This is a genomic window from Stenotrophomonas cyclobalanopsidis (genome assembly GCF_008710035.1).
Taxonomy (GTDB): Bacteria; Pseudomonadota; Gammaproteobacteria; order Xanthomonadales; family Xanthomonadaceae; genus Stenotrophomonas; species Stenotrophomonas cyclobalanopsidis.
This window is the reverse complement of the sequence record NZ_VYKI01000006.1, coordinates 1-98714: the sequence shown is the minus strand read 5'-3', so window position 1 is coordinate 98714 and position 98714 is coordinate 1. Positions and strand designations below refer to the sequence as shown.

The following is a 98714-nucleotide window of genomic DNA, read 5'->3' as shown; positions in this document are numbered from 1 at the left end:
CTCTCCTCGTGGTGGTGCTCTGCTCGCCCCCGCCCCCGCCCCCCCCCCCCCCCCCCCCCCCCCCCTCGACTCTACCTTCGGGTCAGGCCTTCAGCACCTCCACCCGATACGAAACGCCATCACCGTCGTGCTCGATGATCAACCCGTGCACGTCCGATTCGAAACCCGGGAACCGCGCATTCTGCTCACGGGCAATCCGCAGCGACTGGATGATCGGCTCATCGCTGGCACCGAACCGCTCACCCGGCATGATGGTCGGGATCCCCGGCGGATACGGCACCAGCATCGTGGCGGCAATGCGGCCGCTGATCTGCTCGATGTCAACCCGCTCGATCTCGCCCTTCACCAGATGGTTGTAGGCATCGGCCGGTGTCATCACCGGGGTCGGCAGATCCACGTACATCTCGCGCATCACCTTGGCCACCGCAAATTCCTGGTTGAATGCGTGCAGCGCATCGCACAGGTCACGCAGGCCCCAGCCGGCGTAGGCAACCGGATAGTCGGCAGCCAGCGCCGGCAGCGACTGGCTCAGGGGCGCATTGCGGTCATACAGTTCCTTGAACGCCATCAGCTCGGTCACCAGGGTGCTCCACTTGCCCTTGGTGATGCCCATCGAAAACAGGAACAGAACCGAATAGAGGTTGGTCTTCTCCACGGTGATGCCACGGCTCCACAGGAACTTGCTCAGCACCGCCGCCGGAATGCCCAGCCTGCCCATGCTGCCGTCCATCGACAGGCCCGGGGTGAGCAGGGTGACCTTGATCGGGTCGATCAGCACGTAGTCGTCGACCAGGTTCTCGAAGCCGTGCCAATGACCATCGGGCTGCAGGTACCACTCCTCGCGCTTGGCCACCATCGGCGCGGGTGTATCGCCCTTGTCCAGGCTGCGCTCGACCTGGGTGGGTTGCCACACGCTGAACCACCAGTCCTCGCGCCCGAGGTCGTCGCGCACGTGCAGCATCGCGCGACGGAAGGCGATCGCCTCGTCATGCATCTCCTGCACCAGCGAACGGCCGGCATCGCCCTCCATCATCTTCGACGCCACGTCGCAGGCCGCGATCACCCCGTAATGCGGGCTGGTCGAGGTGTGCATCATGAACGACTCGTTGAAACGCTCGGCGTCCAGGTTGCGCTGTGCAGAATTGCGCACATGGATCATCGACGCCTGCGAGAACGCGGCCAGCAGCTTGTGGGTCGAATGGGTGGTGAAGATGATCGCGTCCTGCTCGCGCGGCTTGCCCTTGGCCATGCCGTAATGATTCTCGTAGAACGGATGGAACGCGGCATAGGCGTACCAGGCCTCGTCGAAGTGCAGGAAGTCCACCGCGCTGCCGATCTCGTCGGCGATCTTTTCGGCGTTGTAGCACAGGCCGTCATAGGTCGAATTGGTGACCACCGCGATGCGCGGCTTGGAGCCGGCAGTGTAGGCCTTGCTGGCCAGCGGATTGGCGGCGATGCGCTGCTGCAGTGATTCGGGGGTGAACTGGTCCAGGCTGATCGGGCCGATGATGCCGTGGGCGTTGCGGCTGGGGGTGAAGTACACCGGCACGGCACCGGTCATGATCAGCGCATGCAGCAGCGACTTGTGGCAGTTGCGGTCGACGAAGACCACGTCGCCGCGCGCCACCGTGCCGTGCCAGACGATCTTGTTGGCGGTCGAGGTACCGTTGGTGACGAAGAAGGTGTGATCGGCGCCGAAATTGCGCGCGGCCTCTTCCTCGGCGTCCTTGATCGGGCCGGTATGGTCGAGCAGCGAGCCCAGTTCAGGCACCGAGATCGACAGGTCGCTGCGCAGGGTGTTCTCGCCGTAGAACTGGTGGAAGGCGCGCCCCACCGGCGATTTGGTGAAGGCCACGCCACCGGCATGGCCCGGCGTATGCCAGGAATAGTTCGATTCGGCGGCGTGGTGGATCAGCGCCTTGAAGAACGGCGGCAGCAGGTTCTTCATGTAGTCTTCGGCTGCGCGCATCACCTGCCGCGCGATGAAACTCTTGGTATCCTCGAACAGGAAGATGAAGCCATGAATGTGCTTGAGCAGCTTGCTCGGCACCTTCTCGATGGTGCGCCGCTCGCCGTACAGGAACACCGGCAGGTTGGCCCGGCGCGCGCTCTGTTCACGCAGGAACGCGGTCAGTCGCTGGAACTCGCCGTCCACTTCCTCGCTGCCATCGATGGAGATCAGCACCGCCGAGGCAGCCACGTAGGTGCGCGCGCCGGCACGCGCATCATCCAGGTTCAGCCCGCACAGCACGCGCTGGTCGTTGCCACGCAGTTCCTCCACCAGCGCGCGGATCAGGATGCCGCCGATGCGCGGCGACTCGTAGTCGTTGTCGATGACAATGACCGGGTAATCCAGGGACTTGAAGTACACGTTGATTCTCCTTGTCGAACTCAGGAACGCTGGGCGCCGGCGCCGGCGCCGGCGCCGATAGCCGATGCCTCGCGGGCGCGCTGCCGCCGCTGGCGGCGCTCCTCGCTGAAGAAGGGATAGAACACGGTGATGAACAGCACGAACAGGAAGGCGTACTGCACGATGCTTCCCGACGAACCGTAGATCGCCCACAGGCAGTACACGACGGTCAGGCTGGTCAGGGTCCAGAACGCACCGGTATGTACCAGGGTGTGCGAGCGCTCGACCACGAAGTAGCAGGCCACGCACGAATAGATGTACGGCAGCAGGGTCAGCACCACCGCCGCCGACGTGATCACGTCGAACTGGGCCGAGGCGGTCTTCGAGGTGGAGGTGACCAGCACCGCCAGGGTCATCAGCACCGCCACGATCAGCACGCCCTTGACCGGCACGTCATCCTTGTTGGTCCTGCTGAAGATGCTCGGGAACAACCCGTCGTCAGAGGCCGCCTTGGCGCTCTGTGCGGTCAGCAGGATCCAGCCACCCAGCGAACCGGCAGCACCAACGAAGGCGCACAGGCTGACCAGCGCCCCGCCCCACCCGCCCACGGCCTTGGCGGCCGCCAGCGCGAACGGGGCATCGGACAACTGCAGTTCCGCATTGGGCACCATGCCCATGATCACCGAGGAACTGGCGATGTAGGCGATGGCAGCGAGGAACACGCCGGCCAGGGTGGCGCGGGCCACGTTCTTTTCCGGGTTCTCGACCACGCCCGCGGTCACCGAGGCCGACTCGACGCCGATGAAGGCCCACAGTGTCAGTGCCGCCGCGCTGGAGATCGCACCGAAGTTCGACTCACCCGACACGTTGTAGGCGCCCTTGAAGATGTCCGCATCGAAGAAGAACCAGCCGAAGATCGCGATGCCCAGGATCGGGACCAGCGCGAAGCTGGTGGTGACCGTCTGCACCCGCGTCACGAAGGCCGGGCCGATCACGTTGGCGAAGCTCAGCGCCCATACCAGCGCCAGCACCGCGATGCAGCGCACCAAAGGTTCGGACAGGATCGGGAAGAAATAGCTGAAGTAGCCCACGGCGGCGATCGGGATGGCGACATTGCCGATCCAGTTGGCGAACCAGTAGATGGTGTTGGTCTGGAAGCCCATGTAGGGCCCGAACCAGTCACGCGCATATGCATACGGGCCGCCGGCCTTGGGCGCCAACTTGCCCAGTTTGGCGAATACGAACGCCAGCAGCAGCGCGCCAGCCGTGGTGATCAGCCAGCCCCAGATGGAGGCGGTGCCGATCTTGGCCAGGCTGGAGGGCAGCAGGAATACACCGGAGCCCATCATGTTGCCGGCGACGAGGAAGGTGGCTCCGACCACCCCGATCTTCTTTGCTTCTGCCATGACACTCTCCTGAAGCTGGCATTGGCCCGGCAGCACCGGGCATGGGGACTGGCTGCGCTGGCGTCGACCGCGCTGGCGGCTATCTGATGAAGTTGTATTGCAGGCTGCCCTGTACCCGGACCGTGTCGCCGCGCGCGCCGCCCTGCTGTTCCAGGCGTCCGTACAGCAGCTCCATGCCCATTGTCCACGACGGTGCCGGGCTCCAGATCAGGTTGAACACGCCGTAGCGGCTTTCGCGGAACGCCTCGGCGGCCAATGCGCTGTTCCGCTCCAGGGTCAGCTGGCCGAAGACCAGGTTCGAGCGCCACAGCTGCGACCAGTAGTGGGTGTAGCCGACGAAGCCGCCGTGCAGATCCAGCGCATCGAGCCGCCCGGTGGCATTGACCACTGCATCCAGGCCAGAGCCGGTGAGGTCGGCGGTGTAGCGGCCCAGGCCGCGCCCGCCCAGCGCACCGAACAGCAGCAGATCGCGTTCGCCAACCGCCGCCGAGCCGCTCAGCTGCAGGCCACCGCCCATGCGCCGGTCGCGCTCGTCCTCACCGTCATAGGCCAGGCTGCGGGCCACCGCGCCCAGCTGCAGATGGCCCCAGTCGCGTTCCATGCGGGCGGTAACGCTGACGTCGGGCAGACGGTTGGCGGCCGCCCGTGTCTCGCTGGCCCCGGCCAGCTCGGTGTCGGGATCCTCGGCGGCCAGGGTCAGCGTATTGCCCTTGCCCATCGTAAAGCTGTGGTGGATGCCGGCGACCAGCAGATAACCCGCGCCGCCCGGCCCGGCAAAGTCCAGGGTGTCGGGCAGGCTGTCGGCGTCCATGAAGCTGGAATAGCCGTAACCGGCATAGGTATTGCCGAGCTGGCCATAGGCATGGCGCAGGCGGAACTGGTAGCCGTCGCTGCTGCCGAAGAAGTCGTTTTCCAGGTAGAAGCGCAGGTTGCCGTGCGTCGTGGGCCGCCGCGCCTCGAAGCTGAAGCGGGTCTGCTTGGCGTGGATGTTGAAATTGGACACATCGCGGTGGCTGCCGCCCACCGGTATCGACGAGGGGATGAACTGGTCCTCATCGCCGGCCGCGCGTGAATCGGCGATGGCATCGAGCTTGGCGTAGCCACCGATGCGGATGACGGTGTCCGTGCCGGGGATGGCGAAGAAGCCTTTCAGGTCAGGATCGGTCGGGCCCGCAGCGCTGTCCGGGCGCGACGCTGCAGTGGACGGATCGGCCACCGATTCACGCTGTGGCAGCACTGGCGATGCCACGCCAGGCACCTGGGTGGGATGCAGCACAGCCGTCGCGACCGGCGTGACGGGCGCGGTGGCTGGCGGGGCAGCGGACGCTGTCGACGCCGCGCTGGCAAGGGCTTCGCGCTGTTCGAGGCGGTCCAGGCGCTGCTGCATGCCTTCCAGTTCCTGGCGCAGGGTCACGATCTCGCGCCGCAAAGCCTGCGCGTCCTCCTCCTCAGCGTGGGCCGGCGTTGCCGCCATCGCCGCCATGCATGCCAGACTCAGTCCTGCCAAGCGCATTGCATCCTCCATGGACGAACACCTGCCAGACACTGCCGGGCGGGACGCCTGCGCGTTCCCGACAGCGACCTGCCGTTGCTGGGTTGCGGAGTACTGCGTCGATGCCCGCGGGCAGCCTGCACGCTGCAGGCAACAGGACCATGACATCGCCCCGTGTTTTCCGTGGGTAGGTCGACTGCGGCTGCGCTGCCAGCGAGGTGGCGACCGCAGGCGTCTGGGTAACAAGCCCGAAGTGAGAGTGTCGTGAATGACGCGACGCGAATCACCTTTTCCAGGCAGATCCGTGACGCTGCCCCTGTCGCGTTCACGCTGGAATCCATGCGTCAAGGCTAACGAGTCCGTCGCTTTCAGCCTTGATTGCGATCAACTTGCGATGTTTGATCTCAGTCACTATTCATAAGTGACGCCGCACCACTCACTGCGCAGCCGTATCCCGCCGCCCTGTCGCAGAATGCAGCAGGCCCGCACGTTGCCATGCGGGCCTGCTGTTGATCACGGGTGAGCGGCGCGGTCAGCGCGGACCCAGCACCTTCAGCAGGTCGTCGCCCTGCGGCAGGCCGGCACGGCGCTCGACACTGCCCTCTGCATTCTGGAACAGGATGCCCGGCGTACCCTGGAAGCCCATTTCCACCATCAGCACCTGGTTGGCGTCGAGCTTGCCAGCGACATCGCGGCTGATGCTCGGCAGCGGTTTGATGCCACCGCGGTCGAATTGGTGTTCGTTCTCCAGCAGCGCGGCGCTGGGGTCGCGGGCGGACAGGATGGCCGCGGCCTTGGCCGGGCTGTCTTCGCGGATCACGCCGACCATGATGTGCCGCAGCTGTACCTTGCCTGCATCCACCCAGGGACGCGCCGCATCCCAGAACTTATGGCAATACGGGCAGTTTGCGTCACTGAAGGTGTAGACGATCCGCGGCGCGTCGGCCTTGCCGTCACGCACCCACGCGCTGGCTTCCAGCTTGGACCACATCTTGGCCGACATCGGCGCGGACACCAGCTTCTCCACCGCCTCGGCGGCCACGTCGTTGCCCTCGGCATCGAACAGGCTGCCGACCAGCACATGCTTGCCATCCGCGGTGACATACGCCGCCGCCGGCTGCTGGCCACCGACCACGCCGGCAAAGCCGCGCAGGCCGCCCGGCGCATCGAATTCGGAAACGACTTCGAAGCCGTGCTTCTCGATGCCCTTCAGGACCGCGGGGCGCTCGCCCTTGCCTGCCGCACGGGCCGCCGCAGCGGTGCCGGCGGGCGTCTTGGCCGGCGGCGTCTGTGCCTGGCTGCAGGCGGTCATCGCCAGCAGCATCGGCAGGATCAGGACCGCAGGCGCGGTGCGCGAAATCGACAGCATGGGAACTCCAAAAGGAAATGCCCGCGCAGGCTACCGCAGCCTGCGCAGTTTGTGTTCAAGACCGGCCTGGGTCAGTTCACCGAGGTGCAGATCCTGCAGGCGCCCTTGCGCATCGAAGAACAGGGTCGAGGGATAGGCCCGCACGCCCAGCGCGGTGGAGGCCGACGCAGGCTCGTCCAGCAGGACATCGCGCAGTGCAAGCTGCTCTGCGGCCAGGAACTGCTGTACCTCCTCCTGGCCTTCGCCCTGGTTGAGGAAGACGAACTGCAGTCCGGGGTGGGACTGCTGCGCACGGGCCAGAACCGGCATTTCGCGCCGGCATGGGCCACACCAGCTGGCCCAGAGATTCAGCACCACGGGCTTGCCACGGAATCGATCGAGGTCAAGCGACTGCCCCTGCAGATCCACCACCTGCACCGCCGGCAGGGACAGCGTGTTGGCCTGCCACTGCGACAGACCATAACTGCCCACGCCCCACAGCAGCGCACCAACGAGTGCACTGCACAACACAGGAACACGCAGCAAAGGATGACGACGCAGGCGCCAGACACCCCACCCCAGCGCGGCAGCCAGCACGACGACCACGTGATAGCCGCCATCGGCAATCTGCAACATGCTCCAGGGCGCGTCACGATAGAAAGCGAAATTGGCGGCAATGAAGGACACACGGCCGCACAGCAGGCCGACCAGCAGCATGTCCAGCACCTGGCCCGCGCCCGAAGGCCGCAGCGGCACGGGCTGGCGCGCCGGCCAGAGCCGCGCGATGCCCATTGCCAGAAGCAGACAGATCAGAATCACCCCTGCCGGCATCGGCACCGGCCCCACACTTGCCATTACATCACCTGCACCACATTCCAGAGTCCTGCATGGTCGGAGCGCCGCGCCCGCGCTGCAAGCGCGGCGTCCCGTGGTTGTCAGGCCGCGTCCAGCCGCGAGTCTGCAACCGGTACCACCGGCACGGCCCGCGATGCTATCGCCGCCGGTGCCGGCAACGCGCGCTCACGCCGCTTGCAGTTCACGTGCCGGCGGTAATTGGCCGGCGTCATGCCGACGATGCGCAGGAACAGGCGACGGAACGCGCTCTGGTCCGCATAACCCACGCCCCAGGCCACCTCGTCGATGCTGGCGCCCTGCTGCAGCAGGGTCTGCGCCTTGGCCACGCGCAGCCGCTGGCAGTACTCGATGGGGCGCAGCCCGGTGGCTTTCAGGAAGCGCCGCTGCAGCGTCCGCGGCTCAAGGCCGGAGACCTCGCAGATGGCCGGCAGCGTCGCCCCGCGTGCAGACGTCGTGTGCAGCCAGCGCTGGGCCTTGAGCACATCACGGTCGCCGTGGGCGAAGTTGGCACTGAACCGCTCCAGGTCCTGCTGCACGCCCGCCGGTACGACGATGCCCAACTGCTGTGCGACCGCGCTGGCCACGCCCTGCCCGTGCAGGCGATACAGCAGGCGCAGGCCCAGGTAACGCCATGCCTGCGGGCCGGCCACGGTGAGCAGGTCGCCATCATCGACCAGCGTACGTTCGCTGGGGGCCCAGCTGGCGGCCTGGCCCTGCAGGCCCGGATGGCGTCGCAGATCAGGGCCCGACACGGTGCGCCCAGCCAGCAGGCCCGCCCGAGCCAGCACGCCGACGCCGTCGGCCGCCGCGGCCAACAGGCTGCCGCCGTCGTAATGCGCACGCAGCCAGTCCAGCAGGACTTCCTCGGCGCGCACCGAGACCACCGGGCTGACCTGGCCCGGCAGGGCGATCACGGCGGGAATCGCCGCATCCAGCATTTCCGCGCCGGCGATGCGGTTCACGCCGCGGTTGCTGGCCGGCACGATCCAGCGGGTGACCAGCACGCGGGCACTGGGGCGCCGCTGCTGCTGGGCCAGGCGATTGGCCACATGGGCCATTTCAGCCAATACCGAAGCTGCTGACGGATCCCCCCCCGGATACTCGACCACGGCAACCTCGACGAAACCCTCGTTGTTCAGTCCCTCCACACTCCCCTCCTCCATTCGTTCAGGCCGTCGAGCGGCCGGTTCAGGCGAAGGGTAGGAAGTGCCGCAACGGCAGGGCTATGAAGAAAGTTGCAAAGTGCGCTGAATGGGGGAAACCCATAAACCCTTGACTCTTGACTAGACTCCAGGGTTGACAATGGCGACATCCACCAGGAGTGCGCCATGAATATTGGACAGCTGGCCCGCGAGGCCGGGGTGCCGATCGACACCGTCCGCTACTACGAACGCCAGCAGCTGCTGCCCACCGCGGCGCGCTCTGCCGGCGGCTACCGCATCTTCGGCGAGCAGGACCTGCGCCGGCTGCGCTTCATCCGCCGGGCCAAGGCGCTGGGTTTCAGCCTGGAGGAAATCGCCGAGCTGCTGGCACTGAGCGATCGCCACCAGCAGGACATGGCCAGCGTGCGCGATACGGCACAGGCCCGCCTGCTCGACATCGAGCAGCGGATGGCCGAACTGCAGCGCATGCATGCCGCACTGGCACAGCTGGTGGACGCCTGCCCCGGCCATGGCGCGCTGGAACAGTGCCCCATCCTCGCCGCACTGACCGAGGACAACGCATGAACAGCGGACATTCCCATCACGGCCACGGCCAATCGCCCACGGCAGACAGCTGCTGTGGCGGTGCGAAGCAGGCGCCTGCCACGGTGAAGGACCCGGTCTGCGGCATGAACGTGGACCCGGCCAGCAGCCCCCACCACGCTGAACACGCTGGAAAGCAGTGGCACTTCTGCTCGGCACTCTGCCGCGAGCGCTTCATCGCCACGCCCAGCGCCTTCGATGGCAGCGCGCCGCAGGCCGCCGGCGGCTGCTGCGGCGGGCACAAGAAGGCAGCGGTCGGCACCGCCACGGTGAAGGACCTGGTCTGCGGCATGGACGTCGACCCGGCCCGCACCGCGCATCACGCCCATCACCAGGGCCAGGACTACCACTTCTGCAGTGGCGGCTGCCGGCAGAAATTCATCACCGATCCGCAGCGTTACCTCGATCCGTCGTCCTACGTCGCCCCCGAGGTTCCCGCGGGCACGCTCTACACCTGCCCGATGGACCCGGAAATCGTGCAGGAGGGCCCCGGCACCTGCCCGATCTGCGGCATGGCGCTGGAACCGATGATGCCCAGCCTGGACGACGGCGAGAATCCGGAACTGACCGACTTGCGCCGCCGCTTCTGGGTGTCGCTGCCGCTGAGCGTGGCGACGATGGCGCTGGCGATGCTGGCGATGACGCCGCTGCTGCATGCGCTGTCGCCGACGCTGCGGGTGTGGATCGAGGGCGCGCTGGCCACGCCGGTGGTGCTGTGGGCGGGCTGGCCGTTCCTCGAACGCTGGGCGCAGTCGATCCGCAACCGCAGCCCCAACATGTGGACGCTGATCGGCACCGGCGTCATCGCCGCCTACGGCTACAGCGTGGTGGCCACGCTTGCACCGGGCGTGTTCCCGCCCTCGTTCCAGCAGCACGGCCACGTCGGCGTGTATTTCGAAGCGGCGGCGGTGATCATCTCGCTCACCCTGCTCGGCCAGTTGATGGAGCTGCGGGCGCGGGCCAAGACGTCGGCAGCGATCAAGGCACTGCTGGGCCTGGCACCGAAGACCGCGCGGCGCATCGATGCCGATGGCAGCGAGCATGACGTCGAACTGGCGCTGGTGAAGGCAGGCGACCGACTGCGCGTGCGTCCCGGCGAGAAGGTGCCGGTGGATGGCCGCGTGCTGGAGGGCCGTTCTTCGCTGGACGAATCGATGCTGACCGGCGAACCGATACCGGTGACCAAGCAGGCCGGCGACAGCGTGATCGGCGCGACCCTGAATGGTTCCGGCGCACTGGTGATCCAAGCCGAGCGCGTTGGCGATGACAGCATGCTGGCGCAGATCGTGCAGCTGGTGGCCCAGGCGCAACGTTCGCGCGCGCCGATGCAGCGCATGGCCGACAAGGTGGCGTACTGGTTCGTGCTGGCGGTGCTGGCTGTGGCCGCGCTGGCGCTTTTCGGCTGGGGCCTGTTCGGACCGGAGCCGTCATGGACGCATGGCGTGCTGAGCGCGGTGGCGGTGCTGATCATTGCCTGCCCGTGTGCGCTGGGGCTGGCCACGCCGATGTCGACCATGGTCGCCACCGGCCGCGCCGCGCAGCATGGCGTGCTGTTCCGCGATGCCGAAGCCATCGACGCACTCGGCAAGGTCGACACACTGGTGATCGACAAGACCGGCACGCTCACCGAGGGCCGCCCGGCGTTCGATGCCGTGCATGCCTCCGCGGGCTTCGAAGACACCCAGGTGCTGCAGTGGGCGGCGAGCCTGGACCAAGGCAGCGAGCATCCGCTGGCTGAAGCCATCGTCACCGCTGCACGCACGCGTGGATTGCCGGTGCTGGCGGTGGAGGATTTCGATTCGATCACCGGCCTGGGCGTGCGTGGCCGCGTGGACGGCCGCGAGATGTGGCTGGGCAACACGGCGCTGATGGCCGGGCAATCGGTGCAGGTGGCCGCCGTGCAGGAGCAGGCCGATGCGCTGCGCCGTCGTGGTGCCAGCGTGATGTACCTGGCAGTGGAAGGGCAGCTTGCAGGCCTGTTGTCAGTGGCTGATCCGATCAAGTCGACCACGGCCGAAGCGATCGCCGCGCTGCACCGCGACGGGCTGCGCATCATCATGGCCACCGGCGATGGCCTGCTGACCGCGCAGGCCGTTGCGTCCACCCTGGGCCTGGATGAAGTGCATGGCGAGAGCCGTCCCGCCGACAAGGCCGCACTGGTGCAGCAGCTGCAGGCACACGGGCGCGTCGTGGCGATGGCCGGCGACGGCATCAACGATGCCCCTGCACTGGCCAGTGCCGACATTGGCATCGCCATGGGCACCGGCACCGACGTGGCGATGTCCAGCGCACAGGTCACGCTGGTGAAGGGCGATCTGCGCGGGATCCTGCGTGCGTGCCAGTTGTCGCGTGCAGCCGTGCGCAACATGCGGCAGAACCTCGGCTTCGCCTTCCTCTACAACGGGCTGGGCATTCCGGTCGCGGCCGGCGTGCTGGTGCCATGGGGCATTTCGTTGTCGCCGATGCTCGCTGCGGTGGCGATGAGCCTGAGTTCGGTATCGGTCATCAGCAACGCGTTGCGCCTGCGCGCGCAGCGTCTGCCGGGCGGCTGACAACGACCTCGCAACGGACGTGAAGAAAAGTGCAACAAACGCTTGCCAACCCCCGGGGGCACAGCTATTATTTCGCTCCTCAGCGACGTGGGGCCATAGCTCAGCTGGGAGAGCGCCTGCATGGCATGCAGGAGGTCAGCGGTTCGATCCCGCTTGGCTCCACCAATCTTTCGGCATTAGGCCGTCGGAAGAGTCGCAAAAGAACATTGATGAGATCTGCGTCCCCATCGTCTAGAGGCCTAGGACATCACCCTTTCACGGTGGCGACCGGGGTTCGAATCCCCGTGGGGACGCCAACTCATCACGAACAACGAGGACCCGGCCGATAACCGGGTCTTTTTTGTTCACCGCCTACCGGCGTTCAGGTTGTGGCGTTGCGGTTCCCCTGCCCTCGTGGCCGCGGTGAACCAAAACGAAGAAAGCGAAAAAAAGCTTCCACAAAGGTGAATACGTTGGTAAGATAGGCGGCTCGGTAACACGGGGCCATAGCTCAGCTGGGAGAGCGCCTGCATGGCATGCAGGAGGTCAGCGGTTCGATCCCGCTTGGCTCCACCACTTTCGACATTAGGCCGTCGAAGGTTCTACAACGTGTAGTTTTTCGTGCGTCCCCATCGTCTAGAGGCCTAGGACATCACCCTTTCACGGTGGCGACCGGGGTTCGAATCCCCGTGGGGACGCCAGTTTCAAAACGGACCCTGCTCCCGGCAGGACAATCCGGAGTTTCATGGGGCCATAGCTCAGCTGGGAGAGCGCCTGCATGGCATGCAGGAGGTCAGCGGTTCGATCCCGCTTGGCTCCACCACTTCGACATTAGGCCGTCGAAGATCTACAACTTGAAGTTTTCGTGCGTCCCCATCGTCTAGAGGCCTAGGACATCACCCTTTCACGGTGGCGACCGGGGTTCGAATCCCCGTGGGGACGCCAATTCTTGAAGACCCCAGCCTCGGCCGGGGTTTTTTTTGCCTGTCATTCCAGTAGATCCACGCCATGCGTGGATGAATGCCTGATGCCACTGACTCAGAACCGCCGATACATCCCGATCGAGGCCGGCGCCGTCGGTGCAAACCCGAACTGCGCATACAGGCGGTGCGCCTCACCATCGGCCAGCAGGCTCACATAGGCCGACGGCGGCAGCGTTGCCTCCATCCAGGCGTCCAGCCGCCGCATCACCTCCTTGCCCAAGCCCTGCCCCTGCAACCGGGGCACGACCGCGATATCGCACACCTGCAGGTGGCAGCCACCATCGCCGACGATCCGGCCCATCGCCACCAGTTCGCTGCCCTGGTACGCGCAGACCCCGAACAGGGTATTGGGCAGCGCGCGGCTGGCGGCCTCGGCGGTCTTGGCGCTCAGCCCCGCCAGCAGCCGCAGCTGGCAGTAATCCTCAACGGTCGGCACGCCATCGCGGAACTGGCAGCTCGTCGAATCGTTCATGCGTCATCTCCCGGGTGTCGGGCTATCCTGCCGCAGTCTCGTCGCAGCCGCTGCGACCTTCGCCCAAAGAATGCCCATGTGCTATTCCGCCCTGATCCGCGCCGACTACGCCAAGCTCGTCCGTGAGTACGGCGCCGTGCTGTCGCTGGAAGAATTCGCCGAGCTGTACGCACACGATCCCGGCAAGAAGCGGCCGAAGACGCCCAAGGCCATGGACGATGGTTTTGCCGGTGCGCGCACCGAACAGGGCCGCGACATCGTGGCGAAGATCCAGCAATGGCATGCCGAGGAGCAGCAGACGCTGCAGGCCGAACTGCTGAAGCAGGGCGAACGGCGCGACATCGCCAACGCCACGCTGGTCACGCGGCCCACGCAGAAGGCACGCAACGACCTGCGCGTGGCCAGCAACCGCATCGAGCGTGCACAGGCCCGCTTGGATGATCTGCACCGGGTGCAGCTGCTGCCCCGCGACAACCGCATCTTCCCTGGCACCTACGCGCCGGTGATGGTCAGCGAGAACGGGCAGCGGGTGATCAAGCCGATGCGCTACCAGTGCCGCCTGCCGGACAAGCCCGCACGCAACGACGTGCTCTATCCGGGCACCTACAACGCGCGCCGCGACAGCCTGGAAGGCTACTGGCGCGGCGCCTTCGGCCTGCGCCATGGCGTGGTGGTGGTCAGCGCGTTCTACGAGCATGTGCCGCGCCATGCCATCGCCGGCCGCAGCTTGGCTGCAGATGAAAAGGAACAGGACGTGGTCCTGGAATTCCGCCCCGATCCACCGCGCGACCTGCTGCTGGCCTGCCTGTGGGCCGAATGGGAAGGACCGGAGGGTCGCCTGCTGTCCTTCGCCGCGATTACCGACGCACCACCGGCCGACGTCGCTGCCGCCGGCCATGACCGCGGCGTGGTACCGATCCGTCGCGAACACCTGGACGCCTGGCTCAATCCCGATCCGGACCAGTTGGCCACGCAGTACGCCATCCTCGATGATCGCGAGGATCTGCGTTACGTCTACGAGGAAGCGGCCTGAGACGGAAGACTGCGCTCAGGCCTGCGCGCTGGTACGACCGACGGCGCGCAGCAAGGCCTGCGACAGATCCACCGACAGATAGGGTTTCACCAGCAGCACGCCGTCGCGCATCGATGCAGGCAGCTGCTCGGCGGTCATGCCGGTGGCCAGCACGAAGGGCACGCCCGCTGCAGCGAGCGCCGCGGCGACCGGTTCACTGGTTTCGCTGCGGGCCAGCCGGTAATCCAGCAGCGCCACGTCCGGCGAGGTTTCCTGCAGCAGGCGCAGCGATTCAGCAACCGTCGCCGCCAGGCCGACGACCACGGCGCCGGCCTGCACCAGCTGCATCTGCAGCAGGGCGGCACTCATTTCGTCGTTTTCGACCACCAACACGCGCAGATCCTGCAACGCCGCCATGGGGCCTCCCGCCACCTGTTAAGCCGATCCAGTATAGCCATCAGCCAGCCATAGCCGACAGGACGTCGGGCTTCTGGCCTTATCCGAACAGGCCTCTATGAAGGTCCGCCAGGCTCGGTTACACTAGCCCGCTGCTGCCGGTGTGGCGGAATGGTATACGCAGCTGACTCAAAATCAGCCGGGGGTGACCCCATGAAGGTTCGAGTCCTTTCACCGGCACCATCGAACAAAAGGCCAGGTCATTGACCTGGCCTTTGGCGTTTCTGGCCTTGAAGCATCTGCCTTTGCCACCTCACACTGGCCAGATGCCAACTTCTGCTCCCACTCTGCCCACTGCGCTGATGGCGCGACTCCGACCACTGGTTGCGGACGATGCAGAGGCCTGGTCAGCCTACCTGTCGTCACCCGGCTTCATCGAGCACACCAGCTGGTCGGACGTCTCAGTCAGCGGATTGCGGCGGCAGATTGCCCACTATGGCAACGACCAAGGCGAATTGCGCTGGGCCATCGTCGATCCGAACGGGTGCCTGCTGGGCACCATTGGGTTCAATGGTATCGAGCTGGCCCACGCGCGCGCCGAACTGGCCTACGACATCGCACCCGCCCATCAAGGCCGTGGCCTTGCTACTGCGGTGGCCCGCGCCGCGCTGTGCTGGGCACACCATGCGCCGCTTGGCTGCGCGCGCGTGCAGGCCACCGTACTGGACAGCAATCATGCGTCCATCGCCGTGCTGCGCAAGCTGGGCATGCGGCAGGAAGGAAAGCTGCAAGCCTACCGTTGCGTGCGCGACGTGCCGCGTGATTTCTGGATGTTTGCCAGCGTGATTGTCCGCTAGAGAGGGATTGCTGCCGCAGGTCGCACCGGACCACCGGTGCGGTGCCACCTTGTCGGATCAGACCACCCGCAGCATCGGTGCGTGCATGCCCTGCCCCGCATCCACCCGGAACCCGGCTACGGTCTGCAGCAGCTGCGCGGACTGTTCCTCCATGCTGCGTGCCGCCGCCGAGGCCTCTTCCACCAGTGCCGCGTTCTGCTGCGTACCCTTGTCGATCAGGTCCACGGCCTGGTTCATCTGCTGGATGTCATCGCTCTGCTGCTGGGCCGCTATGCTGATCTGGGTCATCAGGTCGCTGACCCCGCGCACATCGCGCACGATCTCATCCATGGTGCGCCCGGCACTTTCCACCTGCGCGGTGCCGGCGCCGACATTGGCCACCGATGCGTCGATGAGCTGCTTGATTTCCTTGGCCGCGCTGGCCGAACGCTGCGACAGCTCGCGTATCTCGGTGGCCACCACGGCAAAACCACGACCATGCTGGCCGGCGCGCGCCGCTTCCACCGCCGCGTTCAACGCGAGGATGTTGGTCTGGAAGGCAATGCCGTCGATCACCCCGATGATGTCGACGATCCGGCGCGAGGAGGCGTTGATCACCGCCATGGTCGAGACCACGTCATGCACCACGGTGCCACCACGCGCCGCTACGTCCGCCGCGCCGCCGGCCAGTTCGCTGGCCTGGCGTGCGTGGGTGGCGGTGCGCTGCACGGTGTCGGCCAGGCCCTTCATCGACACCGCCGTTTCTTCCAGCGAGGCCGCCTGCTGCTCGGTACGCTGGGACAGATCGCTGTTGCCCTGCGAGATCTCGCTCGCGCCCACCGCAATGGTGTCGGCGGCGAACTTGATCTGGCCGAGGATGCCCGCCATCGCCTCCACCAGCGCGTTGACGCCCTCGCACAGCTCGGCGATGGGGCCGCGCTTGTCGGTCATGTCCACATGGTGGGTCAGGTCGCCCTGTTTTGCCGCCGCGACCACTTCGCGGGTCTGCGCGACGGCGCGTTGGGTGGCCAGGTTCTCGTGTACCTGGGCAGTGATGTCGGTCGCGTACTTCACCACCTTGAATGGCCGGCCGTTCATGTCGAGGATCGGGTTGTAGGACGCCTGGATCCAGACCTCGCGCCCGCCCTTGCCCAGTCGCCGGTACTGGCCGGCGTCGTACTCGCCACGGCCCAGTTTTTCCCAGAACTGCCGGTATTCGGCACTCCCGCGATGGTCGGGTTCGACGAACAGCGAATGGTGCTGGCCGCGGACCTCGTCCAGCGTGTAGCCGGTGGCAGCCAGGAAGTTGGCGTTGGCCGACAGGATGCGTCCATCCAGGCTGAACTCGATGACCGCCTGCGACTTGTCGATCGCCGCCAGCTGGCCCGCCGAATCAGCGGCCTGCAGCTTCTGCGCGGTGATGTCGGTGGCGAACTTCACCACTTTGTACGGCCGCCCCTGGCAATCCAGCACCGGGTTGTACGAGGCCTGGATCCAGATCTCGCGCCCACCCTTGCCGAAGCGCCGGTACTGGCCGGCGTCGAACTCGCCGCGCGCCAGCCGCGCCCAGAACTCGCGGTACTCCGCACTGCTTGCATGGTCGGGATCGACGAACAGGGAGTGGTGCTGGCTCTGGATCTCGTCCAGCCGATAGCCCACCGCCTGCAGGAAGTTGTCGTTGGCCTGCAGGATGGTGCCATCCAGGGCGAATTCGATGACCGCCTGCACGCGATGCAGCGCGGCCACCTGCGCGGCCAGCTCATTCTGACGGCGGTCCTGCGCGGACAGATCGGTGGTGGTGCGGTGGCCGCCCAGCGCGGCCAGCAACACGCGCCAGGGCGAATAACGGGAGTGTGGGTCGGTTGGTGTCTGCTCACCCGCCGTGAAGCCTGGCATCAGCATCGTGGGTTCCTCGGAGTCCAATGAACTGCAATCCGGCGGGCGGACGCCCGACGGGGCCATCAATTGCCTGGACTTGCGGACGCGCAGGGGAAGCGTCCTTGTTCGTTGTGCGCGTGAAGCTCTGGACTGCGGACTGCGGACTGCGGTACACACAGCGCGGGCCACCCGTCGGGGGCAGCCTGTAGTCCAGCCGCAAGGGACAGGAGCGGGATCCAGTCAGGTTATCGGCACGCAGGTCGCGGCCTTTAGGGGCATTTGCAGCCATCGCGTCTTCCGCCCTGCTCGCCTGCCAGCACCAGGTGGCGACGGCCGGCCAGGCGTTGCATGCAGGTCGCGTGCGTGCGCCCCTGGCCCAGCTCGCCCACGCCCTGCAGCACCTGCAGGGCTTCGTCGAGATTTCCTACTCTTACCAGCATCGTGTTCCTCCGCGGTCAACGTTGACGCCACACCATCCAGCGCAGCACGGCAATGGCCAGCACCGCCGGCAGGTAGCCGAGACTGCCCACGAAGACCGCCAGTGCTGCGGCCACCCAGATGCCGCCGCCCCCCATGCCCCATGAGTTGCTCTGCAGAACATGCAGGGCCACCGGCAGCAGCAGCGCCGGCGACAGCCGCAGCAGCTGCCAGCGCCAGCCCAGCGGCCCGACAAAGCCGACGATCGCACCAAGCAGTGCGGCGATGGTCACGATGGGGAGTGCAGCATCCATGTCGTTGTTCGTTCCAGGTTGCGAGGTTCATTGTTACCCATGCCCCGCCTGGCTGCGATGCATGCAGCGCCCAGAAGGTTGCAATGACCAACGAGGGATTACATCGCGCGGCGCTGCGTGCAGCATCATCGTCATCACGGATGCATCCATTGTAAGGAGAAGCCCATGTTCAAGCGTCGTGCCTGTGTTCTGTTGCTGAGCCTGTGCAGTGCCGCCGCCGGCGCCGCCGATGCGCCCTACCGACCCAGCTTCCATCCTGGCGAGCACAAGGGACCGCCTGCCGGCCGCTTGAATGACGTCCTGGTTCTCGCTACGCCACACCTTTCGCAGTTGCCGAAGACCTTCGAACCGGCGCAGCTGCAGCCCCTGCTTGAGCGATTGGCGGCCTGGATGCCTGACGCCATCGCCACAGAGAACCTGTCTGGAACGCAATGCGACTTCATGCGCCGCAATCCGCTGCGCTACGCGGAAACCGCGCAGACCTACTGCTTCGATACCACGGCGGCACAGGCGGCCACCGGCATGGATGTCCCCGTCGCAAGCGGCGAAGCAGAGCGTTTGCTGGCAGCGTTGCCAAAGGATGCAACGCCCTCACAACGACGCCATCTTGCTGCCATCCTGCTTGCAGCGGGCGAACCCGGCTCTGCGCAGGTACAGTGGCTTCGCCTTCAGGCATCGGAGCGGCACGCTGGCGATGGGCTGACGCCCGCTCTGGTACAGACCCTTAGCGCGCATGGGGCGCGCCGGCAGGAAACGTACCAGCTTGCTGCCGTGCTTGCCGCGCGGCTGGGACATGACCGGCTGTGGGCGGTGGATGACCACACGGCCGATTCACCCACGCCGCCGGAACAGATCGACGCCAGCCGCAAAGCGTTGGAAGCCGTCTGGGACAACCCCTATGTGCAGGCGATGAAGGGCGTTGACACGCCGCTGTATGCGGCGCTTGCCGCGTCAGATGGGGTTCTTGCCCTGTATCGCGCCTACAACCGCCCCGAATGGGCTGAACTTGCCTACCGTGCAGACTTCGGCGCTGCGCTGCAGGACCCCTCCGCCGAGGCATTCGGGCGCAGTTACCTCGGCTACTGGGAAACCCGCAACCTGCGCATGGTTGCCAACATCCGCGACGTGCTTGGGCAGCATCCGGGCACACGATTGCTCGCCATTGTCGGTGCCTCGCACAAAGGCTACTACGAGGCCTACCTCGACCAGATGCATGACGTGCGGCTGGTGGATGCGGAGCCGGTACTGCGTTGAGTCGCCACGCTGTCCGTAGAGTCGAGCTTGCTCGACTGATTCTGGCCGACAGCAGTCGAGCAAGCTCGACTCTACGGGCCGAACGTCTTGACCATCAACGGGGGCGAGACGAACACGCGCAGCCCAGGCGCCGTCCATTGCGCCACAGCACCGCGCTGGCGCCGATGATGCAGCCCAGGGTGGCCAGTAGTGCGCTGGCCACGCCCCACTGCAGGACCGGCACCAGCGACTGCGCCAAGGGATCGAGGCGAAGCTGCTCCAGGCGCAGGCCACCGGCCAGCGCCAGCAGCCAGCCAATGCAGGCGGGCGCGTAGGCACCGACGATCTGTGTGTTCCAACGGCTCATGGCAACTCCCTGTCGAGGTGGCGATGGGGCGATGGGGCGATTGTTCCGCCCCGCCCTCTCACAGGTTGAGACCGTATCAAGCCTCTTGCGGTACGCACCGGTTCAGCCCGCGTCGTTGTCCTCGCCGCGCAGTTCACCCAGCTCGCCCTGCACCTGCACGTTGTTGCGGCCCATGGCCTTGGCCCGGTAGCACTGGGCATCGGCCGAAGCCACCGCCTCGTCCACCGTCATGCCCGCCTCCAGCGGCGCGATGCCGATGCTGGCGCCGACGCGTAGCCGCGCCATGTCCCACGGAATGGACAGCGCGCCCAGGGTCTGCAGCAGTTCGCAGCCGATGCGCGCGGCCCGGCGCGGGCCACAGCCGGGCAGGATCACCGCGAATTCGTCGCCGCCCAGCCGCGCCACGATGTCCGAATCGCGCACGCCATGGCGGAGCACGCTGGCCACCGCCCACAACACGGCATCGCCAGCCAGATGGCCCCAGGTATCGTTGATGGGCTTGAACCGGTCCAGGTCGATGAACATCAGCGAGGCCGCCTGGCCGGTACGCTCCACGCGGGTGATCGCCTGCTGCAGGTGCGCCTCGAAACCCCGCCGGTTGCCCAGTTCGGTCAAGGGATCGATCTCGGCCAGATGGCGTGCCTCGCGCTCGCGGGCGCGCTGTTGGGTATCGTCGCGCAACACCCACACTGCGCCGCGCACATTGCCCTCGTCGTCGCGCAGCCAGGCGCGGGTCAGGTCCACCGGCACCGCGGCCGCGCCCACCCGCATCAGCAGGTCGGCATGCAGGTCCACTGCGTTGCTGTCCGGGTCCAGCAGCACGGCCACATCCAGCACCGAGCCGGGCGCGTATTCGGTGGTCAGCGACAGCACGTCCTGCACGTTGTGGCCGGCCAGGGCCAGCGCGTTGTCACCCGCCAGGATGCGCACGGCCGCAGCGTTGGCGTACTCGATACGTCCTTCCAGGGTCACGCTCAGGACCAGGTCGGCCACCGCATCCAGGGTGATGCGGCTGCGCTGCTCGGTTTCGTACAGGCGCTGCTCGCTGCTGCGCTGGGCGGTGACGTCCTGGATCTGCGACACGAAATGCAGCGGCTCTCCGCGCTCGTTGCGCACCAGCGAAACCGACAGGCGCGCCCAGATGGTGTTGCCATCGCGGTTGAGGTAGCGCTTTTCCAGGTGGTAGTAATTGCGCCTGCCAGCCAGCAGGTCCTGCACCAGCGCCAGATCGGTCTGCAGGTCCGCCGGATGGGTGAGGCGCTGGAAATCCACCTGCAGCAGCTCTTCGCGCGGGTAGCCGAGGATGCGGCACAGCGCATTGTTGACGTCCAGCCAGCGCCCTTCCAGCGAGACCAGGGCCATGCCCAGCGCTGCCGAGGTGAACGCACCGGCGAACTTGTCCGCAGCCAGCCGCGCATCGGCACGCGCCTGCTGCATCTCGGTGATGTCGATGGCCATGCCAACGTAGCCGATGCGCTGGCCGTCGGCACCGTCCATGCGGCTGATCGACAGGCGCACCTGGCGGCGCTGGCCATCCTTGCGCAGGAAAGTCCACTGCCGCGAGAACGTGCGGCCCTGGGCCTGCGCCGCCAGCGCCTGGAAGACGGTCGGCAGGCGTCCTTCGGCATCGGCCAGCGGCGCCAGGAACGCGGCGATTTCGTCGGGCTCGTGGAAAATGCCCGGATCGACCCGGCCCACCACGTCATCGGCCGTATAGCCCAGCAGGCGCTCGGCGCCGCTGTTGAACAGGGTGATCATGCCCTGCGGGTCAGTGGCCATCACCGCCACTTCGTCGGATGCATCGACCAGCGCCTGCAGCCGCTGGCGCATTTCCGCCGCGTCCTGCCGGGCCTGCTGCAGCTCGGTCACGTCGTCGTGGGCGCCGGCCATCCATACCGGGCGCCCCTGCCCGTCCCGCTCGAACACGCGCCCGCGGTCGTGGATCCAGATCCAGCGGCCGTCCTTGTGGCGCATGCGCAGCAGGCAGGCATAGTGGTCGGTGTGCCCGCGGAAGTGCTCCTCCAGCGCGGCATCGGAACGGGCCAGGTCATCAGGATGGACCAGCGCCTGGAACGTATCCTGGTTCACCGGCTCCAGCTCTTCCTGGCGATAGCCGACGATCTCGGCCCAGCGCGCGTTGATGCGCATCTGGCCGGTCTGCACGTTCCATTCCCAGGTGCCCGCTGCGGTGCCTTCGATGATCATCGCCAGGCGGCGGCGGTCTTCGGCCAGCTCCACCAGGCGCCGCTCGACCAGGTTGTCTTCGTGGTTGCCGGGGCTGCCCATCAGCCCTCCCTGCCCTGCACGCAGGCGCGCGCGGGCCGCAGCGCAAGGCGGCAGCCCTCATGGATGCTGGCGGGAACGATTGGCGCCACGGCCCTCCCCGGCGACGACGGGACGGCCCGATGGCCCCCCTTGGGCGCAAGTGTGCGCACTGCGGGGGAACCTCGACAAGTCCCCCTCGCAGGCCAGCGCCTGGAGGGGTGCCGGACTCAGCTGCGCTTGGCGCGGGCGAAGGCGTCGGCCAGGGCGTTGTTGGCCGGTGGCGCCGACTGCGTCGGACGGGCGCCCGTGCCCTGCCCGCGGCTCTGGCCACGGTGCGGACCGCCGGCATCGCGGCGCGGCCCCTGCCCCTGGCCGCGCTCCTCGCGCTGGCCGGGCCGGCTGGTGGCCTGGCCGGGGGTGTCGTCCAGGCGCCGGGTCAGGGCGATGCGCTTGCGCGGCACGTCCACCTCCAGCACCTTCACCTTGACGATGTCGCCGGCCTTGACCACGTCGCGCGGATCCTTGACGAAGGTGTCCGAGAGCGCCGAGATGTGGATGAGCCCGTCCTGGTGCACGCCGATGTCGACGAACGCACCGAAGGCCGCCACGTTGCTGACCACGCCTTCCAGCACCATGCCTTCGCGCAGGTCCTTGATGTCCTCGACGCCCTCGGCGAAGCGCGCGGCCTTGAATTCCGGACGGGGATCGCGGCCCGGCTTTTCCAGTTCCTTGAGGATGTCGCGCACGGTCGGCACGCCGAAGGTCGCGTCGGTGAACTGTTCGGCCTGCAGGCCTCGGAGGAAGCTGCCATCACCGATCAGCGCCTTGATCGGCCGCGCGGTGCTGGCGACGATGCGCTCGACCACCGGATAGGCTTCCGGGTGCACGGCCGAGGCATCCAGCGGCTGGTCGCCATCGGCGATGCGCAGGAAGCCGGCGCACTGCTCGAACGTCTTCTCGCCCAGCCGCGCCACCTTCAGTAGGTCCTTGCGGCGCTTGAACGGGCCGTTGTCATCGCGGTGGCGCACGATGTTCTCGGCCACCGTGGATGACAGGCCGGACACGCGCGACAGCAGCGCGGCCGACGCGGTGTTGACGTACACGCCGACGGCGTTCACGCAGTCCTCCACGCGCGCATCCAGCGCCCGCGCCAGGCGGTACTGGTCCACGTCGTGCTGGTACTGGCCGACGCCGATCGCCTTCGGTTCGATCTTCACCAGTTCGGCCAGCGGGTCCTGCAGGCGGCGGGCAATCGACACCGCGCCGCGCAGCGACACGTCCAGGCCAGGGAACTCCTTGGCCGCGAATTCGGACGCCGAGTACACCGAGGCACCGGCTTCGCTGACCACCACCTTCTGCAGCTTCGGGTTGCCGGCGGCCTTGATCGCCTCGCCGGCCAGCTTGTCGGTCTCCCGGCTGGCGGTGCCGTTGCCGATCGCGATCAGCTCGACGTCGTGCTTCGCACACAGCTGCTTGATCGTCTGCAGCGACTGATCCCACTGCCGGCGCGGCTCGTGCGGATAGATGGTCTCGGTCGCCACCAGCTTGCCGGTGGCATCGACCACGGCGATCTTGCAGCCGGTGCGGATGCCCGGGTCCAGTCCCAGCACGGTCTTCGGCCCGGCAGGTGCGGCCAGCAGCAGGTCCTTGAGGTTGTCGCCGAACACCGCAATCGCGTCGGCCTCGGCCTTCTCACGCGCCTGGTTGAACAGGTCCAGCAGCAGGTGCGTATGCAGCTTGGCACGCCAGGTCAGGCGGCAGGCATCGAGCAGCCAGCGATCGGCGACGCGGCCCTGGTCGGAGATGCCGGCCTTGCGCGCCACGCGCCCTTCGGCGTACTGGTGGCCGGCCTCGGCATCGCTGCCCGGGTCCAGTTCCAGGAACAGGATCTCTTCGCGGCGCGCGCGGAACAGCGCCAGCAGGCGGTGCGAAGGAATCTTCGCCAGCGACTCGGCGTGCTCGAAATAGTCGCGGTACTTGGCGCCTTCGTTTTCCTTGCCCTCGGCCACGCGGGCGCGGATGACGCCGGTTTCGCCCAGCCAGGTGCGCAGTTCGCCCACCAGCGCGGCATCTTCGCCCCAGCGCTCCATCAGGATCGCGCGGGCGCCTTCCAGCGCAGCCTTGGTATCGGCCACGCCCTTGTCGGTGTCGACGAAGGTGGCCGCGAACACCTGCGGATCCTGCGTCGGGTCGACCAGCAGGCCATCGGCCAGCGGCTCCAGCCCGGCCTCGCGGGCGATCTGCGCGCGGGTGCGGCGCTTGGGCTTGTACGGCAGGTACAGATCTTCCAGCCGGCTCTTGGTACCGGCGGCGAGGATGTCGTTGCGCAGTTCGGCGCTCAGCTTGCCCTGCTCGCCGATGCTGGCCAGCACGGCTGCGCGGCGGTCTTCCAGCTCGCGCAGGTAGGTCAGGCGGGTTTCCAGGTTGCGCAGCTGGGTGTCGTCCAGGCCACCGGTGACTTCCTTGCGGTAGCGGGCGATGAACGGAACGCTGGCGCCCTCGTCGAGCAGGCCGACGGCGGCACGTACCTGGGCGGACTGGGCACCGATTTCCTCGGCGATGGTCTGGGCGATCTGCTGGGCGAGCGCGCTCTGGGCGTTCTTGGCGTCGTGCATTTCTTCAGGTCTGGGCCGCATTACGGGAGGGCCCATTCTGGCAACCCAAGACCAAGCGGGACAAGGCGTTGACAGGGAGCGGGATTCAGCCTCCGGTGGCCGGTCGGGACGCCGGCATCCTGGCGAGGGGGGCTGGGATGCCGGCGCGGGCGCGATGGTGGGCGCGCCCTGCCGCGTGTTACGGGGTCAACGGTAGTGGCGGGCGGCGCGCTGCATGACGATGTCGTCGCGCAGGCTTTCCAGGGCCATCAACCGGACCTTGCCGACACCCTGCAGTTCCATGAACCGCTCGGTGTAGAACTCCGGCCCCAGCGCGGTGTCGGCGCGGGATTTGCTGAAGCCGTAGGGCACCACGCCCTTCTCGCCATCCTTGCTACCACCGACATAGAGAACGATTGCCATGTGATGTCTTCCTCCAGATTGCTACTGCGTACTGCACACGATGAGCGGTACTTGCGAGCTCATCGGGATAGAGCTTACCGCGATCAAGCTGACTGGAACGTCACGAAGGCTAATGACGATCGGTTGCATGCAGATGACTGCCCGATCACTGCAGAACGCTTACGGATCGTTAACCTCCGACTAACAAACGGGGAGTTCCAGCCAACGGCGCGGCCCCAAGAGGGTCGCGGGTACCCCTGGAAAAGAAACAGCCTGGCCGACCGCTTTTTGTAGAGCCGAGCCCACGGCTGGCCGACCGCTTTTTGTAGAGCCGAGCCCACGCTCGGCTGCTTTTCGCAGGGAGAAAAGCAAGCCGAGCGCAGGCTCGGCTCTACACGAGCAAGCGCAGCGCGCGACCCGCTTCTGCTGTTCCTTTTCTTTTCCGTGGCTGCGCCGTTGGCTGGAAACTACGGCCACCAGCCACGCCCGAACCGGGCGTAATGATCCGCCGCCCGCTCGAACGGGTTACGCGCACTCACGCCCCCGCACAGCAGGTACACCGGCAGGTACAGCGGCCCCAGCACCAGGTACTGGTACACGTGCGCCCGCTCATGGTCATCCAGCCTGATCAGCGGCTCCACGGCCCACCCCGCCTGGTGCGCGTAGGTCCGGCAGGACATGCCCAGGTCGTGGCCGGTGTGCAGGATCACGTTGCCCAGGGTGATCGCCCCGCCCGGCCCCCACGGCCAGTGGTCGAAGATGAGCGCACAATCGCGGCCGCTCCAGCGCAGCTTCGCGCCGCCCAGCAGGCCGACCAGCCCGCCAATCACGCCGATCAGCGTATTGGGCAGGGTCCAGGCCGCGCCCAGCACCTGCAGCGCGCGCAGCCAGACCGGCCAAGGCCGCAGGGTCGCGTTCAATCGGCCTCGTTCGGGATCAGCAGCCACAGGAGCAGGTAGACCAGGATGCCGGGGAAAGCGGCCGAACCGATCGACACCAGCACGAACAGAATCCGCACCAGGGTGGGGTTCCAGCCGAAGCGATGGGCAATGCCGCCCATCACGCCGGCGATCATCCGATCGTTCAACGAACGCGACAGCGTGCGTGGCGTGGTGTTCATAGGGGCACCTCCTGGGTTACGGGCAAGAAGCAGTCGAGCAAGCTCGACTCTACACCGGCGGCATGTCTACGGCGTGCGTTGGCGCAGCGCCTGCAGGCGGGTGCCGAACCAGGCGGCGGCGGTCTGTTCAGCCTGTCCCGGGCACTGGATGCGGTAGGGCTTGCCGCTCATGCTGCTCTGGCTGGCGGCGCGCTCGATGAACTGCTCGGCGCTGTCGACCTTGTCCTTTTTCAGCAGGTAGTCGTACTTGCGCTGCAGGTGCGCACGCGCCTCGGCCGCGTCATGCCAGCTGCCGTTGCGCTGGAACCGGCACTGCGAGCCATCGAGGCTGCCGATCAGCTGCGCGATCTCGCGCTGCGCCTGCGGGCCGGGGGCAGCGTGGGCGGATGGCGCTGCCAGCAGTGCGGCGAGGATCAGTAGATGTCGTGATGCCATCTGTATCTCAGCAATAGTCGAGCGTGGCTCGACTCTACAGGGGCAGTCGAGCAAGCTCGACTCTACGGGTCGCGGGTCTTCAGCCAGCCATTGATCGTCGCCGGCACTTCGCGCTGCGCGCGGCCGGAGACGTAGATACCGATGTGGCCACAGCGGAAACTCGACTCGGTGTAGTCGTCGGTACCCAGGCGCCCGCGCATCGCGCGCGAGGCGTCCGGCGGCACCAAATGGTCCTGCTCGGCGTAGATGTTCAGAACCGGCAGCGTCACCTGCGACAGGTCGACCGCTTCCTCGCCGATCCGCACCGTGCCGTTCACCAGCCCATTGCCCTGATAGAACTGCTTGATGAAGTCACGGAACGCCTCGCCCGACAGGTCCGGCGAATCGAAGATCCACTTCTCCATGCGCAGGAAATCCTCCAGCGCCGCCTTGTCGTCGAGGATGTCGAGCAGGCCCACGTACTTCTGCACGTTCAGGCGGAACGGCTTGAGCATCAGGTAGCTGGCATTCATCAGGTCGGCCGGGATGTTGCCCAGCGTGTCCACCAGCAGGTCCACGTCCACCTGCCGTGCCCAGTGCGAGAGCATGTTGTCGGCGGTGTGAAAATCGACCGGGGTGACCATGGTGATCAGGTTGCCCAGCTTCTGCCGGCGCAGCGCGGCATAGCACAGCGCGAACACGCCGCCCTGGCAGATACCCAGCATGTCCACAGGCCCACCGCTGCGCGCACACAGGGCATCCACCGCGCCATCGATGTAGCGCAGCAGGTAGTCCTCCAGGGTCTGGAAGCGCTCGGAGCGGTCCGGGTAGCCCCAGTCCAGCACGTACACGTCCTGGCCCAGCGCCAGCAGCTTCTGCACCAGCGAACGGTCGGCCTGCAGGTCGACCATGTACGGCCGGTTCACCAGCGCGTAGACGATCAGCAGCGGCGGCCTGCGGGTCGGCGCCTGCTCGCCCACGAAGCGGTACAGCACCACCTTGCCGTCGCGCCAGACTTCCTCGCGGACGGTGGCGCCATAGTTCACGTCCTCCACCTGCGGCAGCAGCTTCAGCCCTTCCATCAGCTTGCGCTGCATGGCCAGGGTTTCCTGCATCAGGTCATCGGCGTTGAAGCCCAGCGGTCCTTTCATCGGTCGTTACTTCCGCGCAGTGGTGCGGCGTGCGGCGGGCTTCGCCGGCGTCTTCTTTGTTGCCGCCTTCCTGGCAGGCGGCTTGGGCGCAGCGGATTTCTTCGCCGGCTTGCGTGCAGCCGGCTTCACCCTGGCCGGCGCGGGCTGTGCCACCGGGTCGACCGCGGCGGTCCCGGCCAGCACGGCCACCTGCGCCTGCAGGCGGCGCAGGCCGCGCTCCAGCTCGGCGATGCGGCGGTGGGCGGCATCCATCTCGCTGCGCGTGGGCAGGCCGATGCGCTCGCTCACCTGCTCGACCTCGCGCTGCAGGCCGGCACGCAGGCGCATCTGTGCGTTGCCCAGCGAGGCGTACACCTGCTGGAACGCCTCGGACAGGGCGACCTTGGCGTAGGCCTCTTCGGCCACCTCGATCCACAGGTCGAACATCGCCCGTGCACTGGTCAGCTGGCTGCCCGGCTGCTCGTGCTCGGCCAGGCGCTTTTCGAACAGATCGAAGGCCTCTTCCAGCGCCTGCTTGATCTGGTCCACGTAGGCGCGCGAATGCTGCTGGTATTCCTCCTGGGCGCGCAGCAGGGTCTGCCAGCGCGCCTGGTGCTCACGGCCGGGGCCGAAGGCCGGGCTCTGCAGCCAGGGGCCGGCCTGCACCTGCCACTGCTGCAGCCATGCGGCGAACTCGGGCAGCGCGGCACCGGCCTGGGTGCTGCCACGTGCGCCCTGCAGCATCCACTGCAGCATGCCGTCGCCCTGCCCCTGCACGGCTTCGCGCCAGGCCTGGGCCACGTCGGCGCTGCTGGCATCGCGGCCGGCGAAGCGCGCGGCCACTTCCTGCATCGTACCGTACCAGCTGCCGGCCTGCTCGCGGAAGCGGCGCAGCGCGTCTTCCGGCGCGCCCTGCCCCTGTTCGGGCAGCAGCTGGCCCCACCAGTCGAACAGGCGCTGCCAGCTGCCCGGGTCGTCGCCGGCCGGTGCCCCCGGCGTAGCGGCATGGCGCAGGGCATCGCCCCAGGCGCCGAAGTACTGGCGCGACAGGTTCTCGAAATCGCTGCTGCCGGCGTCATGGGCCGAGCTGGTCATCGCGGGCCTCCGCTGGGCTGGGTCATGGCTTGGGAATGTGCAGGGTCTTGCTGATCATCAGCGAGCCGGACAGGGCGAACAGCAGCACCATCGGGTGCAGCTGCCACGGGCCGAGCTGCCACTGGCCGAACCAGAGGTCATGCCCGATGGCATCGGTGCCGGCGGCAACGGCCAGCACGATCACCAGCGCCAGGCTGGTCGGAATGGGCGTGCCCTCGAAGTACTTGACCTTGCCCTCGTCGCCGGACATCGCCTCGGCGGTGACGTTGTAGCGGGCCAGGCGGCTGACGCCGCAGCAGACAAAGTAGCTCAGCACCAGCCAGTCCCAGCCGCCCTGCATGCCGCAGGCGTAGGCCAGCGCCGCCGGCGCCACGCCGAAGGAGATCACATCCGACAGCGAATCGAGCTCGCGACCCAGGGTGGAACTGGACTTGCGCCAGCGCGCGATGCGGCCGTCGAGGGCGTCGAAGATGAAGGCCAGCGGGATCAGCGCCATGCCGAACATCAGGTAGCCGCGCTCGCCGTCCTGCAGGAAGCGCATGGCGGCAAACACGGCCCCGGTGCCGCAGAAGGCGTTGGCCAGGGTGAACCAGTCCGCCAGTTGGAACTCACGCAGCATCGAGAAATGACGTTTCATGGGGTCTCACGGGGCATCAAGGCAGACAGGGTACCGCGAGCGCCGCTGCCGGTGACAGCGTTGGCATCGGCCGGCCTTCACCCGTCCGTCACCCCTCATCATCGGCGGTGAATTTTTCGCCACCCATCTTGACAGCCTAGGGGGGTGGAGCCTGTCGCGGCTTATCCACAAAGTTGCCCACGCGTAATCCACACCCCCTGTGGACAACCTGGTCTCAGAGACTGCGACGCTGGCCATTTACTGATCACCTTGACGCGGGGTTTTCCTACTTCCCAATCCACCGACCTGGCGCTATGGTCACCGGCGGACCCGCCGACGCCACGTCCGATTCCTTCTTCATGGACGTTGTCGATGCTGGACGCACGCACCCTGGCCGCGCAGTTGCGGCACCCCCACGGCGAGGCCGCACTGGCCGTAGGCGAATCGATGAACCGCAGCAACGGCGAGCTCAACCGCGCCGCCATCACCCTGCTGGCAGTGGCGCCGGGCGAACAGGTGCTGGAGATCGGGCCGGGCAATGCGGCGTTCGCGCCTCTGCTGCTGCAGGCGGATGGCAGCCGCTACCTGGGCATCGAGCTGTCCACGGCGATGGTCGACGCCGGCAACCAGCATCTGGCCGGCGCCGGCCTGGCCGATCGTGCCGCCCTGCGCCACGGCGATGCCCACGCGCTGCCGGTGGCCGATGCCTCGGTGGACGCCGCACTGGCGGTCAACACGCTGTATTTCTGGCCTAACCTGGCACCGGTGCTGGACGAACTGGCGCGCGTGCTCTGCCGCGGCGGCCGCCTGTGCCTGGCCTTCGGCGATGCAGGCTTCATGCGCAGCCTGCCGTTCGCGGCCGATTTCCAGCTGCATGAACTCGATGCGGTGGAGCTGGCGCTGCGGGTGTCCGGCTTCAACGTCTCGGCCTGGCGCAGTCACCGGGAGACGGCCACCGGCAACGACGGGCAGTCACGCGACAAGCATTTCCACCTGCTGCTGGCGCACCGGCGCTGAGCGACCCTGGCGGGCCGACAATCCGCCGGGCACGGCCCGGCGCTACCTGGAGGAAGCGGGCCGACAATCCACCGGACATGGCCCGGCGCTACCTATTGGGCGCGGGCCGACAATCCGCCGGGCATGGCCCGGCGCTACCCGGAGACAGCTGTATCGGTAGCGCCGGGCCATGCCCGGCGAGCACAGCGGCGCCACAGTGGCCTCAGAACCGGCTGAACGCCCAGCTCTGCATGCGCCCGTCCCGGTACGGCATCACCCCGTGGAACGGCCGCGGGTCGGCATCGAACACCAGCGGCAGGAAGTTGCGGTCGCCCTCCCACATCGGCAGCGTGTCCAGCTTGTCCACGTCCACCCATTCCAGGGTGCCCTCGTGGTTGCCGCCATGCGGGCTGCCTTCGAAACTGTCGATGACGAACACGAAGCCGAACCAGTCCTCACCATCCTTGCCGAAGCCCGGCCAGCTGATGGTGCCGCGCAGGCGCATGGCCGTGCAGTCGATGCCCGCTTCCTCGGCGATCTCGCGGCGCATGCCCGAGGCCACGTCCTCGGTCGGTTCAACCTTGCCGCCCAAGCCGTTGTACTTGCCCAGGTGGTGGTCACCGGGGCGGGTGTTGCGGTGGATCATCAGCACCTGGCGACGATCGGGGGAGAGCACATAGCCCAGGGTGGCGACGATCGGGGTATACGGCATGGGCGTGCATCCAGCTGCAGGTCAGCCCCCGATTATGGCCGATCAGCGCACCAGCGACAGGCCACGCTCGGCCGGCAGCGCGACGCTGCCCTCCGGGTCGCGGCGCAGGGTGGCCACGCCGTGGCCGCGTTCGGCCAGGTATTCCAGCCACTTGCCGAGGAAGGTGTTCATCCGCATGCGGTGGCTGATCAGCTCGGCCGGCGGCGGGTACAGGCCCATGGTGTCCTGCCAGCGGCGGCCCACATAGCAGTGGGTCGTCTCGGCCTGGCGGGCGTCACGGTACAGGCGCACATAGGCCGAGGGGTCCGGCTCGCCGGTCACCGGGTCGGCCAGGTCATAGGTCAGGCGCAGCTCCACCGTGTAGCGGTGGCACTCGATGACGTCCAGGCGCACATCCAGGCCGTCGCCGACCGAGGAGACGTAGCTGCCGGCAGGCAGTTCGGCCGGGGCGAACAGGCGCACCAGATGCCGGTAATTCTCGGCATACAGGCCCATCAGCCAGCTGAGCCGGCTCAGGCGGGGAATGCGTTCGGTGCGGGGCGAGGCGTGGGCCATGGGTCGATCCTACACGTTGGCCATACAACGTGGGGGCTGCATGGGCCCGGCCAAAGGGGGGGGCGTTCAACCGCCGCCAACCCGCCGACAGCGCTCATGCCTGTAGAGCCGAGCCCACGCTCGGCTGGGCCGCCGGAGTCTGGCCGAAGATCAGCCGAGCGTGGGCTCGGCTCTACAGGGGGGCAGTCAATACATCTCGCGCTGAAGCCCCAGCGTGCCCAGCACCTTGCTGGAAATCTCCTCGATCGAGGTATGGGTGGTGCTCAGCGTCGGGATCCGCTCCATCTGGAACATCACCTCGGCCGCGGCCACCTCGCGCTTGCAGGTATCCAGATTGGCGTAGCGCGAGTTCGGGCGGCGCTCCTGGCGGATCTGCTGCAGGCGGTCCGGATCGATGGTCAGGCCGAACAGCTTTCGACGATAGTTCCTCAGCCGCGGTGGCAGGCGGTCGCTCTCCAGATCCTCGTCGGTCAGCGGGTAGTTGGCCGCGCGCACCCCGTAGTGCAGGGCCAGGTAGATGCAGGTGGGCGTCTTGCCGGCGCGCGACACCGCGACCAGGATCACGTCCGCATCGTCGTAGTTCACCGCGATGCCGTCGTCGTGGGTCAAGGCGAAGTTCATCGCGTTGATGCGGCGGTGGTAGGTCTCGAAGTCCACCATGCCGTGCGCCTGGCCAACCCGGGCCAGGCGCGGGCTGGACAGCTCGCGCTCCAGCGGCTCGATGAACGGAGCGAACACGTCCAGCATCAAAGCCCCGCTTTCGGCCAGGATCAGACTCAGGCTCTGGTCCACGCAGGAGTTCACCACGATGGGCCGGACCTGGTACCGCTCCCCCGCCGCCTGGATCCGTACGCACGCCTCCCTGGCTTTTTCGGGGTCGTCGATGAACGACATCCGATCGGTGATGAAGCTGAACCCGGTGAACTGGGTAAGCAGGCTATGCCCAATGGTTTCAGCGGTGATACCGGTTCCATCGGAAACGTAGAACACCGGACGGATGGTCGACATACGCGGTTTTCACCCCTCTGAAGCTGAAAATGGTTGCAGCACAAGCTTGTGCCGACGGTACTGCGACCTGCATCATATCGGCTTCTTCCTACGGACGCGGCCATTCAGCCCGCCTCGGGCGATGGCCAAACGGAGCATCGCGCTTGAACGAGAACATCCTGTGGTTGCACGAACTGCGTCTGGGCGATCTGGCCCGCGTAGGCGGCAAGAATTCGTCGCTGGGCGAAATGATCGGCAACCTTGCCGGTCTGGGGGTCTCCGTCCCCGGCGGTTACGCCACGACCGCTGAAGCCTTCAAGGACTTCATTGCCCACAACGACCTGTCCAAGCGCATCTTCGACAAGCTGGCCACGCTCGACGTCGAAGACGTCAACGCGCTGACCGTTGCCGGCAAGGAAATCCGCACCTGGGTGATCGATGCCCCGCTGCAGCCGCAGCTGGACCAGGACATCCGCAGCGCCTACAAGCAGCTGTGCGACGAGAACGGCGGCGGCGACGTGGCCGTTGCGGTGCGCTCCTCGGCCACCGCCGAAGATCTGCCCGATGCGTCCTTCGCCGGCCAGCAGGAAACCTTCCTCAACGTCACCGGTGCCGACGATGTCGTGCACAAGGTCAAGGAAGTGTTCGCCTCGCTGTACAACGACCGCGCCATCGCCTATCGCGTGCACCACGGCTTCAAGCACGAGGACGTGTTCCTGTCCGCCGGCGTGCAGCTGATGGTGCGTTCGGGCGTCGGTTCCTCCGGCGTGCTGTTCACCCTGGACACCGAGTCCGGCTTCCGTGACGTGGTGTTCGTCACCTCGTCCTTCGGCCTGGGCGAAATGGTCGTGCAGGGCGCGGTCAACCCGGACGAGTACTACGTCTACAAGCCCACCCTGCAGGCCGGCAAGCCGGCGATCCTGCGCCGCTCGCTCGGCAGCAAGGCGATCCGCATGGTGTATTCGGATGTCCCCGGCGAGCGCGTCAGGATCGAGGACACCCCGGCCGAACTGCGCAGCACCTTCTCCATCAGCGACGAGGACGTGCAGGAACTGTCCAAGCAGGCGCTGGTCATCGAAAAGCACTACGGCCGCCCGATGGACATCGAGTGGGCCAAGGACGGTGTCAGCGGCAAGCTGTTCATCGTGCAGGCCCGCCCGGAGACGGTGAAGTCGCGCAGCCACGCCACCCAGATCGAGCGCTTCGCGCTGACTGAAAAGGGCGGCAACGTGCTGGCCGAAGGCCGTGCCGTCGGCGCCAAGATCGGCTCGGGTACCGCCCGCGTGGTCAAGACGCTGGAAGACATGAACCGCGTGCAGCCAGGCGACGTGCTGATCGCCGACATGACCGACCCCGATTGGGAGCCGGTGATGAAGCGTGCCTCGGCCATCGTTACCAACCGTGGTGGTCGCACCTGCCACGCCGCGATCATCGCGCGCGAGCTGGGCGTGCCGGCCGTCGTCGGTTCGGGCAACGCCACCAAGGTCATCGAAGATGGCCAGCAGGTGACCGTCAGCTGCGCTGAAGGCGATACCGGCTTCATCTACGAAGGCAAGCTCGATTTCGAGCGCACCACCACCGATCTGGGCAACATGCCGCCGGCACCGCTGAAGATCATGATGAACGTGGCCAACCCGGAACGTGCCTTCGACTTCGGCCAGCTGCCGAACGCCGGCATCGGCCTGGCCCGCCTGGAAATGATCATCGCCAGCCACATCGGCATCCACCCGAACGCGCTGCTGGAATACGACCGCCAGGATGCGGCGACCAGGAAGAAGATCGACGAGAAGATCGCCGGCTACGGTGATCCGGTCAGCTTCTACGTGGACCGCCTGGCCGAAGGCATCGCCACCCTCACCGCCTCGGTCGCACCGAACCCGGTGATCGTGCGCCTGTCGGACTTCAAGTCCAACGAATACGCCAACCTGGTCGGCGGCAGCAACTACGAACCGCACGAAGAGAACCCGATGATCGGCTTCCGCGGCGCCAGCCGTTACGTCGATCCGAGCTTCTCGGCCGCCTTCGCGCTGGAATGCAAGGCCGTGCTGCGCGTGCGCAACGAAATGGGCCTGGACAACCTGTGGGTCATGATTCCGTTCGTGCGCACCCTGGAAGAAGGCCGCAAGGTCGTCGAGGTGCTGGAACAGAACGGCCTGAAGCAGGGCGAGAACGGCTTGAAGATCATCATGATGTGCGAGGTGCCGTCCAACGCACTGCTCGCCGATGAGTTCCTGGAGATCTTCGACGGCTTCTCGATCGGCTCCAACGACCTGACCCAGCTCAGCCTCGGCCTGGACCGCGATTCGTCCATCGTCGCGCACCTGTTCGACGAGCGTAACCCGGCGGTGAAGAAGCTGCTGTCGATGGCCATCAAGGCCGCGCGCGCCAAGGGCAAGTACGTCGGCATCTGCGGCCAGGGCCCGTCCGACCACCCGGATCTGGCCGAGTGGCTGATGCAGGAAGGCATCGAGTCGCTGTCGTTGAACCCGGATACCGTGGTCGACACCTGGCTGCGCCTGGCCAAGCACAAGGCGCAGAGCTGATTGGAAAGCAGCCGCTGATGCCTTGATGGGCTGACGTCGCTTTCATTGGCGTCCGCCCATACTGCAGTTGCATGCACGCCCCGCCTCTGCGGGGCGTGCCTGTTTCTGGCGTCCGCATACGCCATGACCATTGCTGCAAAGGAGCCCGCATGATCGCCGCTGCCGTCCCTTCCGTTCCCGCCGCCACGCCCTGGTTCCATTCGCTCGACTGGGAACGCCTGCTGGAAACCTACGGCGTCCCGTTGCTGGCGGCCATCGTCGTGCTGCTGGTCGGCATGTGGGTGGCACGACGCCTGTCAAATGCGCTGCCGCGCGCCACCTCGCGCATGGGCATGGACCCGATGCTGGGCAGCTTCCTGCGCAACGTGGTCTACGCTGCCTCGCTGGTGATCGTGGTGGTTCTGGCCATCGGCACGCTAGGCGTGCAGATCACCCCGCTGCTGGCCGTGCTCGGCACCGCCGGCCTGGCCGTCGGGCTTGCCCTGAAGGACTCGCTCTCCAACATCGCCTCCGGGGTGATGCTGGTGACCCTGCGTCCGTTCCGCGTGGGCGATGTAGTGACCGTGGCCGGGCAGACCGGCACCGTGCGCGAAGTGCGCATCTTCCAGACCGTCATCACCGGCGCCGACAACCAGCACACCACCATCCCCAACACGCTGATCACGGCCGCGCCGATCATCAACCTCACCGCCGAACCGACGCGCCGCGTCGAACTGGTGATCGGCATCGGCTACGAAGACAACATCCAGCTGGCACGTGAAACCGCTATCGCGCTGATGAAGGCCGACAGCCGCGTCCTGCCCTCGCCCGAGCCGGACGTAGTGGTGTACGAGCTGGGCGACCACGCCATCAAGCTGGGCATCCGCTGCTTCACGAAGTCGGCCGACCAGTTCGGCACCAAGGTCACCCTGCTGGAACAGATCAAGCTGGGCTACGACAAGGCCGGCATCAACATCCCCTACCCGCAGCAGGACATGCACCTGTACCTGCATGGCAAGGACGGCGGCGTGGTCGAGGGCGAGGCGCTGGTGCGCGACAAGCCCTGATTATCGAGGTAGCGCCGGGCCATGCCCGGCGGAGTTCGTTGGTGCCGCGCGGTGCGCTCACCGGGCATGGCCCGGCGCGACCGGCATCCACCACCGATCGGCGTCAGGCCTCCGCGGCCTCTTCCAACGCCGGGTAATCGATGAGCCCGGCGGCACCGCCACCGAAATACGTCGCGCGATCCGGCGCATTCAATTCCGCGCCCACCCGCAGCCGCTCCGGCAGGTCGGGATTGGCAATGAACGGCCGCCCGAAACCGATCAGATCCGCCCAGCCCTCGGCCAGTGCCTGCTCGGCGCGCTCGGCGGTGTACTTGCCGGCGTAGATCAGCGTGCCCGGATAGACCATGCGCAGTGCCTGCTTGAACGCCACCGGCATCAGCGGCGCATCCTCCCAGTCGGCCTCGGCGATGTGCAGGTAGCCCACGCCCAGCTCGCCCAGCAGGTGCGCCGCGGCCAGATAGGTTGCCTGCGGCGTGTCGTCCACCGCGCCCTGCAGCGTGGTCAGCGGCGCCAGGCGCACGCCGACGCGCTCGCCCCCGGCCACGGCCACCACCGCCTGCACCACCTCGCGCAGGAAGCGCAGGCGGTTCTGCAGTGCGCCACCGTAGCCGTCGGTGCGCTGGTTGGCCTGCGAATCGATGAACTGGTTGATCAGGTAGCCATTGGCGCCATGCAGCTCCACGCCATCAAAGCCTGCAGCCAACGCATTGCGGGTGGCCTGCGCGTAGTCGGCGATGATGCCCGGAATCTCGCTCTCGGCCAGCGCACGCGGCATCGAGTGCTGGATCATCTCGCCCACGCCTGCCTCGGGGCCGGCGCCGGTCGGGTCGACGAACACCTTCACACCCTCGGCCAGCAGCGCCGAAGACGAGACCGGTGCCGCACCATCGGACTGAAGGGCCACATGGGAAACGCGGCCGACGTGCCACAGCTGCGCGTAGATGCGGCCGCCGGCAACATGCACCGCAGCGGTCACTTTCCGCCAGCCCTGCACCTGTTCCTCGCTGTGGATGCCCGGGGTCCAGGCATAGCCCTGCCCCTGCGGGCTGATCTGGGTGCCTTCGCTGACAATCAGGCCGGCACCGGCGCGCTGCGCGTAGTACTCCGCCATCTGCGCGGTGGCGACGTTACCGGCGGACGCCCGCGAACGGGTCATCGGCGGCATCACGATGCGGTTGGGCAGCGACAGCGGGCCCAGGGTGTGGGGGGTGAACAACATGGCGCATTCTCTTGCGGGGGACTGATCGCAAGGATGGGGATCGGCCGTGGCCCGCAACAGGCGCGGATGGGCAAAACAGTTGTGCCGTGGGGGCAAGGGTCGGGGTAGCACCAAGGGTAGAGTCGACCGTTGGTCGACTATCGCGCGCAGCGCGGGATTTCATGATGGGCCAGCCAGATGCAGTCGACCAACGGTCGACTCTACCCCGGTTACAGCGTCGGCTCGATCTTCAACGCACCATGTGCCACCCGGTCATAGCAGGTGCGCACCACGTCCTCGCCGTACTTCAGCTCCAGCCGCCGCACGATGAAGTGGCCGCGTGCCATGTCCTGGTAGTAGTCGGTAAACATCGTATTGAGCGTGGCGCCGGCCGCGGCGCCCACGATTGGCACCGCCTGCGCGGCGAACTTCTCGGTCACCACCACGCCGAAGCGCGCGGCCACCTTCTCCACCAGCTTGGCCAGCAGCTTGCCTGCCTCCTTCGGTGCCACGCCCAAGGTCAGGTCGCGACCGGTCACCACGCGCCCGGCCAGCTCGGCCGACAGGTGGCGCATCACGTCGGTGGTGAAGCCGCGGGCCAGGTAGTAACCGGTTTCGCTGGCATCGTCGCGCGGCGAGTTGCCACCCAGCGCGAACACCTCCAGGCAGGCCTGGCGGGTGCTGAAGTGGGCCAGGTCGAAACCCTCGCTGCGGGCCACGTCGGCCACCGCGCGCATCATGATCGTGGTCGACACCGGCAGCTCGATGAACAGCGCGGCGAAGCCGAACGCACCGCCCACCGCGCCCGAGGTCGCCGCCGCCAGCTTGTGCCAGCGGGTGGAGGCTGATTTGCCGGGTGTATTGCCCATGCTCCACAGCGCCGCCTGCGCGGACTTCGACAGTGCCGCCTCGACCGCACCGTGGATGCGGCCGGAAATGGCCTTGGGCAGCGCCTTCACCGCGAACTCCAGCGGCGTACCGACCAGATTGGCCATGCGCGCGGTGATCGTTGGCGCTTCCAGCAGGGCAACCGCCCGTTGCAGGTCGGCCCAGTCCTGGGCATCGTGGGCGATATCGCGCGGTAGCAGGATTGGCTCGTTCATAGGCCGATGGTAGCGCCATGGAGTTGAACGAATCGTCGCGGGGTCAGAGCCCTTTCCGCTGGAAAGGGATCCGCCCCCACCGGACGGCAACCTCAGGCGGTCGGCAGGCCCGACAGCGCGCCCATGAACTGGCGGTAGTGGCGCAGTTCGGCAATCGAGTCGTGCACATCGCTCAGCGCGGTGTGGTTGCTGGTCTTGGCCAGGCCGGCAGCCACCGTCGGCGCCCAGCGCTTGGCCAGTTCCTTCACCGTGGACACGTCCAGGTTGCGGTAATGGAAGTACTTTTCCAGGCGCGGCATCTGCCGGTGCAGGAAGCGGCGGTCCTGGCAGATCGAGTTGCCGCTCATCGGCGAAACGCCGGCCGGAATCCACTGCGCAAGGAAGTTCACGGTCTGCGCTTCGGCCTGGGCCAGCGTGGTGGTGCTGTCCAGCACGCGCTGCCACAGGCCGGAACGACGGTGCTGGTTGCGGTTCCACTCGTCCATCGCTTCCAGCGTTTCCAGCGGGTGGTGGATGGCGAATTCCGGGCCTTCGGCCAGCACGTTCAGCTGGGCATCGGTGACCACGGTGGCGATCTCGATGATCGAATCGTTGTCGGTATCCAACCCCGTCATTTCCAGGTCGATCCAGATCAGTCGTTCGTTGGCCGCGCCGTTCTGCACCATCGTGTCGCCTCGTTGCTGGGCAGGCAGGGCGCCCACCGGTAAAGGAAAGAGGCGCCCATCATACCCTTTCGCTGCTCAGGCCTCGCCCGCATGGTCTTCCAGCAGCAGCGGCGGCTTGCCGCGCTTGGCCCGGAAGTAATTGGTCAGGCGCAGGCTGGCCTCCTTGGCCAGCACGCCACCGTGGATCTCGACCCGATGGTTGTGGCGGCCATCGCCCAGCAGGTTGAACACACTGCCACAGGCGCCGGTCTTGGGGTCGCTGGCACCGTAGACCAGCCGTGCCACCCGCGCGTGCACGATGGCCATGGCGCACATCGCACACGGCTCCAAGGTCACGTACAGGGTGCTGCCGATCAGCCGGTGGTTGGCCAGTGCCTTCCCCCCTTCGCGCATCGCCACGATCTCGGCATGCGCGCTGGGATCGTGCGAGGCGATGTTGAGATTCCAGCCCTCGCCCAGCAGCTGGCCATCGGCGCCTACCAGCACCGCGCCCACCGGAATCTCGTCGAACTCATGCTGCGCACGTTCAGCCAGGGCCAGCGCGTGGCGCATCCAGTGTTCGTCGGCGTCGTGCACGGGCACGCCCGGGGAGTCGGTCATGAGGGTTCTCGGCGTCAGGCAGTTCACGCGGCGGCAGTGTAGCGCGCTTCGGCCAACGCCGACCCGCAGGGGCCTGCACCGCTAGAATGGCGCTTTCCGCAGCACCTTGAGCACGTCCATGAACACACTCCGTCCCTCGCGCGCCTCCGACGGCGATGCTGTTGTCGATCTCTGGCGCCGCGCCGTGGATGCCACCCACGATTTCCTCAGCGCTGAGGATCGCCGCGCCATCGATGCCGAAGTGGTCGGCTTCCTGCCACAGGCGCCGCTGCTGCTGGCCGTCGACGTCGACGTCGAGGATCGCCCGCAGGGCTTCATGCTGCTCGATGGCAGCCATATGGAAGCACTGTTCATCGACCCGGAGGTTCATGGCCAGGGCATCGGCCGGCAGCTGATCGAGCACGCACTGGCCCAGCACCGCCCGCTGACCACCGACGTCAATGCACAGAACGCGCAGGCGCTGGGCTTCTACCTGCGCATGGGCTTCGTCGAAACCGGGCGTTCAGAGGTGGATTCGCAGGGCCGCCCCTATCCGCTCATCCATCTGCGCCACGGCGGCTGACGCACACTGGCAGCGGCACGCCCTGCCCCGCCCGCGCACTAGCCGGGCGGGCTGGCCTCGAACGCCGGCGAATAACTGACCTCGCCGCGCGGCATCGGCGCCTGCAGCAGCAGCGCCTGGAAGTACTCCGCTGGCACGCCCGGCAGCACCAGCCCCGGCACGCAGCGGAAGCCAAAGCGACCGTAATAGGCAGGCTCGCCCAGCAGCACGCAACCGCGCGCCCCGATGGACTGCAATGCATCCAGTGCAGCTTGCATCAGCGCATCGCCGACACCCTGCCCCTGATGCGGTGGCGCCACTGAAATCGGCCCAAGGCCGAACCACCCCGCGCTGCCATCGCTGATCGCCACCGGCGACACCGCCACATGGCCGATCACCTGCCCGTCCTGCACCGCCACCTGCGAGACCACCAGTTCGCCGCGCTCGCGCAGTGCATCGACGATGTACTGCTCGGTGTGGCTACTGTGCGCGGCATCCTTGAAGGCGGCCGCCGTGACGGCATGGATGCCCGCGATGTCGGCCGGCGTTTCCGTTCGGATCGTCCAGGTCATGGCAGTTGAGTGCTCTTCGTCGTGCAGATGACCCGCATCCTGCCTGAAGAGTCACCAATGTGAATTGACGAACCACATCACGATTCACCACATTCAAGAGGAAATGGCGTCAATATCTCGCCAATTCGCCGGAGAAGCGGTGGAATATCGTCAAGAAGCCGTCCCATAATCGAGACGTCCTGCTGCCAAGGAACGGAAACCTATCGTGTTTTCCCGTCGCACCGGCCATTACCAGGAACGTTCTTCGACGGGTCGACTCATGACCTGTCATTCCCGCTTTCCACCCACCGCTTCCAGCACCCGACGTCAACGCAGCCTGCTGCTGCCGGGCACGCTGCTGCTGATGCTGGTTGCCTGCCGAACGGAGATCGCCATGACCCAGGAACTCGACCCCGCCGCCGCCGATGTCGCCCAGGGAGGGCGCGGCCTGGCCAAGCTCAACCCCTCACCCAGCCGGGCCTACGAACTGGTGCTGAGGCTGCAGAACGCACCGGGCGATTTCGCCTTCATCGAAGGCGTAGCCCAGTACGACGTCAGCAACGAGGACCAGTGCGGCTACATCGAGCCGGAGACCGGCGTGGCCGCGCGCATCACCAGCCAGGAGCCGGTGACCCTGCGCAAGGTGGCCGATGACGAGTACCGCGGCACCGTCTACCTGGACCGCATGCTCGACGAGGACTACTACGGTCGGGGCGTCTGCAACTGGGTGTTCAGCGGCGCCGGGGCGATGCTCAAGGCGACCGGCGCCAACGGCGAGACACGTTTCCTGTCCTTCCTCGGCGCCGAGCCGTTCGTGCAGGGGCAGACCGAAACCCGGCACTACCCGCGTGGCGATTATCCCCGCGTGGCCGAACTGCCCGACTATGGCGCTACCGGCCAGCAGGATCCCAGCCGCTTCCGCGCCGAGCTGCGCGACCAGCTGTTCTCCGCCTCGCTGACCGCCAACGAGGTGCGCCCGTGACCCTTACCAGCCAGGACTACGCCGCACTCTCCAGGGATGCCTACCGCGATGAACGCGTGGGCCGCCACGCACCCGGGCAGGAACAACCGGTCCCGCTCAATGGCCACCAATACCGCGTGCTGGAGCACGTCAACAACCGCCTGACCGGCTACCAGGGCACCATCTACCAGCGCGTCGACACCGACGAGATCGTGGTGGCGCACCGCGGCACCGACCAGATCGTGCGCGATGGCCTGCTCACCGATGCCGGCATGGTGGTGATGCGCCGCAACCTGCAGGCCGACGACGCGCTGGAGCTGACCCGGCGCGCGCTCGAGTACGCCAACAAGCAGGGCCGCGATCTCGGCCACACGCCGGAGGTGACCGTTACCGGCCACTCGCTGGGTGGCACCCTGGCGCAGGTCTCCGCGCACCACTTCAACCTCAAGGGCGAGACCTTCAACGCCTATGGCGCGGTCAGCCTGACGTACCGCGCGCCCGAAGGCGGCGACAACCTGATCAACCACGTCATGGCCGCCGACCCGGTGAGCTCGGCCTCCCAGCATTTCGGCCAGGTGCGCATGTACGCCACCGAAAAGGAGATCGACACACTGGGCAACTGGGGCTTCAGCAACAGCCGCTTCCGCATGCTCATCCCCGACAGCGCGGTGGGCGCGGCAGCGTCCTCGCTGAGCTCGCACCAGCTGGACAACTTCCTCGGCAACGATTCGGTGTTGAACAAGCCGGAAAGCCAGGAGCTTGCGCGGCAGAACGCGAACATGATCAATGAGTACCGCGACGACGTCATCCGCATACGCCGCGGCATCACCATCGGCGCACGTGGCATCACCGGCAACCTCTACGACCTGTACGACAGTGCGCGCGGGCCGCTGCAGGCCGGCGAACCCGAAGCGCGGGACGCGGCAAAGGAAGGTCGCGCCAGCCTGGCCCATCCCGACCATGCCGGCAACCCGCTGTACACCGATGCACTGCGCGGCGTGCACGCGCAGGACGCGCGCGTGGGCCGCACACCGGATGCCGGCAGCGAGCGCCTGGCCGGCTCGTTGGCGGCGGAAATGCATGCCGCCGGCGGCCAGCGCATTGATGAGGTGGTGATGAGCAACGATGCGTCGCGCAGCTTCGCGGTGCAGGGCCAGGGCGGTGATCCGGTCCACCTGCGTGTATCGGTCGATACTGCTGCGGCGATGAACACGCCGCTGGAGCAGAGCAGCCAGCGCGTGGAGCAGCGGGCCGCGCAGCAGCGCCAGGCACAGGACGTAGCGCTGGAGCAGTCGCAGCAGCACGCGCGCCCCCTACACGCCTGAGCACGTCTACCCGGCCGACATTCAGCGGCCGGGCCAGCCTCACATCGAACGGGAGCGCTGCTGCTCCTGCTCACGGCTGACCGCTTGTTCCTGCTGGCGGTCCTGCGCGGCAGCCAGCTGCTGGCTGCTCTGTTCCAACGGCTGCTGCGCGGCCTGCGCGCGATCGACCGAGGCACGCAGCATCGCCGGGTCGCCCATCGTGCCCTGCACCGCAAACAGCATACGGCCATCGTTGCCGGCCACCACGTGATCGATCTGCTGCAGCCCGGCCTTCTGCGCGCTCACAGCCAGCGCACCGGCGGCGTTGTCCAGCTCCCGCTCCGATTGCAGGCCGCTGCGAGGTCCCAGCTGCTGCAGCTGCGTGCGCGCGTCATCGAACAGGCGGTTGCCGGCAGCACCAGGCTGACCCGGCGCCTGGCCCAGTGACGCCTGCTCGCCCACGTCGCCATGTGCCAGCCGCTGCATCACGTCCGGGGTCAGCTTCTGCTGCCACGCATCGAAGCGGCGCAGCCGATCCTCGACGCCGTTCATCGCACCGTTGATGGCATACGTCGCCTCACGCACGCTCTCACGCGCATGCTCCGGCACACGGGTCTGCCATTGCCAGATGGCGATGCGGGCGGCGTGTTCGGGTTGAGCGGCCAGTTCCGGCTGGTTAAGCAGATCGAGGTCGAGTGCACGCCCCGCGCGCTGGTAGTTTTCTTTCCCAGTCAGCGGCAGGTAGCCGCGCCCGTGGTACTTCAGCGCGTCGCCGGGCGCATCATTGCCAAGGCGGCCGCCATACATCAGCTCGGCCAGGTCATTCGGGCGCCCGCGCAACGCTTCCTGCCGCGCCGATTCCAGCGCGTCGTTGCCGCTGCGCCACGCCGCTTCCACCGGAATCTGCGAGGTCGCCCGGGTGTAGTTGAAGCTCTCGTTGAGGCGGCTCAGGCCACGCGACTCGTGCCCCGCCTGCGCCATGAAGTTGGCCAGCTCGCGGGGGGAATCAATGCCGGCATCCGTCGCCTGCCGCAGCAGTTGCGACTCTCTATCCGTCGACACGGTGCAACTCCTGGATCGTCATCGGCGCGGATTCCATTCCGCCGGTTGAAACCTGATTCATGGCAGCGAGACCTCGGCGACCGACGCCGGGTCGAAGTCCTCGAACCGCACGCGCCCAAGCTCCGTTGCGGAGAACTCGCGGATGTTGGTCGCCTCGGTCTCGATGTCCACGACCTTGCGGCGCACCGCATCGACCCAGCACACACGGTCCGCCGGGGCGTAGCGGAACGTATACGTACTGCTCCAGCGCTGGCGGCTGCCACCGTTGGTGATCACGCTGAACGTGTCTTCCTCTACCATTGCATACGCAAATGGGTCGCCCGCCAGGCCACCCCGGGTGGAACATGGCACCAGCGTGTCGTTGCGAGCGGCCAGCTGCCAGCGCCCATCGCCATCACCGCGCAGCAACAGCAGCACCCGGTTGGGACCGTGCTGGCCGGGCGACAGCCCTTCCGGCAACGGCTGGTCGATCACCAGCAACTGGTATTGGACACCCTCTCCGTTGCGCTCGCCCTTTACCGCTTCCAGCAGGTTCGCGCCGGAGGGAACAAATGCCAGGGCATCGTCCACGTGCGCACCGTTCCCTGTTTCCATCCCGAGCCACTCCTTCGAATACGCCGCGTCGACCGCCATGGCGGATCATAGCGCCGGGTGTGGCGCATCGGGGAAGCTGGCAAGCGTCACCCGTCGGGCGGGCGGGCACTGTCCTCATGGACGGGAAAGCTCCTTTAGTCGGCAGTACTGGCGCGTCATTTTTCTGACGCACAGGGAGCTTACCGCGAGCAGGTTCGATGCGTCTAAGGGGGTGCGATATGAAAAGCGCTCTTGATCACAAAAAGAGCGCTCCCATCGTGAACGCAGGCCTACTTGATGTAGAGATCGTCCGTGCAAGCGGTCTTGGCGATCCGACACTGATCCTGCGGCACCTTCTTCCAGCCCGCCTTGCCTGCGCACTGCTGCAGAGCAACGATGACCGCGCCCTGCTCTGACATCGCTGCGACGACGCTGGTCGTTTCATTGTCCAGTCCCGCGTGGGCGACCGCCACGCACTGTGCCTGGAACAGCGTCACCAGCGTGCACTCGCCCTTGCCGAACTCCTTGCACTCCTTGATGGCCGCGCGCTTGGCCTTGCCACGCGATCGCATCGAGTTGCTGATGAACGTATCGCCGCGGGCATCCATCGCCACACCGGCGACGGTCTGCACCCAGTTGGGCCGGTTGTCGTATTGCGATCCGCTGCTGTTGACGGGGATGGGGGCACAGCCCTGCACGCCCTGGCCGCCGATCGGATACATGCCCTGAGGGCAGTTGCCTTCAGCCAGGGCACTGAAGGGCAGCGCGCCAGCGATCAGCAACAAGCACAGGACGTACAAGGACGGGTGTCGCTTCATGAGCTCTCCATTTCATATGAGCGGTGGTTGTTGGCCGCAACCATGATCAACGCAATTGCTGTCCGCAGGTTGCGCCCTGGGTCGCATAGTCGCGGACGTACCCATCCACGATCATGATGCTGATGTCGCAACGGTTGTTCACGTCACTGATGACATGGCCATACACGTTCAGGCCTTGGACGCGTTCGCCACGATGCAGGAATAGTGTACGAGAGCCATTGGGGCCATTCTCGACGCGATCCGGCGAACCCCATGTGCGCACGAATTCCTGTTCGGTCCTGCCGATCCACATGTCCATCAGATTGTTGCGTCCCACACGGTTGGCAGCGCGAACCGACTCATCCAAGACACGAGTGGTCTCTTGCTGACCGCGTGCGAGGTTTGCCTCCAGACTGCGTTCGGCGCGATCCAACTCAGCATCGGTCGCCCGGTAGGTGAACGCGGGTCGGGTACCGTCCTTCCACAGGTTTTCCCAGATGAAGTTCGCGGGCGACTGGCCGACATCGCCGATGGGAAGGAAGCCGCGCTTCATCATTTCCGCCGGATTCTTGGCCTTGGGGTCAGGTCCCACCAGGCAGGCGAAACGCACCAGTTGAACCTGCCAGGGCTCGACCGCCTCGGCGATCGGGTCGAACTGCTGGGGCGGCACGTCCTCGATCGGTCGATCCCGCCACTGAACCAGGCTCATCTTCATGGCCACGGTGTTTCTCGCACAGTTCACCGAATACGTTCTGATCAGGCGATTGGGCTTGGTAGCGTTCTCGTAGACCGTATTGACCTGGACTTCATACACCGGATCCGGGCCGGCGACGGGCTTACCGGGTTTCGGTCGGTTCTTCCGGCGCAGCTGCTTGAGGTATGCCTTTTGCTCCTCCTGCGTGGCGGTCTGCATGAAACCCATCAGGTCCGAGCGGCTGTTGAGTGTCAGTGCGTCGACCACCCATGCCTCGCGGCCCGGCTTGTCGCCGCCGGCAAATATGACCCAGCTGTCTGTGGCATGCGACGGCGCCGCCAGAGCCAGTCCGGCTATCAGCACGATGTATGGAGAAATCTGCATGGACGGTTCCTTCCTATGACGTGGCGACTACATCACACCTTGCGCTGCGCTCCACTATCAATGAACTTCAACTTGATGTGCGGTTCCGCAACGAGATGGCAGACTGCCAGATCACGTCCGACAGATGCACGCCACATACAAGTCACCCCAAATCAGGGGCCGGCTGCGCGACCTGCGGCTCAGAATTCCTCAAAGATGGGCTTGGTACAGTTGGCGTACACCTCTTCACAGATGCCGGACACGTCATTCTTGCACTTTGTCTGCGCGGACATACGCGCGAGCTGAAGCGTTCCAGCTGATGCGATAGCCGCCTGCCCTGCTCCGCTGCGTCCCTTTGGAATGAGCCAGGAAACACATTGATTGTAGTATGTGAAATGGGCGACACAGTCCTTCGCACCAGTAGACTGACAACGTGCCACCGCCTCCCGCTCAGCTTCCTCTTTCGTCCGTTTGCCGTCAGAGACACCCGCGTCACTTGTCGCCGTAGCCTCGGCAATGGCCCCCCAGGTCTTTATCCAATGCCCTGTTGGAGTGCTGAGCCGAATTTCCTGCGAACCAGAGCTCCCAGAGCCGCCGCCGCTTGGTATGGGTGCGCAGCCGCCCACGCCCTGATCGCCAATCGGATACTGGCCCGGAGGGCAGCGGCCCTCGGCCATCGCCGGTCCGGGAAGCAAAAGGAGAAGCAGACAGAGGACTGCAACAACGGGATTTGAGCTCTTCACACTACAAACCTCCGAGCTGATGAGGGGATTTCGACTCAGTCCTCAAAGAACTCCGGGACCGCACAAGCTGAGTACACCAGAATGCAGGACTACCCGCCTTTCTCGGCTTCGCAACGCTCGATCGATAGTGCCCTGGCCTTCTCAAGACTGCCCGCGCCAGAAGCGTTCAAGACGCCTCCACGACTGCGCAGCTGCGCGATGTTCGGCCCAGCCAATGCCGCGCACTGGTTGTGATACGCCAGGAGAACACTGCAATTGGTACCACCCAGCTTCTCACATTGCTGCAGTGCTACCCGCCGCGCTTCAGCTTCGGTAATTTTCGACTCGGCCACTCCAATTGCGGCATTTTTACTCGTGTCGTGGCCAGCATCACTTGCGATCGCGCCCCATCGTGTTTCCCATCTTCCTGATGGTGCGACATCGCCTCCTGACTGACCCGCGCCAGGAATGGGAGCGCAGCCGCCTACACCCTGATCGCCGATCGGATACTGGCCCGGAGGGCAGCGCCCCTCGGCCATCGCCGCAACTGGCACAAACTGAGCAAGCAGGACTGCACCGAGGAGCATGTAAGTTTTCGATGCCATGGCAATTTTCACCGGCCTAGGTCCTTCAATGACTTCAGTGGGTCAGAACGACTCGTATACGGGTTTCGTGCAGTCCTCGTACGCGACCGTGCACGACTTTCCACTGGTATCAACGCACGACTGCTGGGCATATCTGCGCGCCTCTGCAGAATCCTTGGCGCTGGCAAGACCAGCACGGGACGCTCCATCCTGGGTGTTGGGAACCAACCAGGCAACGCATTGATTCCGATATGTATAGATCACCCGGCAATCGGACGCACCGCGCCTGCCGCAGTCGGCCAGAGCCAGCTGTTCGGCGTTTTCCTTACTGAGCCGGGCGGATGCAACGCCTGCATCTGCAGTCGCATCGGACGAAGCAATTGCCCCCCATGTCTTATGCCACTGACCGGCAAGTTCAGGTTCGCTGGCGACACCACCGGCACCTGGAATTGGAGCGCAGCCGCCTACGCCCTGATCGCCGATCGGATACTGGCCCGGAGGGCATCGCCCCTCTGCCGCGGCGGGACCGATGCCCGCAACGCACAGGAGCAGGAAGAAGAGCCACGGACTCTGGAGAAAACGGGAAGTGCTCATTTCAGCTCCACTCCTCTCAACCTTCCTGGAAGAAAGGCTTGGTGCAGTCCGAATGAACGACCGCGCATTCCTGGCTTCCGGAATTCCTGCAGTCCTGGATTGCTCGTTCCTGTGCCTGGGCCTTGGTTGCACCAGAATTGAACTTCACACCGTTGTCCGGCCGCTTCGCTCCGACAGCCGCGTAGCACTGGTTGTAATAAGTGTAGGTCACCTTGCAGTCAGTCGCGCCCCAATGACCGCAGCGCTCGATCGCTTGACGCTCTGCAGAAGCTTTGGCCTGGTGACCCGTCGCAGAGCCTGCGTCTCCATTTGCAGAACTTGCAAAGGCTCCCCACGTCTTCACCCAGTGACCGGGATTCTCCTCAGACGCACTCTGACCCGCGCCGGGGATCGGAGCACACCCACCCACGCCCTGATCGCCAATCGGATACTGGCCCGGAGGGCAGCGGCCCTCGGCAGACGCAAAGCCAATGCACGACGCCCACATCAGCGGGATCAAGATCCACGCAAACCGGAACATGCTGACTCTGCTCACTTGGTCGTTCCTCCTTGAAACCATCTACATCGCTTCCAGCGTTCGCCCAATGAATGACGCGGACACGCTTCGGAAATCCGGCCTTCAACGTGACTGCAGTATGGCGTGCTGCATCATCAGCTGGAAACCGCCTTCCCCCTTCCTGGAAGAAGGGCTTGGTGCAGTCAGAGTGGAAAACCGAGCACTCCTGGCTTCCCACGCCCCTGCAATCATTGACCGCACGCTCTTGCGCCTGTTCCTTTGTCGCGCCGGTGTTGAACCTCATTCCGTTCTCAGGCCGAGTGGCGCGGACAACCGCATAGCACTGGTTGTAGTAGGTGAAAACGACAGCGCAGTCGGTAGCTCCACCCAGTCCGCAGCGTTCAACGGCCTGCCGCTCGGCGGCAGCCTTGGCTTGATGGCCTGTTGCCGAGCCCGCGTCGCCGCCAGGAGAGCTGGCAACCGCCCCCCATGTCTTGACCCAATATCCGGGATTTTCCTCCGGTGCGCTCTGCCCGGCACCGGGGATGGGAGCACAGCCACCTACCCCTGATCACCAATCGGGTATTGGCCCGGAGGGCAGCGCCCTTCCGCGAATGCCGAACGGATGTTCAGGCCGACCAGCAGGACAAGCACCAGGCAGAGACACTTTGGAAAGTCGCTTGTATTCATGAGTCGGCTCGCTGGTTTCAACTGCCGGATGGCAACCCCGCGGGCCGCCCGAATCAGTTCTCGAAAAGCTAGGGAACCGCACAAACCGAACACACCAGGATGCACGAGTGTCCGCCCTCTGCCGATTGGCAGTCTCTCACTGAGTTAGTTTCGGCTTTCTCAAAAATGCCGGAAACGACTGACGTCGGCACTTCACCGATCTCTAGTAACTCAACCTGAGCGAAAAACTGCACGTCTCGACGACCGCTCAAGCAGCATTCAGTCCTCGATAAAGTGCGGAGCACTGCATGCGGCATACACCACCATGCAACTTTGCCCGCCGTCTTCGGCCTCGCACCGCCTGATCGAATCTTCCTTGGCCTTCTCAAGACTACCTGCTCTGGAAGCGTTCAGGACACCGCCGCGCGCCTTCAATTGGGAGATATCCGGACCGGAGAGCGCGGCACATTGGTTGTGATAGGCCAGAAGCACTTGGCAGTCGTTACCTCCGGTCTGCACGCATCGAGACAACGCGATCCGGCTCGCCTCTTCCTTGGTTGCTACGGACTCAACCACACCAATGGCGAGATTTGTATCCCGCGTTGGCTTCTCATCCTTTGCAATCGCACCCCAAGTAGTTACCCAATGACCAGTAGGTTGTGCCGCCCCTTGCCCCGACGCGCCGGGGATGGGAGCGCAACCGCCAACCCCCTGATCACCGATCGGATACTGGCCCGGAGGGCAGCGGCCTTCTGCGCTCGCCGCCGACGGCAAGAATGCCAAAATCGATGCCACAAACAGAAGGCTAACGAGTCTCATTTGAATTCCATGCAGTTAGACATTTACTTCACCCCAGCATTACCAAATTTCCCTGCGGTCTGTGCTGGCGCAGAGGATCCGGCACCAACCGAGTAACCTCCCATCGGAGATCCATGTGCGCCACCTCCCACGCTCCCACTGCTCTGATCCATTGCCGGCGGCGGTGCCGACATACCCGGCGGACGACCATCAGCACTCGGCGAAGCACTCGCGCCACCGCCTATCTGCGAATATGCCATGAAGGTACCGAGGGTGCCCTGGAAGAACATCGCGGCCATTGGGGGTGTAGTCAGGATCAGCGCCGTGAGGATCAAACCCATACCGCCCTGCTGCATGGCTTGGCTGGTCATGCCGTCGGACATGCTTTCCTTCAGGATGAACTCCTGCACCAGTGCGGTTGTCCAGAATGTCGCGGCCACGCGCACCACCATGTCCAGCGCGATGGACACCATCGCCGCAAGCACCGCCATGGAGAACATGGTTCCGAGCCCATAGAAGAGCCAGCGCTGGAACAGCTGCTTCGTCTGTTCAAACAGCAGGCACAGAATGAACAGCGGACCGAAGCCGATGAACAATGCCATTGCGATCTCATAGAGCATCAGCATGGCACCGGCAGTGATCGCCGGACCGGCGGTACCCATACCGATGAAGAACAGCGCGCGCTTCTTGTCTTCCAGCAACTCGCCATCGTTCATGATCTGGATGGCATCGATGCTGGACAGCGCGACCTGCATCCAGGCCAGGCTCTTGTCGATCTGGTCTTCGGGTGATTCGTCCGAACCGGTGACGACCTGGGTGATCTCTTCCTTGACGTCATGGGTCAGGAAGCGATGGAGGTCGGTGCCGAACATGCCCATGGTCGTCGCCACGCTGACGATGAGCGCCGCGCGGGCCATGTTGGTCACCAGCACCATCATCGAATCGCGGCTGCGGCCGGTGATGATGCGGAAGCCCTGCACCAGTACCCACAGGGTCATGAGCGTGAGGGCGATGCCGCCGACCCACTGCATCATGTGCCCCATCATGTCGATGCCGAACTTGTTTATCTTGCTTCGCAGGAAGTCGAAGATGAACTTGAAGAACACGAAATCCCCGATCGATTGGACACGTGCCACGTGCCCCATCAAATCCTGGAATCCGCCGTTGAAATCAAAATTGGCAATCGACCTGATCATTTCCGCAATCCCTTGATGTATCCCTATCCGACAACCTCATGGGGCAGGCGCACCCGCGCCGGCTCCGATCTGCGTCAATCGACGCTCAGTGCACCCTTCAGCGCAGCGGTCTTGACCAGTTGTGAAATGACACCCGGCTTGCCCTTCAACGCCACGCGCGCGAGCACGCGCTGATTGGCCTTCATCGACTCTTCGTAAGCCTCATAGGAGCGCATCCGTGCTTCCCATTCCTGCTGAAGCTTGGCGATGTCGTTGGCCGTCCTCAGCGAGTCACTATCGACTGCAGACATCGTGCCCGACAGATTACCGTCGCTGCCGAATCGCCAGCCCATGATTTCATTGAGCGTCGAGTTGATGCTGGGAATCGTCTTCTCCAGGAACTCCACGGTCTCGTTGCGCTTGCGGTTCTCCATCATCTGGATATTCACGCAGAGCTGCTGTTGCTGTGCATAGAGATCGCCGGAAGTATCCAGCACAAACTTCTTCAACAGGCTCGTTGCACTGAACCCGCCCGAGGTCCGGCAGAGCTCGGCAACCATGTAGTCGTCAGGCACACGTTCCAGCGTGGCACCGGCCGGAAGGCCAAAATTGTTGATCAGGCCTTGGATCTTGACCAATGCATTCCTGTACTCCTGCAAGGTCCGGTTCCAGCGACTGATCTGCTCGCCGTATTCCTTGCCATCGGCGATCAGCTGGGCATTCGACTGCTTGAAATCCTTCAAAGCCTGAATCAGGGCGCTGAAGTCGAACACCGGGTAGCCGCTCGCGCCTGCCGGAGTGGTGGAGAAAATCGCCATGCTGCCAAGCAACAGGGCTGCCAGGCGCTTCTGGCGCAGGGTGCGGCCGAAGGTGCGGTTGTGGTTCGCCTTGCTCATGTCGTTCTCCACGAAGATGGGTTTCATCATTGTCGTCCTTGTCATTCGGCGCTCAGGCAGCGTCGGTTTCGGCGGCCGCCTTGGCCTTGCCCGAGCCCTTCCGATTCCTGTAGAAATCTTCCAGCCACTGCTCCGGGGTCAACTCGTCCACCGTCACGCGCGCACGAATGGCTGCGGTCTGCAGCACGCGGTGCATCACGTCGATGTTGTCGGTGGATGCCGAGATCACCGACAGGATGTCGTCCATGCCGCGCAGGTTTAGCTGGCACACGCTGGAGGCGTGACCCTGCTTGACCAGGAAGCAGCGCGAGCGCTCGTCCAGTGCGGTTACCACCCGGAACTCGGCCTCGGTCAGCTTCAGGCCATCCATGTAGTCGCTCTTGCTGGCATTCGGGTTCGGCAGCAGAATCAGCGTGGCGGTCTGCTCGATCAACGCCGCAGAGATGTCACTCTTCAGCGCGTCTTCCGGGCTCTGCGTGGCGAAGATGCCCAGGCCATTCTGTTTACGGATGGTCTTCTGCTTGTTCTTGGCGAATTCCTTCAGGCCGCCCTCGCCGTCCAGGATCTTCCAGAACTCATCCATCACGTAAATCAGCGGACGACCGTCAATCAGCGACTCCAGGCGGTGCAGCAGGTAATTGATGACCGGCACACGCACTTCGGGATTGTCGATGATGTCGGTGTAGTCAAAGCCGATGATGTTGGCCTTGCTCAGGTCCACCGTGTCGACCGGGTTGTCGAACACCCACCCCAGCGAGTTGCCGGACGTCCAGCGGCGCATGCGCGCGTACAGGCCATCGTCGCCCATATTGGGCAGGCTCTTCTGGAAGTTGGTCATGCTGCGCAGGTGCATCGGCGTGTCAAGCATGCTCTCCACCGCTCGGTAGATGTCCTCTTCCTCGCGGGCGCTGTACTCACGCTTGCCGGCCAGCACCTTGATCAGGTCGGCCAGGAACTGCACGTTGCCTTCGTTGCTCTCGCACTGGAACGGGTTGAAGCCGGTCGGCGCGCCGTTCTCCAGGGCCAAGTAGTTGCCACCGCAGGCGCGCACGAAGATCTCCGCGCCGCGGTCCTTGTCGAAGAAAAAGATAGTCGGCGACGGCTCGTACTTCTGCACCTGGCTGAGCAGGAAGTTGATCAGTGCGGTCTTACCCGTACCCGACTTACCGATCACCATGGTGTTGGCGATGGCCTTCTCACCCAGCGAGTTCTCCGACGGGTGGGTGGCGTGGAAATTGAAGTAGTACGGCTGCCCGTTGGTGGTCTGCAGCGTCGTCACGCAGTCGCCCCACGGGTTGTTGTGCTGCTTGCCGGTGGCGAAGTTGTGCAGCGGCGACAGGCCGAGGAAATTCAGTGAGCTGACATTGGCCAGACGCGTGCGGTAGCGCCAGTTGCCCGGCAGCTGCGAATAGAACGAGGACGTGACAGCCAAGTCTTCCTTGGTCGACACGAAGCCGGCATTGGACAGCTCGGCGCGCGTGGTGGCGACGTTCTGGGACAGCTTGGCCTGGCTGTCGCCATACACGGTCATGATGAAGTGGTACTCACCCAGCACGAAGTTGCCTGAGGACAGCTGATCCATCGCCTGGTCGAGTTCGACAATCTGGCTGACGGCCTTGTCGCCCGAGGAGATCATCATTCCCTTGGTGCGGTCCAGCACCTTGAGTGCGTCCTGGCGACCCATCGGGCTGAAGGAATGGGTGATGACGTACTCGTAGTCCAGGTACTTCAGTCCATTGAGGATGCCCGGGTACGTACCCTCGGCATACTCCTTGATATTCAGGATGGCGCCAAAGTGGTTTGCGCCATTGGGGGTATTGATGACGAAGTCACCGGTCTTGGCCGAGAACATGTGCCGGCTGACCGGGAGATAATCCTTCACCGGGGCGGACAGCACCGGAACCGGCTCATCGATGCGGTTGATCAGGTAGCCGAACAGCTCCAGCGTTTCGGAGAAGACCACGCCGTTTTTTGCTTCGTACATGCCCATACGATACGGCGCGTAATCGCGGATGACAGCTTCGACGTTGCCGGCCAGCTCCAGCAGCTTTTCGACGGCCTGTTCCTGCTCTGCACGCAGCTTGTCGACATTGGCCGACTTCTCGACGAAGCGCTTACCGGCCACGACCGGACGATAGATCATCGTCAGGTACAGCTCGTTCTGCATGATGCGCTGCGAGGACAGCATGCCCATGTACTGGTCGGACACGTCCTGGTTGAAGCGCTGCTTGAACGTGCTGTTTCCCTTCAGCGTGCGGCGACGCCGGATGTCGTGCACCCAGAAGGCGACGTTGACGAAATCCGGCGCGCGCAGGGTCTGAAGCAACCGGTTGAACGTATTGTGCCGGTGCTCCAGTTCCCACTCCTCGCGACCGACAAACGGCAGCCCTTCCAGATGCCACGTCAACAGGTAATCGCCGCCCGTGGTCTTCACCACGTTCGGGGCTACATGCGACGACAGGGGAATGAATTCGCTGATGGAGGTGTCTGGGCTGAACATACGACTGCTTCCAAAGAGGTACTGCGAAGGAATTCTCGTCAAGAACCGACGGGCGCTGGACGCCCGTCGACCCCTTACCGACCCTCAATCCATGCGGGCCGGCTTGTCACGGTAGTGATTCGGGCTGAACACCCACATGCCGTCGTGCTCACGCGCGTTTCGTACCCGGAGCTTGACCATCAGCCGCAATCCCAGCAGCCGGAAGATCATTTCATCGCGCTTGGCCATCTGTCGCATGATGAAAACCGCGACCGGAATGGTCAGCAGGAACCAGAAGTTCGTGTACATGCTGAGCAGCAACAACCCACCGGCCACCATGAAGAACGGCAGGTAGGGCACGCCCAGGAACATCGCAGGGCGGGTGCAGCCACGAAAAACGACGTTCTTATGCACCGTAGTACTGTGCGACGTTCTTGATGACCATCAGCGCCATGCCGCCGTTGCCGCTGCCGCTGCTTGCGGTGCATTCGCCGAACTCATCGCCCAGCAGCATCTTGGCGATCTGGCCGGCAGCGCCGATCAGAACGCCACCGATCAGGATCGGTGCGACATCACCAATGCGCTTGTGCGCGAAGGCAATCTGGTAACCGGCGAAGATCACGGCGATGGTGACGACGGCGATCGAAGCCATGTTGAGTAGGCCGTTGATGCTGCCGAAGAACCCGCAGACCTTGCCATCGGTACCGCCGTAGTTGGCGTTGTTGGCGAACGCCTCAGGTGCGAGTACGGCACCAGCAAATGCAACGGCCATCAGCATGGTCTTCAGCGTGCGCTGGGCCTGTACGACGTCGAGATTGAAACGCTTCATGGATGGATTTCCTTGTTGATGGACTAACACAACTGAAACGACCGGCCGGGGGACCGGTCGCACCACGACTTCGTCAGAACACGAAGGCCGCATCCCCTGCGGGAATCTGTTGAACCGGCGCGGCAGGTGCCGACGCCGGTGGGTTGTAAACATTGCCAGGTGCCGCAACCGGCTGATTGCGTTCATTCCACGGACGGAGCATCACCGGGGCATCGCTGCCGCCTGCGACGGCCCCCGGCAGCTGCTGCGGCATGGCCTGGGAGGGCTGCTCCGCCGCGGTCTGCGGCAGTCGCTGCGGCAGCGGCTGCGGATAGCCCTGAAGCGCCTGCGCCTGCGGCTGCATCGCGCGATCCACGGAGCCCAGTACGACCCGGGACAAGGCCTGGTCGGCAATGTTCAGCAGGCTGCCGCGTGCCATCGCACCGGTGGAGGGATAGACCGTGTAGGCACGCGCAGGGTCATTGCTGGGCACATAGACCGGCGCCGCGTTCTGCGCCACGATCCGCGCTTCCATCGGCGAGACGCTCTGCGGGTGGTGTTCGACCTTGACCACGCGGCGCTCGCCGCGGTTGACCACGTCGATGGGGGCCACGCCGTTGCTGGCCAGTTGCTGCCCACGGCGCATCGAATCGTAGATCTTCTGCACGTAACCGTGGCGGAAGCCGGTGGAGAAATTGCCCGAGTAGTAGCAACTGAACGATTTTCCCCAGTCCTGCCCTGAGCGCTTGTAGCACTCGGCCAGGATGCGTGACCCGGCCTGCAGATTGGCGCACCGCTGGAAGGCTTTTTCGTAGGAATCAAGCCCGTACTTGCCGAGGTTGTAGCGGTTGACCTGGGCCAGGCCGACAGAGAAGTTGTAGCCCTTCTCTTCCAGCATGCGCACCGTCGCCAGCGCTTCATCCAGCGCCTTGGGCTGGCGCACCAGGGCGCCGCCCACCACGCCGATGGCATAGGGATTGCGCGAGGATTCGACGTTGATGACGTGCTGCATCACGTCCATGGAGACAGCCATTTCCGGGCACGCCATCATTTCCAGACCTGGGAGCATGGTTCAGCCCTCCTGCCCCTGGGCACGCCCAGGATTGAAGTCGATGCCGGTGATGTAGCGCGCGCCGGCATGCGCCTTGATGTGCACGACGATATCGATGGTCATCATCAGCAGACGCTTGATGACGTTGAATTCCAAGCCGGAGCCTTCACTGGATGCCTTGACCATCAGCGCCAGCTGGTCCCAGGTCTGCTCCGGGCTGCCGGCGTGGCAGCTGGTGATTGAACCGGGATGGCCGGACGCGCAGTTACGGATGAAGTAGAAGGCCTCATCGCCGCGCAGCTCGGCCAGGATGATGCGCTCGGGCTTCATGCGCAGGCAGGCTTCCATGCAACTCTTGGCGGTGACATTGCTGGCGCTCTGCCCGCCTTTCGAATACAGCAGGTGCACCACGTTGGGTTGGGTCAGGAACAGCTCGCGGGCATCCTCGATGGTGACCAGGCGCTCGCTGTCCGGAATGTGGTTGACCAGCGCCTTCATGAAGGTGGTCTTGCCGCTACCGGTCGCGCCGGACACGACGATGTTCTTGCGGTACATCACCGCGCGCCGGAAGAACTCGGCGTATTCGCGGGTATGCCGCAGCTCCAGCAGCTCGCGATCCTGCTCGCTCAGGCTGCCATCCTGTTCGAGGATCTGGGCGAAGAAGCCGTCCTCGTGGTACTGGGTGAGCGACTTGGTGTGCTTGGACGGCAGGCGGATGGTGATCGACACCTTGCCGGCATCGCACGCCGGCGGAATGACGAACTGGGCACGCTGCCCGGTCGGGAAGGTCAGCGACACGACCGGATCGGCATCGGTTATGCGCTGGCCTGTGTTGCTCTCGTTGACCACGGCGGTGCAGAACTGCCGGGCCCGCTCGAACGTCAGGCCCGGCACATCCACGCGCTGCCACCCTGCCCGCGTCTCCAAGTACAGCTCGCCCGGACGGTTGATGCAGATTTCCGTCACTTCAGGCGAGGTCATGTACTCGGCGATGCCGAGCACTTCGTACTGATAACGCAGGAAATCGCTGGAGACGAGGGCGAGGGGTGACACTTCGGCGTCCATGGTCGTTCTGTCGGTTACCGGCGCGGGTTGAGCACGTTGGTGAAGTCAACGTCTTTGGCGACGTAGACGTTCACGATGGTGCCCTGGTTGATGGTGACCGTCGGCGGGCGGCGGCCTTCGCTGAGCGCCTCGTTGGCCAGGCGTTCCATGGTGCGTGCGGTGGCACTCTCATACGGCGACTGCACGGCGAACCCATTGCTGCCGATGGTCGTCGACTCCGGGCCGTGCTCTGCAGCGGCGTATTTGAAGGCGTCGGCAATCAGACTGATCATCAGTGCCGAGGCGATGCGGCTGCCCCAGTGCGCGCTGTACTGGCCCGGATGACCTGCGCCACCCAGCCCATCGACGCCCGGACTGGACATGGCCACGTCGATACCATTGGGCGTAGTGATACGGTCCCAGATGACCTCGACACGCTTGCCCGAGGGGCCGCCACCGTAGGCACCGTAGATCTTCGAACCCTTCGGCAGCAGCAGGCTGCGACCGTTGATCGAGTAGACCGGCTCGGTTAGCAGGCAGGAGGTGTAACCGGCCAGGTCGGTGATGATGCGGGTTTCCAGCACGCAGCGCAGATACGTGCCGCGCACCAGCAGGGCGTCGGGGCTCTGGATGTAGGTGGCACTGGAAATGTTGTCGACGTCCGGCCCACGACGCACCCTGGCCGGCGCGGCGTTGCCGTTCTGCCCCTGCAGCGCTGCCATGGTCGCAGCGAGGTACGGATCTTCGTTGGCAGCAGCCCCTTCCGCGCCCTGGCCGCCATCACCGGTGCCGACGCCACCGCCGGCGGCGATGCGACGCTCCATCAGGCTCGGACCACGGTTGACCTCACGCTCGGCGGGTTCCGAGCGCGGAATGTAGGTCGGCCCCATGGCTTCCTGTGGCGGAGGCGGCAGCATCGGAATCGGCTCGGCCGTTTCCTGGGCCGGCGGCGGCGGCGCTGGTGCCATGGACGGCAGATCTGGCGTGCTCGCACGTGCGACCTGACGGGGCGCCTCTGCTTCAGCGCTGTCGTCACGACCCTTGCGCAGCAGCAAAAAGCCCATCGCCAGCACCAGCACCAGGATGCCGCCCAGGAACAACAGGGCCTTGCGGTTCAGGCGCTGCTCTTCGGAAGATCGCAGCTGCGGCGCGCTCGCATCCAGGTCGGGCGCGGTTTCAGCCTTCGTGGATCCGTAGTAAGGGTTGGACGACGTCTCCTGGCCCGCCGGGTCCTGCCCGTACGGAGACTGATTCGGGTCATTGCCCGGAGTGTTCTGCTGGCTCATTTCTTCACGTTCCTTCGCAGACCGACGACGAAGTCGCCGTGGCGGATGACCAGGTACGGGTACGTCCCGTGCACGATCAGCGTGTTGCCCTCAACGGTGGTGTTGACCACGAAGTCCTCACCGTATTCCTTCTCGCGCCCGAAGACTGCCGGGAAAATGCCCGTCTTGTACTCCGGCGAATTCGGCAGCTTGAGGTAGGTGAAGCGGCCGTCATCGTAGGCGTGCACCGGAATCAACCACCCCATCTTCTTCGCCTTGCTGGTCGAATAGGAGTAGTTGAAGTTGTACTGGCGGTCCTTGGCCAGTTCGGTGCTCAGCAGCGGCTTGGCTTCTTCTTCCACCGCTTCCTGGGCCACGCCGAACACGGTCTCGTTCGGGTAGACGAACTCGATCTTGTACTGCACGCCGGCACGGCGGGCCTGTTCCAGCTGGCGCCAGTCGGTCGCCACCACCTTCAGTTCGAAGATGTAGGAATGGGTCTCGGTGCGCACCATCATGTTGGTGTCGACGTCGACGTTCTTCGGCTTGAGGTAGAAGACGTTTTCGCGACGGGTCAGTTCCCAGCCACTGCTGAAGCCGGTGCTGTAGTCGAGGATCTTCTCGTTCGGACTCAGCTCGATCTGGGTGGTCAGACCCAGGCCGGTACGAACCGGGTAGATCCGGTCCTTCTCATACTCGTATCGGTCCACTGCCTGTGCCATCGCCGCGGTGGAAAACACCAGCGACAGCAACGACAGCAGCGCCAATGCGCTCCCCCTGACTTTTCGACTACTCATCGGTTGCTTGCTCCATCAGCATTTCCGGTGGATTGGTTCTGTGCGCGGTTCATTACCCACCCCGCATCGGTTGCGCCTGCGGGGGCTGCATGCCCTGCGGCTGTCCCTGCATCGGCTGCGCCTGCTGCATCGGCTGACCCTGGATGGGCTGGCCCTGCTGCATGGGCTGCCCCTGCATGGGCTGGCCTTGGATCGGCTGGCCCTGCATCGGCTGGCCCGTGGCCGGATCGACCATCGGCGCCGCGGCCGGGCCGTTCGGGTCATACATCCCCTGTGCCTGTGCTGCAGCCTGCTGCGCCTGCTGCGCTGCGTCCGCCTGCTGCTGCATCGCGCCCTCGTCGGGCACCGGCACGCCGCGGGCGTAATCGTTATCGACGCGGTACTCGGTGACCTGGAAGGCCAGCGGGTTGAGCACGCGATCCTGTTCGGACAACGCCAGGTTCTGGTTGTACTCGAAGCGCATCGTGACCAGCTGGTTGTCCAGGTAGGTCGAGACACCGGTACGCTTGTCCAGCAGGCTGCGCTGAATGCGCACGGATGCACCGCGGAAGCTGCCGTTGGCCTGCGCGGCCAGCGGCGTGATGCTGAGGATCTTCACGCGAATAGCCTTGCCGCGCCCATACATCACGAACGGGTTCTGCGGATTGTTGCCCGCGTAGCGCTGCTTCATGCTCGCGCCCACTGCGTCGGTGGACATCACGAAGACCAGCTCCCAGTCGCGCAGGCCCATTACAGCGGAGTCGTAGGACTCACGCGCCAGCACGTACTGGGCCACGTTGCTGCGGTTGACCGCTTCGTTGGTGGTGATCGTCTCGCCCTGGAACGTGCCGCGCAGGCGCGCCACGGTGGCGGTGCCGGTGTAGGCGTCAGCCATCACCAGGAACGGCACTTTCTCCTTCAGCGGCAGCATGTAGTAGTAGCCACCGGCCAAGGCCAGCGACATCAGCAACGATGCGGTGGCCACCCACCACGCGCGCCGCTCGCTGCGGCGTGCCATGTCGGCCACGGTGATCTCGTAGCTGACCGCCTTGGCGACCGACTGCTCGACCTTCTGGCTGTTGCCTGCATCCTTCTTGCGGAACATGGATTCTTCCGTACTGCTGAAACATCAATGGGTGCAACGCCCCTGCGCCAGGCGCGGGGTGCAGCATGTTCGATGATTTCCTGGATGACTCAGCTGCCGCTGTCCGGATCAGGGCCCTGGGCGGACGCGGTCGGCGTCGATCCGGCGCTCTGCACGACAATCTGGTTGCCGACGATGGACACGGAAACGCCCTGCGCCGAGTAGGCCGACGTGACATCAATCACGGCCTGCTGCGCGTTGGTCGTATCAATCCGCGTCACCGCTCCGTAGAGGGTGAAATCCGAGCTGAGGCGATAGTCCAGCGTGCGGCCGGAATCCTTGGCCCAGCGGTCGAGCATGCCCTTGAGCGTGCCGTCCATGGGCGAGGCCTGATACACGTAGCTGGAGTACAGGGGAATCTCGGTCGGGGTTTCCGCGAAACGGTTGACCGGTTTCCACCGGCCTCCGAAGTCGGGTGCGGGCTTGGTGGCGCATGCGGCCACCATCAACGCCGCTACTGCGGCGATGGACAACTTTGCGATAAACGCCTGATTCATACGGGCTTCACTTTGACGTACGAAAAAGCAGTCCCGATGTTGGTCCCCTGGCTGCTCCGGCTTGGCATGATGCCAACCGGACACGCGTCGGGAACCCGACGCGTAGGCGTGGCTTCACGACGGCTCCCCGGCGGCCCGAAGACCGCCAACCAGGTTGCTGAAAACGGTTACACCAACCCGTCCTCTCGCACCCTCACCAACTTCGGAACCATCCCTGTTCCAATGGCTGAAACTCCTGGCCACTTCTGAAAGCGAGCTGAACCAAAAGGTCCCTGCGCCGTGCATAGACTGGCACAACCACACGTCAATTCAATGTCAGACAAGTCTGAATTGCGCAAACGTATGGCGTTTTCTTGACGCGCCTCACAAATTTATTTTTGTGAAACCGCGTTTTTGCCCTGTCGGATGCAGTGCCGTCACAAATTCAGAACAGGAGCTTCCACTTTTGGCAGTAGACGCGACGTGAAATATTTATCTTTGTAGTAGCGGATCTTGTCGCACTTCACCGGATGCGGAATGCCTTCGTAGAGGAACACTTCCTTGTCCGGGCCCATCGCCTTCAGTTCCTGCGGCAGCATCAGTGCACGACGCTCCTCGGTGAAACTGTGGGTCTTTTCACGCGCGTGGGTGACGTTCTTCTTGCGGATGGTGGTGTAGCCCAGCATGTCCGAGTAGTCGTTGGCATCCTGCTGCTCACGCGGCGCGTAGAGGATCTGCAGCGCGTGGTTGGTGATGATGGTCCGCGAGATTTCCCGGCCATAGGTGGCGTCCAGCTGCGACATGCTCTGGATGATCGGCAGCAGGCGCACGTTGTAGCCGGCCATGTAGGACACCGCCGAGGCAATGATGTCGACCTTGCCGATCGAGGTGAATTCGTCCATCAGCAACAGGCATTGGTACTTCAGGTCCGGATTGGACTTGGGCAGTTCCTTGGTGTTGAGGTTGATCAGCTGGCTGAAGAACAGGTTGATGATCAGGCGGCTCTCGGCCAGCTTGTTGGGCTGGATGCCGATGTAGATGGTCATCTTCTTCTTGCGCACGTCGGTGAGCAGGAAGTCGTTGGTGCTGGTGGCCTTGTCCAGCACCGGGTTGATCCAGGCGTTCAGCGGCTCCTTGAAGGTGCCCAGGATGGAGGCGAAGGTCTCGTCGGCCTGGGACAGCATGTTGGCGAACGCCGAGCGCGCGTTGCTGCTCAGGAACGGCCGTTCGGACAGGCTTTTGAGGAACTTCTTCAGCTCGGTGCCATCGCCCGAGGACAGGCGGTACACCGCGCCCAGCGTGGGCGTGCCCAGACCGCCAGGGAAGCCGCTGGCGCGCTCGTCATCCCAGTTCTCGAACAGGTACAGGGTGAAGGCGATGAAGGCGTTGCGGGCCTGGCTGACCCAGAATTTCTGGTCCTCGGCACCATCGGGGTAGAGCATGGCGGCAATGCTCATCAGGTCCGAGACGCGGAAGGCCGGATCGTCGGACACGTAACTGAGCGGGTTCCAGCGGTGGGTGCGGCGGTCTTCGGCGAAGGGGTTGAACAGGTAGATCTCCTGCCCCTGGCTGGCGCGCCAGCCGCTGGTCAGGTCGAAGTTCTCCTGCTTGATGTCCAACACCACCAGCGACTCGCCGTACTCAAGCAGGTTCGGGATGACCACGCCGACGCCTTTGCCCGAACGGGTCGGGGCGGCCAGGATCACGAACTGCTGGCCATCCAGCCGCACCAACTTGCCGCCATGGCTGCCGACCACGATGCTCTGCGCGGTCTTCTTGTAAAGGCCGTGCTTGGCCAGGTCGGCACTGGTGGCAAAGCGCGCGTCGCCATGCAGCGACTTCTTTTCCTTCTTCAGCAGCCACACCAGGCTGCCCACCAGCACGACCAGCAGCGGCAGGCCGAAGCCAAGGTAGCCGGCCCACCTGATCTTGCCCACGAACGGGGCCACCTGCGGCTGGCCCAGCGCGCTGTAGTACTGGTGATAGGTATTCCAGGTGAACAGCTTGGTGTCCAGGCCAAGCAGCAGCAGCGTCAGGTAACCGGACAACGCGAAACCAAGCAGCAGGGCGACCACCGTAGCGATGGCGATGGTCAGGAACTTATTACTGGGCAACACCCGAATCCTCCATGATGCGCACTGAGGCGCGACGGCCTAGCGGCGGCGTCGTTGCGACGCCCGTTTCCGCAGGTTGGTTTCATTCTCCAGCCCGGGCTCGATGCCCTCTTCACGCTCCAGCACCTCAAGGTACCGGCGCGCTTCGGCCAGCGACATCAGATCGGTCAAGCGCTCCCCGTCATCGGCGATGACCGTATGACCGATGACATCGCCGGGAGCGTACACCGGCGCGTGGGTCACCGCTACCAGCCGATAGCGGCCGCGCAGCTCGAGTTGATGCGTGTACTCCTGCATGCATTCTTCTCCGTGATGGCGTTCACATCGCGTGCCCGCGTCAGGCAATGATGCCGCCCCTGCCGTGGTGGCGGCATGCAGGCCCGGTCAGTCGGCGCCACCCATCAAACACTGATTTACCCTGCCGCGGGTGCTGTTGCTGCAGTGCAGCAGTACAATGGGTGGCTTCCCCCGCCCTGCCCGCCCCCGCATGAGCCCCAATTCCCCCCTGGCCGCGCGGCTGACGCCGCGTCAGCGCACCTGGATCATCCTTGCCCTCTCGCTGGGTGGCTTTGCCATCGGCACCAGTGAGTTCGCCAGCATGGGCCTGATGCTGGAGATCAGCCGCGGCCTGTCGATCAGCGAGACCCAGGTCGGCCACCTGATCAGTGCCTACGCCATCGGCGTGGTGGTCGGCGCGCCGATCCTCGCCTTCATCGGCGCTTCGTTCCCGCGCCGCAAGCTGCTGCTGGCGCTGATGGCCTTCTACGCGGTGGGCAACCTGGCCAGCGCCCTGGCCCCCAACTACGGCACCATGCTGATCGCCCGCTTCGTCGCCGGCCTGCCGCATGGCGCCTACTTCGGCGTGGCGATGCTGGTGGCCGCGGCCATCAGCCCGGCCGGCCAGCGTGGCCAGGCGATGTCACGGGTGCTGCTAGGCCTGTCCATCGCGATCCTGATCGGCAACCCGCTGACCACCTGGCTGGGCCAGCAGCTGAGCTGGCGCACCGCCTTCGCCCTGGTCAGCGTGCTGGCCATCGCCACGGTGGTGATGATCGCCCGCTTCCTGCTGCCCGACCCGGACGAGGTGCGTACCTCGCCGATGCGTGAGCTGCGCGCGTTCAACACCACCCAGGTGTGGCTGGCGCTGGGCATTGGCGCGGTCGGCTTTGCCGGCATGTTCTGCGTGTTCACCTACCTCGCGCCGACCCTGGTGCAGGTGACCGGCGTGGCCGAATCGTGGATGCCGCTGGCCGTGGGCGTGTTCGGCATCGGGGCGATCATCGGCAACATCGCCGGCGGCTGGCTGGTGGACAAGTTCCACTTCAATGCCGCCGCCGTCGTGCTGGTGTGGTCCATCGTGATGCTGCTGCTGTACCCGCTGGCCGCGCAGTCGGTGTGGACCATCGGCCCAATGATCATCACCGTGGGCACCATGGGTGCGCTGGCCGCCGTGCTGCAGACCCGCCTGATGGACGTGGCCGGCGAGGCGCAGACGCTGGCCGCGGCCTCCAACCACGCCGCGTTCAACACCGCCAACGCGCTGGGCCCGTGGCTGGGTGGCATGGCCATCAGCGCGGGCTTCAGCCCGGCCACCACCGGTTATGTCGGCGCCGCCACCGCCATCGGTGGCCTGCTGCTGTGGGGCGTGTCGATGATGGTCGACCGCCGCCGCAAGGCTGGCTGAGGTCCTGTACGCCCCCCCCCCTTGCCGCAGGCATGGGCTGTGGCAGCGCGACTGGATTTGACCTCGCCACCGCATCGGGCTGACGGGGTCATCACAGGTGAAAGTGTGACGATGAATGCACCTTCTCCCTTGGCACGCCCTCTCCCATGTCGGACACCGGTCACTTCGCCATTCGCGCCTTCGAGGCCGTCTTCAACATGGCCGGCGGGGTGGAACGCATCACCTCGCTGACCGTTACCTGCAACCACTGCGACGCCACGACCTCGTCTACGGACGGCAATCTGTTGCACCTGCCTGGCGGCACGCTGTTCCGTTGTGACGACTGCGGATGCCATCAGGCGGTAAGCAATGCCCGGGTGGCGGACTGGAAGCTGCCCCGCGTGCTGGGCGTATGAACATGGACGCGTCACTGACCGGGGCACAGCGCCAGATCCTGCAGGCCATTGCCGACGCGGAGCAGGTGGACAGTGACGCCGCCACCTGGGCGGTGAAGGCAGGCCTTGCGGTGCAGGCCGAAGACGGTGACATCGACTTGACCCCGCGCGGACGCGACGCGCTGCAAGCTCAACCGCCGCGCTGAGTCGGCGACGGAGCGGGCATGCGACGTTTTGTGCAGGCCTTTGTGGATGTGGACAGCTTTGCCCGTGCCCTGCCAGACGACGTATCTGCCGCATTGGCAACGGCCGATGCGCGCTACAACATCGGCAAGGACGGCCACGCCTGGGTCTGGGCGGCGGGCGTCGCCGATGCGCAGACGACGACAGTGGTTGCGGAGATGCAATGGGGACTGGTGCCGCGCTGGTCGAAGCAACCCTCTACGCCCTACACCACGGTGACCGCTCGGCTGGAGCGCGCTCCGCGCAGCCGCGTCTTCGCCGATGCCTGGAGCAGACGGCGCTGCATCGTGCCGATGACCGGCTATTTCAAATGGGACCGGCAGCGACGACCGCCGTGGCCGATGTTCGTCCAGCGCCAGGATGGGTTGGCGCTGCTGGCGGCCGGTTTGTGGGAGCACTGGCAGGACGAGGCAGGCGACTTGCGCGACACGTTTTCGATCCTGACCGATGGCAACCCGGCGATCCCGGCCCCGCTGTCTGCCGATGGGCCGGTCTTCGTGGAGCCTGCGGCAGCGGCGGCCTGGCTGAGGGGCGAGCTGACCACGCCAGCGCAGCTGCGACGCCACGCGCATACCGCGGCGCTGGAGGCTGCGTATGTCGGCCTGGGCATCCGCGACCCGCGTCGCGATGACTACACCCTGCTGGAGCCGGTGAACCCCGACGTTGCGGGTGCCGACGATGCGCTGCCCGACTGGGATGGCGATGCGCTGGATGACGATGCGTGAGTGATGGGCCCGGGGTCGGATCCCTTGCCAAAGGCAAGGGCTCTGACCCCAACGCCTGGCCGGAGATCCGGGTTCAGAGCCCTTTCCGTTGGAAAGGGATCCGACCCCTTCGCTCGACCGCAAGCCTGGGGTCGGATCCCTTGCCGCAGGCAAGGGCTCTGACCCCTTCGTCGCGCTCCCGCTGAACCGCAAAAAACACATGGCGTGGATGTGGCTTGCTGCACAGTGCAGCCCATGCATCACCGCCCTGCCCCTGCCCGCCATGATGCCGTCGCCCTACAGGCAGGAATGCTGGGCAGCGTGCTGGGCGTGGGCCTGTTCAAAGCACTGGCGATGTCCGGCGTGGTGTCCGGCTCGCTGATGGGCATGGGCCTGTGGCTGCTGGCCTGCGTCCTGCTGGGCGCCTGGGCATTGGCCGCGGGCCTCGCCTGCCTGGCGCTGAGTCGGCGGGTGTTCGTGCTGATGCTCGCGCTGTCGGCGGTGTTCGTGCTCTGCATTGCCTGATCCGCAGGCGCTTCCAGAAAAATCCGAACTGCGGCGCTAAAGCTTCAGCCTGCGCTGCCGCTACCGTTGTACTGCTTGCCGGGACTCTCTCCTGTGCAGATACGCCCGGCAGTCGGGCCTACAACGACTACCGGATTTCACAAAATGAACACGCTGCGCCGCTTCAAGGTCGGCACTCGCCTCACCGCGGGCTTTTCCGTCCTGCTCCTTCTGATCGCCACCATTCTTGCGATCGCCCTGCACAGCAACTACCAGCAGCGCCAACAGTTCGACAACGCGGTGAACGTGCGCGTGACCCGCATGGGCGAGCTGTACGACATGCTCATCATCAACAAGGAGCTGCTGCTTCTGCGCCGCGACATGCTGATCAAGCGCGGCCAGGGCCTGGAAGAGGATCTTGCGAAGGCGCACGCGATGTCCGCGCGGTATGACCAGATCTGGGCCCACTTCACCGAGCGCCCGGCCACCAGCCCGCTGGCCGAATCGATGCGCGGCAAGGTCACGCAGAAGCAGCAGGCCACCGTTGCACTCAACCGCGAGCTGGATGCAGCGATGCAGGCCGGCGACTTCGACGCTGCCAGCACCGTACTGTTGACCCGCGCCGGCCCGGCGGCTGCCGACTGGAACGCGGCGCTCGCCGAGTTCGCCGATCTGCAGCAGAAGCTGGTGGAAGAGGCCGCCCAGGACATGCAGGCGCTGGCCGCCAGGACCACGGCACTGCTCAGCCTGTTCGGGCTCCTCAGCCTGGGCCTGGGCATCATCGCGGCGTGGCTGATCTCGCGCAGCCTGACCCGGCCGCTGGCGCAGGTGCAGGCGTCGATCAATGCGGTCACCCGTGGCGACCTGAGTGTCCGCCACCAGGATGACAGCCCCGACGAAGTGGGCCAGATGCTGCGCGCCACAGACGGCATGGTCGGCCTGCTGCAGCGCTTCTCGCAGCAGACCCAGCTGATGATCGGCAAGCATGCCGCCGAGGACATCAGCCACCGCATGCCGGTGGATTTCCCCGGCGTCTATGGCGAATTGGCGCAGGGCATGAACACGATGGTGTTCGAGCATCTGGATGCAATCGTCGATGCCATCGATGTGTTGAACCAGTATGCACAGGGTGACCTGAGCCGCGACGCACGACGCCTCCCGGGCAGCCGCGCGATCCTGCACGAATCGATGGATGCGGCCAAGGGCAGCCTGCATGCGATCAACCAGGACATCCAGCGCCTGGCCACCGCAGCAGCGGCGGGCGATTTCAGCGTGCGCGGCGATGCCGCCGTCTACCGTCACGATTTCCGCCGCATGATTGAAGACCTCAACCGCTTGATGGCCACCGCTGACGGCAGCCTCGGCGCGTTGTCCAAGGTGCTCGGTGCCATGGCCGAAGGGGATCTGACGCGCCGTATCGAGGGCGACTTCCAGGGCGTGTTCGCCACCATGCAGCGCGACACCAACCGCACTGCGGAGAACCTGGCGGCCATCATCCGCCGCATCCAGGAAGCTTCTGGCTTGATCGCCGGCGCATCCGATGAGATTGCTGCGGGCAACGCTGACCTCTCGCGGCGTACCGAGAGCCAGGCTGCCAATCTGGAGGAAACTGCTGCCTCGATGGAAGAGCTGACCTCCACCGTGCGCCAGAATGCCGAGCACGCACAGCAGGCCGATGCGGCCTCGCGCAGTGCCGGCGACGCCCTGCTGCAGACCGCCCAGGCGGTGCAGGACGTGGTGCGGGTGATGGGACAGATCAATGCCTCGTCGCTTCGGATCGGCGAGATGGTCAGCCTGATTGACGGCATCGCGTTCCAGACCAACATCCTCGCCCTCAACGCAGCGGTCGAAGCAGCGCGCGCCGGCGAGCAGGGTCGTGGTTTTGCGGTGGTCGCCAGCGAGGTACGCGGCCTGGCGCAGCGCGCGGCGGCTTCGGCCAAGGACATCAAGGCATTGATCGATGAATCCACCGGCAGGGTCGAGGCCGGTATCGGCATCGCCCGCCAGACCGAAGCCGCCATCGGCCAGCTGACCGACGCCGCAGGCCAGACCGGACATCTGGTGCAGCAGATCGCCCAAGCAAGCGTCGAACAGGCGGCCGGTATCGAACAGGTCAACCAGACCATCGCGCAGATGGACGAGGCCACCCAGCAGAATGCCGCTCTAGTGGAGGAAGCCAGCGCGGCGGCCCGCGCGATGGCCGGGCAGGCGGCAGACCTGGACCAGGCGGCCGCTGTGTTCCGGGTCTCGGCCCAGGCAACCCCCACCCTCAGGCGCGCGGCCTGAAAGACAGGGTCATGGCGGGCGCTCACACCGGCCGCATCTGCCGCGCACTACCATCGCGCGGCAAGCCTGAAGCATTCAGAAGGCAGCAGCCTGCGCCCCTTCCCCCGACAACAGCAGCGCGACATCTTGGTTGCGCTGCTGCTGTCTCTTTGACTGTGCAGCCCCCTTGTACGTTCTGATGTGGTCCTGATGCCCTCCCCCGAACAAGAACGCCTTTCCACCCTGGCCGGGCTCAATGCCCTCGGCACAGTCTCCGGTGCCGCGCTCGACAAGCTCACCGAGCTCGCCACCCACGCCTTCAATGTGCCCGTTGCGTTCGTTTCGCTGCTGGAGGTCGATCGCCAGCGGCTGGTCTCACGCAAGGGACTGGCCACCACCCAGACCCATATCCGCGATTCGATCTGCGCCTCGACGATCGCTTCCGCCGATACCCTGGTGATCGACGACCTGCGCGCGCACCCCCGCCATGCCAGCAATCCGCTGGTGACCGGTCCAGCGCAGCTTCGCTTCTATGCAGGTGCACCGCTGGTTGCCCGCAACGGTGTGGCGATCGGCGCGTTCTGCATCATGGACGATGCGCCTCGGCAGTTTTCCGAGGCGGAGCGGCGCCAGCTGCAGACCCTGGCCAGCGCCGCGATGAACGAACTGGAGCTGCGCGCCCTGAGCGGCCGCCGCGATCCCGTCAGCGGCCTGCCCGACCGGCATCAATTCGCCCTGGACTTCGCCGCCCACGCCGAGCGTGAACCGGGCACCTTCCTGCATGCGGTACTGATCGATGTCTTCGATGCGACCACCGCCACCGAGGCCGGCCAGGTGCTGGGCATGGGGCCGCTGGAGACGTTGATCCGTCGTATCGGCGTGCGCCTGTGCGTAGCGCTCGACGGCATGGCCGAGGTCTACCACGTCGGTGTGGCGCGGTTTGCGTTCGTGGTGGAGCTGTCGTCGTCCAAGGCGGTCGAAGATCTGATCGGCGAACTGCAGGAGCGACTGACCCGACCGATGATGGCCGCGCAGGTGCCGATGTCGCCCTCGTTCCACGCCGGCATCTGCGGCATCACCCTGGGCCAGCACAACGCCGACGAGGCCATCCGCCGCATGCTGGTGGGGCTGAACGCCGCCATCAACAGCCGCTCGGTGTTCCGCTGGTATTCCGAGGCCCGCGATGCGCGTACGCGGCGGGGCTATCGACTGGCCACCGATGCGCGCGAGGCACTGCAGGAGAAACAGTTCCATCTGGTCTACCAGCCACGTTTCCGCGCCTCGGACCTGGCGCCGGTGGCGGCCGAGGTGCTGATCCGCTGGAACCACCCGCAGCTGGGTGCGGTCAGCCCGGCCGAGTTCATCCCGGTGTTCGAACGCACGGCAGTCATGCAGGGCATCACCCGCTGGGTGATCGACCAGGCGCTGGACCAGTGTGCGGCCTGGCGCGCAATCGGCATCGACCTGACGCTGTCGATCAACTACTCGGCCCGCGACATGGCCGAGCAGGACGCGGCGCTGCGGCTGATCCGCGCGATCGAACAGAAAGGGCTTTCCTGCGCGGATGTCGAAGTGGAGATCACCGAGAGCCAGTGGCTCCGCGTGGACTCTCCCGCTGGCCAGCAGCTGCGGCAGATGGCGGCCGCGGGGCTGCGCATCGCCGTGGATGATTTCGGCAGCGGCTACAGCAACTTCGCCTACCTCACCGAGCTGCCGATCAGCACGCTCAAGCTGGACAAGACGGTGATCGACCGGCTGTGCGTGGACCCACGCGCGGCGCTGAAGGTGGAAGCGATCATCGGCCTGGCGCAGCGGCTGGGGTATGCAGCAGTGGCCGAAGGCGTGGAGAGTGCCGAGCAGGTTGCACGGCTGCAGGCGCTGGGCTGCGATGAGATCCAGGGCTTCGCGGTGGCCCGCCCGATGACGGCTGAAGCGTTCAGCGAACGATTCAGAGCAGTGCTTCCCGTCCCGTAGCGTCGAGCTTGCTCGACTCCCGCTGCTCGACTCTACGGCGGTAGCGCTCGCTATACTTGTATTGCCCACCGTGCTGTCCGGAACAGCTGCCATGCCCACCCGAATCGACTTCCGGCCCTCGCTGGACCTGGCATGCAGGATTACCGGCATGCGCGTTGCCCTGATCGGGGAAGTCACCGATAGCGCCTGGCGTTCCATCCAGAGCATCGACAGCGCGGGGCTGGGCATCTCCAGCGGCATGATCCTCGATATCAACCGCACCTTCTGCAAGGACGTGCGGTCTTCGCGGGCACCGGTCTGGTTCGGCGATGCGCTTTCCCATCCGTTGTTCATCGACAGCCCGATTCCGGGCATGTATGGCTTCCGCAGCTACATCTCAGTGCCGCTGCTGCTGGCCGATGGCTCCATCTTCGGCACCCTGTGCACACTGGACCCCGAGCCGAAGCCGGTGGACGAGCAACAGGTGCAGTCGATGAACGACGTGGCTGCGCTGGTCGCCGCGCAGATTGACGCGTTGCGCAGCCACGACGCCGACAGCCGCACCATCGACGGCCTGAAGGAACAGGGCGACATGGTTGGCCGGCAGCTGGCCGAGTATGAACAATCCAATGCCGAGCTGCAGCGGGTGGCCAAGCAGCGCGAAGAGTTCATCGGTGTACTGGCGCACGACCTGCGCAACCCTGTGCAGGCCATCCGCGCCGGTGTCGATCTGCTGGGCTTTGGCGCGCTGACCGATTCGCAGCAGAAGGTGCTGGGCCATATCAACGACAGTGCCGACCGCATCGCCGAGCTGATCGATGTCACCATGGATTTCGCACGGGGCCGCCTCGGCACCGGCATCGCGCTGAAGCTGGAACCGTGGTCGGATCTGTCCGGCATCCTCGCCATGGCCTGCCGCGAGGCCATGCGCCCGTATCCCAAGCGCGTCTGCGAGGTGGACCTGCAGTTGCCGCTGACCTTCATGTGTGACGCCGCGCGGTTGTGCCAGCTGCTGGCCAACCTGGTCATCAACGCCGCTATCCACGGCACCCCCGGACAACCGATACACGTCAAGGGCCGCAGCGTGGGCGCGGGCATCGAAATCAGCGTAGCCAACCACGGCGTGATCCCGGCGGCGCAGATGGGCCACCTGTTCGAACCCTTTGCGCGGCCGCAGGAACGGCGGTTGGATTCCGGCCTGGGGCTGGGCCTGTACATCGCCGCGCAGATTGCCAAGGCCCATGGCGGCACGCTCACCGTGACCAGTGCCGATGGCGCTGGCACGGTGCTTACGCTGCGGATCTGAACCAGCGCGCCGCAGCGCCGCGCGCGTCATCCCTCGCGCCGCTCACCTCATACCGCTCTGGTAGGTGCCCACTTTGGTGGGCAAGGCTCTGTCACCCCGCGCGGAAGCCGGAGCGCCCACCAAGGTGGGCTTCTACCAGCGCCACAACGCTGATGCATCATCGCACCTTGTACAACACTGCCGCACCCGGCCGCGGCTCGAACGCCGGCACGGTCTGCTGGGTCAACGCCGTGCCCTTCGCATCCCACACCAGCGTCTCGACCGGGTACTCATCCTTGCGGGTCATCTGGTCGATCTTCGCCACGACGACCGTCGCAGCCGCCGGCACTTCCGGGTTCCACCCGAACACACCCAAACGCCCATAGAATGCCGCCGGCGCCGAGGCATCCAGCCGGCGGTCCGGGCACATCACCAGGCCGCGGTGGAGCATCACCCGCAGCGCGCCCACGGGCACCTTCTTTACGGTAGGCGCGGTGCGCTCGGTGCTGTGCCCGGGGCACACGTTGGCGGCACGGGTGACCATGTCTTCGGCCACCTGGCGGTCGGATTGCGCAACGGCCAGCGCCGGGGTCAGGCAGAGGCCGAGCAGGACAAGCAGGGACTTCCGGGTCATTGCTGGGTTCCTTGAATGGGTTGCAAGCGAACTTAGCAATGGCCGCACGCCAAGTTGCAAAGGCGACGTGAGGCTTCGGTTACGTCGCCATGGTGCCTAGCCCATGCGCATGGATGGGTTGTCCCGTGTCTGCAGGTCCATCTCCTGCTGCTGGCGCTGCACCTGGCTCTGCTCGCGGCCCACGCTGGCCACCTGCAGGCGCTGAAGCGACTGCTCGACCGGTGTCTGCACCGCGAGATCCGTCGGCATCGACGCGCGCAGATGCGCGGGATCGTCTGGCTCGCCCTGCACGACAAAAACGTTGCGGCCAGCAGGGTTGTCGCTCGTCTGCGCGCTCAACATCACGTGGTCGGCCCGCTCCAGGTTGTGCTGGCGCGCCAGCGCCATCACGCTGGCGGTCAGGCGCTCGCTGCTTTCATCATGCGTGCGCCCTGCCTGCGCATCCAGAACCGCCACGCCCTGCCTGACCTGCTGCAGCAGACCGTACTCGGCATGGCCCGGGCCGATATCGGCCAACCGGGTCGGGGCGAGGCGGGGGTCCTGCAGATCGTCGACCGACGCTGTGAACGGGCTGCGGGTGATCGTGCGGAACGTGTCGTCTGGATGGAACTGGGCGGCCTTCTGCCGGCGCTCCAGACGCACCTCGCGCGCATCATTGAGTTCAGCAATGCGTGCGGGATCGGTGATCCCGCTCATCTTCACATGGCCACCACCGACGCTGACACTGGTCCATTTTTTCTCCCCCCTCGAAGTACATGGCGTAGTGGCTGTTGCCGCCGATCACGTTTGGGTCGACCGACGAGCGACCTTCAAGGGCTTGGACGGCTTCATGCGCCGTCAACGTGAGCACATAGCGACCGCCCTTCCACGCCCCCATCTGCGTTACGGCATCGGTACTGGTATCCCAGGCGCGCGTCATGCCTCGGTAGTCGTTGTTGAGCATGCCGGTCCAGATCTGCTCCATCTTCTGCGGACCTTCCTCGGCCAGCGCAGCCTGCAGCAGCACGCGCGGGGTCCAGCAGTTGGGGTCCAAGCCGTGATCATTGAAGGAACGATCGTGTGCCAGCATCACATCGGCGCCAGGCAGGTTCAGGGCCAGATCCGGACGGTGGTCCCCCATCCGTTCCTCGCGGAGCTCCAGATCCTTTTCCAGCAGCGTCCTGCCGAATGCCTCCCATTGGCGCTCGCTCAGGCGGGTGTTCGGAAAGCGGGAGCCTTCATCATGCTGCGTACCCGCGTAGCTCTGCGCATAGCTGTTGGCCACCCTGCCCGGAAGACTGTCATTGCGTACTACACCCAGTGCCAGCGTCCCGTAACCGTCCGCCCCCGGTAGCTGCGAGAGATAATTCCAATAGAGCTCGCGGTTACCGTCCTTTGCGTACTTGCGCAGGATCCCCAGGTCATGCTCGGTCAACCGACTCATACCAGACTCCTTCCATTCCTTGGATCAATTGGATCGCGCGCCCGAAAGCACGCTTCTGACAGCGTCTTCCATACGCTTCCAGTCCTTCAGAAACACCCGCTTGTAATCCAATCTGACAGATAACTTGTTGTCCAGATCGACGAAATAGTGGACGCAGCTCGCAGCGCGTACACCCGGCTCCTGAATCACGCTGTCGCCCATCAGGCGCACGCCATCAGCGAAATGCGCCCTTGCATCACACTTGATGAAGCTCGTAATTCGACCATCAGCTTGCCGCGCGGCGTACCAGTCTTTCTCGAAGGCTGGATTGCGAACGGGGACTTCTCCGCTGCGCTCCTGATAAAGCTTGGCATACTGAACCATCCTGGCCTCATCAATGGCATAGGGCGTCAGCCCCAGCATCTCGGGCAGCGCCGTGCGCAGATCGAGCCGCTCCCGCGGGTCTTCCCGTTCCAACGAACCGGCCTCAGTAATTGATTCATTGGACGCATAGCGTTCCAGCACCCGCTCAACAGGAACCCGGTCAACGTAGTTGATGCTGACCGAAATCTCCTTACGGAAATCATTGGTCCGAGGATCGGCCCGCGCACCTGGCGCCGTCGGCTTCATATCCGGCCATTCAATCACCAGGGTAACGCCCTCGCCCGGCCAGGGTGCGATCTGGCTGTCCAGATAATTGGCGGGAAACCGGAACGTCGTCGGACCGAGTTTCACATCCACCGGTGCGTCAGTGTAGGTATGCCCATTGAGGGTACGGCCGGTCTGGGTTGCGCCCGTCATGGCAGGATTCCTTTCGTGTTCGTTGGACGGCGGCCGTGCGCATGCACCGGCACTTGCTGCGACAGCAAGTGCCAGTGCCAGGCAGCGGCCGGGGGACATCACGTGCATGGCCATTCCATAGCAGGGTTCCAGGGCCACTATAGGGAACCGGGTGTCAACGAGACAGGAACAGCGTCCCAACCTTCACGGCACCAGGCTGCGCTCCACCTGTAGCGACAGCATCTGGCAGGCATGGAACAAACCTTCAATCACCGCCGCGGAGGGGCAGCACGCGGGGTCATCGCTTTCCCGCGCCACGTGCGCGGCGTGCAGCACGGCCGTCAACGCGGTGATGCCCGAAGCGCTGCGGGTCGCCAAGGCCAGATCGAATGCCCGGCCGGGGCTGAGACGGGTTTCGGTCCACGCTTCGCCATCGGCACGCAGGTTGTTTCCGTGGCCTTTGAGGTGTGCAAAGAACGCGGATGATGGCGCGCCTTCGGCGGATTCGCAGAGGGCATCCTCGAGCGTTTCGGCTACGGCATTGGGAAGATCGCGCAGGGCTGCGCCGAGCAGCGCGTGCAGGCGGGGATAGTCGGGAAGACGGTCAGACATGGCGGCAACCTCACGGTGTGGCCACCTGCAGGTGCAAGGTGGCGGACGGTGCGGGTTGGCGTGCCGGATACGTAGTACGAAAGCCGGCGGGCCCTAAGACCCCCACGCACCGTCCGCCATGAACTGGCAGAGGGTGCATTGTCGTGACTGCAGTTTCAGCTGCAAGCCCGACGCCGTGTACTACGTAAGTTCGGGACGCCAATCCCGGCCAAGGCGAGTGCCTTGGCGAGGCAATGATTGGCCCACTGCTCGGCTGTTGAAAAGCCGGAAAACTCCCTACTTCGCTGTAGTTGAGGCGCTTGCGTCATGCAGTGTCGACTTGCCCATCGAATGGCGCTCCCGGCCTGCAGCCTTCAACCGCCGTCCGCCGCCATCCAGCGCGCCAGCAGTGGCAGATGCGACACACCTCCGCCCTCAGCTGTCCTCACGCGTGCTCTGGTACCCGCGATAGGTTTCGCCCCACTCACGCATGGCCAGCAGCACGGGCCCCAGCGTGCGACCGAATTCCGAAAGCTCGTATTCCACCTTCGGCGGCACTTCCGGATAAACATGGCGGATCAGCACGCCGTCCGCTTCCAGCTCGCGCAACTGGCTGGTCAGCATCGATTGCGTGGCGTTGGGCACCCGCCGGGTCAATTCCATGAAGCGCCGTTTACGCTTCATCAGGTGAAACAGGATGACCGGCTTCCACACGCCGCCCATTACCGAGAGGGTGACTTCCACGGCGCAGCCGCTCTTGCCGTCCCAACGCTTGCTACGCATATATACTCCGGAAAACCATAGTACCTACGAAAAATCGTCGTTCTTGTTGCAATAACGGTGCGAGCCTAGCATGGCCTCATCCACTGAAAGTGAGGCCCCCGATGAAATTCAAAGCACTGCTTTCCAGCAAGACGAACGACCGTGTTTCCACCGAACTGGTGGATTTTGACGAGGCCGACCTGATGGACGGCGATGTCCTGGTGCAGGTTGATTATTCAACCCTCAATTACAAGGATGCGCTGGCGCTGACCAACGTGCGCCCGGTCATCCAGAAGTTTCCGCTCATTCCCGGCATCGACCTTGCCGGCGTGGTGGTGGAATCCAGCAATGCCGGTTTCAAGGCCGGTGATCGCGTGGTGCTCAATGGCTGGGACCTGAGCATGGGCCACCACGGCGGCCTGGCCCAGCGCGCCCGCGTGCGGGGTGAGTGGCTGAACAAGATTCCCGGCAACCTGACCACCCGCGATGCCATGGCCATCGGCACCGCCGGTTATACCGCCATGCTGTGCGTGCTGGCACTGGAAGATGCGGGCGTGACCCCGGAGAAAGGCGATGTGCTGGTAACCGGCGCCAACGGCGGCGTGGGCTCGATTGCCGTGGCCATTCTGTCCAAGCTGGGCTACCGCGTGGTGGCCGCCACCGGCCGCCCCGAACATGCCGCGTACCTGCACAGCCTGGGCGCGGCGGAGATCATCGACCGCGCGGAGCTTTCCGAGCCGCGCAAGAAACCGATCAGCGCCGAGCGCTGGGCCGGCGTGGTGGACGTGGCCGGCGGCCCGACCCTGGTCAACGCGCTTGCCGAAACCAAGTACCGCGGCGCCGTGGCGGCCTGCGGCCTGGCGCAGAGCGATGCGCTGCACGGCTCGGTGCTGCCCTTCATCCTGCGTAACGTGACCCTGGCCGGCGTCGATTCGGTGAATGCCCCGCAGGACGTGCGCCAGCGTGCATGGGACCGCCTCGCCACCGACCTGGACCCGCAGAAGCTGGAAAGCACCGTGCAGCTGATCGGCTTGGCCGAGGTGCTGGATGTGTACGAGCAGATCATCCCGGGCAAGGTGCGCGGGCGGATCGTGGTGGATGTGAACGCCTGAGGGCGGTCGGGCCAGCGGTGGTGCAGCGCCATCGCTGGCTGCCTTGCCCAGAAGCTCTGCGCACGGCACCAAGGCCCCTTATCATGGAGCTGTAAGGGCGCTTTACGCCCAGTGACGTACGCAAGGCAGTTTCTGGATGTCTATGGAATGGCGCCCCTCGGGCTGGGGCCAGCGTGTGACCCGCTCGCCGGACTGGCGGCTGCGGCTGGATGGCGAGCATGTCGAGCTTCTGATTGAAGGCCGGCAGTACCGCCAACACGTCGATGATGACCAGCGTGTGCGGGTTCTTCCGGGCCTGTTCTGGGCCCGGGTTGCGCTGCAGAGCGACGACGGCGACACGCTGTCCGTGGATGGGCTGCCCAATCGCGACGCCTCCCGACTGTCGACTGCTGTCCAGCAGGTGCTCTTTGCGCGCACCACGCGCGGGCGCAAGGCACTCTTCGAGGAGATCCTGGAGCAGATCCAATCGTGGCTGGCCGAGGCCGACGCCCTCACCGACCGGGGCAGCGCCGGCCGCCGCTGGATCACGCACCAGCAGCAGCAGACGCTGCTGGCCGAGCGGCCCGCCCTGCCCTTGTCGCCGGCCGAGCTGGAACGGCTGTTCCTCGATGAGGACCTGCACGACGATCTGCATTCGCACAGCCACCGGGCTGCGCTGGATGCGCTGCACGACTGGCAGCTGGATTGGCCCGCCGCGTGGGCCGACGCCAATGCGACCATGGCAACGCGCGAACTGGTGCTGGCCAAGGACTTCCTGGACCGCGTTGAAAGCAAACCGCTGACCGAGGAACAGGCCCGCGCGGTGATCTGCTTTGACAACTGCGTGCAGGTTGTCGCTTCGGCTGGCTCCGGCAAGACCTCCACCATGGTCGCCAAGGCCGCTTATGCCATTGATCGCGGATTCTTTGAGCCCGAGCGGATCGTCATGCTCGCCTTCAACAAGGATGCCGCCAAGGAGCTGGAGGAACGCGCGCAGCGCTCTTTCGACCGGCTCGGCATGGGCGACACCGTGGTCGAGGCCCGGACCTTCCATGCACTCGGTTTGGCCATCATCGGCAAGGCCACCGGCCGCAAGCCCGATATTCCCGAATGGGCCATCGACGCCACGCTCGGCTTCAACAAACTGGCCGAGCTGGTGGACGATCTGAAAGACCGCTCGATCCATTTCCGTACCCAGTGGGACATGTTCCGCTTGGTGTTCGGGCGCGACCTTCCGCCGTTCGGTGCGGAGATGATGGCCGATGGCTACGACCGCGACGGCACGCCCTACATCCGCACCCTGCAGGGCGAGCGGGTGAATAGTCTGGAGGAGTGCGTCATTGCCGATTGGCTGTTCTACAACGGCGTGGCGTACGACTACGAGCGCCGTTACGAATTTGATACCGCCACCGATACCCATCACCAGTACCGGCCGGACTTCTACTACCCGGACGCAGCGCTGTATCACGAGCATTTTGCGCTGGATGCCAATGGTAGGCCGCCGAAGCACTTTGCCAACTACGCAGAAGGCATGCACTGGAAGCGCCAGCAGCACGTGGCACGCGGCACCGCACTGGTCGAGACGACCTCATTCGGCCTGCGCAGCGGGCATGCGTTGGAACATCTTGCGGAGAAACTCGGCGACGCCGATGTCGAGCTCGACCCTAACCCCGACCGTGAGCTGCCCAGCGAGGGCGCAAAGCCCATGCCGGATGCCGACCTGATCGGCCTGATGCGGACCTTCATTGCCCACGCCAAGAGCAACTGCCTGACGCTGGACGATCTGGCCGCGCGTCTGCAGCAGATGCCCGAGGATCAGTTCAAGGAGCGGCACCGGCGGTTCCTGGAAATCGCGGCGCCTGTCTTCCAGGCCTGGGACGAGGCGCTGGCGGACGAGCGCGGCATCGACTTCGAGGACATGCTCAACATGGCTGCCGGCATCCTGGAGCAGGGCCATTACGAATCTCCCTACGACCTGGTGATGGCCGACGAGTTCCAGGACGCCTCGCGCGCCCGTGCCCGCCTCTGCCGTGCGCTGGTCAGCCAGCCGGGTCGCCACCTGTTTGCAGTGGGAGATGACTGGCAGTCAATCAATCGCTTCGCCGGTGCCGATGTTTCGGTGATGACCGGATTCCGCGAATGGATGGGCCACGCCCAGGTGCTGAAGCTGGAGCAGACCTTCCGCTGCCCGCAGGAACTGTGCGATATCTCCAGCCGTTTCATCAGCCGCAATCCCGCGCAGATTGCCAAGGCGGTGCGTTCTTCGACGCCAGCGATTGGACCGGTGCTGCAGGCCTTCCAGATGACGCGGCGTGAGGAAGTGCAGGACGGTGTGCGCCAGTACCTCGCCAAATTGCATCAGCAGTTGCTGTCCGGGGCGGTGCCACAGGGGCGCGATGGGCGTGTTCGCGTGTTCGTGCTGGGCCGCTATCGGGCCGATCGCAACGCAGTGCCTGCGGATTGGAAGACACTGTTTGGAAGCACGATGGAGGTTGAGTTCCTGACCGCCCATCGTTCGAAGGGGCGCGAGGCGGACTACGTCATCCTGCCGGGCATGGTGAATCGTGGATTCCCCAGCCTGCGCGCGGATGATCCGGTGCTGTCGCTGGCGATGCCGGATGGCGATACCTACCCGCTGAGTGAAGAACGGCGGTTGTTCTATGTGGCGCTGACGCGCGCGCGGCGCAGCGTGGCGATGTTCACCCTGCAGGGCAAGTACTCGCCATTCCTGGATGAGCTCGTGGAGGAAGGCGTTGTGGAGGTGACCGGTATTTCAGGCGCGGCCATCAATGAGGAACGGTGCCCGGTGTGCAAGGTGGGCGTGTTTGTGGAGCGGAATGGGCCGCATGGGGCGTTCCGGTCGTGCTCTAGTTATCCGTTGTGCCATAACAAGCCGAAGAAGGGTGGGCGCCGCCAATAGGCGCGTGCAGCGCGTAGCTGCACACGGGTGGCTCAACCGATTTTCCGCAGATTAATCACAGGATACGGGACCACCATGCCCCTCTGGTAAACGGCCGGCCCCAACAAAACCAATGCGAATGTAGAACACGACGGCCTTGGCGTACCGCGCATTCGCATCGGAGGTCACAGGCTTCTGCTGCGCAAGAGCATGCTCATACAGCTGCCGACCCAGGCCTGCGCCTCGGACGTCGGGCGATATACGCAGCTGACAGGCGAAAGTCAATGGTGACGCCGAGGGAGAGATTCGCAATCCCCCCCTCCGAAAACCGCTAAGCGGCGGAAGTAGCCGACTTGGAAGGTTCACGTCTAGGCGCCTTAAGCGTCGGATCCAATATCAATAACTCAACGCCCATACGCTTTACCTGCGCAGAATACCTCAATGTCTTTCGCAAAGCCGGATATCCGTCATAGATCTCACGGATCTCAGGCGCGTTATCGTAGGTCACCATCCACGGATGGCCCAGCTTCGCAATCTCCCTTGAGAGCAACACGTGATCGTCATGCCCGTAGAAATTACGGTATAGCTCAGGGCCTTTTTTATAGTAGGGAGGATCGATATTCACCAAGGCCTTCCCTTTTATCTTCTTTACAACCTTCCTAAGGAACTGAATTGCATCCAATTGAGTCAAATGAATGTGATCCGCATATAGCGCAATCCTTCTTATTTTTTTTATGAGATTAACCTTATGGAATCTACAGTCTATAAGATAATCACCACGCTGATCAAATCCACCAATGACCCCCGCCTTCAGAATTCCAGAGCGATTAGTCCTATTCATGAAGAGAGTTGAAAATCCAAGCTCGAGTGAAGACTCCCCACCACCATCTTGAATCGCTCGCTGCCTTCTCCATTCGGCAATCGTTATTGGGGTCCGCTCAATCAATGAGCAAAGCTCGTCCGTTTCATTTATTACAGAATTCCACATTGAATAAATGGCAGGATCAATATCATTGATATAAATCTCCGACATAAATCCATCCATCAACAGCTTCAGGGCAACTCCGCACCCACCCGCAAAGGGCTCGGCGTAAGAGCCATAGAACAGATCGTTTGCGCGCAAAAGATCCACCACAAAGGGGGTCAACTGCGTCTTCCCCCCTGGGTAGCGCAACGGCGAATAGGTCACTGGCATAGTCCCTCCATGGACAAATTTTACTACGCCTCAGCCTTTGTGGCCACTATTTCTTTAGTCCACGGCAAAGCAGATAGATCGCAGGTTCAAGCGTGTCCCAGCGCCGCTTAATTTCCGCACCTGTAGGAATCATGCTCCCATGGACCCAAGCACCAAGTGTATCAGGCGAAATGCGACTTTCCCTATCGTTCGCCATGGTCCTAAGCGGCTTTAGCATACTCTCCAGTTTACGCTCACCGAACTCGCTCCGAAGAGCTGCATTTCCAGATAAATGCTTTTCGCATTTCCCAGCCAGAAAATGGAACTCACCTCCCCCAACACCATTGACCTTGGCATAGTCATGGATGATCTGCTCCAAGAACGCCCTAAAAAGATACGCCGAAGCAAATGACAGATCCGGGTCGATCTGACGCAGCTCGTCAAAGACCCGTTTGAGCACCGCACTCTCCAGAACAACCTTAAACGACGCCGGCACGATCTTTGGCCTAAAGTCAGGATTTGGGTTATTCCTCTGCCGTTGCTTCGCTGCAGCGACGCTCGGGACAACTGGCCTATCAACCTTATCTTTTACGGCCGCACCCCGCTGCCTTAGAGTGGCCGCGTAGGCTTCCCTGTCCTGCCTATTAGAACGAGACGAAATAGGCGAATCCTCCTGCGCAGCGTCGCGCAAGAATGTCGACACTGCGATGTCAAACTGATCAGGCTTTGCTAGCGATACCAACTTATAGCGATCCGCCAGTCCAAGCGCATCACGCACCACCGCATTGGAAAGATAACGAGTTAAAGTGGTTACCTTAATTTTTTCAAGGTCGCCCTCAGATATTATGCCAGAATCATGCGCGTACTGAAGCAAATCGACTGCGAGCGCATTTGGATTAGTGCCAGAGTCCTCAGCATCGAATCGAGTCTTCTGAGTAGCATCCCAGTTCCGAACGCCCGCACCTCCTTGCCCTCCAAGATGCCGAAGCTTCAGCCAATATCTTGCGGAAACACGATCAGGGAAGATCACGACATCGACAGAGGGAGAAAGCCGCGCCTCCAGCTTTAGCTGCTCAAAAGCGGCACGCGTTTTTGCAGTCGGCGCTCGATCTGGATCTCGGAGAAGTTTTAGAGAACATAGCCGCCTGTTCCCCTCTTGGACGATATATTTTCCCTTGATCTCGGGATGTGGAATCACTGCCAGCCGCTCGAGCGGCGAGGTTCCGTGCACCGCAATTTCCCGGGCAAGCGCAAGCACCTTTTCCTTCTTTACCAAATGATCGATTATTTCGGGCTCATTATCGATGGAGCTGTGCCTCGGATTCTTACTATCAAGAAAAATGTCAGAGATCTTGATCCGCGCGTCTGTCGGCTTAGCCATGCCTTCCCCCCTCTTCCTTTTGCCGGACTTGGCAAGTTGCAATACTTAAGGGAGTGTGACGATTTTTGCAACCACTAGAGTACCGGTGGGTCACCTTCTTGATCGGCGCCGACCACGCATAGCTCGCGCGCTCAGCTCTCCGGCCCACCACCGGGGCCTCGCGGGCTTGCCTAATCACTGCAGGGACCTACGCAGCTCAGGCGCTTCCATTTCCAAGCGCTCCCCCTTCCTCCGGATCACGACACCTGCGTCGGCATTCGTTCACCGGTTGGGCCGCCGCATTTCGTAGCTTCAGCACAGGGTAGGACCTCGCCGCATATCAGCGTTCGGCTTGGAGTTCACCCAGCCCAACTGCTAGGCACCACTGCTAGACTTATCCGGCTGAGGACAAAAATTCCCATGGAACGGCTGTGCCTGGCAACACTGCTGGTCCTGATCTGGCACCAGGTCGATACCGCGTCCTTGCCGCAATCGAACCTGTTCCGGATCCCGAGGGCATCCAAGGCTTTCTTATCTTCAACTTGGTCGGTGTCGCCTCTCTACTGCGTGAATATTACCAAGTCGTGATGACGCGGTGCTCAGCGTGGGCTGACTCCTTCCCTCGGGGGGGCTTGAGGTTCCGAGACCGCACTTAGCAAGGTCGACTTTGCTGCTGCGGGCCGCGACTCGTTCCATCTATCCATAGCATGTCTGGCTGCATGTCTGATTGCAGGTTCGCCTGCTCTCGGTCAGTCGTCGAGGTGCGACGGTCAGTACCTACGCATCAACCAAGCGCGCCCAGCTTGCGTCCATGCTTTCATCGGACACTTCGCTCTAGCCTTGATCGCCTGCGATGGGCTCGTCGGCTTCAGCGCAGCCAATACCCGCCTGGAGGCCGTCGCAGCTGCGTCGCCTAGGTGCTCAGCCAGCTTCAGTCGCACGCGGTTCGCCCGCACTGGCTGTTGCCGACAACGTGCAGCTCAATCTAAGCGTGGCCGATCATTTGGCACAGCATCAGAGCGCGGGAGGCAACCATAGGCGCCGCTCAGCGATTGGGGGAACTGCTTTGCCTAAACCGTGTGGAGCGGATGACCGGCACGGAAATGACCTTCATGTATGGCGAGATCATGGCCGAACGATTCCCGCGCTCCATTCGCATGCACCAGCGCGCAATGTGAATGCAATCCGAGGTGCCGGGATTGAGTTCGGCAGTAGATCGCGCAGAATCGACCACTTTGAGTAAGGTGCAACTGTGCGACACAGTAATCGATGCAACAAAAAAAGCCCCTATCTCTAAGAGCTTTTTAAGAGGCTTGGCGGAGAGAGTGGGATTCGAACCCACGGAAGGTTTAACCCTTCGCCGGTTTTCAAGACCGGTGCCTTAAACCGCTCGGCCATCTCTCCAATCGGGGTCCCGGTTGCCCGGGCAGCGGCGTATTCTCGCACGTGAAGCGCATTTGCCCAAGACCACCCTTGCCCCTGCCCCTCGCATCCGGCACGGTGGGGCATCACCTGCAACCGGAGCCGCCATGGCCCACCTCGATCTGGCGAACCTGCGCACCTGCCTGCTGGACGACACCCAGCTGGCAGCGGTCGCCCTGACCCGTAGTTTCGCCGGCCATCTGCCGGTCAGCAGCGGGCACCTGGTGGTCTGCGATCCGCTGGTCCAGGCGGAGGCCCCAGCACTGGCCGACTACACCGCCCCGGTGGGCCTGCATCCGGTCGAGATCATCGTGCACAGCGGCCGCCCGGCGCTGGCCGTGGTCTGGTTCAAACCGCGCGAAGCACTGACGGTATCGGCCCTGCACTGGCAGATGGCGCGCTGGACCACGCAGGACCTGACCGGGCTGGACGAGGACAGCTTCATTGGCTACCCGGTCGACGCCGGCATCGGTTGTTTCATGGACACCGATACTCAGCAGGCGCTGTTGGCGCTGATCGATCAGGGCAACGAAGCGTGGTCCGACGCGCTGATCGACCACGACGGCCTGGATGAAGGCGCCGAGTACCGGCCATGGGGCCCGGATTCGCCACACGGCCTGGTCGTGTTCACCAGCGGCTGGGGCGATGGCGTCTATCCCAGCTATTGGGCGCTGGATACATCCGGTGCCCCGGTGGCACTGGTCACTGATTTCCTGTGCATTGAGGGCGGTGATGGGCGCGACGCGCGTGAGCTTGCCGACCAGGCCTATCGCGACAGTCTTGCGCCCGAGGAAGCCGAGACATTGGCGCAGTTGGTGGCTGCCGTCGAGCGTAATGACACGGATGCGCTCCGCGCTCTGCTGAAGGATGCGCCACAGCGGGCCAACCAGATCGAGCCCGGCTGCGGCGGCACCGCGCTGTTCGAGGCGATTCGGTTGGACCGGCCGCAGGCATTGCGGGCGCTCCTGCAAGGCGCCGCGCTGCCGGCAATGCCCGAGCGCCTGCACATGAGCAAGGTGACCACCTATCAGGACTATGCGCGCTTTCTGAAGAAGCCACGCAGCGCGGAGCTGATGGCCGTGCTGGAGGCGCCGGGCATTGCCGAGCCTGAGACAGTTGCACAGTCACGGCCTGGCTTCTGGACGCGGTTGTTTGGGCGAAGGTAACGGACGCCGGAAACAGCAACGCCGGGCATGGCCCGGCGCTACCTTCGGAGATCAGTGTTGAGGGGGCAACCCTCAGCCCGCATCCACCGCCAGCGCACCCAGCGCGCTGGCCCTAATCTTCTCCTTGGCCTTCTCGCAGGCGCCACCGCAATCCAGGCGCGAGGCCTCCAGCTGCGGCGGCAGGTGTTCGGCCAGGAAATCGATGAAGACGCGCACGGCCGGCAGCAGGCCGCGGCGCGACGCGAACACGGCGTGGCACACGCCCTGCGGCAGCGACCAGTCCGGCAGCACCACTTCCAGCTCGCCATTGCGCACGGCTTCGGCGCAGACGGTTTCCGGCAGCATGGTGATGCCGAAACCATCCTTCACCATGCTCTGCAGCAGCGGGAAGTCGAAGCCGGCCACGCGCGGCTGCAGGTCCACCCGGCGCACTTCGCCTTCCGGGCCATGCAGTTCCCAGCGCTGGCGCGCTTCGTCTTCGCTGATGCTGAGGGTGACGTGTTGGGTCAGTTCTTCCGGGTCCTTCGGGCGGCCGGCGCGGTCCAGGTACTTCGGGCTGGCGACCAGCAGTTCCTGCACCTGGCCGAAGCTGCGCATCACCAGGCTGCCGTCGTCATCCAGGCGCGAACGCACGCGCAGGGCCACGTCGTAGCCTTCATTGATGATGTCCACGCGGCGGTTGCTGATGTTCAGCTGCAGGCGGACCTTGGGGTACTGCTCAAGGAACTTGGGCAGCAGCTTGGGCAGCTGCATCTGCGCCAGCGACACGGGCACGCTGGCACGCACGACGCCGCGCGGCTCGGCGCTGAGGCGGTCGACCACTTCGCGCGCGGCCTGGGCCTCGGCGAGCATGGTCTGTGCATGGCGGTGCACGCTGGTGCCGACGTCGGTAACGGCGAAGCGGCGCGTGGAGCGCTGCAGCAGGCGCACGCCCAGGTCGGTCTCAAGCTGGCTGATACGGCGGCTCAGGCGCGATTTGGGGATGCCCAGGGCGCGTTCGGCGGCAGCGAAACCGCCGTGGTCGACGACCATGGCGAAGTAGTACAGGTCATTCAGGTCATGCATACCCGAGTTCCATATCTAGAACAATTCGTGGCATTGAACCACCTTTATCCTGCCCGTGCAACAACCTATCGTTCTCTCCGTCGGCGGCGAACACCGCCCCTCCCTTCCAGAACATAGGTGACTGCCATGAAGCTTCTGCATCTCGACGCCAGCGTGCTTGGCGACAATTCCGTGTCCCGCCAGCTGACCGCTGCCGTGGTCGCCCAGTTCAAGAACCAGATCGACGGCCTGCAGGTCGATTATCGCGATCTTGACGCCAATCCGGTACCTCATCTGCGCAGCAGCTCGCTGGCCGGTGTCGATGCCGCCGAGGCGACCGATGCTGAACAGGTGATGCAGCAGTTCCTGGCCGCCGACATCCTGGTCATCGGCGCGCCGATGTACAACTTCAGCATCCCGTCCACCCTGAAGGCCTGGATCGACCGCGTTGCCGTGGCCGGACGCACCTTCAAGTACACCGAGAACGGCCCGGTGGGCCTGGCCGGTGGCAAGCGCGTGATCGTGGTGAGCGCCCGTGGCGGCATCTACACCGATTCGCCGGCCGACTTCCAGGAGCCCTTCCTGCGCCAGGTGTTCGCCTTCATGGGCATCAACAACGTTGAGTTCGTCCGTGCCGAGGGCATCGCCTACTCGCCGAAGCACCGCGAAGACGCCATTGCCGGCGCGCTGTCGGCCCTGCCGTCGCACGCTGCCGAAGAAGTGGCTGCGTAAGTACTGCGTTCCAGCAATCGGCGCCGTCCCCCCTCCTCGTCGGGGGCGCTGACTGCGGGCCGGGAGCCCCTCCCTCCCCCATCCCGGCCCACCCCAACGGCTCCGCTTTGCGGGGCCGTTTTTTGTTGTGCGGGGCCGGTAGGCTGGGGACATGGACTACATCGTGATGGCTGCGCACCGCAGCGAGTTTCCGCACCCGATCACCCTGCGCCGTGGGCAGGCACTGGTGGTGGGCGAGCGTTATGAGGGCCCTGAGGGCTGGGAGGACTGGTTTCTGTGCCAGGCCGAGGGGCAGGAACCAGGGTTCGTGCCGGCGCCGGTGATCGAGCGCGATGCGCAGGGTGGCGCGTTTGCCACGGAGGATTACTGCGCGCGCGAGCTGGATGTGGATCCGGGGCAGATATTGCGCGGGGAGCGCACGCTCAATGGCTGGGCGTGGTGCGTGCCGGAGACGGGCGAGCCCGGGTGGGTGCCGTTGGAGAAGGTTCGGGTTGTGGGGTGATCGCGAGGCTCATCCACGCATGGCGTGGATCTACTGCAGACGGTAGATCCACGCCGTGCATGGATGTCCCACCCCAAAAACGCCGGGCATGGCCCGGCGCTACCGGGTTCAACCGATGGTTTCGACGCCACCCATGTACGGGCGCAGCACGTCCGGCACGGTGATGCTGCCGTCGGCGTTCTGGTAGTTCTCCATCACCGCGATCATCGCGCGGCCGACGGCCACGCCCGAGCCGTTCAGGGTGTGCACCAGCTCCGGCTTGCCGGTGGCCGGGTTGCGCCAGCGGGCCTGCATGCGGCGGGCCTGGAAATCACCGGTGTTGGAGCACGAGCTGATCTCGCGGTAGGTGTTCTGCGAGGGCAGCCAGACTTCCAGGTCGTAGGTCTTGATGGCCGAGAAGCCCATGTCGCCAGTGCACAGCAGCACCTTCCGGTACGGCAGGCCCAGCTTTTCCAGCACGACTTCGGCGCAGCGGGTCATGCGAGTGTGTTCGGCGTCGCTGTCTTCCGGGCGGCAGATCGACACCAGCTCGACCTTCTCGAACTGATGCTGGCGGATCATCCCGCGCACGTCACGGCCGCCGCTGCCGGCTTCGGAACGGAAGCACAGCGAATGCGCGGTCATGCGCAGCGGCAGGCGCTCGGCGTCGACGATCTCGTCGCGCACGATATTGGTCAGCGAGATTTCCGAGGTGGAGATCAGATAACGCTTCTGCTCACCCAGATGGGTGACGAACATGTCTTCTTCGAACTTGGGCAACTGGCCGGTGCCGTACAGGCTGTCGGCGTTGACGATGACCGGGACGTTGGTTTCCTGGTACGCGTGTTCACCACTGTGCAGATCCAGCATGAACTGGGCCAGCGCGCGGTGCAGGCGCGCGATCGGGCCACGCAGCACGGTGAAGCGCGAGCCGGACAGCTTGGCGGCGGTTTCACCATCGAGCCACTTCTGCCGCGCACCCAGCTCGACGTGGTCCAGCACAGGGAAATCGAAGGTGCGCGGGGTGCCCCAGCGCGCCTGCTCGACGTTGTCGTTCTCGTCGGCGCCGGCCGGCACGTCATCGGCCGGCAGGTTCGGCAGCCCCATGGCGATGCTGTCGATCTTCTCGCGCAGCTCGTCCAGGGCCACTTCCGAGGCCTTCAGCTCATCGGCGAACGCAGCCACTTCGGCCATGATGGCCGACACGTCCTCGCCCTTGGCCTTGGCCTGGCCGATGGCCTTGGAGCGGCTGTTGCGCAGGCTCTGCAGCTCCTGGGTCCGCACCTGGATGCGCTTGCGATCGGCCTCCAGGGACTCCAGGGCAGACACGTCGAGCTCGAAGCCGCGGCTGGTGCGCAGGCGTTCGGCGAGGTCGGCGGGCTGGTGGCGGAGCAGGGCTGGATCAAGCATGGCGGGTGTCGTGGTAGGTATCAGGAACGGGATTATCGCCTGTTATACGGATTTCTGCCGCCCGGTTCATTCGCGCCGTGGCAGAATCGGGGCACTCCCTGCTGGTCCGGTCCATGTCTGCACCCCGCTCATCGCCTGCCAAGTCGCTCACCGTGCATATCCCGCGCAACGCCCTGAAGATCGCCGGCATCGCCTTCGGCGTGGGTGTGCTGCTGTTCGTGGTGGTCTGGTTGACCGGCCGCGACAAGGAGTTCTTCCGCGCCGATGACCCGGCCACGCAGACCCCGCAGGAAACTGCGCAGGTCGAGCCGCTGCCCGAGCCCCTGCCCGCCGCGGCCGGCTCGAGCGACATGCCCGATGCCAAGCCGGCACCGGTGCAGGAAGACGCGCCGAAGCTGGTGGAAACCGCCCCGCCGCCGCCGGCCAGCATTGAACCGGCCCCGGCCGCACCGGGCGGGGCCGCCCCGGCCACCGGCAACAGCCAGCCGATGCCCGTGGCGGACCAGTCGCCGCCCCCGACCTACCCGGCCGCCGCGCTGCGCCGTGGCGAGTCCGGCAGCGTGGTGGTGCGGGTGGACGTGGATGCCACCGGCTATGCCAACAACATCACCGTGATCCAGCGCAGCGGCTCGCGCGAGCTGGACCGCGCCGCTACCGAGGCGGTACGCCGCTGGCGCTTCAGCCCCGCGCTGAGCAACGGCCAGCCGGTGCCGGGCTCCATTGAAGTGCCGTTCGACTTCAAGCCGCAGTAACTGAACGCTTCCCGGCAGGCAACCTGAACCCTGCCGGTTGCGTTGACGCAACGCTGACACATCGCTACATCGCCTCGGGCAAGACTTTGTGCGTCGTTACTGTCGCGAGGAGTCTGCAATGAGTGCTGCTACCCATGACCACCTTCATTCCCCGCATCTGCAGCAGGACGTGAGCGAGCGCCCGCAGCGCACCTCACTCTGGCTGTGGCTGGCGCTGATCGTGGCGATGTTTGCCGCCGCACTGATGTGGCTGCGGTTCTCGAACCAGGAAGACGTGGCGCCGGCTCCGGTGGGCCAGCGCATGCTGCCGGCCAGCGAGACCTCGGTGGCCACCGCGCCTGCAACGCGCAACGCGACCCCGGCGAGCGAGCAGCGCAAGGCGACCCCGGCCGTCCGCAACCGCGAGGCCAGCCCGCTGGCCAGCAATGACAAGCCGACCTACCCGGCGACTGCGCTGCGTAATGGCGTGCAGGGCAGCGTGGTGGCCAGCCTCAACGTGGATACCCGCGGCAACGTGACCCAGGCGAGCATCGTGTCGCGTAGTGGCGAGCGCAGCCGTGACCTGGATCGCTCGGTGCTGCGCACCGTGCAGGGCTGGAAGTTTGAGCCGGCCGTGCAGAACGGCCGTGCCGTGGCGAGTGTGGTGCGCGTGCCGGTGGACTTCCGTACCGAGCAGCGTTGATCGCGAGCGAGGGGCTCGTGATTGGAAGACGGAGGCTTCGGCCTCCGTCTTTTTTTTGTGCCGGGGTTGTGAGGCCGCCGGGCATGGCCCGGCGCTACCGGGCTCCGGGCGCGGCGACGTTGCCCCGGGCATGGCCCGGCGCTATCGGGATCGGCGCCGATTGGTAGCGCCGGGCCATGCCCGGCGAGCGCAGCGGTGCTCTGGCGACCTCAGGCCAAGTCGAAACCGGCGCTGCGGGCCAGGCCGTCGAAATCCGGGAAGGACGTGGCGACATTGGCGATGTCGTTGATGCGCACTTCGCCGCCGCTGATCTGCCCGGCAATGGCAAACGCCATCGCGATGCGGTGGTCACCGTGGCTTTCGATGGTGCCGCTGCCCAGGGTAACGCCACCGTGCAGCGTGGCGCCTTCCTCGGTTTCATCCACCTGCATACCCAGCGCGCGCAGACCGGTGGCCATGGCTGCCAAGCGGTCCGATTCCTTCACCCGCAGCTCGGCAGCGCCGGTCACCACGGTCTGGCCTTCGGCGGCGGCGGCGGCCACGAACAGGGCCGGGAATTCGTCGATCATGTCCGGCACAAGCGCTTCGGGAATGCGCGCGCCCTTCAGCGGGGCATGGCGCACCACCAGGTCGGCCACCGGTTCACCGCCCTGCTCGGCCGGATTCTCTTCGGTGATGTCCGCGCCCATCAGGCGCAGCGCGTACAGCAGGCCGGTGCGGCGCGGGTTGAGGCCAACCTGCTTGAGCCGCAGCTCGGAGCCCGGAATGATGCTGGCGGCGACCAGGAAGAACGCGGCCGAGGAGAAATCAGCCGGTACCACGATGTCGGTGGCGCGCAGGCGCTGGCCGCCACGCAGGCGGGCCTTGCCCGGCGAGAACTCGATGTCCACGCCGAACGCCGAGAGCATGCGCTCGGTGTAATCGCGGGTCGGGTGCGGTTCGACCACGCTGGTTTCGCCCTGTGCATACAGGCCGGCCAGCAGCACGGCGGACTTCACCTGAGCACTGGCCACCGGCGAGGCGAAATCGATGCCCTGCAGCGACTGCCCGCCATGCACGTGCAGCGGCGGGGTGCCATCGCTTTCGGTGTCGATCTTCGCGCCCATCTGCGACAGCGGGCCGGTGACACGGCGCATCGGACGGCCGGACAGCGATTCGTCGCCCACCAGGGTGCAGTCGAACGCCTGGCCTGCCAACAGGCCGGCCAACAGGCGCATGCCGGTGCCGGCGTTACCGCAGTCCAGCGGCGCGCTGGGCGCCTGCAGGCCATCGATGCCGACGCCGTGCACCACGCGCTGCGAGGCACTGGGGGTTTCAATACGCACGCCGAGCTGGCTGAAGATGCGCGCGGTGGCGCGGGTGTCTTCGCCTTCCAGGAAGCCGTCGATATGCGAGGTGCCATCGGCCAGCGCGGCAAACATCACCGAACGGTGCGAGACCGACTTGTCGCCGGGAATGGTCAGGCTGCCCTGCAGCGGCTGGCCCTTGCGGGCAATCCAGTGTTGCGCGTTGCTCATCGTTCGATCATTCCGTAAACGCCGGCGCGCCGGCGGTGCATCAAAGGGCGCGGCACGCGGCCGCAACGGCAATCAGGGCACGGCCACCGGGTAGGAACCCAGCACCTTGATCTGCGCCGAGTGCGCTTCCAGCTCGGCCAGCGCGGCCTGCATCGGCGCGTCGTCGATGTGGCCGGCCAGATCGATGAAGAAGCCGTATTCCCACTTGCCGTGGTGCGACGGGCGCGACTCGATGCGGTTCATGCTGATGCCATGGCGGGCGAACGGGCTGAGCACATCGAACAGCGCGCCGGGCTTGTCATGGATGAACACCAGCACGGAAGTGCGGTCGTGGCCGGAGGTCGGGAAGATGTTGCGGCCCACCACCAGGAAACGGGTGGTGTTGTCGGCATCGTTCTGGATGGGCTTGGTGACGACCTTCTTCAGGCCGTACACGTGGCCGGCACTCTCGCCGCCGATGGCAGCGGCGTCGTCGGCATTGCGCGCACGGCGCGCGCCTTCGGCGTTGCTGGCGACCGGGATCTTCTCGGCCTTGGGCAGGTTGGCGCGCATCCACGCCGAGGTCTGCATGAAGGACTGTGGGTGGCCGTAGACGCGCTCGATGTCTTCCAGGCGACCACTGCGCGACATCAGGTACTGCTGCACGCGCAGTTCCACTTCACCGCATATCTTCAGGTTGGAAGTGAGGAACATGTCCAGGGTGATCTGGATGGTGCCCTGCCCCGAGTTTTCCACCGGCACCACGCCGAAATCGGCGCTGCCCGCTTCCACTTCCTGGAATACTTCTTCGATGCTGGCCATCGGCAGGCCCAGCGCCGAGCGGCCGAAGTGCTTGAGCACGGCCTGCTGGCTGAAGGTGCCTTCCGGGCCGAGGTAACCGATCTTCAGCGGTTCCTGCTGGGCCAGGCAGGCCGACATGATTTCGCGGTAGACGTGCACCAGCACTTCATCGCTGAGCGGACCTTCGTTGCGGTCCACCACCATGCGCAGCACCTGCGCTTCGCGCTCAGGGCGGTAGTAATCGACGGCGGCGGCGAGCTTGCCCTTGGCCTTGCCGACCTGGTGGGCGAACTGCGCACGCTCGGCGATCAGGCTCTGGATATCACGGTCGATCTGGTCGATCTTCGAGCGCACGTCGGCCAGTGCCAGCGGTGCCTGGGTCGGGACCGGGGTGGTCCTGGACGAGGCCTTGCCCTTGGCCGCGGCCTCAGACTTGGCGGATGCGCTCTTCTTCGGCGACGTCTTGCTGGGTTTGCTTGCCATCGGAATTCCTTGTTGCGGGGCACGCACCCGACGGTGCGCGCCGTTCATTGCTCAGCCGTTGCGCTGCTGGAAATCGGCCATGAAGGCGACCAGCGCCTCGGCCCCGGCCAGCGGCATGGCGTTGTACAGCGAGGCGCGGATGCCACCGACCACCTTGTGGCCCTTCAGGGCCAGCAGGCCGGCGGCCTTGGCTTCGGCTACGAAGCGGGCATCGAGATCGGCGTTGGGCAGGAAGAACGGAATGTTCATCCGCGAGCGCGCCGAGTGCGCGACTTCATTGCGATAAAAGCCGCCGGAGGCATCGATGGCGCCGTACACCAGCGCGGCCTTGGCGGCATTGCGCTTGGCGAACTCGACCACGCCGCCTTCGGCCAGCATCCACTTGAACACCAGGCCGGCCAGGTACCAGTTCCAGGTCGGCGGGGTGTTGAGCATGGAATCGCGGGCGACGTGCGAGCGGTAATCGAAGATGTCCGCGCGGGCCTGACCGCTGCGCTCGAGCAGGTCGCGGCGGATGATCATCACCGCGATGCCGACCGGGCCCAGGTTCTTCTGCGCGCCGGCATAGATGACGCCATAGCTGCGCACATCCAGCGGTTCGCTGGCGATGGAGGAGCTGAAATCGGCCACCAGCGGAACGTCACCGGTGTCGGGCACATCACGGAACTCGACGCCGTGGATGGTCTCGTTGGCGGTGATGTGCACGTAAGCGGCATCATCGGAAAGCTGCCAGCTGCTGCGCTCAGGCAGTTCGCGGTAGCCATTGGCCTCGCTGCTGGCGGCGATGTTGACGCCGACGTAAGGACTGGCCTGCTTGACCGCCGTCTTTCCCCAGTGGCCGCTGACCACGTAGTCGGCGCGCTGACCGGCCTGGGCGAAGTTGAGCGGGATGAGCGCCTGCTGGGTGGTGGCGCCGCCGGGCAGGAACAGCACGGCATAGTCGTCGGGGATATCGAGCAGGCGGCGCAGGTCGGCCTCGGCCTCGGCCGCCACGGACATGAATTCCGGGCCGCGATGGCTCATTTCCACGATCGAGGCGCCGGCACCGTGCCAGTCCAGCATTTCCGCCTGCGCCTGGCGCAGGACCGATTCCGGCAAGGTTGCAGGGCCGGCACTGAAGTTGAACGCGCGCGTCATGTGACACCTGTGGGGCAAGACCCCTAGTATGCCGCAGTGCACCAGCCTTGCGGCCTGGTGCGGCAAGGGAAATTTGGTTTCATTGGTATCCATTTGCCCGCGCACAGCACGGGTAGCCGCCAACCTTGGTTGGCGTACGCCGCAGGGCGTCATGGCTGCGGATGAAACCTGCCAACCAAGGTTGGCACCTACCGGAGCGAAGGCCGTGCATGGCACGGGGCCCGCGCACGGCTTTGGTAGCCGCCAACCTTGGTTGGCGTACGCCGCAAGGCGTCATGGGTGTGGAAGGAATGCGCCAACCAAGGTTGGCATCTACCAGAGCGAAGGCCGGTAGCGCCGGGCCATGCCCGGCGGACGCGGATCAGCGCGCGCCGAACCAGAGCAGCAGGCTGAGCACGCCGGCCAGCGCCACGGCACTCACCAGCAGCCACGGCCAACGCCGCACCCGGCGCGGCGCCACGGGGGCGTCCGCCACCTGCTCGCCATCGTGGCTGGCATCGTCCTCGGCCGGCAGCGGGCGCCGGCGCGGATCGTGCGGCACTTCCAGCACGAAACGATGCTGGCCATCAAAGACCACCTGGTCGCCCGGCTGCAGCCAGCAGTGGCGCACGGTCACGCCGTTGACCCGGGTGCCGTCGGCACTGCCCAGGTCGCGCAGCAGTACACGATCGCCCTGCACTTCCACCCGGGCGTGCTGCTCGGCAAAGGCGGGGTCGTCGATCTCGATATCAACATCGCTGCCACGGCCGACCAGGCGCGGGCGCGACAGGGTGTAGCTGCGGCCATGGTGCAGGCCGCCGACACCGCGCAGCAGGCGCTGCTCATCGGCGATGCCCTCGCTGGCCGGCGATGGCGACGGTGCCTGCAGCAGGCTCTCGACCTCACCCTGCAGGACCATCTCCACGCCATCCACATACACCGCATCACCTGCACGTAGAAGGGCCATGCGCCGCACCGGGCGACCGTTCACGTGGATGCTGCGGATGCCGTTGCCGACCTGCAGCCAGAGGCCGCGGTCGTCCATGCAGAACTGGGCCAGCAGCAGCGCGCCATGGCCGGGGTCACCCAGCCGCACGCTGCCGTTTGCCTGGCGCACGATGCGCTGCACCCCGGGCCGCAGGGGCTGGTCGGGCTGTTGTTGTTGACTGAAGTGAACAAGCAGGTTCTGCACGCGGCGCAGACTAGCAGGTTGCTCGCCAACGCAGAAGAACCGGCGACGGGCGCTTGGCGTGGCGCCCGCCGATGCGCACAATGGCCGCCCTCTTTGATATCCCCGCCCAGCGCCAGGAGCCTGCATGTCCACCATCGATGTCCGCCACGCCCACGCCCTGCCCGATGCACAGGCCCGCGAGGCGATCGAACAGGTTGCCGCCAAGCTGGGCGAGCGCTTCGGCCTCAAATCCAGCTGGGCCGCCGATGTGCTGAACTTCAGCGGCAGCGGCGTGGACGGCGTTATCGAGCTGCAGCCGGGCGCCGTGCGCGTGACCGCCAAGCTGGGTTTCCTGCTGTCCGCCATGAAGGGCATGGTGGAAACCGAGATCCAGCGCGTGCTGAAGGAAAAGCTGGGCTGAACCCAGGCAGCGGCCATCACGGCCCTGCAACGTTGGTGCGCGCTACTCTCGGGGGCAGGTCCAACTCCCCCGGGAAGCGCAATGAACCAGTACGAGAATGACGACCGCCGCGACGACGACGCTTCGTTCGGCGAACAGGCCGAGCGCTTTTCGCGCAAGTTCAGCAATTCGGCACAGCAGGTCTGGCTGGCCGGCCTGGGTGCACTGGGCCGCGCACAGGCCGAAGGCAGCCGCTTCTTCGATGGGCTGGTGAAGGAAGGCGAAGCTTGGGAATCCCGGCGCCGCGAGCGCAGCGGTGAGGAGGGCCCGGGCTGGCGCGACAACGTGGAGACCTCTCTGGACGAGGCCCGCGAAAAGGCCTCCGGCACCTGGAACAAGGTTGAAAAGGCCTTCGACGACCAGGTGCAGGGCGTGCTCAAGCGCCTGCACGTCCCCACCGCCAACGATGTGTCTGCACTCGAGGCCCGCCTTGACGCCCTGCATGCGCGCCTGGCCAAGCTGGAGAACCGCGCAGCGTCGGGCAGTGATGCGCCGGCACCGGGCAGCCATCAATCGCCGGGCGGCGTCCCTTGACCGCCGATTGTTGCAATGCAATAAAAATTGTCTGACAATCGCGAGGAGCCCGCCAATCGCTTCGCCTGCCGTTTGTTCCCTCCCCTCACGGCTTCAGGATTGGCGGGTTTTTTCGTGCCTGCGCCACGCGGATCTGCGGGCTGCATCACAATCCGTGTCAGGAACGTCCTGACGCATTCGGACGCCGCAGTCTTTACACTGTGGCCTTCCGTTTTCGCCCCTTCCGCTCTCTTCCTGCATGCTCCCTTGGATTCTGGCCCTGCTGTCGGCCCTGCTTACCTGCACCCTGGCAATCGTCTATCTGTGGTGGGTCAAGCGGCGGCGAACAGAAATGCAACTGGGGCTGCAGGCCTTGGCGGGCATGCATTGGCGCGAGTTTTCGACGCTGATCAAGCGGATGCTGCGCGAGCGGCGCGGCCTGCGCGAAGTGGCCGACCCGACCGACGAAGTGCGCGAGCCGAGCAGTGATTTCCTGCTCAGCGATGGCCCCAATACCTGGCTGGTCTCCTGCAAGCATGGGCTGGCCTACCGCATCGGTACGGCCGCGGTGAACGAGCTGGGCGCCGTCGCGCGCCTGGCTGGCGCCAAGGGTGGTCTGCTCATCACCGAGGGCCGGGTCGAGCGCGATGGCCTGGCCGCCGCTGAAAAGCAGTCGGTGGAAGTGCTGGACGGACCGCGCCTGTGGCCGCTGCTGCAGGCCTACCTGCCGGACGAAATTGAAACGCGCGTGCGTGCAACCGCCCGCCACGAAGCGTTGCGCCGCATCGCCATTTCCGCGCTGGGTGCGGTGACCCTGGGCCTGCTGGTCGGGCTGGGCCTGCAGGGCCTGCATGTGGAAACCGGCGCTGCCGCTGTCGACAGCACGCCTCCGCCCGCGGCAGCCGCACCGGCGCCGGTCGCCCCGGACGTACAGCCGGACGTGCAGCCGGCCGCAGCGCTGGTGGCAGACGCGAAGAACGTGCCTGCGCCAGCGGCTCCGGCCGAGGCAGCGCCTGCTGCGCCGGCCGACAACGGCCGCAACGAGCTCAATCCCGATATCGCGACCCTGGACCGTTACCAGGCCGAACTGGCACGCGCACTGGCCCACCAGCCCGGTATCGCCAGCGGCGTCTGGCTGACCCGGCAGACCCTCGCCATCAATCGCACTGGCGAGCTGGAGGCGGTATGGCCTCGGGTCTGCCAGGAAGTACTGCGTTACCCCGCCCTGCGCAACGTGCGCGTGCAGATCAATGCCCGCCCCGGCGTGGACGAGCCGGTGCGCTGGCGGCAGTGCGCCACGTATTGATGGGGCGACATCCACGCATGGCGTGGATCTACTGATGGTCGGGGATCATCCACGCATGGCGTGGATCTACTGATGGTCGGGGATCATCCACGCGTGGCGTGGATCTACTGATGGTCGGGGATCATCCACGCGTGGCGTGGATCTACTGATGGTCGGGGATCATCCGCGCATGGCGTGGACGCCTATGTAGAGTCGAGCCATGCTCGACTCATCGCGCACCGCGCGAACAGCGTCCGAGCATGGCTTGTATGTTCCTCCCGGCTCCTACGAGGTATGTAGGAGCCAGGGTGGAGGGACCGACAAGCATGGATCTGCGGATAGCGCCGACAGACGAGCCGAGCGATCCCCATCCCGCACACGA

94 protein-coding genes, 8 tRNA genes and 1 pseudogene are annotated in these 98714 nt (G+C 65.2%); 36 read left to right on the top strand and 67 right to left on the bottom strand.

Going from position 1 to position 98714, the window contains the following annotated elements; translation table 11 throughout:
• Positions 1–82: 82 nt before the first annotated feature.
• The 6 genes from FJU31_RS06925 to FJU31_RS06900 form a co-directional block, all read right to left on the bottom strand.
• Positions 83–2371: an Orn/Lys/Arg family decarboxylase gene (locus tag FJU31_RS06925; RefSeq protein ID WP_150454090.1), complete on the bottom strand. Its 2289-nt coding sequence runs from the start codon at positions 2369–2371 to the stop codon at positions 83–85.
• Between the two features lie 20 nt (positions 2372–2391).
• Positions 2392–3756 carry an arginine/agmatine antiporter gene (adiC, locus tag FJU31_RS06920; RefSeq protein ID WP_150454089.1) on the bottom strand — a complete coding sequence of 455 codons (1365 nt, stop codon included), beginning with the start codon at positions 3754–3756 and terminating at the stop codon, positions 2392–2394.
• Positions 3757–3835: 79 nt separating this feature from the next.
• Entirely contained in the window at positions 3836–5269 is a 1434-nt protein-coding gene (locus tag FJU31_RS06915; protein ID WP_150454088.1) for a DcaP family trimeric outer membrane transporter, read from the bottom strand.
• Positions 5270–5780: 511 nt separating this feature from the next.
• Positions 5781–6617: a thiol:disulfide interchange protein DsbG gene (gene dsbG / locus FJU31_RS06910; protein WP_150454087.1), complete on the bottom strand. Its 837-nt coding sequence runs from the start codon at positions 6615–6617 to the stop codon at positions 5781–5783.
• A 30-nt stretch (positions 6618–6647) separates the two neighbouring features.
• On the bottom strand, positions 6648–7451 hold the full coding sequence (locus FJU31_RS06905) for a TlpA disulfide reductase family protein (RefSeq protein WP_150454086.1): 804 nt from the start codon (positions 7449–7451) through the stop codon (positions 6648–6650).
• Positions 7452–7531: 80 nt separating this feature from the next.
• On the bottom strand, positions 7532–8599 hold the full coding sequence (locus tag FJU31_RS06900) for a GlxA family transcriptional regulator (protein WP_246161238.1): 1068 nt from the start codon (positions 8597–8599) through the stop codon (positions 7532–7534).
• 180 nt (positions 8600–8779) lie between these two features.
• Between FJU31_RS06900 and FJU31_RS06895 the strand changes: the two genes are divergently transcribed.
• The 8 genes from FJU31_RS06895 to FJU31_RS06860 all read left to right on the top strand — a co-directional run bounded on the left by FJU31_RS06895 (position 8780) and on the right by FJU31_RS06860 (position 12672).
• Positions 8780–9178: a heavy metal-responsive transcriptional regulator gene (locus tag FJU31_RS06895; protein WP_150454085.1), complete on the top strand. Its 399-nt coding sequence runs from the start codon at positions 8780–8782 to the stop codon at positions 9176–9178.
• A complete protein-coding gene (locus tag FJU31_RS06890; protein WP_150454084.1) occupies positions 9175–11748 on the top strand; it encodes a heavy metal translocating P-type ATPase in 2574 nt (857 codons plus the stop codon). The genes FJU31_RS06895 and FJU31_RS06890 overlap by 4 nt, the downstream gene beginning before the upstream one ends.
• Before the next feature lie 89 nt (positions 11749–11837).
• Positions 11838–11913, top strand: a tRNA-Ala gene (locus FJU31_RS06885).
• A gap of 55 nt (positions 11914–11968) precedes the next feature.
• Positions 11969–12044, top strand: a tRNA-Glu gene (locus tag FJU31_RS06880).
• 183 nt (positions 12045–12227) lie between these two features.
• Positions 12228–12303 (top strand) — tRNA-Ala (locus FJU31_RS06875).
• Positions 12304–12352: 49 nt separating this feature from the next.
• Positions 12353–12428: transfer RNA gene (locus FJU31_RS06870), tRNA-Glu, on the top strand.
• Positions 12429–12474: 46 nt separating this feature from the next.
• A tRNA-Ala gene (locus tag FJU31_RS06865) sits at positions 12475–12550 on the top strand.
• A gap of 46 nt (positions 12551–12596) precedes the next feature.
• A tRNA-Glu gene (locus tag FJU31_RS06860) sits at positions 12597–12672 on the top strand.
• Between the two features lie 93 nt (positions 12673–12765).
• On the opposite strand, the gene FJU31_RS06855 is transcribed toward FJU31_RS06860, so the two are convergent.
• Positions 12766–13182, bottom strand: a complete 417-nt coding sequence (locus tag FJU31_RS06855; RefSeq protein ID WP_150454083.1) for a GNAT family N-acetyltransferase — start codon at positions 13180–13182, stop codon at positions 12766–12768.
• Between the two features lie 76 nt (positions 13183–13258).
• Between FJU31_RS06855 and FJU31_RS06850 the strand changes: the two genes are divergently transcribed.
• Positions 13259–14215, top strand: a complete 957-nt coding sequence (locus FJU31_RS06850) for an SOS response-associated peptidase family protein (RefSeq protein ID WP_150454082.1) — start codon at positions 13259–13261, stop codon at positions 14213–14215.
• A 15-nt stretch (positions 14216–14230) separates the two neighbouring features.
• On the opposite strand, the gene FJU31_RS06845 is transcribed toward FJU31_RS06850, so the two are convergent.
• Positions 14231–14611, bottom strand: coding sequence for a response regulator (locus FJU31_RS06845; RefSeq protein WP_150454081.1), 381 nt, complete (start codon positions 14609–14611; stop codon positions 14231–14233).
• A gap of 136 nt (positions 14612–14747) precedes the next feature.
• On the opposite strand from FJU31_RS06845, the gene FJU31_RS06840 reads away from it, so the two are divergent.
• Positions 14748–14833: transfer RNA gene (locus FJU31_RS06840), tRNA-Leu, on the top strand.
• Between the two features lie 47 nt (positions 14834–14880).
• On the top strand, positions 14881–15447 hold the full coding sequence (locus tag FJU31_RS06835; RefSeq protein ID WP_246161237.1) for a GNAT family N-acetyltransferase: 567 nt from the start codon (positions 14881–14883) through the stop codon (positions 15445–15447).
• Positions 15448–15504: 57 nt separating this feature from the next.
• On the opposite strand, the gene FJU31_RS06830 is transcribed toward FJU31_RS06835, so the two are convergent.
• From FJU31_RS06830 to FJU31_RS06825, 3 genes are all read right to left on the bottom strand, one after another.
• Positions 15505–17328 carry a methyl-accepting chemotaxis protein gene (locus FJU31_RS06830; protein ID WP_150454080.1) on the bottom strand — a complete coding sequence of 608 codons (1824 nt, stop codon included), beginning with the start codon at positions 17326–17328 and terminating at the stop codon, positions 15505–15507.
• Between the two features lie 245 nt (positions 17329–17573).
• Entirely contained in the window at positions 17574–17744 is a 171-nt protein-coding gene (locus FJU31_RS19285) for a hypothetical protein (RefSeq protein WP_188115464.1), read from the bottom strand.
• A 15-nt stretch (positions 17745–17759) separates the two neighbouring features.
• Positions 17760–18035 carry a hypothetical protein gene (locus FJU31_RS06825; protein ID WP_150454079.1) on the bottom strand — a complete coding sequence of 92 codons (276 nt, stop codon included), beginning with the start codon at positions 18033–18035 and terminating at the stop codon, positions 17760–17762.
• A gap of 165 nt (positions 18036–18200) precedes the next feature.
• Here FJU31_RS06825 and FJU31_RS06820 point away from each other — a divergent pair, with 165 nt between their 5' ends.
• Positions 18201–19289, top strand: coding sequence for a DUF5694 domain-containing protein (locus tag FJU31_RS06820; RefSeq protein WP_150454078.1), 1089 nt, complete (start codon positions 18201–18203; stop codon positions 19287–19289).
• A gap of 94 nt (positions 19290–19383) precedes the next feature.
• Here FJU31_RS06820 and FJU31_RS06815 read toward each other — a convergent pair whose 3' ends face one another.
• From FJU31_RS06815 to FJU31_RS06770, 10 genes are all read right to left on the bottom strand, one after another.
• Positions 19384–19635: a hypothetical protein gene (locus tag FJU31_RS06815; protein WP_150454077.1), complete on the bottom strand. Its 252-nt coding sequence runs from the start codon at positions 19633–19635 to the stop codon at positions 19384–19386.
• Positions 19636–19737: 102 nt separating this feature from the next.
• Entirely contained in the window at positions 19738–21921 is a 2184-nt protein-coding gene (locus FJU31_RS06810) for a PAS domain-containing protein (RefSeq protein ID WP_150454076.1), read from the bottom strand.
• Between the two features lie 206 nt (positions 21922–22127).
• Positions 22128–24515 carry a Tex family protein gene (locus tag FJU31_RS06805; protein WP_150454075.1) on the bottom strand — a complete coding sequence of 796 codons (2388 nt, stop codon included), beginning with the start codon at positions 24513–24515 and terminating at the stop codon, positions 22128–22130.
• Positions 24516–24701: 186 nt separating this feature from the next.
• Complete coding sequence (locus FJU31_RS06800; protein WP_025879252.1) at positions 24702–24917, bottom strand: hypothetical protein; 216 nt, start codon at positions 24915–24917, stop codon at positions 24702–24704.
• A 446-nt stretch (positions 24918–25363) separates the two neighbouring features.
• Positions 25364–25816: a hypothetical protein gene (locus tag FJU31_RS06795; RefSeq protein WP_150454074.1), complete on the bottom strand. Its 453-nt coding sequence runs from the start codon at positions 25814–25816 to the stop codon at positions 25364–25366.
• Positions 25813–26016 (bottom strand): PspC domain-containing protein, encoded by a 204-nt coding sequence (locus FJU31_RS06790; RefSeq protein ID WP_108769168.1) that lies wholly within the window; start codon positions 26014–26016, stop codon positions 25813–25815. Before FJU31_RS06790 ends, FJU31_RS06795 begins: the two co-directional genes overlap by 4 nt.
• Positions 26017–26082: 66 nt before the next feature.
• A complete protein-coding gene (locus tag FJU31_RS06785; protein WP_150454073.1) occupies positions 26083–26451 on the bottom strand; it encodes a YfeK family protein in 369 nt (122 codons plus the stop codon).
• Between the two features lie 62 nt (positions 26452–26513).
• Positions 26514–27581 carry a class III poly(R)-hydroxyalkanoic acid synthase subunit PhaC gene (phaC, locus tag FJU31_RS06780; protein ID WP_150454072.1) on the bottom strand — a complete coding sequence of 356 codons (1068 nt, stop codon included), beginning with the start codon at positions 27579–27581 and terminating at the stop codon, positions 26514–26516.
• 6 nt (positions 27582–27587) lie between these two features.
• Positions 27588–28655: a class III poly(R)-hydroxyalkanoic acid synthase subunit PhaE gene (phaE, locus tag FJU31_RS06775; RefSeq protein WP_150454071.1), complete on the bottom strand. Its 1068-nt coding sequence runs from the start codon at positions 28653–28655 to the stop codon at positions 27588–27590.
• A 22-nt stretch (positions 28656–28677) separates the two neighbouring features.
• Positions 28678–29292, bottom strand: a complete 615-nt coding sequence (locus FJU31_RS06770) for a CDP-alcohol phosphatidyltransferase family protein (protein WP_150454070.1) — start codon at positions 29290–29292, stop codon at positions 28678–28680.
• 345 nt (positions 29293–29637) lie between these two features.
• On the opposite strand from FJU31_RS06770, the gene FJU31_RS06765 reads away from it, so the two are divergent.
• Entirely contained in the window at positions 29638–30288 is a 651-nt protein-coding gene (locus FJU31_RS06765; protein WP_150454069.1) for a class I SAM-dependent methyltransferase, read from the top strand.
• A 202-nt stretch (positions 30289–30490) separates the two neighbouring features.
• Here the strand turns inward: FJU31_RS06765 and FJU31_RS06760 are convergent, their stop codons facing one another.
• The 3 genes from FJU31_RS06760 to ppsR all read right to left on the bottom strand — a co-directional run bounded on the left by FJU31_RS06760 (position 30491) and on the right by ppsR (position 32542).
• Complete coding sequence (locus FJU31_RS06760) at positions 30491–30979, bottom strand: NUDIX hydrolase (protein WP_150454068.1); 489 nt, start codon at positions 30977–30979, stop codon at positions 30491–30493.
• Between the two features lie 42 nt (positions 30980–31021).
• Positions 31022–31534 carry a DUF1249 domain-containing protein gene (locus FJU31_RS06755; protein ID WP_150454067.1) on the bottom strand — a complete coding sequence of 171 codons (513 nt, stop codon included), beginning with the start codon at positions 31532–31534 and terminating at the stop codon, positions 31022–31024.
• Between the two features lie 186 nt (positions 31535–31720).
• Positions 31721–32542: a posphoenolpyruvate synthetase regulatory kinase/phosphorylase PpsR gene (gene ppsR, locus FJU31_RS06750; RefSeq protein WP_150454066.1), complete on the bottom strand. Its 822-nt coding sequence runs from the start codon at positions 32540–32542 to the stop codon at positions 31721–31723.
• A 143-nt stretch (positions 32543–32685) separates the two neighbouring features.
• Here ppsR and ppsA point away from each other — a divergent pair, with 143 nt between their 5' ends.
• Both ppsA and FJU31_RS06740 read left to right on the top strand, forming a co-directional pair.
• On the top strand, positions 32686–35064 hold the full coding sequence (gene ppsA / locus FJU31_RS06745; RefSeq protein WP_150454065.1) for a phosphoenolpyruvate synthase: 2379 nt from the start codon (positions 32686–32688) through the stop codon (positions 35062–35064).
• Between the two features lie 149 nt (positions 35065–35213).
• Entirely contained in the window at positions 35214–36110 is an 897-nt protein-coding gene (locus tag FJU31_RS06740; protein ID WP_150454064.1) for a mechanosensitive ion channel family protein, read from the top strand.
• A 103-nt stretch (positions 36111–36213) separates the two neighbouring features.
• On the opposite strand, the gene FJU31_RS06735 is transcribed toward FJU31_RS06740, so the two are convergent.
• The 4 genes from FJU31_RS06735 to tadA all read right to left on the bottom strand — a co-directional run bounded on the left by FJU31_RS06735 (position 36214) and on the right by tadA (position 39676).
• Positions 36214–37329 carry an alkene reductase gene (locus FJU31_RS06735; RefSeq protein ID WP_150454063.1) on the bottom strand — a complete coding sequence of 372 codons (1116 nt, stop codon included), beginning with the start codon at positions 37327–37329 and terminating at the stop codon, positions 36214–36216.
• A 209-nt stretch (positions 37330–37538) separates the two neighbouring features.
• Positions 37539–38411, bottom strand: a complete 873-nt coding sequence (locus FJU31_RS06730) for an EcsC family protein (protein WP_150454062.1) — start codon at positions 38409–38411, stop codon at positions 37539–37541.
• A gap of 92 nt (positions 38412–38503) precedes the next feature.
• Positions 38504–39076 (bottom strand): oligoribonuclease, encoded by a 573-nt coding sequence (gene orn, locus FJU31_RS06725; RefSeq protein WP_150454061.1) that lies wholly within the window; start codon positions 39074–39076, stop codon positions 38504–38506.
• 75 nt (positions 39077–39151) lie between these two features.
• Entirely contained in the window at positions 39152–39676 is a 525-nt protein-coding gene (gene tadA, locus FJU31_RS06720; protein WP_150454060.1) for a tRNA adenosine(34) deaminase TadA, read from the bottom strand.
• Between the two features lie 118 nt (positions 39677–39794).
• Between tadA and FJU31_RS06715 the strand changes: the two genes are divergently transcribed.
• Positions 39795–40238: an acetyltransferase gene (locus tag FJU31_RS06715; protein WP_150454059.1), complete on the top strand. Its 444-nt coding sequence runs from the start codon at positions 39795–39797 to the stop codon at positions 40236–40238.
• Between the two features lie 38 nt (positions 40239–40276).
• Here the strand turns inward: FJU31_RS06715 and FJU31_RS06710 are convergent, their stop codons facing one another.
• Positions 40277–40789, bottom strand: a complete 513-nt coding sequence (locus FJU31_RS06710; protein ID WP_150454058.1) for a GNAT family N-acetyltransferase — start codon at positions 40787–40789, stop codon at positions 40277–40279.
• A 373-nt stretch (positions 40790–41162) separates the two neighbouring features.
• Here FJU31_RS06710 and FJU31_RS06705 point away from each other — a divergent pair, with 373 nt between their 5' ends.
• Complete coding sequence (locus FJU31_RS06705) at positions 41163–41750, top strand: hypothetical protein (protein WP_239501540.1); 588 nt, start codon at positions 41163–41165, stop codon at positions 41748–41750.
• Positions 41747–43054 carry an XVIPCD domain-containing protein gene (locus FJU31_RS06700; protein WP_150454057.1) on the top strand — a complete coding sequence of 436 codons (1308 nt, stop codon included), beginning with the start codon at positions 41747–41749 and terminating at the stop codon, positions 43052–43054. The genes FJU31_RS06705 and FJU31_RS06700 overlap by 4 nt, the downstream gene beginning before the upstream one ends.
• Before the next feature lie 39 nt (positions 43055–43093).
• On the opposite strand, the gene FJU31_RS06695 is transcribed toward FJU31_RS06700, so the two are convergent.
• The 23 genes from FJU31_RS06695 to FJU31_RS06585 all read right to left on the bottom strand — a co-directional run bounded on the left by FJU31_RS06695 (position 43094) and on the right by FJU31_RS06585 (position 63910).
• On the bottom strand, positions 43094–44095 hold the full coding sequence (locus tag FJU31_RS06695) for an XVIPCD domain-containing protein (protein ID WP_150454056.1): 1002 nt from the start codon (positions 44093–44095) through the stop codon (positions 43094–43096).
• Between the two features lie 57 nt (positions 44096–44152).
• Positions 44153–44689, bottom strand: a complete 537-nt coding sequence (locus tag FJU31_RS06690) for a hypothetical protein (RefSeq protein WP_150454159.1) — start codon at positions 44687–44689, stop codon at positions 44153–44155.
• A 269-nt stretch (positions 44690–44958) separates the two neighbouring features.
• Complete coding sequence (locus tag FJU31_RS06685; RefSeq protein ID WP_150454055.1) at positions 44959–45486, bottom strand: DUF4189 domain-containing protein; 528 nt, start codon at positions 45484–45486, stop codon at positions 44959–44961.
• 46 nt (positions 45487–45532) lie between these two features.
• A complete protein-coding gene (locus tag FJU31_RS06680; RefSeq protein WP_150454054.1) occupies positions 45533–46543 on the bottom strand; it encodes a hypothetical protein in 1011 nt (336 codons plus the stop codon).
• Positions 46544–46722: 179 nt separating this feature from the next.
• Positions 46723–47199, bottom strand: a complete 477-nt coding sequence (locus FJU31_RS06675; RefSeq protein ID WP_150454053.1) for a DUF4189 domain-containing protein — start codon at positions 47197–47199, stop codon at positions 46723–46725.
• Between the two features lie 155 nt (positions 47200–47354).
• Positions 47355–47861, bottom strand: coding sequence for a DUF4189 domain-containing protein (locus tag FJU31_RS06670; protein WP_150454052.1), 507 nt, complete (start codon positions 47859–47861; stop codon positions 47355–47357).
• Between the two features lie 30 nt (positions 47862–47891).
• Positions 47892–48422 (bottom strand): DUF4189 domain-containing protein, encoded by a 531-nt coding sequence (locus FJU31_RS06665; RefSeq protein ID WP_150454051.1) that lies wholly within the window; start codon positions 48420–48422, stop codon positions 47892–47894.
• Positions 48423–48438: 16 nt separating this feature from the next.
• Positions 48439–48765 carry a DUF4189 domain-containing protein gene (locus FJU31_RS19620; RefSeq protein WP_425473647.1) on the bottom strand — a complete coding sequence of 109 codons (327 nt, stop codon included), beginning with the start codon at positions 48763–48765 and terminating at the stop codon, positions 48439–48441.
• A gap of 19 nt (positions 48766–48784) precedes the next feature.
• A complete protein-coding gene (locus tag FJU31_RS19615) occupies positions 48785–49465 on the bottom strand; it encodes a DUF4189 domain-containing protein (protein WP_150454158.1) in 681 nt (226 codons plus the stop codon).
• Positions 49466–49866: 401 nt separating this feature from the next.
• Complete coding sequence (locus tag FJU31_RS06650) at positions 49867–50406, bottom strand: DUF4189 domain-containing protein (protein ID WP_150454049.1); 540 nt, start codon at positions 50404–50406, stop codon at positions 49867–49869.
• A 23-nt stretch (positions 50407–50429) separates the two neighbouring features.
• The gene (locus tag FJU31_RS06645) at positions 50430–51581 is read right to left on the bottom strand and encodes a TrbL/VirB6 family protein (RefSeq protein ID WP_246161236.1); all 1152 of its coding nucleotides are present in this window, start codon (positions 51579–51581) and stop codon (positions 50430–50432) included.
• A gap of 74 nt (positions 51582–51655) precedes the next feature.
• Positions 51656–52483, bottom strand: coding sequence for a TrbJ/VirB5 family protein (locus FJU31_RS06640; RefSeq protein WP_150454048.1), 828 nt, complete (start codon positions 52481–52483; stop codon positions 51656–51658).
• A 25-nt stretch (positions 52484–52508) separates the two neighbouring features.
• Positions 52509–54956, bottom strand: a complete 2448-nt coding sequence (locus tag FJU31_RS06635; RefSeq protein ID WP_150454047.1) for a VirB4 family type IV secretion/conjugal transfer ATPase — start codon at positions 54954–54956, stop codon at positions 52509–52511.
• Between the two features lie 84 nt (positions 54957–55040).
• Positions 55041–55349: a VirB3 family type IV secretion system protein gene (locus tag FJU31_RS06630; protein WP_116862668.1), complete on the bottom strand. Its 309-nt coding sequence runs from the start codon at positions 55347–55349 to the stop codon at positions 55041–55043.
• Complete coding sequence (locus FJU31_RS06625; RefSeq protein WP_150454046.1) at positions 55342–55764, bottom strand: TrbC/VirB2 family protein; 423 nt, start codon at positions 55762–55764, stop codon at positions 55342–55344. The genes FJU31_RS06630 and FJU31_RS06625 overlap by 8 nt, the downstream gene beginning before the upstream one ends.
• A 73-nt stretch (positions 55765–55837) precedes the next feature.
• Complete coding sequence (locus tag FJU31_RS19610) at positions 55838–56812, bottom strand: lytic transglycosylase domain-containing protein (protein ID WP_150454045.1); 975 nt, start codon at positions 56810–56812, stop codon at positions 55838–55840.
• 3 nt (positions 56813–56815) lie between these two features.
• On the bottom strand, positions 56816–57859 hold the full coding sequence (gene virB11 / locus FJU31_RS06615; RefSeq protein ID WP_150454044.1) for a P-type DNA transfer ATPase VirB11: 1044 nt from the start codon (positions 57857–57859) through the stop codon (positions 56816–56818).
• Positions 57860–57873: 14 nt separating this feature from the next.
• The gene (locus tag FJU31_RS06610) at positions 57874–59124 is read right to left on the bottom strand and encodes a TrbI/VirB10 family protein (protein ID WP_150454043.1); all 1251 of its coding nucleotides are present in this window, start codon (positions 59122–59124) and stop codon (positions 57874–57876) included.
• On the bottom strand, positions 59121–59900 hold the full coding sequence (locus FJU31_RS06605) for a TrbG/VirB9 family P-type conjugative transfer protein (protein ID WP_116862663.1): 780 nt from the start codon (positions 59898–59900) through the stop codon (positions 59121–59123). Before FJU31_RS06605 ends, FJU31_RS06610 begins: the two co-directional genes overlap by 4 nt.
• A gap of 52 nt (positions 59901–59952) precedes the next feature.
• Positions 59953–60984 carry a VirB8 family type IV secretion system protein gene (locus FJU31_RS06600; protein ID WP_246161235.1) on the bottom strand — a complete coding sequence of 344 codons (1032 nt, stop codon included), beginning with the start codon at positions 60982–60984 and terminating at the stop codon, positions 59953–59955.
• Between the two features lie 89 nt (positions 60985–61073).
• The gene (locus FJU31_RS06595; protein ID WP_150454042.1) at positions 61074–61520 is read right to left on the bottom strand and encodes a hypothetical protein; all 447 of its coding nucleotides are present in this window, start codon (positions 61518–61520) and stop codon (positions 61074–61076) included.
• A 416-nt stretch (positions 61521–61936) separates the two neighbouring features.
• A complete protein-coding gene (locus tag FJU31_RS06590; RefSeq protein ID WP_150454041.1) occupies positions 61937–63616 on the bottom strand; it encodes a type IV secretory system conjugative DNA transfer family protein in 1680 nt (559 codons plus the stop codon).
• 36 nt (positions 63617–63652) lie between these two features.
• Positions 63653–63910 carry a hypothetical protein gene (locus FJU31_RS06585; RefSeq protein ID WP_150454040.1) on the bottom strand — a complete coding sequence of 86 codons (258 nt, stop codon included), beginning with the start codon at positions 63908–63910 and terminating at the stop codon, positions 63653–63655.
• Positions 63911–64100: 190 nt separating this feature from the next.
• Here FJU31_RS06585 and FJU31_RS06580 point away from each other — a divergent pair, with 190 nt between their 5' ends.
• The 8 genes from FJU31_RS06580 (at position 64101) to FJU31_RS06545 (ending at position 72646) form a co-directional block, all read left to right on the top strand.
• A complete protein-coding gene (locus FJU31_RS06580) occupies positions 64101–65297 on the top strand; it encodes an MFS transporter (RefSeq protein WP_150454039.1) in 1197 nt (398 codons plus the stop codon).
• A 146-nt stretch (positions 65298–65443) separates the two neighbouring features.
• Entirely contained in the window at positions 65444–65692 is a 249-nt protein-coding gene (locus tag FJU31_RS06575; protein WP_116862658.1) for a hypothetical protein, read from the top strand.
• On the top strand, positions 65689–65877 hold the full coding sequence (locus FJU31_RS06570; protein WP_150454038.1) for a hypothetical protein: 189 nt from the start codon (positions 65689–65691) through the stop codon (positions 65875–65877). Before FJU31_RS06575 ends, FJU31_RS06570 begins: the two co-directional genes overlap by 4 nt.
• 18 nt (positions 65878–65895) lie before the next feature.
• On the top strand, positions 65896–66639 hold the full coding sequence (locus tag FJU31_RS06565; protein WP_150454037.1) for an SOS response-associated peptidase: 744 nt from the start codon (positions 65896–65898) through the stop codon (positions 66637–66639).
• Positions 66640–66873: 234 nt separating this feature from the next.
• Positions 66874–67143, top strand: coding sequence for a hypothetical protein (locus FJU31_RS06560; protein WP_108769189.1), 270 nt, complete (start codon positions 66874–66876; stop codon positions 67141–67143).
• 144 nt (positions 67144–67287) lie between these two features.
• Positions 67288–69408 (top strand): methyl-accepting chemotaxis protein, encoded by a 2121-nt coding sequence (locus FJU31_RS06555; RefSeq protein WP_150454036.1) that lies wholly within the window; start codon positions 67288–67290, stop codon positions 69406–69408.
• A 189-nt stretch (positions 69409–69597) separates the two neighbouring features.
• Entirely contained in the window at positions 69598–71361 is a 1764-nt protein-coding gene (locus FJU31_RS06550; RefSeq protein WP_150454035.1) for a bifunctional diguanylate cyclase/phosphodiesterase, read from the top strand.
• Positions 71362–71452: 91 nt separating this feature from the next.
• Positions 71453–72646, top strand: coding sequence for a GAF domain-containing sensor histidine kinase (locus FJU31_RS06545; protein WP_150454034.1), 1194 nt, complete (start codon positions 71453–71455; stop codon positions 72644–72646).
• Positions 72647–72803: 157 nt separating this feature from the next.
• On the opposite strand, the gene FJU31_RS06540 is transcribed toward FJU31_RS06545, so the two are convergent.
• From FJU31_RS06540 to FJU31_RS06520, 5 genes and pseudogenes are all read right to left on the bottom strand, one after another.
• Positions 72804–73259: a hypothetical protein gene (locus FJU31_RS06540; RefSeq protein WP_150454033.1), complete on the bottom strand. Its 456-nt coding sequence runs from the start codon at positions 73257–73259 to the stop codon at positions 72804–72806.
• A 96-nt stretch (positions 73260–73355) separates the two neighbouring features.
• Positions 73356–74682 (bottom strand): annotated as a pseudogene (locus FJU31_RS06535) (XVIPCD domain-containing protein).
• Between the two features lie 24 nt (positions 74683–74706).
• On the bottom strand, positions 74707–75570 hold the full coding sequence (locus FJU31_RS06530; protein WP_150454032.1) for a Smlt3025 familytype IV secretion system inhibitor: 864 nt from the start codon (positions 75568–75570) through the stop codon (positions 74707–74709).
• A gap of 75 nt (positions 75571–75645) precedes the next feature.
• Positions 75646–76053, bottom strand: coding sequence for a hypothetical protein (locus tag FJU31_RS06525; RefSeq protein ID WP_150454031.1), 408 nt, complete (start codon positions 76051–76053; stop codon positions 75646–75648).
• Between the two features lie 414 nt (positions 76054–76467).
• Positions 76468–76815 carry a winged helix-turn-helix transcriptional regulator gene (locus FJU31_RS06520; RefSeq protein WP_150454030.1) on the bottom strand — a complete coding sequence of 116 codons (348 nt, stop codon included), beginning with the start codon at positions 76813–76815 and terminating at the stop codon, positions 76468–76470.
• 101 nt (positions 76816–76916) lie between these two features.
• On the opposite strand from FJU31_RS06520, the gene acuI reads away from it, so the two are divergent.
• Together acuI and FJU31_RS06510 are read left to right on the top strand one after the other, a co-directional pair.
• The gene (gene acuI, locus FJU31_RS06515) at positions 76917–77906 is read left to right on the top strand and encodes an acrylyl-CoA reductase (NADPH) (protein ID WP_150454029.1); all 990 of its coding nucleotides are present in this window, start codon (positions 76917–76919) and stop codon (positions 77904–77906) included.
• A 142-nt stretch (positions 77907–78048) separates the two neighbouring features.
• Positions 78049–80805 (top strand): UvrD-helicase domain-containing protein, encoded by a 2757-nt coding sequence (locus FJU31_RS06510; RefSeq protein ID WP_150454157.1) that lies wholly within the window; start codon positions 78049–78051, stop codon positions 80803–80805.
• Between the two features lie 51 nt (positions 80806–80856).
• Here FJU31_RS06510 and FJU31_RS19605 read toward each other — a convergent pair whose 3' ends face one another.
• The 4 genes from FJU31_RS19605 to FJU31_RS06485 all read right to left on the bottom strand — a co-directional run bounded on the left by FJU31_RS19605 (position 80857) and on the right by FJU31_RS06485 (position 84722).
• Entirely contained in the window at positions 80857–81150 is a 294-nt protein-coding gene (locus FJU31_RS19605; protein ID WP_425473638.1) for a GNAT family N-acetyltransferase, read from the bottom strand.
• A complete protein-coding gene (locus FJU31_RS06500; RefSeq protein ID WP_150454028.1) occupies positions 81116–81979 on the bottom strand; it encodes a DNA adenine methylase in 864 nt (287 codons plus the stop codon). The genes FJU31_RS19605 and FJU31_RS06500 overlap by 35 nt, the downstream gene beginning before the upstream one ends.
• A 46-nt stretch (positions 81980–82025) precedes the next feature.
• Complete coding sequence (locus tag FJU31_RS06495; protein WP_150454027.1) at positions 82026–83339, bottom strand: ParB N-terminal domain-containing protein; 1314 nt, start codon at positions 83337–83339, stop codon at positions 82026–82028.
• A gap of 1293 nt (positions 83340–84632) precedes the next feature.
• Positions 84633–84722, bottom strand: a tRNA-Ser gene (locus FJU31_RS06485).
• A 125-nt stretch (positions 84723–84847) separates the two neighbouring features.
• Here FJU31_RS06485 and FJU31_RS06480 point away from each other — a divergent pair.
• Positions 84848–85906 (top strand): DUF4241 domain-containing protein, encoded by a 1059-nt coding sequence (locus FJU31_RS06480; RefSeq protein WP_150454026.1) that lies wholly within the window; start codon positions 84848–84850, stop codon positions 85904–85906.
• A 72-nt stretch (positions 85907–85978) separates the two neighbouring features.
• Here the strand turns inward: FJU31_RS06480 and FJU31_RS06475 are convergent, their stop codons facing one another.
• The gene (locus FJU31_RS06475) at positions 85979–86971 is read right to left on the bottom strand and encodes a LysR family transcriptional regulator (RefSeq protein ID WP_150454025.1); all 993 of its coding nucleotides are present in this window, start codon (positions 86969–86971) and stop codon (positions 85979–85981) included.
• A 126-nt stretch (positions 86972–87097) separates the two neighbouring features.
• Between FJU31_RS06475 and FJU31_RS06470 the strand changes: the two genes are divergently transcribed.
• A complete protein-coding gene (locus FJU31_RS06470; protein WP_150454024.1) occupies positions 87098–87682 on the top strand; it encodes an FMN-dependent NADH-azoreductase in 585 nt (194 codons plus the stop codon).
• 151 nt (positions 87683–87833) lie between these two features.
• Entirely contained in the window at positions 87834–88184 is a 351-nt protein-coding gene (locus FJU31_RS06465) for an SH3 domain-containing protein (protein ID WP_150454023.1), read from the top strand.
• A gap of 108 nt (positions 88185–88292) precedes the next feature.
• On the opposite strand, the gene serS is transcribed toward FJU31_RS06465, so the two are convergent.
• Positions 88293–89573, bottom strand: a complete 1281-nt coding sequence (gene serS / locus FJU31_RS06460) for a serine--tRNA ligase (RefSeq protein ID WP_150454022.1) — start codon at positions 89571–89573, stop codon at positions 88293–88295.
• Positions 89574–89686: 113 nt separating this feature from the next.
• Here serS and FJU31_RS06455 point away from each other — a divergent pair, with 113 nt between their 5' ends.
• Complete coding sequence (locus FJU31_RS06455; protein ID WP_150454021.1) at positions 89687–90325, top strand: energy transducer TonB; 639 nt, start codon at positions 89687–89689, stop codon at positions 90323–90325.
• 118 nt (positions 90326–90443) lie between these two features.
• Positions 90444–91007 (top strand): energy transducer TonB, encoded by a 564-nt coding sequence (locus FJU31_RS06450; protein ID WP_150454020.1) that lies wholly within the window; start codon positions 90444–90446, stop codon positions 91005–91007.
• 209 nt (positions 91008–91216) lie between these two features.
• Here the strand turns inward: FJU31_RS06450 and aroA are convergent, their stop codons facing one another.
• The 4 genes from aroA to FJU31_RS06430 form a co-directional block, all read right to left on the bottom strand.
• Complete coding sequence (gene aroA / locus FJU31_RS06445; protein WP_150454019.1) at positions 91217–92524, bottom strand: 3-phosphoshikimate 1-carboxyvinyltransferase; 1308 nt, start codon at positions 92522–92524, stop codon at positions 91217–91219.
• A 72-nt stretch (positions 92525–92596) separates the two neighbouring features.
• Positions 92597–93787 carry a prephenate dehydratase gene (gene pheA / locus FJU31_RS06440; protein ID WP_150454018.1) on the bottom strand — a complete coding sequence of 397 codons (1191 nt, stop codon included), beginning with the start codon at positions 93785–93787 and terminating at the stop codon, positions 92597–92599.
• Between the two features lie 51 nt (positions 93788–93838).
• Positions 93839–94924: a 3-phosphoserine/phosphohydroxythreonine transaminase gene (serC, locus tag FJU31_RS06435; protein WP_150454017.1), complete on the bottom strand. Its 1086-nt coding sequence runs from the start codon at positions 94922–94924 to the stop codon at positions 93839–93841.
• Between the two features lie 361 nt (positions 94925–95285).
• Positions 95286–96095: an FHA domain-containing protein gene (locus tag FJU31_RS06430; RefSeq protein WP_150454016.1), complete on the bottom strand. Its 810-nt coding sequence runs from the start codon at positions 96093–96095 to the stop codon at positions 95286–95288.
• Between the two features lie 124 nt (positions 96096–96219).
• Here FJU31_RS06430 and FJU31_RS06425 point away from each other — a divergent pair, with 124 nt between their 5' ends.
• From FJU31_RS06425 to FJU31_RS06415, 3 genes are all read left to right on the top strand, one after another.
• Entirely contained in the window at positions 96220–96495 is a 276-nt protein-coding gene (locus tag FJU31_RS06425; protein WP_150454015.1) for a polyhydroxyalkanoic acid system family protein, read from the top strand.
• Between the two features lie 81 nt (positions 96496–96576).
• On the top strand, positions 96577–97068 hold the full coding sequence (locus FJU31_RS06420) for a phasin family protein (RefSeq protein ID WP_150454014.1): 492 nt from the start codon (positions 96577–96579) through the stop codon (positions 97066–97068).
• 238 nt (positions 97069–97306) lie between these two features.
• A complete protein-coding gene (locus FJU31_RS06415) occupies positions 97307–98353 on the top strand; it encodes a restriction endonuclease (RefSeq protein ID WP_150454013.1) in 1047 nt (348 codons plus the stop codon).
• Positions 98354–98714: the final 361 nt, after the last annotated feature.

Excerpts from the sequence above, each read along its gene's own strand:
- FJU31_RS06785 (WP_150454073.1), bottom strand. The coding sequence starts at position 26,451 with ATGGCATCACGACATCTACTGATCCTCGCCGCACTGCTGGCAGCGCCA.
- FJU31_RS19610 (WP_150454045.1), bottom strand. The coding sequence starts at position 56,812 with ATGCTCCCAGGTCTGGAAATGATGGCGTGCCCGGAAATGGCTGTCTCC.
- FJU31_RS06470 (WP_150454024.1), top strand. The coding sequence starts at position 87,098 with ATGAAGCTTCTGCATCTCGACGCCAGCGTGCTTGGCGACAATTCCGTG.
- FJU31_RS06520 (WP_150454030.1), bottom strand. The coding sequence starts at position 76,815 with ATGCGTAGCAAGCGTTGGGACGGCAAGAGCGGCTGCGCCGTGGAAGTC.
- FJU31_RS06600 (WP_246161235.1), bottom strand. The coding sequence starts at position 60,984 with ATGTTCCGCAAGAAGGATGCAGGCAACAGCCAGAAGGTCGAGCAGTCG.
- FJU31_RS06895 (WP_150454085.1), top strand. The coding sequence starts at position 8,780 with ATGAATATTGGACAGCTGGCCCGCGAGGCCGGGGTGCCGATCGACACC.
- FJU31_RS06525 (WP_150454031.1), bottom strand. The coding sequence starts at position 76,053 with ATGTCTGACCGTCTTCCCGACTATCCCCGCCTGCACGCGCTGCTCGGC.
- acuI (WP_150454029.1), top strand. The coding sequence starts at position 76,917 with ATGAAATTCAAAGCACTGCTTTCCAGCAAGACGAACGACCGTGTTTCC.
- FJU31_RS06510 (WP_150454157.1), top strand. The coding sequence starts at position 78,049 with ATGGAATGGCGCCCCTCGGGCTGGGGCCAGCGTGTGACCCGCTCGCCG.
- FJU31_RS06915 (WP_150454088.1), bottom strand. The coding sequence starts at position 5,269 with ATGCGCTTGGCAGGACTGAGTCTGGCATGCATGGCGGCGATGGCGGCA.
- FJU31_RS06830 (WP_150454080.1), bottom strand. The coding sequence starts at position 17,328 with ATGCTGATGCCAGGCTTCACGGCGGGTGAGCAGACACCAACCGACCCA.
- FJU31_RS06755 (WP_150454067.1), bottom strand. The coding sequence starts at position 31,534 with ATGGCCCACGCCTCGCCCCGCACCGAACGCATTCCCCGCCTGAGCCGG.
- FJU31_RS06810 (WP_150454076.1), bottom strand. The coding sequence starts at position 21,921 with ATGGGCAGCCCCGGCAACCACGAAGACAACCTGGTCGAGCGGCGCCTG.
- FJU31_RS06730 (WP_150454062.1), bottom strand. The coding sequence starts at position 38,411 with ATGAACGAGCCAATCCTGCTACCGCGCGATATCGCCCACGATGCCCAG.
- FJU31_RS06820 (WP_150454078.1), top strand. The coding sequence starts at position 18,201 with ATGTTCAAGCGTCGTGCCTGTGTTCTGTTGCTGAGCCTGTGCAGTGCC.
- FJU31_RS06425 (WP_150454015.1), top strand. The coding sequence starts at position 96,220 with ATGTCCACCATCGATGTCCGCCACGCCCACGCCCTGCCCGATGCACAG.
- FJU31_RS06550 (WP_150454035.1), top strand. The coding sequence starts at position 69,598 with ATGCCCTCCCCCGAACAAGAACGCCTTTCCACCCTGGCCGGGCTCAAT.
- FJU31_RS06740 (WP_150454064.1), top strand. The coding sequence starts at position 35,214 with ATGATCGCCGCTGCCGTCCCTTCCGTTCCCGCCGCCACGCCCTGGTTC.
- FJU31_RS06565 (WP_150454037.1), top strand. The coding sequence starts at position 65,896 with ATGCGACGTTTTGTGCAGGCCTTTGTGGATGTGGACAGCTTTGCCCGT.
- ppsR (WP_150454066.1), bottom strand. The coding sequence starts at position 32,542 with ATGTCGACCATCCGTCCGGTGTTCTACGTTTCCGATGGAACCGGTATC.
- virB11 (WP_150454044.1), bottom strand. The coding sequence starts at position 57,859 with ATGGACGCCGAAGTGTCACCCCTCGCCCTCGTCTCCAGCGATTTCCTG.
- FJU31_RS06570 (WP_150454038.1), top strand. The coding sequence starts at position 65,689 with ATGAACATGGACGCGTCACTGACCGGGGCACAGCGCCAGATCCTGCAG.
- FJU31_RS06480 (WP_150454026.1), top strand. The coding sequence starts at position 84,848 with ATGGCCCACCTCGATCTGGCGAACCTGCGCACCTGCCTGCTGGACGAC.
- FJU31_RS06545 (WP_150454034.1), top strand. The coding sequence starts at position 71,453 with ATGCCCACCCGAATCGACTTCCGGCCCTCGCTGGACCTGGCATGCAGG.
- FJU31_RS06420 (WP_150454014.1), top strand. The coding sequence starts at position 96,577 with ATGAACCAGTACGAGAATGACGACCGCCGCGACGACGACGCTTCGTTC.
- adiC (WP_150454089.1), bottom strand. The coding sequence starts at position 3,756 with ATGGCAGAAGCAAAGAAGATCGGGGTGGTCGGAGCCACCTTCCTCGTC.
- FJU31_RS06675 (WP_150454053.1), bottom strand. The coding sequence starts at position 47,199 with ATGGCCGAGGGCCGCTGCCCTCCGGGCCAGTATCCGATTGGCGATCAG.
- FJU31_RS06640 (WP_150454048.1), bottom strand. The coding sequence starts at position 52,483 with ATGAAACCCATCTTCGTGGAGAACGACATGAGCAAGGCGAACCACAAC.
- FJU31_RS06650 (WP_150454049.1), bottom strand. The coding sequence starts at position 50,406 with ATGAGACTCGTTAGCCTTCTGTTTGTGGCATCGATTTTGGCATTCTTG.
- FJU31_RS06530 (WP_150454032.1), bottom strand. The coding sequence starts at position 75,570 with ATGCACGTGATGTCCCCCGGCCGCTGCCTGGCACTGGCACTTGCTGTC.
- FJU31_RS06580 (WP_150454039.1), top strand. The coding sequence starts at position 64,101 with ATGAGCCCCAATTCCCCCCTGGCCGCGCGGCTGACGCCGCGTCAGCGC.
- FJU31_RS06685 (WP_150454055.1), bottom strand. The coding sequence starts at position 45,486 with ATGAAGCGACACCCGTCCTTGTACGTCCTGTGCTTGTTGCTGATCGCT.
- FJU31_RS06645 (WP_246161236.1), bottom strand. The coding sequence starts at position 51,581 with ATGATCAGGTCGATTGCCAATTTTGATTTCAACGGCGGATTCCAGGAT.
- FJU31_RS06680 (WP_150454054.1), bottom strand. The coding sequence starts at position 46,543 with ATGCAGATTTCTCCATACATCGTGCTGATAGCCGGACTGGCTCTGGCG.
- phaE (WP_150454071.1), bottom strand. The coding sequence starts at position 28,655 with ATGACCAGCTCGGCCCATGACGCCGGCAGCAGCGATTTCGAGAACCTG.
- FJU31_RS06770 (WP_150454070.1), bottom strand. The coding sequence starts at position 29,292 with ATGAAACGTCATTTCTCGATGCTGCGTGAGTTCCAACTGGCGGACTGG.
- FJU31_RS06595 (WP_150454042.1), bottom strand. The coding sequence starts at position 61,520 with ATGAATCAGGCGTTTATCGCAAAGTTGTCCATCGCCGCAGTAGCGGCG.
- FJU31_RS06575 (WP_116862658.1), top strand. The coding sequence starts at position 65,444 with ATGTCGGACACCGGTCACTTCGCCATTCGCGCCTTCGAGGCCGTCTTC.
- FJU31_RS06710 (WP_150454058.1), bottom strand. The coding sequence starts at position 40,789 with ATGACCTGGACGATCCGAACGGAAACGCCGGCCGACATCGCGGGCATC.
- FJU31_RS06540 (WP_150454033.1), bottom strand. The coding sequence starts at position 73,259 with ATGACCCGGAAGTCCCTGCTTGTCCTGCTCGGCCTCTGCCTGACCCCG.
- FJU31_RS06560 (WP_108769189.1), top strand. The coding sequence starts at position 66,874 with ATGCATCACCGCCCTGCCCCTGCCCGCCATGATGCCGTCGCCCTACAG.
- FJU31_RS06850 (WP_150454082.1), top strand. The coding sequence starts at position 13,259 with ATGTGCTATTCCGCCCTGATCCGCGCCGACTACGCCAAGCTCGTCCGT.
- FJU31_RS06415 (WP_150454013.1), top strand. The coding sequence starts at position 97,307 with ATGCTCCCTTGGATTCTGGCCCTGCTGTCGGCCCTGCTTACCTGCACC.
- FJU31_RS06500 (WP_150454028.1), bottom strand. The coding sequence starts at position 81,979 with ATGCCAGTGACCTATTCGCCGTTGCGCTACCCAGGGGGGAAGACGCAG.
- FJU31_RS06845 (WP_150454081.1), bottom strand. The coding sequence starts at position 14,611 with ATGGCGGCGTTGCAGGATCTGCGCGTGTTGGTGGTCGAAAACGACGAA.
- serS (WP_150454022.1), bottom strand. The coding sequence starts at position 89,573 with ATGCTTGATCCAGCCCTGCTCCGCCACCAGCCCGCCGACCTCGCCGAA.
- FJU31_RS06690 (WP_150454159.1), bottom strand. The coding sequence starts at position 44,689 with ATGGAAACAGGGAACGGTGCGCACGTGGACGATGCCCTGGCATTTGTT.
- FJU31_RS06735 (WP_150454063.1), bottom strand. The coding sequence starts at position 37,329 with ATGTTGTTCACCCCCCACACCCTGGGCCCGCTGTCGCTGCCCAACCGC.
- FJU31_RS06905 (WP_150454086.1), bottom strand. The coding sequence starts at position 7,451 with ATGGCAAGTGTGGGGCCGGTGCCGATGCCGGCAGGGGTGATTCTGATC.
- orn (WP_150454061.1), bottom strand. The coding sequence starts at position 39,076 with ATGGTGCAGAACGGCGCGGCCAACGAACGACTGATCTGGATCGACCTG.
- serC (WP_150454017.1), bottom strand. The coding sequence starts at position 94,924 with ATGACGCGCGCGTTCAACTTCAGTGCCGGCCCTGCAACCTTGCCGGAA.
- FJU31_RS06705 (WP_239501540.1), top strand. The coding sequence starts at position 41,163 with ATGACCCAGGAACTCGACCCCGCCGCCGCCGATGTCGCCCAGGGAGGG.
- FJU31_RS06585 (WP_150454040.1), bottom strand. The coding sequence starts at position 63,910 with ATGCAGGAGTACACGCATCAACTCGAGCTGCGCGGCCGCTATCGGCTG.
- tadA (WP_150454060.1), bottom strand. The coding sequence starts at position 39,676 with ATGACCGACTCCCCGGGCGTGCCCGTGCACGACGCCGACGAACACTGG.
- FJU31_RS06495 (WP_150454027.1), bottom strand. The coding sequence starts at position 83,339 with ATGGCTAAGCCGACAGACGCGCGGATCAAGATCTCTGACATTTTTCTT.
- FJU31_RS06825 (WP_150454079.1), bottom strand. The coding sequence starts at position 18,035 with ATGGATGCTGCACTCCCCATCGTGACCATCGCCGCACTGCTTGGTGCG.
- FJU31_RS06800 (WP_025879252.1), bottom strand. The coding sequence starts at position 24,917 with ATGGCAATCGTTCTCTATGTCGGTGGTAGCAAGGATGGCGAGAAGGGC.
- FJU31_RS06455 (WP_150454021.1), top strand. The coding sequence starts at position 89,687 with ATGTCTGCACCCCGCTCATCGCCTGCCAAGTCGCTCACCGTGCATATC.
- FJU31_RS06635 (WP_150454047.1), bottom strand. The coding sequence starts at position 54,956 with ATGTTCAGCCCAGACACCTCCATCAGCGAATTCATTCCCCTGTCGTCG.
- FJU31_RS06605 (WP_116862663.1), bottom strand. The coding sequence starts at position 59,900 with ATGAGTAGTCGAAAAGTCAGGGGGAGCGCATTGGCGCTGCTGTCGTTG.
- FJU31_RS06805 (WP_150454075.1), bottom strand. The coding sequence starts at position 24,515 with ATGCACGACGCCAAGAACGCCCAGAGCGCGCTCGCCCAGCAGATCGCC.
- FJU31_RS06665 (WP_150454051.1), bottom strand. The coding sequence starts at position 48,422 with ATGAGCACTTCCCGTTTTCTCCAGAGTCCGTGGCTCTTCTTCCTGCTC.
- FJU31_RS06790 (WP_108769168.1), bottom strand. The coding sequence starts at position 26,016 with ATGAACACCACGCCACGCACGCTGTCGCGTTCGTTGAACGATCGGATG.
- FJU31_RS06760 (WP_150454068.1), bottom strand. The coding sequence starts at position 30,979 with ATGCCGTATACCCCGATCGTCGCCACCCTGGGCTATGTGCTCTCCCCC.
- FJU31_RS19285 (WP_188115464.1), bottom strand. The coding sequence starts at position 17,744 with ATGCTGGTAAGAGTAGGAAATCTCGACGAAGCCCTGCAGGTGCTGCAG.
- dsbG (WP_150454087.1), bottom strand. The coding sequence starts at position 6,617 with ATGCTGTCGATTTCGCGCACCGCGCCTGCGGTCCTGATCCTGCCGATG.
- FJU31_RS06450 (WP_150454020.1), top strand. The coding sequence starts at position 90,444 with ATGAGTGCTGCTACCCATGACCACCTTCATTCCCCGCATCTGCAGCAG.
- FJU31_RS06890 (WP_150454084.1), top strand. The coding sequence starts at position 9,175 with ATGAACAGCGGACATTCCCATCACGGCCACGGCCAATCGCCCACGGCA.
- FJU31_RS06625 (WP_150454046.1), bottom strand. The coding sequence starts at position 55,764 with ATGAAGCGTTTCAATCTCGACGTCGTACAGGCCCAGCGCACGCTGAAG.
- FJU31_RS06855 (WP_150454083.1), bottom strand. The coding sequence starts at position 13,182 with ATGAACGATTCGACGAGCTGCCAGTTCCGCGATGGCGTGCCGACCGTT.
- FJU31_RS06475 (WP_150454025.1), bottom strand. The coding sequence starts at position 86,971 with ATGCATGACCTGAATGACCTGTACTACTTCGCCATGGTCGTCGACCAC.
- pheA (WP_150454018.1), bottom strand. The coding sequence starts at position 93,787 with ATGGCAAGCAAACCCAGCAAGACGTCGCCGAAGAAGAGCGCATCCGCC.
- FJU31_RS06465 (WP_150454023.1), top strand. The coding sequence starts at position 87,834 with ATGGACTACATCGTGATGGCTGCGCACCGCAGCGAGTTTCCGCACCCG.
- FJU31_RS06815 (WP_150454077.1), bottom strand. The coding sequence starts at position 19,635 with ATGAGCCGTTGGAACACACAGATCGTCGGTGCCTACGCGCCCGCCTGC.
- aroA (WP_150454019.1), bottom strand. The coding sequence starts at position 92,524 with ATGAGCAACGCGCAACACTGGATTGCCCGCAAGGGCCAGCCGCTGCAG.
- FJU31_RS06555 (WP_150454036.1), top strand. The coding sequence starts at position 67,288 with ATGAACACGCTGCGCCGCTTCAAGGTCGGCACTCGCCTCACCGCGGGC.
- phaC (WP_150454072.1), bottom strand. The coding sequence starts at position 27,581 with ATGAAAGGACCGCTGGGCTTCAACGCCGATGACCTGATGCAGGAAACC.
- FJU31_RS06610 (WP_150454043.1), bottom strand. The coding sequence starts at position 59,124 with ATGAGCCAGCAGAACACTCCGGGCAATGACCCGAATCAGTCTCCGTAC.
- FJU31_RS06715 (WP_150454059.1), top strand. The coding sequence starts at position 39,795 with ATGAACACACTCCGTCCCTCGCGCGCCTCCGACGGCGATGCTGTTGTC.